Annotated in this window: 121 protein-coding genes and 2 pseudogenes (1 of these 123 cut by a window edge); 57 read left to right on the forward strand and 66 right to left on the reverse strand. The window is 59.7% G+C overall.

Features of this window, described 5'->3' with window-relative positions; translation table 11 throughout:
- Both V1290_RS26600 and V1290_RS26605 read right to left on the reverse strand, forming a co-directional pair.
- Window positions 1-418 carry the 5' portion of a hypothetical protein gene (locus tag V1290_RS26600; RefSeq protein ID WP_334367109.1) on the reverse strand. It extends 77 nt beyond the left edge of the window, so 418 of the gene's 495 nt are visible here — the first part of the coding sequence; its start codon is at window positions 416-418; the stop codon falls past the left edge of the window.
- Window positions 419-1242: 824 nt separating this feature from the next.
- Complete coding sequence (locus V1290_RS26605; RefSeq protein ID WP_334367110.1) at window positions 1243-1869, reverse strand: tyrosine-type recombinase/integrase; 627 nt, start codon at window positions 1867-1869, stop codon at window positions 1243-1245.
- Window positions 1870-2479: 610 nt separating this feature from the next.
- Here V1290_RS26605 and V1290_RS26610 point away from each other — a divergent pair.
- The gene (locus tag V1290_RS26610; RefSeq protein WP_334367111.1) at window positions 2480-3847 is read left to right on the forward strand and encodes a phenylacetate--CoA ligase family protein; all 1368 of its coding nucleotides are present in this window, start codon (window positions 2480-2482) and stop codon (window positions 3845-3847) included.
- Between the two features lie 62 nt (window positions 3848-3909).
- Window positions 3910-4293 (forward strand): hypothetical protein, encoded by a 384-nt coding sequence (locus V1290_RS26615; protein ID WP_334367112.1) that lies wholly within the window; start codon window positions 3910-3912, stop codon window positions 4291-4293.
- A 264-nt stretch (window positions 4294-4557) separates the two neighbouring features.
- Here V1290_RS26615 and V1290_RS26620 read toward each other — a convergent pair whose 3' ends face one another.
- From V1290_RS26620 to V1290_RS26630, 3 genes are all read right to left on the reverse strand, one after another.
- The gene (locus V1290_RS26620; protein WP_334367113.1) at window positions 4558-5892 is read right to left on the reverse strand and encodes a serine hydrolase domain-containing protein; all 1335 of its coding nucleotides are present in this window, start codon (window positions 5890-5892) and stop codon (window positions 4558-4560) included.
- A 116-nt stretch (window positions 5893-6008) separates the two neighbouring features.
- Entirely contained in the window at window positions 6009-6230 is a 222-nt protein-coding gene (locus V1290_RS26625; RefSeq protein WP_334367114.1) for a tripartite tricarboxylate transporter permease, read from the reverse strand.
- Window positions 6206-6331: a hypothetical protein gene (locus V1290_RS26630; protein ID WP_334367115.1), complete on the reverse strand. Its 126-nt coding sequence runs from the start codon at window positions 6329-6331 to the stop codon at window positions 6206-6208. Before V1290_RS26630 ends, V1290_RS26625 begins: the two co-directional genes overlap by 25 nt.
- 324 nt (window positions 6332-6655) lie before the next feature.
- Here V1290_RS26630 and V1290_RS26635 point away from each other — a divergent pair, with 324 nt between their 5' ends.
- From V1290_RS26635 to V1290_RS26660, 6 genes are all read left to right on the forward strand, one after another.
- Window positions 6656-7828 carry a branched-chain amino acid ABC transporter substrate-binding protein gene (locus V1290_RS26635; protein ID WP_334367116.1) on the forward strand — a complete coding sequence of 391 codons (1173 nt, stop codon included), beginning with the start codon at window positions 6656-6658 and terminating at the stop codon, window positions 7826-7828.
- Between the two features lie 67 nt (window positions 7829-7895).
- The gene (locus tag V1290_RS26640) at window positions 7896-8816 is read left to right on the forward strand and encodes a branched-chain amino acid ABC transporter permease (protein WP_334367118.1); all 921 of its coding nucleotides are present in this window, start codon (window positions 7896-7898) and stop codon (window positions 8814-8816) included.
- A 55-nt stretch (window positions 8817-8871) separates the two neighbouring features.
- Window positions 8872-9981, forward strand: coding sequence for a branched-chain amino acid ABC transporter permease (locus V1290_RS26645; RefSeq protein WP_334367119.1), 1110 nt, complete (start codon window positions 8872-8874; stop codon window positions 9979-9981).
- Window positions 9969-10781 carry an ABC transporter ATP-binding protein gene (locus V1290_RS26650; RefSeq protein ID WP_334367120.1) on the forward strand — a complete coding sequence of 271 codons (813 nt, stop codon included), beginning with the start codon at window positions 9969-9971 and terminating at the stop codon, window positions 10779-10781. The genes V1290_RS26645 and V1290_RS26650 overlap by 13 nt, the downstream gene beginning before the upstream one ends.
- Window positions 10778-11500, forward strand: a complete 723-nt coding sequence (locus V1290_RS26655; RefSeq protein WP_334367121.1) for an ABC transporter ATP-binding protein — start codon at window positions 10778-10780, stop codon at window positions 11498-11500. Before V1290_RS26650 ends, V1290_RS26655 begins: the two co-directional genes overlap by 4 nt.
- Before the next feature lie 543 nt (window positions 11501-12043).
- A complete protein-coding gene (locus V1290_RS26660) occupies window positions 12044-12259 on the forward strand; it encodes a hypothetical protein (protein ID WP_334367122.1) in 216 nt (71 codons plus the stop codon).
- On the opposite strand, the gene V1290_RS26665 is transcribed toward V1290_RS26660, so the two are convergent.
- From V1290_RS26665 to V1290_RS26680, 4 genes are all read right to left on the reverse strand, one after another.
- Window positions 12256-12564 (reverse strand): hypothetical protein, encoded by a 309-nt coding sequence (locus V1290_RS26665; RefSeq protein ID WP_334367123.1) that lies wholly within the window; start codon window positions 12562-12564, stop codon window positions 12256-12258. The two genes, V1290_RS26660 and V1290_RS26665, sit on opposite strands and share 4 nt — an antisense overlap.
- A gap of 637 nt (window positions 12565-13201) precedes the next feature.
- On the reverse strand, window positions 13202-13369 hold the full coding sequence (locus tag V1290_RS26670) for a hypothetical protein (protein WP_334367124.1): 168 nt from the start codon (window positions 13367-13369) through the stop codon (window positions 13202-13204).
- A gap of 6 nt (window positions 13370-13375) precedes the next feature.
- Window positions 13376-13672 (reverse strand): hypothetical protein, encoded by a 297-nt coding sequence (locus V1290_RS26675; protein WP_334367125.1) that lies wholly within the window; start codon window positions 13670-13672, stop codon window positions 13376-13378.
- Between the two features lie 183 nt (window positions 13673-13855).
- Entirely contained in the window at window positions 13856-14329 is a 474-nt protein-coding gene (locus V1290_RS26680) for a hypothetical protein (RefSeq protein ID WP_334367126.1), read from the reverse strand.
- Window positions 14330-15056: 727 nt separating this feature from the next.
- On the opposite strand from V1290_RS26680, the gene V1290_RS26685 reads away from it, so the two are divergent.
- The 3 genes from V1290_RS26685 to V1290_RS26695 all read left to right on the forward strand — a co-directional run bounded on the left by V1290_RS26685 (window position 15057) and on the right by V1290_RS26695 (window position 18286).
- Window positions 15057-15308 (forward strand): hypothetical protein, encoded by a 252-nt coding sequence (locus V1290_RS26685; protein ID WP_334367127.1) that lies wholly within the window; start codon window positions 15057-15059, stop codon window positions 15306-15308.
- A gap of 467 nt (window positions 15309-15775) precedes the next feature.
- Entirely contained in the window at window positions 15776-16354 is a 579-nt protein-coding gene (locus tag V1290_RS26690) for a hypothetical protein (protein ID WP_334367128.1), read from the forward strand.
- A gap of 315 nt (window positions 16355-16669) precedes the next feature.
- Window positions 16670-18286 (forward strand): B12-binding domain-containing radical SAM protein, encoded by a 1617-nt coding sequence (locus V1290_RS26695; protein WP_334367129.1) that lies wholly within the window; start codon window positions 16670-16672, stop codon window positions 18284-18286.
- Here V1290_RS26695 and V1290_RS26700 read toward each other — a convergent pair.
- Entirely contained in the window at window positions 18266-19198 is a 933-nt protein-coding gene (locus V1290_RS26700) for a lipid A biosynthesis lauroyl acyltransferase (RefSeq protein WP_334367130.1), read from the reverse strand. The two genes, V1290_RS26695 and V1290_RS26700, sit on opposite strands and share 21 nt — an antisense overlap.
- A gap of 6 nt (window positions 19199-19204) precedes the next feature.
- The gene (locus V1290_RS26705; RefSeq protein WP_334367131.1) at window positions 19205-19939 is read right to left on the reverse strand and encodes a phosphoribosylanthranilate isomerase; all 735 of its coding nucleotides are present in this window, start codon (window positions 19937-19939) and stop codon (window positions 19205-19207) included.
- Between the two features lie 484 nt (window positions 19940-20423).
- Between V1290_RS26705 and V1290_RS26710 the strand changes: the two genes are divergently transcribed.
- Window positions 20424-20705, forward strand: a complete 282-nt coding sequence (locus tag V1290_RS26710; protein ID WP_334367132.1) for an AbrB/MazE/SpoVT family DNA-binding domain-containing protein — start codon at window positions 20424-20426, stop codon at window positions 20703-20705.
- A 321-nt stretch (window positions 20706-21026) separates the two neighbouring features.
- Here the strand turns inward: V1290_RS26710 and V1290_RS26715 are convergent, their stop codons facing one another.
- Window positions 21027-21212: a hypothetical protein gene (locus tag V1290_RS26715; protein WP_334367133.1), complete on the reverse strand. Its 186-nt coding sequence runs from the start codon at window positions 21210-21212 to the stop codon at window positions 21027-21029.
- A 223-nt stretch (window positions 21213-21435) separates the two neighbouring features.
- Between V1290_RS26715 and V1290_RS26720 the strand changes: the two genes are divergently transcribed.
- Entirely contained in the window at window positions 21436-22329 is an 894-nt protein-coding gene (locus V1290_RS26720) for a dienelactone hydrolase family protein (protein WP_334367134.1), read from the forward strand.
- A 329-nt stretch (window positions 22330-22658) separates the two neighbouring features.
- On the opposite strand, the gene V1290_RS26725 is transcribed toward V1290_RS26720, so the two are convergent.
- A complete protein-coding gene (locus tag V1290_RS26725) occupies window positions 22659-22868 on the reverse strand; it encodes a hypothetical protein (RefSeq protein WP_334367135.1) in 210 nt (69 codons plus the stop codon).
- A 241-nt stretch (window positions 22869-23109) separates the two neighbouring features.
- Window positions 23110-23247, reverse strand: coding sequence for a hypothetical protein (locus tag V1290_RS26730; protein ID WP_334367136.1), 138 nt, complete (start codon window positions 23245-23247; stop codon window positions 23110-23112).
- Between the two features lie 553 nt (window positions 23248-23800).
- Between V1290_RS26730 and V1290_RS26735 the strand changes: the two genes are divergently transcribed.
- Both V1290_RS26735 and V1290_RS26740 read left to right on the forward strand, forming a co-directional pair.
- A complete protein-coding gene (locus tag V1290_RS26735) occupies window positions 23801-24028 on the forward strand; it encodes a hypothetical protein (RefSeq protein ID WP_275186651.1) in 228 nt (75 codons plus the stop codon).
- A gap of 87 nt (window positions 24029-24115) precedes the next feature.
- Window positions 24116-24607, forward strand: coding sequence for an NUDIX domain-containing protein (locus V1290_RS26740; protein ID WP_334367137.1), 492 nt, complete (start codon window positions 24116-24118; stop codon window positions 24605-24607).
- 319 nt (window positions 24608-24926) lie between these two features.
- Here V1290_RS26740 and V1290_RS26745 read toward each other — a convergent pair whose 3' ends face one another.
- The 6 genes from V1290_RS26745 to V1290_RS26770 all read right to left on the reverse strand — a co-directional run bounded on the left by V1290_RS26745 (window position 24927) and on the right by V1290_RS26770 (window position 30684).
- On the reverse strand, window positions 24927-25376 hold the full coding sequence (locus tag V1290_RS26745) for a hypothetical protein (protein ID WP_334367138.1): 450 nt from the start codon (window positions 25374-25376) through the stop codon (window positions 24927-24929).
- Window positions 25377-25983: 607 nt separating this feature from the next.
- Window positions 25984-26163: a hypothetical protein gene (locus V1290_RS26750; RefSeq protein ID WP_334367139.1), complete on the reverse strand. Its 180-nt coding sequence runs from the start codon at window positions 26161-26163 to the stop codon at window positions 25984-25986.
- A 301-nt stretch (window positions 26164-26464) separates the two neighbouring features.
- Window positions 26465-27898: an ATP-binding protein gene (locus V1290_RS26755; protein WP_334367140.1), complete on the reverse strand. Its 1434-nt coding sequence runs from the start codon at window positions 27896-27898 to the stop codon at window positions 26465-26467.
- A 505-nt stretch (window positions 27899-28403) separates the two neighbouring features.
- Entirely contained in the window at window positions 28404-28967 is a 564-nt protein-coding gene (locus V1290_RS36600) for a hypothetical protein (RefSeq protein ID WP_442895016.1), read from the reverse strand.
- A gap of 446 nt (window positions 28968-29413) precedes the next feature.
- A complete protein-coding gene (locus tag V1290_RS26765; RefSeq protein ID WP_334367141.1) occupies window positions 29414-29584 on the reverse strand; it encodes a hypothetical protein in 171 nt (56 codons plus the stop codon).
- 437 nt (window positions 29585-30021) lie between these two features.
- Window positions 30022-30684 carry an SOS response-associated peptidase gene (locus V1290_RS26770; RefSeq protein ID WP_334367142.1) on the reverse strand — a complete coding sequence of 221 codons (663 nt, stop codon included), beginning with the start codon at window positions 30682-30684 and terminating at the stop codon, window positions 30022-30024.
- Window positions 30685-31125: 441 nt separating this feature from the next.
- Between V1290_RS26770 and V1290_RS26775 the strand changes: the two genes are divergently transcribed.
- Window positions 31126-31551: a hypothetical protein gene (locus tag V1290_RS26775; protein WP_334367143.1), complete on the forward strand. Its 426-nt coding sequence runs from the start codon at window positions 31126-31128 to the stop codon at window positions 31549-31551.
- A 1273-nt stretch (window positions 31552-32824) separates the two neighbouring features.
- On the opposite strand, the gene V1290_RS26780 is transcribed toward V1290_RS26775, so the two are convergent.
- A complete protein-coding gene (locus V1290_RS26780) occupies window positions 32825-33028 on the reverse strand; it encodes a cold-shock protein (RefSeq protein ID WP_334367144.1) in 204 nt (67 codons plus the stop codon).
- A 787-nt stretch (window positions 33029-33815) separates the two neighbouring features.
- Here V1290_RS26780 and V1290_RS26785 point away from each other — a divergent pair.
- The 4 genes from V1290_RS26785 (at window position 33816) to V1290_RS26800 (ending at window position 37274) form a co-directional block, all read left to right on the forward strand.
- Window positions 33816-34151, forward strand: a complete 336-nt coding sequence (locus V1290_RS26785; protein WP_334367145.1) for a hypothetical protein — start codon at window positions 33816-33818, stop codon at window positions 34149-34151.
- A 407-nt stretch (window positions 34152-34558) separates the two neighbouring features.
- Window positions 34559-35347, forward strand: coding sequence for a GGDEF domain-containing protein (locus V1290_RS26790; protein WP_334367146.1), 789 nt, complete (start codon window positions 34559-34561; stop codon window positions 35345-35347).
- Between the two features lie 295 nt (window positions 35348-35642).
- Window positions 35643-36053: a cyclophilin-like fold protein gene (locus tag V1290_RS26795; RefSeq protein WP_334367147.1), complete on the forward strand. Its 411-nt coding sequence runs from the start codon at window positions 35643-35645 to the stop codon at window positions 36051-36053.
- Window positions 36054-36515: 462 nt separating this feature from the next.
- Window positions 36516-37274, forward strand: coding sequence for a dihydrofolate reductase family protein (locus tag V1290_RS26800; protein WP_334367148.1), 759 nt, complete (start codon window positions 36516-36518; stop codon window positions 37272-37274).
- 139 nt (window positions 37275-37413) lie between these two features.
- On the opposite strand, the gene V1290_RS26805 is transcribed toward V1290_RS26800, so the two are convergent.
- From V1290_RS26805 to V1290_RS26860, 12 genes are all read right to left on the reverse strand, one after another.
- Window positions 37414-37812 (reverse strand): hypothetical protein, encoded by a 399-nt coding sequence (locus V1290_RS26805; RefSeq protein WP_334367149.1) that lies wholly within the window; start codon window positions 37810-37812, stop codon window positions 37414-37416.
- On the reverse strand, window positions 37799-38446 hold the full coding sequence (locus V1290_RS26810; protein WP_334367150.1) for a DUF7693 family protein: 648 nt from the start codon (window positions 38444-38446) through the stop codon (window positions 37799-37801). Before V1290_RS26810 ends, V1290_RS26805 begins: the two co-directional genes overlap by 14 nt.
- A 14-nt stretch (window positions 38447-38460) precedes the next feature.
- Window positions 38461-39177, reverse strand: a complete 717-nt coding sequence (locus V1290_RS26815; RefSeq protein ID WP_334367151.1) for a hypothetical protein — start codon at window positions 39175-39177, stop codon at window positions 38461-38463.
- A gap of 150 nt (window positions 39178-39327) precedes the next feature.
- A complete protein-coding gene (locus V1290_RS26820) occupies window positions 39328-39660 on the reverse strand; it encodes a hypothetical protein (protein ID WP_334367152.1) in 333 nt (110 codons plus the stop codon).
- Window positions 39660-40097: a DUF433 domain-containing protein gene (locus V1290_RS26825; protein WP_334367153.1), complete on the reverse strand. Its 438-nt coding sequence runs from the start codon at window positions 40095-40097 to the stop codon at window positions 39660-39662. Before V1290_RS26825 ends, V1290_RS26820 begins: the two co-directional genes overlap by 1 nt.
- Window positions 40098-40114: 17 nt before the next feature.
- Complete coding sequence (locus V1290_RS26830; RefSeq protein WP_334367154.1) at window positions 40115-41845, reverse strand: AAA family ATPase; 1731 nt, start codon at window positions 41843-41845, stop codon at window positions 40115-40117.
- A 209-nt stretch (window positions 41846-42054) separates the two neighbouring features.
- Window positions 42055-42642, reverse strand: a complete 588-nt coding sequence (locus tag V1290_RS26835) for a hypothetical protein (protein ID WP_334367155.1) — start codon at window positions 42640-42642, stop codon at window positions 42055-42057.
- Between the two features lie 90 nt (window positions 42643-42732).
- On the reverse strand, window positions 42733-43503 hold the full coding sequence (locus V1290_RS26840; protein WP_334367156.1) for a metallophosphoesterase: 771 nt from the start codon (window positions 43501-43503) through the stop codon (window positions 42733-42735).
- A gap of 10 nt (window positions 43504-43513) precedes the next feature.
- Entirely contained in the window at window positions 43514-43696 is a 183-nt protein-coding gene (locus V1290_RS26845; RefSeq protein WP_334367157.1) for a hypothetical protein, read from the reverse strand.
- A 5-nt stretch (window positions 43697-43701) separates the two neighbouring features.
- Window positions 43702-44241, reverse strand: coding sequence for a hypothetical protein (locus V1290_RS26850; protein WP_334367158.1), 540 nt, complete (start codon window positions 44239-44241; stop codon window positions 43702-43704).
- A 190-nt stretch (window positions 44242-44431) separates the two neighbouring features.
- Complete coding sequence (locus V1290_RS26855; RefSeq protein WP_334367159.1) at window positions 44432-44968, reverse strand: hypothetical protein; 537 nt, start codon at window positions 44966-44968, stop codon at window positions 44432-44434.
- A 1-nt stretch (window position 44969) separates the two neighbouring features.
- Complete coding sequence (locus tag V1290_RS26860; protein WP_334367160.1) at window positions 44970-45155, reverse strand: hypothetical protein; 186 nt, start codon at window positions 45153-45155, stop codon at window positions 44970-44972.
- A gap of 636 nt (window positions 45156-45791) precedes the next feature.
- Between V1290_RS26860 and V1290_RS26865 the strand changes: the two genes are divergently transcribed.
- Window positions 45792-45989, forward strand: coding sequence for a ribbon-helix-helix domain-containing protein (locus V1290_RS26865; protein ID WP_334367161.1), 198 nt, complete (start codon window positions 45792-45794; stop codon window positions 45987-45989).
- Window positions 45990-46401: 412 nt separating this feature from the next.
- Here V1290_RS26865 and V1290_RS26870 read toward each other — a convergent pair.
- A pseudogene (locus tag V1290_RS26870) lies at window positions 46402-46716 on the reverse strand (L,D-transpeptidase family protein); the annotation flags it as partial.
- Between the two features lie 121 nt (window positions 46717-46837).
- A complete protein-coding gene (locus V1290_RS26875) occupies window positions 46838-47482 on the reverse strand; it encodes a class I SAM-dependent methyltransferase (protein ID WP_334367162.1) in 645 nt (214 codons plus the stop codon).
- Window positions 47483-47607: 125 nt separating this feature from the next.
- Between V1290_RS26875 and V1290_RS26880 the strand changes: the two genes are divergently transcribed.
- Window positions 47608-47814, forward strand: a complete 207-nt coding sequence (locus V1290_RS26880; protein ID WP_334367163.1) for a hypothetical protein — start codon at window positions 47608-47610, stop codon at window positions 47812-47814.
- On the opposite strand, the gene V1290_RS26885 is transcribed toward V1290_RS26880, so the two are convergent.
- The 14 genes from V1290_RS26885 to V1290_RS26950 all read right to left on the reverse strand — a co-directional run bounded on the left by V1290_RS26885 (window position 47802) and on the right by V1290_RS26950 (window position 57748).
- Entirely contained in the window at window positions 47802-48320 is a 519-nt protein-coding gene (locus V1290_RS26885) for a hypothetical protein (RefSeq protein WP_334367164.1), read from the reverse strand. The genes V1290_RS26880 and V1290_RS26885 overlap by 13 nt on opposite strands.
- A gap of 202 nt (window positions 48321-48522) precedes the next feature.
- Window positions 48523-49392, reverse strand: coding sequence for a sulfurtransferase (locus V1290_RS26890; protein ID WP_334367165.1), 870 nt, complete (start codon window positions 49390-49392; stop codon window positions 48523-48525).
- Between the two features lie 136 nt (window positions 49393-49528).
- Window positions 49529-50266 carry a cytochrome c biogenesis CcdA family protein gene (locus V1290_RS26895; RefSeq protein ID WP_334369179.1) on the reverse strand — a complete coding sequence of 246 codons (738 nt, stop codon included), beginning with the start codon at window positions 50264-50266 and terminating at the stop codon, window positions 49529-49531.
- A 33-nt stretch (window positions 50267-50299) separates the two neighbouring features.
- Window positions 50300-51082 carry a DsbA family protein gene (locus tag V1290_RS26900; protein WP_334367167.1) on the reverse strand — a complete coding sequence of 261 codons (783 nt, stop codon included), beginning with the start codon at window positions 51080-51082 and terminating at the stop codon, window positions 50300-50302.
- Window positions 51083-51085: 3 nt separating this feature from the next.
- Window positions 51086-51595, reverse strand: a complete 510-nt coding sequence (locus tag V1290_RS26905; RefSeq protein ID WP_334367168.1) for a copper chaperone PCu(A)C — start codon at window positions 51593-51595, stop codon at window positions 51086-51088.
- Complete coding sequence (locus tag V1290_RS26910) at window positions 51592-52248, reverse strand: SCO family protein (RefSeq protein WP_334367169.1); 657 nt, start codon at window positions 52246-52248, stop codon at window positions 51592-51594. Before V1290_RS26910 ends, V1290_RS26905 begins: the two co-directional genes overlap by 4 nt.
- 32 nt (window positions 52249-52280) lie before the next feature.
- Complete coding sequence (locus V1290_RS26915; RefSeq protein WP_334367170.1) at window positions 52281-52736, reverse strand: c-type cytochrome; 456 nt, start codon at window positions 52734-52736, stop codon at window positions 52281-52283.
- Entirely contained in the window at window positions 52729-53661 is a 933-nt protein-coding gene (locus V1290_RS26920) for a WD40/YVTN/BNR-like repeat-containing protein (protein ID WP_334367171.1), read from the reverse strand. Before V1290_RS26920 ends, V1290_RS26915 begins: the two co-directional genes overlap by 8 nt.
- Window positions 53658-53930: a hypothetical protein gene (locus V1290_RS26925; RefSeq protein WP_334367172.1), complete on the reverse strand. Its 273-nt coding sequence runs from the start codon at window positions 53928-53930 to the stop codon at window positions 53658-53660. Before V1290_RS26925 ends, V1290_RS26920 begins: the two co-directional genes overlap by 4 nt.
- Window positions 53923-54345 (reverse strand): hypothetical protein, encoded by a 423-nt coding sequence (locus V1290_RS26930; RefSeq protein ID WP_334367173.1) that lies wholly within the window; start codon window positions 54343-54345, stop codon window positions 53923-53925. Before V1290_RS26930 ends, V1290_RS26925 begins: the two co-directional genes overlap by 8 nt.
- A 56-nt stretch (window positions 54346-54401) precedes the next feature.
- Window positions 54402-55010, reverse strand: a complete 609-nt coding sequence (locus tag V1290_RS26935; RefSeq protein WP_334367174.1) for a TlpA family protein disulfide reductase — start codon at window positions 55008-55010, stop codon at window positions 54402-54404.
- Complete coding sequence (locus V1290_RS26940; RefSeq protein WP_442895017.1) at window positions 55010-55603, reverse strand: DsbE family thiol:disulfide interchange protein; 594 nt, start codon at window positions 55601-55603, stop codon at window positions 55010-55012. Before V1290_RS26940 ends, V1290_RS26935 begins: the two co-directional genes overlap by 1 nt.
- A gap of 173 nt (window positions 55604-55776) precedes the next feature.
- A complete protein-coding gene (locus V1290_RS26945; RefSeq protein WP_334367176.1) occupies window positions 55777-56295 on the reverse strand; it encodes a DUF411 domain-containing protein in 519 nt (172 codons plus the stop codon).
- A gap of 37 nt (window positions 56296-56332) precedes the next feature.
- Window positions 56333-57748 carry a multicopper oxidase family protein gene (locus V1290_RS26950; protein WP_442895018.1) on the reverse strand — a complete coding sequence of 472 codons (1416 nt, stop codon included), beginning with the start codon at window positions 57746-57748 and terminating at the stop codon, window positions 56333-56335.
- Window positions 57749-59235: 1487 nt separating this feature from the next.
- Between V1290_RS26950 and V1290_RS26955 the strand changes: the two genes are divergently transcribed.
- Window positions 59236-60084, forward strand: a complete 849-nt coding sequence (locus tag V1290_RS26955; RefSeq protein WP_334367178.1) for a trypsin-like serine peptidase — start codon at window positions 59236-59238, stop codon at window positions 60082-60084.
- A 40-nt stretch (window positions 60085-60124) separates the two neighbouring features.
- Entirely contained in the window at window positions 60125-60766 is a 642-nt protein-coding gene (locus V1290_RS26960; protein ID WP_334367179.1) for a DUF1109 domain-containing protein, read from the forward strand.
- Between the two features lie 16 nt (window positions 60767-60782).
- Here V1290_RS26960 and V1290_RS26965 read toward each other — a convergent pair whose 3' ends face one another.
- Window positions 60783-61334 (reverse strand): hypothetical protein, encoded by a 552-nt coding sequence (locus V1290_RS26965; RefSeq protein WP_334367180.1) that lies wholly within the window; start codon window positions 61332-61334, stop codon window positions 60783-60785.
- Between the two features lie 58 nt (window positions 61335-61392).
- Window positions 61393-61515, reverse strand: a complete 123-nt coding sequence (locus V1290_RS26970) for a hypothetical protein (RefSeq protein ID WP_334367181.1) — start codon at window positions 61513-61515, stop codon at window positions 61393-61395.
- Between the two features lie 223 nt (window positions 61516-61738).
- Between V1290_RS26970 and V1290_RS26975 the strand changes: the two genes are divergently transcribed.
- From V1290_RS26975 to V1290_RS26985, 3 genes are all read left to right on the forward strand, one after another.
- The gene (locus V1290_RS26975) at window positions 61739-62818 is read left to right on the forward strand and encodes an alpha/beta fold hydrolase (protein WP_334369180.1); all 1080 of its coding nucleotides are present in this window, start codon (window positions 61739-61741) and stop codon (window positions 62816-62818) included.
- A gap of 213 nt (window positions 62819-63031) precedes the next feature.
- A complete protein-coding gene (locus V1290_RS26980; protein WP_334367182.1) occupies window positions 63032-63418 on the forward strand; it encodes a copper-binding protein in 387 nt (128 codons plus the stop codon).
- 74 nt (window positions 63419-63492) lie between these two features.
- Window positions 63493-63972, forward strand: a complete 480-nt coding sequence (locus V1290_RS26985; RefSeq protein ID WP_442895019.1) for a DUF411 domain-containing protein — start codon at window positions 63493-63495, stop codon at window positions 63970-63972.
- Between the two features lie 233 nt (window positions 63973-64205).
- Here V1290_RS26985 and V1290_RS26990 read toward each other — a convergent pair whose 3' ends face one another.
- Window positions 64206-64508, reverse strand: a complete 303-nt coding sequence (locus V1290_RS26990) for a hypothetical protein (protein ID WP_334367183.1) — start codon at window positions 64506-64508, stop codon at window positions 64206-64208.
- Window positions 64509-64681: 173 nt separating this feature from the next.
- Here V1290_RS26990 and V1290_RS26995 point away from each other — a divergent pair, with 173 nt between their 5' ends.
- The 6 genes from V1290_RS26995 (at window position 64682) to V1290_RS27020 (ending at window position 71472) form a co-directional block, all read left to right on the forward strand.
- A complete protein-coding gene (locus V1290_RS26995) occupies window positions 64682-65092 on the forward strand; it encodes a FixH family protein (RefSeq protein WP_334367184.1) in 411 nt (136 codons plus the stop codon).
- Window positions 65089-66546, forward strand: a complete 1458-nt coding sequence (locus tag V1290_RS27000; protein WP_334367185.1) for an efflux RND transporter periplasmic adaptor subunit — start codon at window positions 65089-65091, stop codon at window positions 66544-66546. The genes V1290_RS26995 and V1290_RS27000 overlap by 4 nt, the downstream gene beginning before the upstream one ends.
- Entirely contained in the window at window positions 66543-69734 is a 3192-nt protein-coding gene (locus V1290_RS27005) for an efflux RND transporter permease subunit (RefSeq protein ID WP_334367186.1), read from the forward strand. Before V1290_RS27000 ends, V1290_RS27005 begins: the two co-directional genes overlap by 4 nt.
- Before the next feature lie 168 nt (window positions 69735-69902).
- Complete coding sequence (locus V1290_RS27010; RefSeq protein ID WP_334369183.1) at window positions 69903-70460, forward strand: sigma-70 family RNA polymerase sigma factor; 558 nt, start codon at window positions 69903-69905, stop codon at window positions 70458-70460.
- Window positions 70457-71098 carry a DUF1109 domain-containing protein gene (locus V1290_RS27015; RefSeq protein ID WP_334367187.1) on the forward strand — a complete coding sequence of 214 codons (642 nt, stop codon included), beginning with the start codon at window positions 70457-70459 and terminating at the stop codon, window positions 71096-71098. The genes V1290_RS27010 and V1290_RS27015 overlap by 4 nt, the downstream gene beginning before the upstream one ends.
- Window positions 71099-71217: 119 nt before the next feature.
- Complete coding sequence (locus tag V1290_RS27020) at window positions 71218-71472, forward strand: hypothetical protein (RefSeq protein ID WP_334367188.1); 255 nt, start codon at window positions 71218-71220, stop codon at window positions 71470-71472.
- A 215-nt stretch (window positions 71473-71687) separates the two neighbouring features.
- On the opposite strand, the gene V1290_RS27025 is transcribed toward V1290_RS27020, so the two are convergent.
- Entirely contained in the window at window positions 71688-72317 is a 630-nt protein-coding gene (locus tag V1290_RS27025; protein WP_334367189.1) for a cation transporter, read from the reverse strand.
- 208 nt (window positions 72318-72525) lie between these two features.
- Here V1290_RS27025 and V1290_RS27030 point away from each other — a divergent pair, with 208 nt between their 5' ends.
- The 4 genes from V1290_RS27030 (at window position 72526) to V1290_RS27045 (ending at window position 74933) form a co-directional block, all read left to right on the forward strand.
- Window positions 72526-72663, forward strand: coding sequence for a hypothetical protein (locus V1290_RS27030; protein WP_334369185.1), 138 nt, complete (start codon window positions 72526-72528; stop codon window positions 72661-72663).
- A gap of 241 nt (window positions 72664-72904) precedes the next feature.
- Window positions 72905-73762: an adenylate/guanylate cyclase domain-containing protein gene (locus tag V1290_RS27035; protein ID WP_334369186.1), complete on the forward strand. Its 858-nt coding sequence runs from the start codon at window positions 72905-72907 to the stop codon at window positions 73760-73762.
- A gap of 45 nt (window positions 73763-73807) precedes the next feature.
- Window positions 73808-73957, forward strand: coding sequence for a hypothetical protein (locus V1290_RS27040; protein ID WP_334367190.1), 150 nt, complete (start codon window positions 73808-73810; stop codon window positions 73955-73957).
- 301 nt (window positions 73958-74258) lie between these two features.
- Window positions 74259-74933 (forward strand): ATP dependent DNA ligase, encoded by a 675-nt coding sequence (locus V1290_RS27045; protein ID WP_334369188.1) that lies wholly within the window; start codon window positions 74259-74261, stop codon window positions 74931-74933.
- A gap of 207 nt (window positions 74934-75140) precedes the next feature.
- Here V1290_RS27045 and V1290_RS27050 read toward each other — a convergent pair whose 3' ends face one another.
- The 3 genes from V1290_RS27050 to V1290_RS27060 all read right to left on the reverse strand — a co-directional run bounded on the left by V1290_RS27050 (window position 75141) and on the right by V1290_RS27060 (window position 77892).
- The gene (locus V1290_RS27050) at window positions 75141-75959 is read right to left on the reverse strand and encodes a Crp/Fnr family transcriptional regulator (RefSeq protein WP_334367191.1); all 819 of its coding nucleotides are present in this window, start codon (window positions 75957-75959) and stop codon (window positions 75141-75143) included.
- Window positions 75960-76280: 321 nt separating this feature from the next.
- Window positions 76281-76916 (reverse strand): tyrosine-type recombinase/integrase, encoded by a 636-nt coding sequence (locus V1290_RS27055; protein ID WP_334367192.1) that lies wholly within the window; start codon window positions 76914-76916, stop codon window positions 76281-76283.
- A 217-nt stretch (window positions 76917-77133) separates the two neighbouring features.
- Window positions 77134-77892, reverse strand: a complete 759-nt coding sequence (locus V1290_RS27060; protein ID WP_334367193.1) for a winged helix-turn-helix transcriptional regulator — start codon at window positions 77890-77892, stop codon at window positions 77134-77136.
- Between the two features lie 146 nt (window positions 77893-78038).
- On the opposite strand from V1290_RS27060, the gene V1290_RS27065 reads away from it, so the two are divergent.
- From V1290_RS27065 to V1290_RS27085, 5 genes are all read left to right on the forward strand, one after another.
- Window positions 78039-78482, forward strand: a complete 444-nt coding sequence (locus V1290_RS27065) for a cupin domain-containing protein (RefSeq protein ID WP_334367194.1) — start codon at window positions 78039-78041, stop codon at window positions 78480-78482.
- A gap of 449 nt (window positions 78483-78931) precedes the next feature.
- A complete protein-coding gene (locus V1290_RS27070) occupies window positions 78932-79354 on the forward strand; it encodes a hypothetical protein (protein WP_334367195.1) in 423 nt (140 codons plus the stop codon).
- 680 nt (window positions 79355-80034) lie between these two features.
- A complete protein-coding gene (locus V1290_RS27075) occupies window positions 80035-80472 on the forward strand; it encodes a hypothetical protein (protein WP_334367196.1) in 438 nt (145 codons plus the stop codon).
- A 471-nt stretch (window positions 80473-80943) separates the two neighbouring features.
- A complete protein-coding gene (locus V1290_RS27080) occupies window positions 80944-81327 on the forward strand; it encodes a CBS domain-containing protein (RefSeq protein WP_334367197.1) in 384 nt (127 codons plus the stop codon).
- A 718-nt stretch (window positions 81328-82045) separates the two neighbouring features.
- The gene (locus tag V1290_RS27085; RefSeq protein WP_249130269.1) at window positions 82046-82258 is read left to right on the forward strand and encodes a PRC-barrel domain-containing protein; all 213 of its coding nucleotides are present in this window, start codon (window positions 82046-82048) and stop codon (window positions 82256-82258) included.
- A 269-nt stretch (window positions 82259-82527) separates the two neighbouring features.
- On the opposite strand, the gene rocD is transcribed toward V1290_RS27085, so the two are convergent.
- Entirely contained in the window at window positions 82528-83742 is a 1215-nt protein-coding gene (gene rocD / locus V1290_RS27090) for an ornithine--oxo-acid transaminase (protein WP_334367198.1), read from the reverse strand.
- A 340-nt stretch (window positions 83743-84082) separates the two neighbouring features.
- Window positions 84083-84793: an integrase core domain-containing protein gene (locus V1290_RS27095; protein WP_334367199.1), complete on the reverse strand. Its 711-nt coding sequence runs from the start codon at window positions 84791-84793 to the stop codon at window positions 84083-84085.
- A gap of 386 nt (window positions 84794-85179) precedes the next feature.
- Between V1290_RS27095 and V1290_RS27100 the strand changes: the two genes are divergently transcribed.
- Window positions 85180-85563, forward strand: a complete 384-nt coding sequence (locus tag V1290_RS27100; RefSeq protein ID WP_334367200.1) for a hypothetical protein — start codon at window positions 85180-85182, stop codon at window positions 85561-85563.
- 352 nt (window positions 85564-85915) lie between these two features.
- Here V1290_RS27100 and V1290_RS27105 read toward each other — a convergent pair whose 3' ends face one another.
- Window positions 85916-86539, reverse strand: a complete 624-nt coding sequence (locus V1290_RS27105) for a hypothetical protein (RefSeq protein ID WP_334367201.1) — start codon at window positions 86537-86539, stop codon at window positions 85916-85918.
- Window positions 86540-87027: 488 nt separating this feature from the next.
- On the opposite strand from V1290_RS27105, the gene V1290_RS27110 reads away from it, so the two are divergent.
- On the forward strand, window positions 87028-87324 hold the full coding sequence (locus V1290_RS27110; protein WP_334367202.1) for an HU family DNA-binding protein: 297 nt from the start codon (window positions 87028-87030) through the stop codon (window positions 87322-87324).
- Window positions 87325-87833: 509 nt separating this feature from the next.
- Here V1290_RS27110 and V1290_RS36605 read toward each other — a convergent pair.
- From V1290_RS36605 to V1290_RS27125, 3 genes are all read right to left on the reverse strand, one after another.
- Entirely contained in the window at window positions 87834-88475 is a 642-nt protein-coding gene (locus tag V1290_RS36605; RefSeq protein WP_442895020.1) for a DNA-directed RNA polymerase subunit alpha C-terminal domain-containing protein, read from the reverse strand.
- 45 nt (window positions 88476-88520) lie between these two features.
- The gene (locus tag V1290_RS27120; RefSeq protein ID WP_334367204.1) at window positions 88521-88763 is read right to left on the reverse strand and encodes a hypothetical protein; all 243 of its coding nucleotides are present in this window, start codon (window positions 88761-88763) and stop codon (window positions 88521-88523) included.
- 888 nt (window positions 88764-89651) lie between these two features.
- Window positions 89652-89831 (reverse strand): hypothetical protein, encoded by a 180-nt coding sequence (locus V1290_RS27125; RefSeq protein ID WP_334367205.1) that lies wholly within the window; start codon window positions 89829-89831, stop codon window positions 89652-89654.
- A gap of 1501 nt (window positions 89832-91332) precedes the next feature.
- Between V1290_RS27125 and V1290_RS27135 the strand changes: the two genes are divergently transcribed.
- Complete coding sequence (locus tag V1290_RS27135) at window positions 91333-92787, forward strand: acetamidase/formamidase family protein (RefSeq protein WP_334367206.1); 1455 nt, start codon at window positions 91333-91335, stop codon at window positions 92785-92787.
- Window positions 92788-93010: 223 nt separating this feature from the next.
- On the opposite strand, the gene V1290_RS27140 is transcribed toward V1290_RS27135, so the two are convergent.
- Window positions 93011-94072 (reverse strand): medium chain dehydrogenase/reductase family protein, encoded by a 1062-nt coding sequence (locus V1290_RS27140; protein WP_334367207.1) that lies wholly within the window; start codon window positions 94070-94072, stop codon window positions 93011-93013.
- A 363-nt stretch (window positions 94073-94435) separates the two neighbouring features.
- Between V1290_RS27140 and V1290_RS27145 the strand changes: the two genes are divergently transcribed.
- The 4 genes from V1290_RS27145 (at window position 94436) to V1290_RS27160 (ending at window position 98375) form a co-directional block, all read left to right on the forward strand.
- On the forward strand, window positions 94436-94819 hold the full coding sequence (locus V1290_RS27145; protein WP_334367208.1) for a hypothetical protein: 384 nt from the start codon (window positions 94436-94438) through the stop codon (window positions 94817-94819).
- 226 nt (window positions 94820-95045) lie between these two features.
- Window positions 95046-96200, forward strand: a complete 1155-nt coding sequence (locus tag V1290_RS27150) for an acetamidase/formamidase family protein (RefSeq protein ID WP_334367209.1) — start codon at window positions 95046-95048, stop codon at window positions 96198-96200.
- Window positions 96136-96855: a twin-arginine translocation signal domain-containing protein gene (locus V1290_RS27155; RefSeq protein WP_334367210.1), complete on the forward strand. Its 720-nt coding sequence runs from the start codon at window positions 96136-96138 to the stop codon at window positions 96853-96855. The genes V1290_RS27150 and V1290_RS27155 overlap by 65 nt, the downstream gene beginning before the upstream one ends.
- Before the next feature lie 269 nt (window positions 96856-97124).
- Complete coding sequence (locus V1290_RS27160; protein WP_334367211.1) at window positions 97125-98375, forward strand: serine hydrolase domain-containing protein; 1251 nt, start codon at window positions 97125-97127, stop codon at window positions 98373-98375.
- A gap of 212 nt (window positions 98376-98587) precedes the next feature.
- Here the strand turns inward: V1290_RS27160 and V1290_RS27165 are convergent, their stop codons facing one another.
- Window positions 98588-99292, reverse strand: coding sequence for a glutathione S-transferase family protein (locus V1290_RS27165; protein WP_334367212.1), 705 nt, complete (start codon window positions 99290-99292; stop codon window positions 98588-98590).
- Between the two features lie 200 nt (window positions 99293-99492).
- Here V1290_RS27165 and V1290_RS27170 point away from each other — a divergent pair, with 200 nt between their 5' ends.
- Both V1290_RS27170 and V1290_RS27175 read left to right on the forward strand, forming a co-directional pair.
- The gene (locus V1290_RS27170) at window positions 99493-99921 is read left to right on the forward strand and encodes a hypothetical protein (RefSeq protein ID WP_334367213.1); all 429 of its coding nucleotides are present in this window, start codon (window positions 99493-99495) and stop codon (window positions 99919-99921) included.
- Between the two features lie 173 nt (window positions 99922-100094).
- A complete protein-coding gene (locus tag V1290_RS27175; RefSeq protein ID WP_334367214.1) occupies window positions 100095-100622 on the forward strand; it encodes a GNAT family N-acetyltransferase in 528 nt (175 codons plus the stop codon).
- 253 nt (window positions 100623-100875) lie between these two features.
- On the opposite strand, the gene V1290_RS36610 is transcribed toward V1290_RS27175, so the two are convergent.
- Complete coding sequence (locus V1290_RS36610) at window positions 100876-101355, reverse strand: tail fiber domain-containing protein (RefSeq protein WP_442894071.1); 480 nt, start codon at window positions 101353-101355, stop codon at window positions 100876-100878.
- A 594-nt stretch (window positions 101356-101949) separates the two neighbouring features.
- Here V1290_RS36610 and V1290_RS27185 point away from each other — a divergent pair.
- Window positions 101950-103368 carry a DUF1254 domain-containing protein gene (locus V1290_RS27185; RefSeq protein WP_334369190.1) on the forward strand — a complete coding sequence of 473 codons (1419 nt, stop codon included), beginning with the start codon at window positions 101950-101952 and terminating at the stop codon, window positions 103366-103368.
- 296 nt (window positions 103369-103664) lie between these two features.
- Here the strand turns inward: V1290_RS27185 and V1290_RS27190 are convergent, their stop codons facing one another.
- Window positions 103665-105107 (reverse strand): IS1182 family transposase, encoded by a 1443-nt coding sequence (locus tag V1290_RS27190; protein ID WP_334367215.1) that lies wholly within the window; start codon window positions 105105-105107, stop codon window positions 103665-103667.
- A gap of 155 nt (window positions 105108-105262) precedes the next feature.
- Here V1290_RS27190 and V1290_RS27195 point away from each other — a divergent pair.
- The 5 genes and pseudogenes from V1290_RS27195 to V1290_RS27215 form a co-directional block, all read left to right on the forward strand.
- Window positions 105263-106048: pseudogene (locus V1290_RS27195) on the forward strand (transposase); the annotation flags it as partial.
- A 407-nt stretch (window positions 106049-106455) separates the two neighbouring features.
- Window positions 106456-106716: an SAM domain-containing protein gene (locus tag V1290_RS27200; RefSeq protein WP_334367216.1), complete on the forward strand. Its 261-nt coding sequence runs from the start codon at window positions 106456-106458 to the stop codon at window positions 106714-106716.
- 30 nt (window positions 106717-106746) lie between these two features.
- Window positions 106747-107730, forward strand: coding sequence for a GlxA family transcriptional regulator (locus V1290_RS27205; RefSeq protein ID WP_334367217.1), 984 nt, complete (start codon window positions 106747-106749; stop codon window positions 107728-107730).
- A 23-nt stretch (window positions 107731-107753) separates the two neighbouring features.
- Window positions 107754-109109, forward strand: coding sequence for an FAD-binding oxidoreductase (locus tag V1290_RS27210; protein WP_334367218.1), 1356 nt, complete (start codon window positions 107754-107756; stop codon window positions 109107-109109).
- Between the two features lie 84 nt (window positions 109110-109193).
- On the forward strand, window positions 109194-110321 hold the full coding sequence (locus V1290_RS27215) for an FAD-dependent monooxygenase (RefSeq protein ID WP_334367219.1): 1128 nt from the start codon (window positions 109194-109196) through the stop codon (window positions 110319-110321).
- Window positions 110322-111156 lie beyond the last annotated feature (835 nt).

Here is a 111156-nt window from a genome sequence, read left to right on the forward strand (position 1 = left end):
TGAGCCGGCCGGTGGAGTTGCTAAATCGATCGGTTCCCTTGACGATCCTATCCAGTTGGCTGAAGGCCAGCGACTCGGTGTCGTAAATACCAGCAGTGGTGGTTGTGAATGTCCCGCCTTTTGCCGTGACGACCACCGTTCCCGCGTAAGATTGCTGTGTTTTGGGCAACGAAGGCAGTCCTGCCGTTTCGGCCATTCCGTGCGCCGTGAAAAACCACGTTGCGCCGCCTAGAGCGGGCTCATTACTCATCACTGTTCCGACGGTGCAAAGGTCGATCTGGCTTGAGCAACCTACTTTGGTCATCTGAAGCGCAATTGTCGCCTCAAAGTTTCGGCACTGCGCGGGCTGTTGTGCGAAGCCGGCGCTCGTCGAAAGTGATAGTGCAAGGATCAGGGTTGAAAGAAAGGCGGTTTTCATCATGCCCTCCTTTTCTGCTGGATGTGCACTCTACATCTGATTGGAGGGGTAAACTAGAGCGCGCCAGCGCACCCTTCCAATTAGGCCGCTGCCAGTCGTAAGTCAGCAATGGGTCTTGGGTCACGAGCATCGCCCGTCCACACGGCGATGCGCAACTGTACGAGAGATGAAGGAGGGCCCTTCGGGATCGGCAATCAGGTGTCGATCTCAAGCCGCCGCAAGCCGCTCGTCAAAAGCAATGGTGGTGAACGTTGCGGAAACGCCGGGACACGATCCTGGCAGGCACGGTTGAGAGAGGCGAGCGTAAGCGAGCCGCTGCAGAAGTGTCGAAAGCGGATTAGGCGATGTCAGAACCGGGGGGTGCCCCTTCATCCGGCATCAGCTCGGGAGATGCCTGAAATTGCCCGATCGGCATCCGGCATGTAAGCGGCGCGAAGCTCAACCAGGCTCTTGTACAGAACGTGAGAACCTACACGGCGATGCCAACGGAAAAGGCACAAGCGGCGCCAACCGCGAGGCCAAAAGTACCGATGCGCCGGTTAGGGGCGGACTGCTCCGTAGTAGTGACGAAGCGGGGTAATGCCCGTGGAGCGAAGGGAGCAGCTCACCGCCGTGAGCTCGGGTCAACCGGATCATACCGGGAGGAGCCCGAATGTTTAGCGGAAGGCGGCAGCCTTCATGCGATGGCACGAGCCGGATGACGCGAGAGTGTCACGTACGGATCTGCGTGAAATTCCCCGGGCCGACTCGGCAAAAGCGCCGCTGACCGAATGTCTGGTTCTGGCGCGGAAGCGACCACGGCTCGTGTTGCCGCTGGTCGACGATCAGAGCTCGATTTGCTCCGCAATATTTAGAGCGTCATCCACCTCAACTCCTAGATATCGGACGGTGCTCTCCAGCTTCGTATGGCCGAGGAGGAGTTGAACGGCGCGAAGGTTACCTGTCTTGCGGTAGATCTGAGTGGCCTTCGTACGCCGCATCGAATGGGTACCATAGGAGATTGATTCCAAACCTATGCTATCAACCCAGCGATGCACCAGTCGAGAGTATTGTCGGGTGGATAGGTGAGGACGTGCATGCAGTCTGCTGGGGAAGAGATGTCGAGAGCCGGTCGTCCGGATCGATCGTAACCAAATCTCCAAGGAAGTCCTCGTCTGCTCCGTAATCTCGAATTGCACGGGTCGGCCTGTCTTCTTTTGAACGACCGTCGCTCGAACTCGGACCCTAGCGCCCGAACATACTTCGTCGACACGCAGTCTGACCAAATCACACGCGCGAAGCTTGCTATCTATCGCCAGATTGAACAGGGAGAGGTCTCGCCACATCTGGGCGACCTCCAATCGAACGCGAATGGACCAAACGTGCTTGGGCTGAAGAGGCTTTTTCTGGCCGACAAGCAACCCCTTATTCCATGGTATTGGACGGCTTTTGCAAACAGGACAAACATGCATGGCGGGTTCTCCGCCAACCCGCCCGGCCGCGTCGCTCAATAGCGAGCACGGTATTATAGCGACGAATACCTCTTGATCTCACCCAGCTGCGATTTCAGGACGACAGGTTTTGGCGCAAGCCGGACATTCGGCCGGACCCGCTCCGCACGCACATCAAAGAATGCACGTTGGCGTCATTCGAGCAGCCGCGTGGCGTCTCGTCCATCCGGATGCGATAGGGCGCGCCGCCCGTGGTCCGGTCGGGCGGATCAGGCCCAACCGGATCTCGGCTTTCACCTAGTCGTGAGTTGGGTCCGCTGCCTGCGCGGGTCTACATCAAGGGCGGGTTGATCGAGACGGTCTCTCGCGCCACGAGCGCCAGAAGGACCTGAGTCGACAGTGCCAGTGCCCGACGGGGCCAGCGCCGACAGTGCCAGCGTCCTAGCGGCCAGAGAAAGCGAGCATCAACCTCCGCGCCCCACGCGGCGCAAGCGCTTGCGCCGCGAGTTGGGCGCGGTTGGTTAGTTATAGGCCGTTTTCGTCTGATGATCCTGTAAGCCTTCGCGAGCATCTTGCGCGGTGGTGCGACGTGAATGTCATCGCCACGCGCTCGCCTGCTGTGGGTTCTGTCATGAGCGAAAGCATCTCATCGGTATTGCTCGATGCGCATTGCGCAAGAAGGCAAGGTCTCAATGCCATCGCCCAGCGACAACGCGCTCGGCTTGGCGAGGTCGTCGCCCTCGCTCGCGCCAACTCGCCCTATTATCGCGAACTCTATCAGGGCGTACCGGAGCGGATTGAGAGTTCGTCCGTGCTGCCGGTGGCTAATAAGCAAGAGCTAATGCGTCATTTTGACGACTGGGTCACCGATCGCGAAGTTAGTTTCGCGGCAGTGCGAGGGTTCGTCGATAACCCTGAGCTGATCGGGCAGCGTCTCCTTGGCAAGTATTCCGTGGCAACCACTTCGGGCAGCACCGGGACACCCGGAATATTTCTGTTGGACACACTCAATTGGACGGTCACTCTCGCTTTTTCGCTGCGCATGATAATGGGCTGGCTTCACGCCAGCGACATGTTTCGTCTCCTCGTCCGCGGCGGCCGCGCGGCGTCGGTGCTCGCGATGGGCGGCCATTACATCGGCGCAACCAGCTTTGCTGCAATCCGCCCAAAACGGTCGGCGCGCCGATTACGGGCGCTTCCGGCGCAGGTGCCGTTGCGCAATCTGGTCGCCGAACTCAATCGGTACCGCCCGGCTCTGCTCATCGGATACGCCAGCGTCCTGGCACTATTGGCCGCCGAGCAGGATGCCGGCCGCCTGCATATTCAGCCGGTGCTGGTTCTTCCGACTTCGGAAGAGCTTTCGCAGGACGGATACGACCGGATCGCAAGGGCATTCCACGCCAAGGTCCGGACCGTTTACGTCGCGACGGAATGCCTGTTCATGGCCATCGGCTGCGAACACGGTTGGTACCATGTCAACAGCGATTGGGTGATTCTCGAGCCCGTCGATGCGAGCTATCGGCCGGCTCCGTCCGGCGAGGAGTCGCATACGGTTCTCGTGAGCAACCTCGCCAATCGCGTGCAGCCGATCCTCCGCTACGATCTAGGCGACCGCATCCTGCAACGACCTGATCCTTGCCCTTGCGGCAACCCGCTTTCGGCGATCCGCGTGCGGGGTCGCACTGCCGACATCCTCACCTTCCCAACCGAACGCGGAGAGAAAGTCGCAGTGCCACCGCTCGCGCTTGAGATCGATCATGTACCCGGTGTGGAGTTGTTTCAGATAGTGCAGACTGCGCCAACACAATTGCGCGTTCGCCTACATCCCGCAGCCGACGCTGACCCAAATCGGGTTTGGCGGGCGGTGCATTCCGAATTGACCAAGCTGTTGAATGAGCATGGGCTTGGTCACGTGTCTGTTGAGTTGGCCGCCGAACCGCCAGTTCCATCTTCCGCCGGAAAGTGCCGCACCGTCATCCCACTGGTTTCGAGCGCTTGAAGACGCATGAGAGCTTAGGCGGATCGCGCTGCTGCTAAGTGGCCCTAACGAGAGCCAAGGTTATGAAACTAACCTATACGGATTCACGGGATGGAAGGGTGGTTATTGGGTTCACCGATGAGCGCGGTAAACACGAAATCGCTCTAAGCACAGTAGAGACGGCAGACCTTATCGGTGCGTTGAGGACCTCGTTAGAGGAGGCGATTGGAAGTCCGGCCGCAGACAGCATGGCCATTCCCGGCATTGAACGAGTGCGGATCGTTGAGACTGCGGAAGAAGTGGTTTTCCGCGTTTATATGAATGATCGCATTTCCCATGATTATCTGGTTCCGAGAGGAACCGTTCTTGCGGATGAGCTTCGGATGCTGGCAGACCGGATGGAGGCGCGCAATTCGGCAAAGGCCACACATCCATCGCCCGATGCCCAAAAGGGCAAACTGAATTAGTGGATGGCGCGTGCTCACAATCGCGACCCTTCTGCAATTTCTAAGTGGTGTCTGCTTAGCTCCCACGAGCGTCGGAAAAGCGGACATCGCGGCCAGGGCCAACAGCAAACATTCGCCGACGTCATTCAATCACCTCGTAGGCGCGGACGGGTAACGAGGGCGGCACGGTAAGCCCATTTGCCAGCGAAAGGGGCCAATTGAATGCGAGGCAGCGAGAAATCGTTGCCTCGCATTCGGAACGCGATGGAGGGCAGGCTGACGGCTTCAGTCCGCGAGCGCCTGATAGACGAGGGCCTTGAACATCTTGCGGTAATAGGCGCGTATTGGGCTCGGGGCCTGTGTCATGTAGACACCGACAATCTCTTCCTGGGGATCGACCCAGAAAAAAGTGCCAGCGTAACCCGCCCACATGAACTCGCCCGCCGAGCCGGGCACACCAGCTACGCCGTCGCCCTGACGCACTGCAAAGCCAAGGCCGAACGTGTAGCCGGGAGTTCCCAGCAGAAGCTCACCCGGCTGGAGCGGCGCCGCGACGCGCGTGCCGAGATGGTCCGACGTCATCAGCTTGATGGTGGAGCGGCCCAATACGCGTACGCCGTCGAGCTCGCCGCCATTCAGGAGCATCTGGCCGAACCGCAAATAGTCTGTGGCGGTCGAAACTGCGCCAGCGCCGCCGGAATCATTCTTCGGCTCTGCCGACACATCGAGCACGCTCGTCTTCAGGCCTGAAGCCGGGTCGACCGGCAGCGGCTGCGCGAGACGCGAGATCGTCGACGACGGCACCCAGAAACCCGAGTCCACCATTTTGAGCGGCTTGAACAGTCGTTCGTCCAAGAAGATGGCAAGCCGCTTGCCCGACGCAGCCTCGACGACACGGCCGAGAATATCGACGGCCATGCTGTACTCCCACATCGTGCCAGGCTGGTGAATTAAGGGCGCCTTGGCGATGCGCTCGACTTGCTCGGCTGGTGTCATGCCGCGGGAGTCGTACTCGATGATGCCCGGCTGGTAGAACTTGGCCTCGACGTAGGCCGCCTTTACCGGCTCGTTCTTGGTGATCTCCGCATAGGCGAGACCCGCGCTATGTCGCAGAAGGTCCTGCACGATGATCGGCCTGGAAGCCGGTACGTTCGTATAGGTGGCCTTACCATCGGGACTAGGGGTTGCCACGCTCACTTGCATGTCTTTGAAGGCTGGCAGGAATTTGGAGATGGGATCGGTGAGCTGGATGACGCCATCTTCGACCAGCATCATCGCCGCCACCGAGACAAGCGGCTTGGTCATCGAGTAAATGCGGAAAATCGAGTCGAGCTTCATGGGCGTATTCGCGCCCTTGTCTTGGAAGCCAATGGCGTCCGAATAGACGATCTTCCCCTTGCGGGCGACCATGACTACCGCCCCTGGCAACTTACCATCGGCAATCTCTTTCTTTAGCACCGAGGTGATGCGCCCAAGGCGCTCGAGTGACATGCCTACCTGTTCAGGCGTTGCCGTGGCGAGGGGCTGGAGTTCGCGCGCGCAAACTGGTAGCGACACTGTCGGGGCGATCATCATCGCAGCCAACGCCGTCGTCGCTGCTAATATTTTCCACCTAGACATGACGTTCCTCCGTGACCGTTCTTGCGAGGACCGAGATCGCTCGATCCGGCAACGATCTTATCGGATATCGTCGCCTTGGGACATGCTTCCGGATAGCCGAACACGCCAGACGGCGGTCACGGCGTCGCCCGGATGACGAATGCCATGATGGTCACGAGCGAGCCGCCGACGTAGGCGTTGTTGGAGGACTCCGACGCGATGATGCCTTCGGGCACGCCGGTGCCGAAACGCTCGGGGTGGCGCGAGAACTTCTTCGCCTGGTCGTAGGCCAGCATATTGGCGGCGCTGCCACCGATCGCCGGCAGCACGCCGATCAGATGCCGACGATTGTCGACCACAGCAGCAGGAACGGACGGCCGACGATTTCGTCGATCACCTTGAGGTGGGAAACCCTGAGACTCGGCCGCACGGCCAGCGCGGCCTCGGGCTCCTTGGGCACTCCTACCTTGTCGCAAGGCGCCAGGACTTCGCAAACAATGATGCGACAAGGATGATCCGGCGGCGTGTGCGGCGCTCCGCCAAATCCAAATTCGTGGGGCGGAGTCCACGGGTGTCTTTGAGGCGCTCCGCAGAAGTGCTATAAACAGTCGTCTGCCCCACGTGATGCGCAATTCTGAGTTGCGGTCACCAGCGTCTTAAAGAGGTCGGCCAAGGCTTGACTAGCCATGGGAAAACGCGAGCGCTAGGCTGCAGCATCCTCCGTCGCAACCGTCCATCCGCGATGTTCGCCGGCTGGGGCAAGACGGACTTGAGGGAGGTCCGCATGAACAGGTTTCTGCCGCTTGCAGCCGCTTTCATTTGCGCCGGGGCCTTGGGCGTTGCTGTCGTGTCGTCGTCCCATGCCAAGGAAAAGATCAAGGTCGGCTTTATCGGTCCGTTGACCGGCGGCACATCCGCCAATGGTCTCGGCGGGCGCAATTCCGCAGATCTCGCTGTGCGACTCCGCAATGCGGATGCAACGGCCAAGTACGAATACGAGATGGTCGCGCTCGACGACGAATGCAAGCCGAATGTCGGCGTTCAACAGGCGACCAAGCTTGCGACCGACAAGGAGATCATCGCGGCTGCGACGCATTACTGCTCGGCGGTGGCCATCGCCACGGTCGACGTTTATCACAAGTTCGGCCTGCCGGTGATCGTGTGGGGCGCGGTCCTGCCCGACATCACCTATCGGAACAAGTATTCCGAGGTGCACCGCGTCAACGGCACGATGATCAATCAGAACGAGCGCAACGCGGAGCTGCTATCGAGCCTCGGCTACAAGACCTTTGCGGTGATTCACGACACAACCGACTACGGCAAGGGACACAACAAGTATTTTAGCGAAGCGCTCGCCAAGCACGGCGGCAAGATCGTCGGCACCTTCGGTGTCACCTCCGACCAGCAGGATTTCAGCGCCGAACTCACCCAGATCAAGTCGCTCAATCCGCAAGCAATCTATTTCGGCGGCTTGACGCCGATCGGCGTGCGCATCCGCGGTCAGATGGACAAGCTCGGGCTGAACACTGTGCTGTTCGATGGAACATCGGGGATCAAGTCCGATTCCTATATCGACGGTCTCGGCAAGCTGGCGGAAGGCTCGCTCTCCTTCATCGAAGGCGCCCCAACGGAGCGGCTGCCGGGTGGAAAGTTCTTCCTGGAGAAATACAACGACCAGAATTACCCGAACCCGCCCGAGGCCTATGGCGGCTTCGCCTTCGCAGCCATGAACCTGATCCTCGACACGATCGAGCAGGTGGGGTCCGACCGCAAGAAGGTGCAAGCAACCCTCAACAAGGTGAAGGATCGCGACTCGATCGTCGGCAAGATCACCTTTGACGACCACGGACAGAACACGGTCGCCCTCATTACCGCTTTCGTGGTCCAGGATGGAAAATGGGTGGTCTGGGAGGACAGCGAATATGTGTCGGGAAAACGCAAGCTTCCGGGCCAGTAGTAGCCTAGGCGGGGGAGCAAAGGTTTAGCACCTTCCCGTCTTGCTCCCGACAGGCTGGAGTCGCGGCATGGATCTGGGGCTGGTTGCCCAGTACACTATGAATGGGCTGATGCTCGGCATGATGTACGCGCTGGTTGCCGTGGGCTTTACACTGTTTTTCGGCGTGCTGGACGTTATCAAGTTCTCGCATGGCGACGTGCTCACGGTCGGCGCCTTCACGGCGCTGGCCTCATTCATTGGACTGCAGAGCATCGGCCTCACCTCCGATGCGGTGGAGCTCCTGGCCATGCTGGTGGCGGCCATCGGCGCCATGGCGTTGTTGGGGGCCTTTATCGCGCGGGCATTCATCCTGCCTTTGCGCTCCGCCCCGGCCCTCAACACACTTCTGATCACGTTGATGCTAGGCACGGTTCTGCGTGAAGCCGTGCGGCTTTTCTATCCCGACGGCGCAAATCCGAAGCCGTTTCCGCGGCTGCTGCCGGCTGACTCCATCAACATCGGCAATTTCAACCTCAGGCTGGACAACGCGATCCTCCTGGCGGCCGGCGCACTTGTGATCGTCGGTCTGCAGCTTCTGCTCAACCGGACAAAGCTCGGGCTCGCGATCCGCGCCGTCGCGCAGGATGAGGAGACAGCCAAGACCATGGGCGTGAACTTCAATGCCATCGTGCTGATTACGTTTGCTATCGGCTCCGCCCTGGCTGCCTTCGCGGGATTGATGAACGGTCTCTACTACAACGAAATCAATTTCGGTATCGGGCTCTATCTCGGCGTGGTGGGATTCAGCGCCGCCATCATCGGGGGGCTCGGCAATATCTACGGTGCGATACTCGGCGGATTCCTGTTCGCCGGGCTGCAGACCATCGGCGCCGTCGCGTTGCCCTTCGCGAGCGCTTACAAGGATGTGTTTGCATTCGCCGTGGTGATCGCGCTCATGGCATGGCGACCGACCGGTCTCATTCCAGAGAAGTTGAGCGAGCGGGTGTGACATGGCGCTTTCGGGGAACGATGGAGGGCGGTCGCTCCTGCCGGGAGCCGCTGCCGTGGTCTTGGTCACGGTATTCCTGATCATCCTCCTGCGGGTCGAAAATCAGAAAGCGATCATCGCGCTGCTGGCCCTTGGTATCGGCGCCGTTGTCGCGGCCAACCGTCTCGGATTGCTGAAGCCCGTTGCGCACAGTTTCAGCGAGCGGGAAGACGCGCTGGGGCTGCTCGCGATTGTCGCGGCGCTCGCGGTTGGGGCGGTCTTCCACGAAGACCATTTCGTCCTGCTGCTTGTCTGCACCGTGGTGCTTTACACCGTCGCGACACTTGGGCTGAGCATCCAATTCGGCTATGCGGGGGTGCTGAACTTTGCAGGCGCCTCGTTTTTTGGCATAGGCGCCTACACCGCTGCCGTGCTCAATCAGCACACTGCCATTCCGCATTTGCTCGTGCTGCTGATTGGCGGGCTCATGGCGGCGCTGATCGGATCGCTCCTCCTGCTGCCCGTCTTGCGCACGCGCGGTCACTACGCGGCGGTGGTCACCATCGCGTTTGCCCTCCTGTTCAAGACTTTTCTGGAGGTAAACGACGTCCTTGGAGGTCCCCAGGGGCTTCAGGTGCGAGGCATGACGATCCTCGGATGGTCGTTCAATGACAATATCGAGATCGGTGGGGTCGAGCTGTCGTTCTATCTCAATTATTTCGTCATAAGCATGATGATCGTGGTCTTGGCTTTCGTGGTCGTACGACGGCTCGAGCGGTCCTGGATCGGCCTCAATCTCGATGCGCTGCGGTTGGACGAGACCGCTGCCGGTTGCTTCGGACTCAATATCGTACGTTGGAAGATAACGGCCTTCCTGCTCGGCAATTTCCTAATCGGCGTTGCCGGCACGTTGCATGGGATGGTCGTCGGCTTCGTCCAACCCAACAACTATACGTTCGCCGACTCGCTCGTTTTTGTATCGATCCTGCTGCTCGGGGGCATCGGCAATCCCTGGGGCGTGGCCGTGGCAACCGTGATCGTCGTCATCGTTCCGGAGAAGCTGCAGGTCATCCAGGAATATCGCTTTCTGCTCTATGCCGCGTTGGTCATGATGGTCCTGCTGTTCCGGCCCGAGGGCCTGTTGCCGCGGCCGGTGCGCAGATATTTCCCCGGATGGCGGCCATGACGCAAAATCCCGCGCCGCGTGAAGAAATGCCGCTGGTGCTCGAGGCACGGGGTTTGACCAGGCGTTTCGGCGGCGTACTGGCTCTCGATCATCTCGACTTCGATGTTGCACGGGGCGAGATTGTTGGCCTGATTGGCCCGAACGGCTCCGGCAAGACCACATTCTTCAACGTCATCACCGGGATCTACAGGGCAGACGCAGGTCACGTGTCATTGGACGGCGCCGAGATTACACGGGCCACCCCGCAAGCCATCTATCATGCAGGAGTGTCGCGCACCTTTCAGCGTTCGCGGCTGTCCCTGCCGCTGTCGATCTTCGACAACATCATGATCGGCAACCACAAGCGCCTGAACCAGGGCCTGTGGTTCAACCTCGTCAGGCGCCAAGCATTCAAGGCCGAATTCGAGGAGAGCTTTGCCAAAGCGCAAGCGCTGGTCGAGGTGTTCGATCCGCCGCTCGCTCGGCGCATGCTGGAGCCGGTCGCGGGCCTGCCCATGATCGACCGCCGCCGCATCGAGATCTGCCGCGCGCTGATCAGCCGCCCCCAGCTGCTGCTGCTGGACGAGCCCTCCGCCGGCATGACGCACGAGGAAACGAGCCAGCTCATGGACGATATATTGGAAGTGCGGAAGCGACTCGACGGGCTTTCGATCGTGATCGTCGAGCATGAGATGGGTGTCATCGAACGCATCACCAATCGCTGCGTGGTGCTCAATTTCGGCCGCAAGATCGCCGCTGGTACATTCGCGGAGATCGCCGCCGACCGAATGGTGCAAGAAGCGTATCTGGGTCTGCAATGACAAACGACGAGGCCAACGCGCTCGTGATCGAAGGCGTCTCCACCGCCTATGATCAGGCCAACGTGCTGGAGAACGTCTCGCTGACGGCAGCGTCGGGCAAGATCACCTGTCTCCTCGGTTCCAACGGCTCCGGCAAGACCACTTTGATCCGCTCGATCCTCGGACTGACGCCACCGAACAGGGGCAGCATCCGATTCGGCGGTGCGGACCTTGCGGGACTCCCGACCCACCGGGTGATCGCGGCCGGCATTGCCTGTATTCCCGAAGGTCGGCGGGTATTCGCGAAGCTCACGGTCGAAGAAAATTTGCGCATCGGCGCTTATCAGGAGACATCGGACGCGGCTGTTGCGCAGCGCTTGGCGCATGTCTATGCCACCTTTCCGCGGCTCGGCGAGCGCCGCGATCAGCTTGCCGGCACCATGTCGGGGGGCGAGCAGGCGATGGTCTCGATTGGCCGGGGACTCATGCGCGCGCCGAAGCTTCTCCTCATCGACGAGCCTTCGCTCGGCCTCGCGCCCATCCTGGTGCGGGAGAACTTCAATATCATCCGCCGCATCAACCAGCAGGGCATCACCGTATTCCTGGTCGAACAGAACGTCCATCAGACGCTCGCGATCTCCGACTACGGCTACGTCCTCTCCAAGGGCCGCGTCGTCGCCGCTGGCGAGCCAGGCGAGCTCAGTCAAACGAAGCAAGTGCACGAGGCGTACTTTGGATAATGGTTCTCACTTGTTGAGCTGATGCGGCGATCTGGTCGGCTGTACGACAGTCAATTGGCCCAACCACGAGGGTGCTGGCGCGCAACACCGAGGGGTTGTTTCGTGCCGCGACCGTCAAAGCAGTACAGCGATGGGATGACATACGCCTCGGATCGCAAAGCAGGTTGCTCCCCAATCGTCGTCCGCTTCGTGTCAAAACCGGAAAAACTCAACGTGAGTATATTTTTTCCGCTTTGCCCCTGAGAGCGGACATTGCGCAATGCAGTCGGCGTGTCCGTTTCAATCGGAGGACATGAGGGTCGATAGCCGATCTCGACCGTCAAATTTATCCAAAGCTGATTGCGTCCAGGCGTGCCGCGCACCGCATGCGGATGCCTGCCCCAATTGCACCCGAGGTTTTGGCATGATTCGGCCATCGTCGGTTCGCTTCGTCCTGAAACTCACACAGCAGGTCGAGTCAGGGACAAAGGCCCGGTGCTCCAGCCCGGGCCTTTGTGCTGGCGTCGCCGCGACGCTGGCGGGCGCCGGAGCAAATGGGCGGGGATGGCAAAACGACTGCGCGGGCCCCTCTGGGGCCGCATGTCGCCGCAGGCGGCGGCCGAGCACCTCTGGGCGCGGAAGGGCTCCGGCGCCTTCGGCTTCGCCCGCGAGCGCGAGGCGTCGGCCTTAACCGGCGACATCGCGCGCTTCTGGTCGAAGGTGAGGGAGGCGCTCGACCGACTGGACGCCAATACGACGACAGACGGCTGGTCGATCTAGTCGGGTCGGCGCGGTGCTTCACCCATCGGGCCTAATGAATCTTTGCCGCACTCGCTGCGCACCTCCGGATCCATCGCATTTAGATCTTCGAGCAGGTGGCGCTCGAATGGATCGCCCACATGCTGAGGCACGCCTGCGGCTTCGCCCTGGGGAATCTCCCCAGATCCACCTACTTGGGAGCGCTCAAATTCCGCGATTGCCGTGCTCTCCTCGTTGGGCTTCTCCGAGAATCCGCGCAGGAAGATGAGTCCGCTGCAAACGATGGCGAGGCCAATGACAATCAGCGCGATACCTAGAGCATCCATTTTTCGACCGCCAAAACGGCTACCAATGAAATGCGAACAGGTTCAAACGAATGGGTCCGGCCAGTCGGTTCGAAATCCGACAGAGAGACGCTTTTGCGCTCGCACTGTGGGAATTAGGACACCATCGGCGGCGCCGCGGCGTGCCCCCGATGCAACGCGAGCGACCAGGAAACGGCGCCGACGTCAGGCCGGATCGGCAGAGCGTAGAGTCGCAATTCCCGGCCCTGGTGACTATGTGAGGGTATGGAGAAGCCGAGAATTAGAGCGCTCCGGCAAGCTCGGCTGTACGGATACCTTATCGACCGAACTGACAGGCTCTACTACCCCGGCGGCAGTCATCCTGTTTGTAGCGTGCAGACTGCGCAGGAGATGGTCAGAGCTGGGTGGCTGGTACGCCGCCCAGATGGCAGATACGAGATTACACCCGCTGGACTGCGCGTGCTGGAATTAGAGCACCCAGCGGCCTGATAAGCCCAGATAGCTGCGAGACGGAGCCTGCTTAGCCCTGACGCCCTTCAAGATCGCCGCCGCCGCGCGTCGGCGCACGCCGCATCTACGGGCGTCGCGGCGAAGGTTCGCGACGACCTGCACGGCAACCTGATGATGCACGTGTTCCGCTCGTGGTGCTTCTGCTCTGTCATATCGCGATGAGCATCTTCACGAGCGAGATGGCACCGAGCACCGCGAGGCCGATGAGGCCGATTGCGATAGCCGGGAAGAGCGCCGCGACGATGAGAGGATGCGGGTTCGCGAATTGTGCGGCGGCCGAGAGCGCGCGGGTCAACGATCTGATAGCGATGATCATCAGGCCCTATGGCTCTCGATCCTGGTCGACGTCGACTGTCACTGTTTGGGTAAAATCGAGGGGGCCGCCGGAGATGGTATGCGACACCTTCCTGACCACGCCGGTAATCAGTCTAGATTCTGGAAATCCCTCGACACCGCCGATCCGGATGCGCTCGCCGTTGCGGATGGTGGCGAACGGCGTGTCTGACACGATCGCGACGCTGTCGGTGTGGCTGTCGCTGCCACTCCAGTGGCGAACGTTAATGACAAGTCTATGCGTGATCTTCTTGATCTTCAGTTCTTCGATTCGCTCTTGGTTCATTGCTTAACCCCCTCGGTTATTGGGCCGCCCCCATTATCAGCGGGCGCCCGCCCGCCGGCAGCGCGGCTTCGGCTCAATCGCCCAGCGCGTCGGCCTTCACTGGCGGCGCGCGCAAGGGGGTGGCGGAGCGGGCGAGGGGCGGCCGAAAAAATTTGAAGGCCGGTGGGTGCGTGTTGTTGCCAGTTAGGGAGTTAGCCCTGATTGGATTCCGGCAGCTGCGATCTCGAGCTCCTTAGCTTCGGCATTCATCCAAGCTCGCAACCGGCCAACGTCCTGGTTTGCGTCGTAGTGTCGGAATCTAACGGCCCACCACAATCCCTTTCCGTGACCGATCGCGAATAGTTCATTGTAGAGCTTCGGATTTTTAGCTGCCCATGCAGGATCTATCTCGCGTAGGTCCTCCGCAAAATTCGCAATTTCGCGATCGATGCGTCTGAGCTCTTGATCGACTAACATTTGATCGTGGGGCGAAAATTCACTCATCGTTGCGGGCTTGCTCTGCAAGTACTCCGCAAAAATGCGCTCCATTGCAGCGATACGAATCATCCGCGCGCCTATTTGAGCAGCACTGACTTTGCGCTTTTCCCTCGTCTCTAGATCGCCCCTTTTGATCATGAAAATTGCGAGATCTTTTATCGCTGTGGCTATTTCACCCAAGCTCAATTCTGCGGCCCGCAGAACGGTTGGTATCGGAGATAGGAGAGATAGGACCAAGAAAATCGATGTCCGCCGACTAAGAGTTGTAATCATAGCGTGCTCCGATTTTAGCGAGAGTATTTGCGTTGCCGCGCTTGTTTGCAAGTAACCCCGTAGCATCATCCTAAAAACAGTCGGCGTGCGGGTAACTGTCCTCGGTCTTGGCGATGATCTTGGTGAGCGGCTGGTGCGTCCCATCGAGGTCGTGGGGCCGAGCGTTTGAGCGCGCGCCTCTTGCCCAACATTCTCGGATACACGCATCGTGAAATAAGGGTTTGCTTCCTTCCACTTCTTCGGTCTGACCACGGGCACTGCACGGCCCCGCCGGCCCGAGGCGCTGTCCCTGGTCCATCAATCCACGCCGTCCCCGCGCAAAGCGCGTCTATCCGCGAGTCTGACTGGCATGTTGCCGGAGACGGGTGTGCCCGCGCGCTTGTGGTGCGACCCGGTACCGGAGAAGCGCCGCCTGAGCGAGCGCGTTTACTCGGCCATGTCGTCGCGGATCGTTTCGATTTGGGGATTCTGCTGCCCCGGGCTCGTGGCATAGCTTCGCCGTCACCGGCAAAGCCATGTCCTGGCAACACGGACGGAGTCGTTGCTTCGGGGCATAGACGGATTGACGAAACCTCGGTGTGTCAATCACTCCAAAGAGTGGTTTCAGTCTCGCGGACCGTTGGCTAGGGCAGTCGTGGCCGAGATGAAGGAAGCGGGCGTGCTCATCTTCGCCGCGGGAGTAGATGAAGATCTGAGCAAGGCTTTCAGTGCTAATAACATCAGCGGCGAACTGCAGTTTAGCGAAGGTCGGTATTCCAACGCCCCGGAGTATCTCGGTGGCTTCACGGTCGTTGATGTCTCCGAGCAAGAGTCGGCGAAGTTTTGGGCCGGCAAGCTCGCAATTGCTTGTGGTTGGCCGCAAGAGGTCCGGCCACTCCATGTGTGACGGCTGCAGGATGTGAGTCCGAACCTACGCTGAGGTCGATGGCTGAACGTCTCGCGTCGTTCATGATGACTGGCTTGGGTCACAAGCGGCGGTGGAGGCCAGCATAGACCGACGTCCGGTCTGCCTCTGTCGGCCGACATGACAACGGCTTAAGCGCTGTTCTGCTTGAGGCCCAGGCCGTGTGAGAACCCGAGGAGACTATTCGGAGGCCGGCGGAACTCAATGGCAACGCCAGCAACGGGAGCAGCCGTGCCCAACCATAAATGGGCGTCTGGTCGTTATTGGACCGCTGCCCTTGACCGAGACTGCTTTGGCTCTACGCTCTCGTCTGCGCGATCTCGCAATGCTGAAACTTGCGAGCAGACCTGGGATGCGATTGCCCAGCGGATTGGCAAGTCCCGCTTCGCTCCCGATCGATGAATCAACAGGTCAAGCGCGTTCGCGCTGAATAGGAGGTCGGCTTTGGATTGACAGGAGGGAACTATGACGTATCGCATCGTCGTCGTCGACTAAGCCCCGATCGCCTTCACCACCTCAAGGCTCGCCTTGAGGAAAAGTTTCCAGACAAGACGGAGGTCGTCGCTCTACAAACCTCCCGCAACGGGAGCAATGTCGAGACTAAGAAGCTAAAAGAGTTGAAGGAAGCCGCAGGAAAGCGGTTTTGGGGGTGGGGGCGCCCGCACCGGATTGATCTCCTAATCGGGCATATCGGCGGAAACCCCTCAGGCTACGACTGCCTGAAAAGCTTCAAGGAATCCAATCCTGCGGGCAAAGCGATCCTCTACACGAAAATGGAGACGCTACCATTAGATCAGTTTAGGGGACTAAGACTTGCTAATGAGGTTGTTAGACGAGCGGAAGATGAAAGGCGAGTCTTCAAGAACGATGCAGAGATGCTGGATGTTGTGGATCGAGTCCGTGGCGAACAGCCGATTGTGCTCCCGACCAACCCGTTTAAGGCCCCACCTGTGATTGCCGCGATGATTGGCTTTGGCAGTTCGGTGGTTGGCCTGGTCGCCGCGGTCGCAAAATTACTCCTCGGATGATCGTTTCTAGGATTGAATGTCGGAAACGGGTCATGAGCGCCGTTTGGGCGGCCAGGCCGTCACTTCCGGTCTACCCCGAACAGCAGACGTTGTGACCGGCTGTTGGCAGGTCTCTGAAGTGGCCACACGCGGACGTATACAGCTTCCCGCGGAAACGGTGCCTACCTATGCCTCCTGTTGGAACTCCGCCCTCCAGCATCGCCGCATCTGACAATCGCCCCCAGACTCTCAATGGCTGTATCGACGAGCGAATCGAGCTCTTGAGCCCCGACAAACTGCGTGGCATTGTGCCCTCAACGCCCGGGCCGGAGCAGCATGACGACCCCCTGCCGCGTCTTGATGATCTATCCGAAGTTCGTTCCGAGCTCGTTTTGGAACTATACGGAAGCCTGCGAACTCGTCGGCGCGAAGTATCCGGCGGCGCCACTCGGACTGATCACCGTCGCCGCCATGTTGCCGAAGCATTGGGACATCCGTCTCATCAACCGTAACACCGAGGCTTTGACGGACGCGGACCTCGACTGGGCCGATCTCGTAATGATCGGCGGCATGCTCAACCAGCAGCCCGATGCCATTTACCTGATCGATCTCGCCCACCTGCACGGCAAGCCAGTATGTGTCGGTGGGCCTGACATCTCCTCCAGCCCGCATCTTTACGCGGACGCGGACTTCCAGGTGCTCGGCGAGGCCGAGCAAATCATCGAGCACTTCATCGCCGCCTGGGAAAGCGGCGAGCGCAAGGGCGTGTTTGTCGCCGAGAAATTCGAGACGGACGTCACGCTAAGCCCGATGCCCCGCTACGATCTGATCAAGTTCGATCATTATCTGTTCATTGGCGTGCAATATTCGCGTGGCTGCCCGTTCACCTGTGAGTTCTGTGATATTATCGAGCTGTATGGTCGCGTGCCGCGCACCAAGACTAACGATCAGATTCTCGCTGAGCTGCAAGCGCTCTACGATCACGGATATCGTGGGCATGTCGATTTCGTCGACGACAATTTCATCGGCAACAAGAAAAACCTCCGCACCCTACTGCCGCGGCTCAAAGCCTGGCTGGAAGAGCACGACTATCCGTTTGAGTTCTCGACCGAAGCCTCGATCAACATCGCGGACGACAGCGAGCTGTTGCAGTCAATGAAGGAAGCGAACTTCTTCGGAATTTTCGTCGGCATCGAGAGCCCGGATCCAGAGACGCTCGTGCAGATGAAGAAAAAGCAGAACACCAGGCGCAACATTGCCGAGTGCATCCATAAGATTTATGGATACGGCATGTTCATCACCGCGGGCTTCATCGTCGGGTTCGATACCGAGAAAGCCTCGATGGGACAGGCAATGATCGACTTCATCGAGGAGGCGAACATTCCGGTCTGCATGGTTGGACTGCTTTATGCGCTGCCTGGCACACAGCTGACGCGCCGGTTAGCCAAGGAAGGCCGCCTGCACAAAGGCCACGATCTTATGAACGTCGAGCAGGCGGGCGACCAATGCACGCTCGGCTGCAACTTCGACACCAAGCGTCCGCTTCGTGATGTCCTTAGCGATTATAAGGCCGTGCTCGGGCACGTGTTCAGTCCGACAGCATATGCAGGACGGCTGTCACGGCTCGCCGTCATGCTCGACCGATCCGACCGGCGCCGCGACCTGCCGGATGGCGACGTGCGCAAAAGACTTGGCGGCATCGACAGCGTACACGAGATCATGCGGGCCGTGCCGGAGGTTCGCGAGCCCTTCTGGAAGACCTTCGTCGAGGTCGCAAAGACCAACCCAGGCGCTCTCCGTTACATCGTGATGCTGATGGCGCTGTACATGCACCTCGGGCCGTTCTCGAAGCGCGTGATCGGTGAGATTGACCGCCGCATTGCCGAGCTGGACGGTATGCCTCCGGTGAGGGCCACGGGGGTTAGGCAGGCGCTACCGCCAGCGACGGTGTAGCCACAGCCACTGATCGGGATATTCCCGGATCCAGCCCTCGATCACCGACGTGACCGCCTGCATCGTTCCCTGAATGTCGATTTGCCCGGCGGCGTCGCGGACCGGCTTCACATCTTCGGACAATTCGGCACGAAAGCGGTGTCCGGGCAGGCGGATGATGCGTACGCCATGAACCGGGCACTCGATCTGCCGCAGCAGCCGGGCCAGCGTCGGATTGGCCCTGGTCTTGCGGCCAAAGAAAGTAACCTCGACGCCGTTGGCAAGATACTGGTCGACCAGCATCCCGACATGCTGACCATTCTTCAGGGCCTCCGCAAGTTTTAGGGGTGCGTCACGACCAGCCGGAATCAGTGTGCCCATCTTTACGGCGCGCATATCCTGGATGATGCGATCGGCCGACGCGATGTTGGGCCGGCGATACAGGATCGCGGCGTCCAGCCCGTGCGCAACGGCAGCCAGCGCGGGAAGTTCCCAGTTGGCGAGGTGGCCTGCAAAGATCAGCGCCGGTTTGCCGTCGAGCCGCAGCTGCGTAAACAATTCGTATGAGCGCTTCTCGATTTCGATCCGGCTATCCTCGGGCCGTGCGGGATCGTACTCCCAGATGTGATCAAGATGCGCGAATTCGGCGCCGACTCGACCGAGATTATCCCAGACGCCTGCGAGAATGGCCTCGATCTCTGCAGGCGGCTTCTCCGGAAATGCGGCGGTCAGATTGGCGCGACCGATCTTTTGCTCCCGCATCATGGGCCCGACTGAGCGGGCGATCTGGCCGAACAGGTTGGCAGTCTTGATCGGATCGAAATAGCGGGCGGTACGCAAGATTCCGATCGTCAACGCACCCACCGCGCCTTGTCCCAGGGGCTTAGTCACGTCACGAAGTCGAGCCCGGGTGCGAAGCGGCAGACGTTGCATCAGAAACTAACGATAATCTTGCAGAACACTTGTCGGGTTTCCACGTGATGCAGCGCGCATGGTCATACCACCGATGCGCGATACGATCAAAGACACCAAACGAGCTGCGCGGGGATCGAGTTCGTTCGGAGCAAATGTCCGTTCCGGGTCATCTGCGTCATCTTGGCGATGTCCGACGCCGGCCGGCCGGACAATGCTGATCGCCTGTGCGACATTGTTGGGACCAAGCCCTCCGGCGAGGATCACGGGGGTGCCGACCGCTTCGACGATGCGTCGGCTGATGCTCCAGTCGTGCGGAAGGCCGAGCGCGCCGATCTGCTTGTCCGAGGGGCGGTGGCTGTCAAGCAGAAGATAGTCCGCAACGCCCTCATAGCTCCGAGCGATGCGGACGCTTTCCTCCCCGTAGACTGGCACGCTCCGCATGATTAATCTGCCCGGCAGCACAGCTTTGATTGTAGCCAACTGATCCGCAGCGAGCAGCTCAGGCGCTGTGCCAAGGTGAACGATCGCCGGCTGAAGCGCGCGCGCCCATTCGATGATCAAGTCCACTCGCGCCGTGAGAAACAGCGCTGAAAACCTCGCCGGCGCCGCTATCGCAGCCGCAATTTCCGCCGCCTGGGAGAGCGGCTGCTCGCGCGGAAACTCGCCGTCGCCGACCAGAATCCCGACGTGGTCGATACCGATCTCCGAAACGCCCCGCGCTTCGTCCGGGCTGGAAATCTCATAGATCTGGGTCAGCATGGAGAAAATCCCCAATTGTGCCGAACGCAACGCTGAATTTTGGGCGGGTTTGCGGGCCGCCGCGGCCTATTCAAGGTTGTCAACGGTCGAACCGCGCCCAGCGCCGGGGCGGGCCTGCCGCTTTCTCGTCCAAGCCTGGCCGGCGCGGCCTTGCGCGCGGGTGGACGTCTTGACCGGTTCGATCGCCGCCTGGATCTGAGGCGTTCAACTGAACCGAAGGAGATCTAGAGCCACGTCGGCGAAGAACAATCGGCTCGCAGTCGCCGACAGCCACGCTGCCTGCCTCGTCAGACCGAATTCGCCAGCTCAATTTCCGCCTTCACCGGAGTATGTGGATACGTATTGCCGACTTTGGCTTCGTAGCAATCGGTCAAATCAAGCATCATCAGGCACGCCACGGGCCGCGGGTTCCCGAATAGGTGGGCCTTTGCCATCCGGCTCAAGCACGAATATCTTAGCTCTTGTCTTACCGGGTGAAGCCGCCATGTCCACCAGACAGAAACTGACCACCACCGTCTCGACCAAGGGCCAGGTGATATTGCCCAAGGCGATCCGGGAACAGCGGCACTGGCCAGCGGGAACGGAACTGATGGTGGAGGATACGCCCGAGGGCGTGTTGTTGAAGGCGAAGCCTGTCTTTGCGCCCACCCGACCAAAAGACGTGTTCGGCTCCCTACCCTATAAGGGGCCAGCAACGTCGATTGCGGATATGGAGCCAGGGATCGCCGCCGAGGCGAAACGGCGGCATTCTCGCAATCGATACTAATCTCATCGTCTGCTGTCTGGTGGGGGACGATACCGCGCCGGTCTTTCGCGCCAAATGCACGCGAGCCACAAGCCGGCGCTTTGGCCTTTTCGCAGGATGAGCGCTAGTCTCGTCTGGCTTGCGCACGACCGGTGGTTCGTCGGCGCGGTCCTCTTCGTCTTCCTTAGGATCTCGGGGCGGCATCGAGTTGCCCACGAGCACGAAGGGACTCCAGTCGATCAAGCTGGTGGAAATCTCCTCGGGGATGTGTGGGGTCATGCTGTTGCTCCTCGGGTATTTCACCCTTCTGATCCGTTTTGGCTAACACACGCTTTCGGAGGTTCACCCGTGCACCGTCTCTCCTAGAAGGCCCTGACCGGCCGGTCGCTGGATATCGCCGACGTCTCGGGCGATGGCCCGCGACGTCGGCGATACCGAGAGCGCCCCGGTGTCGTTCACGAGCGCGGTGGCCGATGCAACAAGCACCAGCAGCGCCGCAGCGGTCAGGGCGAGGAATGCGTTTTTCATCCACTGTCAACAGGCTGCAGGGTAGCGAGCGCTTCGCGCCGATCTAATCCAGGAGTAGGGCCGCAACCAAACGCAAGGTCGCGTGGCCTGCCGTTCCTGGCGAGGTGGCAGGCTGGCGCGCCGTGCCGATTAACCGCGACGCCGAATCCTCTCGGCCCGGAGTATCCTCAACCCTCGATCAGCCTTACACTCACGCCTTTATTTTCCGCGGGACACGTAAGAAATGAAACGGATTTTCCCGATGCTGATACTGACGTTAATCACCACGGCAGCGTCAGCCGAAATGGTCGAGGTACCTTGGAAGGGTGACTACGCGCACAACTATGATGCAGTCTACACTCCAGACAACAAGCACCGCTCAGGCTTGTCAAAGAACTTTCTCAATGGTGCACCGGACGAAGGGAGCAAGGTGCAGAAGGACGGTGTGCTCAGTGCCGAAATCATCAAGCCTAAAGGCAGCACCGGTCCGGTGCCGTTCATCATCTTGATGCACGGCTGCACCGGCTTGTCCAAGGCGGTCGCCATTTGGGCCAAGGAAAAGGCCAAGGTTTTTCTCGACAATGGCATTGGCGTGGTGATCCTCGACAGCTTCAAGCCACGCAACGTTAAACGGACTTGCGGCGAAGCCAATTACCACTGGGGCTGGCGGCGAGCCGAAGACGCCTACTCGGTGCTCGACTATCTGATCGAGAACAAGCTTGCTGTCCCCAGCGAAGTCTACGTGATGGGTCGGAGCAATGGCGGTACCGCAGTGATGATGGTCAGCCATTCGCACTACTCATCCAATCACCGCAACACTTTCGCCGTTGTCTTTGCCGTCTCGCCGGGTTGTGCTGGTCTGACCAAGGTAAAGTTCTCGACGCAGCTCATCATTTTTACGGGCGACAAGGACAACGCTAACGATCCGAAAGTTTGCCAAGAAATTGTTAGCGACAAGGTTCAACTCGTGCTGTTCAAAGGCGTTCACCACGGGTTCGAAGACAAGGGACAGGCCTATGTCATGAGCAATGGATGGCGAATGGAGTACAACGCCAACGCCGACAAAGAGACCATTAATCGATCACTCGCCGTGATCAAATCGAAGGAAGCCTTTAGGCCCGGCGTGGAGGTACGTTGATGGACGCTAGGGTCGGTCTGAATGCTCGGCTTGCAGCCAGGTAGTCGCTAGGACCCGGGCAGACCCCTGCTCAGATTGGTTTCCGCTGAAGGGGTCAGGCCATGTGCGAAGCCTGCAAAGAACTCGACGCCAAGATTGAGCACTACGAGGCCCCAACCGGCGTAGAGCGGCACGTTTCGGCCGCTTACTCGGACTTGAGGATCCGCCCCTTGCCTCCGCACTTTTTGCAGCGGGGCCTGGGTAGATCCTGCGGCCGGGCTCCCGCTCATAGGCCGGCGCAGAGCCAGTGCCGTTGCAGGCATCGCACCGGATTTCGGGGCCTGCCGGTTTCATGCCTCGCCGGCCCCGAGGAAGGCTGAGTCGGGCAGCGTGGTGCGCGGCAGCGGCCGTTCGATCATCTTTGACGCCGTGGAAGGACTGACGGCCCTTGCATCATACCGACCGGCCAGGTCCAGCAGGCGCTGCTTGGTGAAACGATCTGCCTTCTCGGCCAGATCGCGGACGCGCTGCGCCTGCTGCCGGTAGAACTCCCGATCCATGATTCACCCCACAACGACATCGCCTGCCGCACAATTCACGACGCCGACGCCGGCCAAGTCAAGAGCCCGACCACATCGTTCGGCGTCAGCGTGCCCCAAGCAACTTTCGCGACCCGCTTGTGTCCGCCCCAGTCACGGCACTAAGCTGCGGCAGCAGGGGAATTCCAAATGACGGCGCTCCACCCGATCCGGAAGGCGTGCCCGGCGTGCGGCAGGCCGATGGCCGCCGTGCCCGACGTGGTCAGATAAACAGATTGGCAAAAGCCAAAGCAACAAGCCCGGCGAGGCCGACGTACACAAAGCGGAAAACCCGACGATCCTCCGCTGCGTGACGTTCCGAGAGTTGCCCAGTCATGAAGTCGGTGAAAGGGTCTGACACGGCTGTCCTCCGTGCGGGAAAGCTGCATCGAATCTGAGTTGCGATTCTCGGTCAAGCAAGCACTGGTGTGATATTCATGTCGTCGTAACGGGAGGTAGAGCTGACATAATCGAGGAGGTGTCCAATGAGGACGCGGGCAAACATCTCGATGGGCTGAAGCATGGCGCGACGTTCGCCTTCAACACCGAGTACTTCGCACATGAGCAGGACGCGGAGGGCCTTACCGCCACTCTGTGAGATTGGTTAAGCGCGATCCAGCGGGCGTCGCGTTCGAATATGAGGTATTGAAGTAAGCGCATCGGCCGCCATGCTGGTCGATGGGTTCTGCTTGATAGGCATTATGGGCCGTCCCTCACAAGATTACGTTGCGACGATGCTGACGAGCTCTTCTCTCTGTCGTGGACCCGACAGAACGATCAATTTTCGTACGGCCTTTTTTGAATTCGAGGGCATTCATCGAGGGTTCAGGGCGACCTGAAATATTAGCAATTGGTGAATGTCTCAAAGGCCCCCTTACCTTTGTAAGCAGGCCATGCAGGCAAGGAGATGGCGCATGTTGCTCGATAGTAAGAAAGCGGACGAAATGCAGGCTGCAGTTGATGCGGTTTTCGCCCGGCTTCCCAAGATTTTCAAAACTAAAGAAACGAGGAATGAGATCGCCAAGAACGTGGTACGCAGCGAGGGCGAGTACCACGAGGCGGCCCGAAGATGTGTACTGGGAATGTTCGCGAGCGTCGACCGGGCAATTGAGAACAGAGAGAAACTGGCTAACTTAAAATAGTCGGCGGAGGAGTCCTATTCCGATTTTCCCCACCGCACTTGGCGGTAGCTGAACATTGAGCGCGACAATGTGCTAGACCTCAGGGTCATGCCTGATCGCGTCTCGTCGAAAATACAAAGCGCAGGTCTCTTACTATTCCGAAGGGTCGGGGGCGTCCAAGTCCTATTGGGACACCCGGGTGGCCCGTTTTGGAGTCGTAAGGATCAGGGTGCATGGACTATTCCGAAAGGCCTGATTGGGTCTAGCGAATCCCCGCTTTCGGCCGCACAGCGTGAGTTCGCCGAAGAGACCGGCTATCGTCCGGGCGGCGAAGCCATTCCGCTTGGCAGTGTCAAGCAACCGGGCGGCAAGGTCGTCCACGTGTGGGCAATTGAAGAGGACTGGGACCCAGCCGATCTTCAGAGCAACACGTTCGAGATGGAATGGCCTCCGCGGTCTGGGCGACGGCTATCATTTCCTGAGATCGATCGCGCGTCCTGGTTTGGCATTGCCGAGGCGCGACTTAAGATGCTGAAAGGCCAAGCAGCGTTCCTGGACCGTCTGTTGGAAACACTGGGTCGGGCTGAAGTCAGCAAATAGGCCTCGGGGCCACTGGCCGACTTCTTCCATAACAACTGGTGAAGGATCGCGATCGGTAGGTCAGCCGAACGTGAACGCAAACGCTTCGGCGCCCGGGCCGATGAACTCGATTTCGAACGTTGGTCGGCGCCGGGCTTCGTCTGTCTTATCAGCTGGTAGAGGCGCTGTTCGGTCACTGCGCCGTAGCCTTGCTCACCAACGTCCAGTCCGTAGTGGCGGCGACGTAGCCGTGAATGGAAGCCGGCGCAGTTCGGGCCGCGGCTTGGACTTTTGGCAAAGCGCATAATCCGCTTACCACTGCTTGCTTAGCCGCCAAACTTCACTTCTTTGGAGAAATTTTGGAAAGTTGAACTCCCCGGAGGCGAAGATGAGAACAACTGGATCGCAGAATGCTGCCAGGCATCTGAAGTCTGGGGCTCCGACCTTGCTCGTCGCCGTTCTTCTGTTCGGTTTTGCGTTCATCGCACTGGAAGTGACCGAAGGAGAGCCTATCGCGTTCGACCGTTGGTTGATGGTCGCCTTTCGCCATGCGTCCGACTTGTCGCGGCCAATAGGGCCGCCATGGTTGCTTGACGGTGTGTGAGACATCACCGCACTGGGCAGTACCGCGGTACTTGCACTGCTGGTCACGGTTGTGACCACATTCCTTTTTGCCATAGGCAAACGTCGCGCCGGTTTGTTCGTCCTGACGACGGTTCTGAGCGGCGCCATTCTCAATACTCTTCTCAAGCTTGCCTTTGCGCGAGCGCGTCCCGATCTCGTCGCTCAACTCACCCAGGTTTCTACGCTGAGCTTTCCGAGCGCTCGACTCAATTTGTTGCCAAGCCCCCTCGATAAGGTCGTCTTGCGCGTCTGCAGGACCGACGGAAGATACTGACGCAATCGCAAAAAGGCAGAGGAGACTAACCCGACTTAGCATGTTCCGATCCTGGTCTACCGCAGATACAGTGCGTGGTTCCGGTAAATCAGATCAACGTAATCTGCCAATCTTATCGGAGCGTGAACCGGGCGGAAAATGTCTGCTCCGGGCCGCAAAGCGGCCGTTCGCGTAATGGGCGGTGATGCAATGCTATAGGCTCTGTCTGCGACCACCCGCAACGGGCAGGTGATCGTCTGTCGGCGCAGTACGGCGGCGGAAGTGGCACCTGTATGGCGTATGATACTAACTCGGGCGGGCGCGCAACGAGAATTCACGCGCGCTCGCTGCGAGGCTATACCGTAGTCAATCCGCGCGCAGCGTTACCAACAGTAAATCGCTCGACAAATTCGGCCACGCGGTCGCGTCAGGAATGGTGCAGCGCGTGGCTCGATCTATTTGCGTACGAAAGGATTGTGAAAATTGCGACAGACCGTAGCCCGGCCCGTCGCACTGTGGGTTAAGCGCGCGTTGATAGAGACACACCAAGCTTTGCAGCCATGACGCTGGTGGCACCGGGAGTTCGCTTCAACGCTTTTGCGATCTTGGCGACGCCTGACTTGGATTTTGCCATCGTCTTCATTGTTCGAACATCGTCTTTTGTCCACGCGCGGCGAACTACTTTCTTAGATTTTGCCATTCTTACTCCGAATCGTATTGGGTAGTGCCGGGTTTCTATCATGACTGTCTGCGTTGACGGCCAAGAACACCTTCCATTGCGAGAATGTGAATGCGACCTCCGTTACGTGAAAAACGAGATATGTAATATAAATTTCTGTTATTGGTCGGAGAAAGCGGGCACGTACCTCTCTTTTCGGCTATCCGGATTATCGTGTGGAATGACGCCATGGGCGTGCGAACGTTTGGAGGCCGTCAGTCAGCAAAACGCCGCTCGACATTTTATATAGCCGGCAAGATCCGGGCCCGGTTATTATGACGGCTCAAGGGCCCGAAGGACCATTCCATCCATATGCGGGCGCTTTGACAAGCTCATCTGTGCCGATCAACTGAACGCTCGCATCCGTGGCCGCCAATTTGCGGAGGCCATCGGTGAAGCCCTTGCGGGAGAAATATACGGTGTTTTGCGTCCTTCCTTCCGTGGCGAACTTCGATTTGGATACATTTTCGAGCAGATCCCGATGTATCGATTCGCCTAAAAGGGCGTTCTCCCACTTGCATTCGCCGAAGAGTCTCGACTGATCCAGGAGGCTACCGGCGATATCGATGTCGAAGTCGGGTCCCCAGATCTTGCCTATCTCCGACGCCGGCGCGCCGAAACGCTCCTGCGCGTGCAAACGGATGTGGTTGCGACAAACCTGCTCGAATGCCCAGCCCATGTAGTCCGCGAGATGAGGTTGGATCTGTTGTTCGTAGACTTGTCCTCCGAATCCGAGAGAGATCGGGGACGCGTTCGGCAGAATGAACCTGTAATAGAACCGGAACAGCGGATCGCTTACATAGTACCTATTGTCCCGTGAATTTTCATCGGCGTCGAGCGAGCGTATCCGCTCGACGATCCTCATCCGGATCAGAGGTTCGAGATAGGGTGTTACCTGCGCCGTGTCCTTGATGCCGGGCACGCGAGTGACGATTTGGCCAAGCTTCGTTCCGCCGCGGGCGATAGCGGCTACGATCGACGCATACCGGCGAGGTTCCTTGAGTTCCGATTGCAGCAGGAATTCGGGCTCTTCGAACAAGGCGCCAGTCTTCGCCAACAGCAGCCGCTCGATGTTCTCCTGAAGAGGAGCGTGGGGGTCGCACATCTGCAGGTAGTGTGGGATGCCGCCGAACGTCGCGTACGCCGCGATCTGCTCGGCCGCAGAGTAGTCGGGGAGGAATTCGGCGGCTTCCCGCAGGCTCATCGGCTCCAATGAGAGCGAAAACGTCCGCCTTCCGTGGAGAGGATTGCGCTCCGAAAGCAGGCTCTCCATGTGCGCGATCAATGAACCGCACAGCACGACCTTCAGGTTGCCCCGTTCCGCTGCCTTGCTGTCCCAAAACTTCTGGATGACCGAGGTAAGCGAATCCCTGCCATCCAACAGATATGGAAATTCGTCGATGATGACGACAAGCCCGCGGTGAGTCTCGGCAGCGCGTGCGAGATAGTGCAACACGCCTGCCCAGTCGCCGATGCCGTCGAGCAGGGGGGCGGCCCCGATGATTCTTGCGATTTCCGACTTGAAGGCTGAGAGATTTAGGGATTCATCGACCTTCGTCGCTTGGAAATAGACGAACTTGCCGTGGTGTTCTGCGGCGTGCTGTAGGAGCGTCGATTTGCCGACTCGGCGGCGGCCATAGACGATGCCCAGCGAGGCCCGTGAGGTACGAAATTCCCGGTCCAAATCCACCAATTCTTGTTCGCGACCGACAAACATAGACCGCTCCATCAATATAATATGGATTATTATAATCCTGATTATATAGTCAAGCGACGAGTCTAAACCTAAGAATTCCACACAAAAATCCGGATGGCCGGATAATAGACTAAGCGAAATCCGCAGGAAAATCAGCTCCTTACGTTCTGAGATGCTGAGCGCGGAGGCGACGATCCGCCAGTCAGGTCAACCGAGAGGAGGACTGCTCTGAGGCCTCAACGCAGTTGATGGCCATGCACCGTCATGCTTGGTCTTATCAGCGAGCGGAACAGGCTCGGAGGAGGCTCCTCAACGTCGATGAGCGACTGAAGATGGAGTATCGCGCTTTCAGTAGGAAGCCCTCGAAAGGGGCGCTCGGCCGCCGTGAGCGATGACCGCGTCCAGACCCTGCGTAGGCAGATCGTCGAACTCGGCTCGGTTGCCAGCCACCTAAGTCAATCCGGCCTGGACAGCGTGAGGGTGCAGCTGCTGCTCTCGCGTAAGCGGGCGGAGTTGGACGACTTCATTAACGGAAGCCAGCGATGTCAGGACCACTCAAGTGGTGCGACCACAACACGGATAACCCGCCTTGGATAAGAGCCCTGGCGAAGTTCGGATAAGCCGGGAAGAATGGTGCCACGCTCACGTCCAGGCCATCATTGTCGTGATCGATCAGTATGCGGAAGCGGCGCTGGGCCGGGATTACTTTCTCAACAAGCCCTATAGCATTAGTGGTAGAAGGATCGCGTCCCTTGATTGTTGGGAATTCGCAGTAATTAACTAAAATGCCCGTCGTCGCCCTCCGGCCGCGGCGGGCATTCTGTGAGTTGCGTAGTTGGTGAAGCGAACCCAGACGAGCTTCCTGGCACGGACGGTCGAAGGCGCGAAGCCTTCGGAAATGCCGCGATTCATTCGACTGCAGCTTGCATGTCTCCGGACGAAGGTGCCCGTTGGCGACCGCTGGCTTCACGAAATCAAGTACGATGGCTACCGCCTGCAGATCCATCTGAACAAGGGCAGGGTGACGATCTACACCCGCAACGGTCTCGATTGCGCGACCTCTCGCTGATAATTTCAGTCCGAGTCCCATGGTCGGCTCGACGAGAGGGAGCGCGGCCCCCGGCGTTGATCCCACGGTTCGCGCCTGGCCGCCTTGTTCATGAGGTCACCTTGGAATGGCAGCAATGGTGCAGAAGCTAGTGATCGTATTGGTCGTGGTGGCTTTGATTATCATGGGCGTGCTTGCCTACGCCCAAAAAAATGAGGGGTGCTTGCACGGGCGCTCGCTCCAAACCTTCAAGCCCTGCGGATCAGTTAGCGTTGACATGTAGCGCTGGCCCGCGACGCTTGCGGCCAAGCTCGTGCGATTTGAATGCATGCTGTGGTGCACGTGAATTTTGGTCGAGAGAGAAAGCGAGAGCAGTCCCACGGGCAGCTTCGGGACGGCTCAAGTCAGAGAACTATAGTCCGTATCCCGGGGGAAGACTGAACCAAAGCTACAGGTTTCTTTTCTTGAAGGTGTTGCTACAGCTCTGACTAATTCACATCGTCGTTTTTGGCGCTGGGCAACCGCAGCTCTGCAGCGCGCTCCTTACGTAGCTTCTTGCGAAACTCATTTTCCTTGCGCTCAAAGGCGGCAAGCTCCTTCTGTGCCGCTTCAAGAAAGCGCTCGCGTGGTGTTGGCTCCAAACGGTCGGCATTGGTCATTACGCACCCCTGAGGTTTGACCGCCCAGCAGCTCTTTATGCAGCTAATGGAATTGGCGGAAGGTCCCTTACCCTAGAGGGACGTAGTGCGACGATTTTGTGAAGGTGATGGAAAAGGCCGCGATTGGGCGGCTATTTCTTCACCGGCAGGATCACGGGAACGTGCGGCGTGGTACTCACCGCAAGCATGAGCATCACCTCATCAGCGCATCTCTCCATTAGTCGGAGAGCATTGAAATTCGGTTCATAGGACTTGTTTAGCCGCGCGTCTGTCCTGAACCAGACTTTGGAAGAGAGATGCGCGCTCGAACGGACGGAATCGAACCGCCCACCTCGGGAGGCCCGGCGGCGGCGCGGCCATTTCAAGTTCTGACACCCAGCGGAGTTCACAAGGGTGCTCGCCCCTGTCCACCAATCAGCGGCGAGCGGTAGCGTATTTCATGCAGCAACCTTGTCTTCCTTGTCCGCTCCTCGCAGCACGATCTTCAACGCGTCATCTGGCAGCGGCCGCTGCAGCGCCTTGGCCTCATCCCACGGCGCACGCATCCAAACGTCGCGTTCCTCGTCCGTCTGCAAGATGACCGGCATGGCCTTCGGATGGATCGGGTCGACGACGGCATTGGGCGACGTGGTAAGAAAGCCGTAGACATTGTGCGGTCCAGGAACGGGCTTCGACTTGGTCCCGCGATCACCCTTGAACTCCGTCCAGATGCCCGCGAAGCAGGTCAGCGGCCGATCATCATTGATGGCGAACCAGACGACGTCCTTTTTCTTGGTCTCCGGGTTCGGCTCAGGCGCATACTCCGCGAAGCTGTTGAATGGCACTAGGCAACGATTTTCCGGCTCCAGCCAACCGCGCCAATGCGGCGAGGACGTATTGCGGATGTTGGTCACCGGCGGCCCGCCAGTGCGCGGCGGTGGCGGCATGCCCCAGCGCATCAGGACCAACTCGCGTTCGGTGCCCGCATTGCGAATGACGGGCGCGGGATAATCGGGAAACACGCCTGGCATGGGGGGCAGGTTGCCGACGTAACGGTTCATCACGCGGAAGAGCGCGCGCATCGCTTCTTGGTTCGTCGTGATGCTGTAGAGATTGCACATTTCTGGAGAGCTGCTGCGATAGATGTTTCCCACTAGTCTCGATCAGTATGCAGGTCTCTCAGCTTGCGCATGTAGTAGCCCTGCGTCTGAAGCGCTGACCTAATCTCCTCGCTAACTTTGACAACCCGATTCTTGCTCTTGCGCCATTTTCCCGGCGGCGCAATAGGCGGTATCGGAAATCCCTTCTTCACAACGAGCAGATCACGTCTGGTGTTCAAATACACATCCATATGATGTCTCCCAAAACGACTGAGCTTATCGCTTGAAGGCAGAGAACGGGTTACCGAAACGCAACACCGCGCCATTGTTGTGTACCTTCCTAATTTACCGCTGGCGGGGAGCGCAGCGAAGCGCTTGACCAAGTTAAAGCGGCACGGGCCCGATAAACAGCTAGGTCTCGTGGATTGCTCAGGGGCTTCGGTGACGCTGTAATTGAAAGCCATGAGCACGAAGAACCGTGAAGTTATCTGGGGCGGCCGGATCATGGGCGCGGATATGCGCGCCCGGACAGCCCGCCAAAACGCTAAGAAGGCCGCCCGTGCCGCTGATCGTGCCGAGGCAGAAGCATGGTCGGTGCGCATGGAAGGCTATGGCGGCCCGGCCCAGCCGTCTCCAACAATTGGCCAATGCCTGAACGGCGGTTACGGCTGGCTGGAGATCGAATGCTGCCGATGCAAGACAAGGGCGAGCCTGCCGCTTGATGCAATCCGCAGGGCGCGTGATACGCCGATCTGGAAGCTAGAGCCGTCCTTCCGATGTCGGTCTTGCGGCACGCGCCGCTACAAGCCGCCTGTGCGCATGATCAAGTTGACCGAGCAACGCGAGATCACTCCGTACAAGTGGGTTCATCCTGATGAGGAGCGATGAGACGAGTGCAGGGAGGAGCGGACCTTGGGCATCAGTGCTTTGCATATCCGCTAATGACTCGCCTGACGGACCTCGAACGAGAGTTTATTGCCAAGCGCCTTGCGGAAGAACAGTCAGCCATCGAAACGCTCTCTGCGACGATGCCGGCAACCCCATCCAAGAACCCACACGCAGCCTAACAGTAAGCCTTAAAAGCGGCCCGGCGCACGACAGGTTTCCGGACGACATGCGCCGAGCCAACCACTACGGTCACCCACCGGAATGGCTTGTTCAGCGTGTGTGTGATTCTTGGCAAAATTGGGCGCCATGCAGAAACCCGGCGGGTTGAGATCGGCGGGTTTCCGTACTCTCGCGGTGGGCTTGGGGCTTTCCGCGATTAAGCCATGCGTGGTAAGCCGTGATTAACAATTTATTGGAATTGCAGTTTCACAGGCCGTGCAGCTGGTCGCCGGTGTCATAGCCCTGTGGCACGGGACCTGCAGTGTATGAAGCGCTGGGGATAGTGTCCCAGCTTAGGAATAAGCGCCGCCGGGCATGCCATTTTGATCTCGGCGGCGTGTCTTTTTGGGAACTTGCACTCTCAGGAAAACTTAGTAATTGCCGCCGAATGGCCGTCTGCTTACTCCGACATAACAGCGGGATTGCCGGCCTAGCCGGAATTCTCTGGCGCCGTTTTGGCTCGCTTGGGGGTTGAGTGGCCATGCACTTCAGCCGCGTTGCTCCCGGGACAAAGGAGCTCGAGACATGGAGCGCGAGCGAGCGCGGCTTCTCATTTGTAATCAGTAACGAGAGTAGCAGTGGTCCTGGACTCCACGGGAAGCCTGGCTTTGTAGCCTCTTGGCGCCCCATCAATATCAACCAGCCTGCTATCAAGGTGGGCGGATCACCCTTTAAAACGTTCGCCGAAGCTGAGAAGGCCTGCGAGGCCATGTTGGAGCACCTGACCAGATAGCTTCGGCTTTGGCGCACCCCGGTGCTGCTTGGATAAGCGAGTCAAAAGAGGGCACCGGCCTATACATCAGTATCATTGAAGGGCCGGGCATGATCGGTTTTATGGTGCCGCAAGGGTCCTTGACGGGCCACCGGGCCTTAAGGGCTCGCGCGCTTGTCATCCACCTCGTTTGCTTACCCCTGCCGACTTCACCGGCAGGGGTTTGCGTTTGTGGTCCCTGCATCCAAATCCACGTAGAAGCCCGCTGGTGACCCATGTTTAGCCGACGTCGTGGGTCCGTGGGGATAATCGCCATGCCGGCGTGAGCCAGCTGACTTGAATTCACCCGACTCTTAGATTTTCCGCGGACGTTTTGCCCCGGTTGCTCATTTCTTCATAGCTCACCTTGGCACCTTCATTGAGGCTGCTCAGGCCGGCTCTCTCAACAGCTGAAATATGCACGAAAACATCCTTGCCGCCGCTGTCGGGCTGGATAAATCCATATCCCTTCGTTGCGTTGAACCACTTTACCGTACCTGTCGCCACTGTCCTCTCCCTTTTGAACCAGTGGGCGACAGCTTAGGTCTCCTGGGCAGTACACCGCAAGAGAAACCCGCCAGCGTGAATCGGCGGGCTTTGTTGTCTACGCGCTCAGATCCCTGCCGCGGCCGGACCAGCGTCAACAGGAGGAGTGGAGCTAGGGGCATGGAGTATCGAGGCTTCGAGATTAAGTAGTCCAGGGCATCGACAGAAAGTGGAAATGGTCTGTCCGGCTTCAGGAGAGGCGCCGGCATGAGGAGGCGCGCGTCCGGGATCACGCCATCACCGCGGCGAAGACGGCAATTGATCGCGCCCTTGAACCCAAGAAGGTGCGACTGCAGCCGCGGTAACGCTTGCAGGTTCCGGTCCTATCGGGAGACGAGGCTTTTCGCGAGTAGCCCAAGACAGTATACTACTTCCATTGCACTTTGTTTGTTGTGGTGGGGCCTATCATGTTGGACGACGAATTTAAGAAACAGCGCGCCCAAACTGTACGTGATCTTGCAGAGAAGGCCGACCCATTCATCAAGAGGCGACTCTTGATCTCGCAGCGAGATATGAAGACAACGGCCGGCTCTCTCATATCACCAAGACGCCAAACGACCTGCAGTTCGTTAGCCAGAGCAGCGACGGTTCGAAACGTTAAGCCGGAATGTCGGGCGGGCCGCGGCGCCCCTGCCCGCTTGTAGGGCTGGGTTGAAGGCGACTGGAACATGAGCGCAGCCGACAAACTTCACCAGTTTGCAGAAATGTTGGCGGTGCGTCTAGAGGCCGCTCGCAAGCTGATTCCACCGTGGTCGAACCTTCACAGACCAATCCAATTGCCACAAAGAACACTCCCGTCGACGGTTCCGCGGTAAAGCTTGAACCTGCCGTGGCTACACCTAGCCCTGAGGTTGAGCGCGAACACGAAGCGGCGACAACAAGTCAACCACTGTCCCCACTAGCCGGTATGGATTTAGACACGGCGATCCGCTTCCGCTGGGCGCTGCGCGATATCAAAGCCAAGCGAACCAAATTAACGCCACCTAATCCAGATGATCTAAAAACATTGATTGAAATGGGCCTCGTCGAAATGCGCGACGACGTGCCCGTGCTTACCAACGAAGGTCATCGAGCGCTCGATTAGGACCCGGCCTTTGAGGCGGGGCCTGAAAGCGAAAACGGGGGCATAGACTGTGCACAGGGGTCCGGAAAGTTCATTGAGGTTGGTAGCGGCCGTGCGATGACGGAAGCAGCGCGCTGTCGGAAGTAAGTAACGGCGCTAAGTGAATCAAGGACCCTTCATTCACCGTGGCCGACGCTCTTCTCGCCGATCCTGAATTTGCTTCAGTGCTGAAAACGGTTTTGAAGGACGGCCATTCAGTGGTCTCGGCAACGAATGCAGCACGAATGACTCGCAAAAGGTGCGGCGATATCAGCAATTTGAGCTTCGTCCTTAGGGCCCCATTAACGGCGTCTCCTGGACCAATGCTTGTCTTAACCTGCCGTGAAGGTGAGGAGGCTCATGCTGGTCGTTTTACGACGGCGGAGCCAATGGCTACCGATATCATTACGCACAGGGATGCGCTGCGCCACACCGCGACTCGCTCCGCCGTGAGCGTAGGCCTGACCGTCGTCTTGACGTTGTCCTTTTGCCTCTTGCAGTTCGGCTCCGATCCGGATGCGTTCGTGCGCGCCGGCTTCGTGACCACATCGTCGATCATGATCAGCATGACCATTTCGGGACTGCTGACCGCAGCCCTGAGCTACCGGTCCGCGCTGATGATGCGGGAGCTAACGCTGACGCGCGCCGAGCTGCAGCGAATTTCCGGCACCGATCAGTTGACCGGGCTGCTCAACCGACGGGGCTTTGACCAGGCCGCCGAAGCGGCCTTGGCCACGGCGCGCCATGCGAACCTGCCCACCACCGTGCTGATGTGCGACATCGACCGCTTCAAGGCGATCAACGACCAGTTCGGGCATGAGTTCGGAGACAAGGTGCTCATCGCGATCGCGGAGGTGTTGCGCTCCTTCGCCGAGCGAAAGCAGATGCTGGTGGCAAGACATGGCGGCGAGGAATTTGCCATTCTGATGACCGGCGTATCCAAGGAGCGCGCTGCCCAATACGCCGAAGAGCTGCGGCAGTCCTGCGCCGCCGAGTCGGTCGTCGGCGACGACGCGTCGGTCAGCGTGACGATCAGCATCGGCCTGGCCGCATGCTTGGGTGAAGCAGACCTAGCCAAGGTCATGCGCATGGCCGATCAGGCGCTCTATGCGGCCAAACGTCGAGGTCGCAATCGCGTGGTCCGGGCGGACGTCCTGGCGGACTCGATCGCGGCGTAGCCCGAGGGGCGTGCCGTCTCGGGTCGCGGTGTGGCTGCCGCATCTGACGGCGCATGACGTCGCCGAGATCGATGCTGAGATTAGGGCAGCGAAGCGTGACCAGCTTTTCGCGCTGCGATCCAATCGCATTCCAAACGATTTCCGGGGCAAGCTCCACCTTGAGTTAACGGTGGAGCGGAGCGTCCCTCACCCGCTAGTTGGGCTTTCCATCGGACCTGCGGTGCGACAGTGGCGCTTGCCGACGTAAATCAAGCAAACTGGCCCGAGGAAAGCAGAAAATCAGGGAGCCTGCCGAATGCTGAATCGACTCTCGATCGCTTTCGCTATCACAATCGGATTCATCGGAGCTGCAATGGCACAGGAGCGCATTCTGATTTCCTCCGACTGGGGCAAGGTCACTGCCGAGCTGGTCGACAACGACGCGACCCGATCGCTGGTCCGGATGTTGCCGCTCACGATTGAAATGCGCGATCACCTCCGTCAGGAAAAGACCGGAAATCTGCCTTCGCCCTTGCCCGCGGTGGAGCGGCAACTTGATTTCTCGACGGGTACACTGGGACTCTGGAGCTCCAACCACTTTGTGATCTACTACCGCAACGGCCGTGTCCCAGAGCCCGGGATCATCATACTTGGCCAGATGACCGGTGACGTTTCGATTTTTGACCGCCCCGGACCGGTCACCGTCCGAGTTGAACGTATCAAATGAAACCGTCCGCCTTACGCGGCATCACGAAAGGCAAGGGGACAGGATTGTGCGCGGAGCTGTTCTTTATGGCCCACGTGATGTACGTTATGAGGACCGTGAAACTCCGAAGATCATAGAACCGACGGATGCAATCATCCGGATCGCCGTCACCTGCGTACAGGCTTGACGAGATCGCCGGCGATGAATCCCGGCCTGATCGATACGCAGATCGCATGATTCACATAGTCCGAACCCTGTTCTTGACTCTTTCAATGGCGGTGGCTCGCGGCGCAAAGTGCGTGCGCTCGAGACAATGCAACCGGAAGCACACTGCAAGGACGGCAATCCAAAGTATCAGCTCGGGTGTCTGACGACAGCGATGAGACACATCGCGATCCAGAGTCTCTGAACGAAAATGCGGTGACCTGGATGGAGAAAGTGAGCGATGAGCAATGCCGCAAATGACGGCACGGGAGCGAGCGAATGAAGCCGCATGTGATCTGCCTCATGGCCACAAGCGTCGACGGTCGGACGCTTCCAAGCCGCTGGCGCCCCAAGGCAGCAGTCGCCAATATATTCGAGCGGGTGCACGAAGAACTCGCTGGAGATGCCTGGCTCATCGGTCGCGTTACCGGCCAGGAGTTCGCAAAGGGCAAACCGTATCCCGCCTCGACAACCGAGACCTTGGTGCGGGAGCATTGGTTCGCGCGACGCGATGCAAAGGCCTACGGCGTCGTTCTTGACACCCATGGCAAGATCGCCTGGGGCCGCTCTGATATCGGCGGGGATCCGATTGTGGCCGTCCTTTCAGAAGCGGTGTCGGATGCGCATCTGGCGGGCCTGCGCAGCGAAGGCGTCTCCTACATTTTCGCTGGGAATTCGCAACTCGATCTGACCCTTGCATTGGACATTCTCAATCGCGAGCTCGGCGTGAAGCGGCTGCTGGTCGAGGGCGGAGGCGGCACCAACGGCGCCTTCTTGCGAGCTGGGCTCGTCGACGAAGTCAATCTGATCCTGTGTCCTGCCGTGGATGGTGCGAAAGGCGCGCCAAGCGTGTTTGACTCTTCGGAGACCGAGGCCGATCAGCGCGCGCCGCTGACGGCGATGGCGCTGGAGCGTAGTGAGGTGCTAGAAGGCGGTGCAGTGCTGCTGCGCTATCGGATGCAGAATGCGACGCCTCAGACGGCAACAGTTCAATCGTCACAACCAACATGCACAACTCCATCATCGAACAAAGCTTAGCGCACCTCGCGCTGGCCGCGCCCTCTATCTCGACCCCAGCATCAGAGCGCCGTGTCACGCCGGTGTCTCCAAACCTCGTTACCGTCGAACGTCACCTGTATCGCGGCCGCACCGTCGTCCTCGATCAGCGCGAGTGTTGTCACTGTTGCCTCCACCTCAGCCGCATGGCCATTGCAATGGCTTGGATAACGAACGGCAGCGGCTGCTCTATGATGGCGCCCTCCGGCGGGGGATCCATCGTGAATTTCGTGAACTGACCGTCCGCCCACACATAGGCCTTTCCATCGCGCGCGATCGAGATGGTAGCCATGTGAATCGAACCGACGGTGTTCCGTTCGTGAGCCGTCAATTGGATCGAGTATGGGTACTTCTTATCGGTCAAAATCGTAGCCCCACTCTGTGAGGTGTCGGCGGCGTCCGGAGCGGCATCGGCCCCTCGCTTTCGGAGGCCAAGTTCGCTGATCGCGCCGCTGATGAGGCAACCAGTACCAGTGTGGCGAGCGCGATGATGATTGCCGGCATCGTCATACGTCGACACTTTCGATCAGAGCGTCCAAGCGGTCCTGCTCGTCGTCGGAGAGCAGATGCACAGGGTTGCCTGCACGCGCGTCCCAGGAACTGTACGTATCGACGCGTCCGTCGGGCGATACCGCCGCGTCGAGATATTGGATGCCGTAACCGCGCTTGAAAGCGGTCAGCTTCCATCCGTCGATCTCGAATTCACCATAGCAGTGGAAGACCGATGCCCACGGCTGCTCAAGCTCGATCCGACTCTGTCCCGAGATCGCGCGGCGCAGCAACGCTATCGCGTCATGCACGCCCACCTCGTCGGGTCGAAGTGGCACGATCTCGGGCGGCGGAGGGGGATGCCGCAGGGCTTCCGCGTGTATGGCGAGCATGCGCGCGACCGCCTCCTCGCGCTCGATCTCTTCGTTATTGCTTGCGTGAAGGACCTCGATCGCTCGGTCGAAGACGGCGCCAAATGCGTCAGGGTCGATCAGCCGCCGGTACGTGTCGCGGTAGATCTTGTCGATAACGTCAGTAGGCCAGAATGGTCGCCTCTCGGGAGGTATCTGCACGGGCAGCCCTGCCGCACCAGCGATGCGCGCCCAGACCGACGTGAGTGCCGTCGCCAAGGTTCCGAGCATGATGCCCCGCCTGGAAAATTCCATAGTGAGCCTCCTTCTCATCGACGTTTCGGCCACTGCCAGAGCTGGTAGGTTGCCGGCGGTTGCCAACCCGTGCGATCCCCGTGCAGCACGCGCTTTCGCGCGGCCGCGCGATGCAGGCAGCGTTCACAGATGTTGATCTCGAGCCAGCCCGGCTCGGCGTCGAACACCGCGCTCGGCCAATGTCCCGAGCACTGAAAGGCCAAACCACCGACCGGCTGGTTGTCTCCGCCGGACCAGTTCTCGAGCGCCCTCCCGCAGATGATGCAGCCGACCCGACACTCCCTCATGGCCCGCCGCCTCGGCAGCCGGATGTGGCCGCTCTCGTCGCAACCGAGCATCCGGCAGCGCTCCTGATACTCCTCGTCCGTCTCGTCCGGATCGCGGTCCAGATGGTAGAGATCGTCGTCAGCCGCCACCCTGCCGGGGGGCCCAACTTCGGTCCCATCATCCGGACCCGGTGAGATGTCGGGAGAGGTGGTGGACAACGCTGCATCGGCATCTGGCGCTGCCTGGCGATACTCCTCCGCCTCCAGCGCGTCGAGCAGGTCGTCGCGCTCGGCGACGACGCGGGCTGCATGCTCGACCCGGTGCCAGAGACCGTCGTAGGGGCATTCTTCCATGACGTGGCGGTGAATGACGGCCAGAGCGCCGGCGCGATCGATGAGGTTGCTGCGATCGAATTCGATCTCGTCGAGCAGCTCGCCGTTCTGGGTGATGCTGACCTTGATCATGGCTCCTCCGATGGTGTCCACCAGAAGCCGTCGTCGCACACCGCCCACTCGCGATGAGCGTCGATCCACAGGATCTGGCCGGTCGGCTCGACACGACCGTGTTCTCCAATCCCGAGCAACACGGTGGGTGGACTGTGGAAATCTTCATCGTCAGGATAGCGCATGGCATCGATGGCGAAGTGCGCCCTGTGCAGGGTGCGCTGCGGGATCTCCGGATCGATCTCGCCCGGGATGGGCCGCCACCCAGTCTTCACTCCGCTCGACCAGACGATCGATCCGGATCAGGTGAGCCTCTGCCTGCACGAGGCCCGTCAAGACGCGGTGCAGCAATCGCCAAGTCGTATCGCCCTCGATGTCCATCGGCACGCGGAAGCGGATCGCGCTCTCGCGATCACGGTCGAACACCATGACGTCGCCATCGTGCCGCACATGCAGCATCGTGGCTCGGTCGCCCTCGATCAGTGCAAACGATCTCATCATCATCAGTCGACCCATGGTGCTTCGCGCTCCAGCAAGCGGCACGCCTGCTGTAAGGCGGTCTTGATGGCTTCTCGCGACAGCGAGGGGTAGTCGATGCGCACGATCTCGTCCGCCGATTTGTTGGCCAGCATCGAGAAGACGGGGCCGGGCGGCACGCGCGTGCCCCGGAAGACCGGATCACCGCTCATCACGCCGCGGTGCCGCACGATGACGGGCGTGTCCGCCGAGGAGCCACTCGCGATGGTGTCGATGATGGCGATCCGCGCCAGAAACTCGATGTTCGCTTCATTCGATTTCCTCTGGCCGCTCCTTATTCTGCTCATCATTCCCGGGGTGACGAGATGAACCACGCATCCGAGAATTGCGGCAATCGCCGCCTTGGCGCCGAACAGTGCGGCGGGGCTTCCGTGGAGGGCGAGAAGCAGCTCGCCATCGAGCACACTTGCGTCCAGCAATCTCATGGCGTTACCTCAAATCCGTTATTGGCCGCGTACCCGGAGGCTTGGAATTGCCGCGCGTCACTGCGGTGGTCGCCAGGCGGCCTCGTCGGTGCTGCCGCAGATTTCGATGCCGCAGCCGCGGTGCTGCGACAGGTCGGTGATGATGGGGATGACTGACCAGCCATGATCAATTCCTTGCTGCGCGCACGTCGCGCTCGCGCAGGATCGCCTCCACGATGCGGCGGAGCCGACGCACGGAGCCGCCGTGCCAGTGGTGAGCGACCGCGACGCGCTCGATGCCGTCCAGCGGCGGGATCCAGCTCTGGTCGAGACCACGCTCTCGCGAGGTCGGCAATCACGGCCGGCAGCAGCGCGTCGAGATCATCCGCGGTCGGCTTCGGAAACATCACCACGCGGAAGCGGTCCCGGATCGGGTTGGGCAGCGGATCCAGGCTGTTGGCGGTGGCGACGTACGAGACCTGCGACAAATCGAGGGTCGTCTGCAGCGCAGGATCAGGGTAGCGGGCATTGGTCTCGGGCTCGAGAAAGCCGAGCAAGCAATCCCAAAAGCGTCCATAGTCTGACCGTGTGCCGGCCTTCTCGATCTCGTCGATCATGACCAGGGGATTTGCGATCCTGCCTTGCGCAATCGCAAGAAACGCATGACAAGGTTCGGCCGAGTACCAGCGCCGATCTGTCCCCCCGAACACCGCGCCATCGGCGCGTGAAGCGTCCTCGCGCCAGACGCTGATGCCCAAGGTCTCGCCAAGGCGCCGAACAAAACGGCTCTTGCCGCCGCCGGGATCACCGACCAGCAACAGTGGTCGCAAGCGGATCGTCACACGGCCAACGAGATCGGCAAGCGCGAAGTCGATGGCGGCAACAGCATAGGGAAATTCGAACAGAAGAGCGTTGCGGACTTCGTGTAAGGGAGGCAACTCGACCAGCGGCAAGGGTGTGTTGATGGCGCTCTTTAGCGGACCCAAGATATCCTTGAGCTTCGGGTTCTTCATCTCGTCACTGGAGAGGCGCGCGACCACGAGATGATGGTCCGGAATGCTTTCCGCTTCACCGGAGGCCAGCTGCTGCACCGCGGCCGTCTTTTCCTCGGCCTCTTGCTTCCTGCGCTCTTCCTCCTCGATGGCCTTCCGCCGGGCGGCTGCTTTGACCGCGAAGATGCGATGTTCCGCCATGTTCGCGCCTAGGATGGCTGCGTTCATCGCAGCAGAGAAATCCTTCGGTAGAACGTCGGTGCAGGCCGGCAGCGCCGCCCAGCCGAAGGTGAACCGTTCGAGATAGCAGCAGAGCTGCTCTCCGGCGTAGCGGGAGGTCACGTGAAAGGCCTTTACCAGCGCCTTGCCCACCCTGCGGTATTCCTCGAAGTGAGTGGCGTCGCGCGGTGTCGGCAGGCACAACAGCCGCACGCAGTCGGCAAAACTCCTGAGGTCTGGCTCGTTGCCCGTGACAGCGCGTCGGTCGAGCTCTGCTGCCAGCTTGAGGCCAGTGGCGGTGTTGAGCGCCGCCGCCCAGGCTGCGTTGTGGGAAAGTTGCGGACAGAGCTCGTCGATCTCAGCGATCAGCCGCTGCTCGATATGGGAGGCTTTCTCGATGAGCAGCATGGCATAGCGCAGGAGCCGCGGCAGACCTTTGAGGCGTTCGTCCCAGTCAGCCGAATCGACTGCCGCTCCGGTCGAGATGGCATCTGCGGCGGCCAGGTAGGGGTCTTCGGCATCGTCGGTCGGGGTCATGCCTCATCCTCCAAGCTGTCATCATGTGCGATGTTGCGTGTACAGCCTTCGTCTTCGAAACGAACAGCCTTGGCCCTTCGAAAGACGGACTACATCTGTGCGCAGCTTGGCTGCGGACTCGGCGAACGTCACAGCTCTACAGTGGTTCGCACGGCACGTGCTGTGGGCCTGCGATCGGTGCACACGGCGACGTCGATGGAATCTGCCGCTCATGCGCGGTACCTCGCAACGGTGAGGGGTCCCAAGGGGTGGGACGCAAGGTCAAGTGAAACAAGATCTGCGCAGGCGAGCGCCATCACGGCAGGCGCGGGATCGTGGTCGCTACGGATGCTCTTCAGGAGTTCCCCGAGCGGCATCGGTCCATCATCGAGCAGCATTTGCAGGATGCGCATGCGCAATCCGACTGGTATTGGGATCTCGCGATACGACCAGACAAAGCGCGCATTCGTATAGCGAGGCTCGCGGCGGATTTCTTCGGCGGTCAGAATGATCCGCTTCAGTGCGAGCTCGGTGAGCGCAATCTGGGCGAGCCCTTTCTCCTCGAAACCGCGGATGCGCCGAGCAGGAACAACGTCGAGCAGGAAGCGGCCTTCGTCGCGCTGTACGACGACGGCATCGAGCTCTACCTGCTCGGACGCAACAGACGTCGACGCGACGTACGCAATCGAACGTACTTCCAGGTCGAGCGACGCCTGGATGAGCGCGTCTCGTAGAGCCGGGTGTCGCGCCGGAATTGCGGTCGACGTTTTGGCAGAAATGAACAGATCGGAGCGGAGAGAGGAATGGGGCGAGAGCATTTGACCGTACTCCAAATCAAGGCGGAGGGTTCGCGGCGTCGATCTGCGTCGGACGTGTGTCGGCGCTGTCCGTCATGCTTGTCTCCGCTGCTAGATTTCGACGATCAGAGTCGGGTCGAAGTCTGAGTTTTCCCAGGTCTCGCCGATCTTCCACGGGCCGTAGCCCTTCGCATTGCTGACGACGCGGGTAGCGCCCACGCGGAAGTCGCGGGTCTCATGCGTGTGCCCGTACACCCAAATATCCGCACCCTGGATCGGAGCGCGGCTGGTGTAAGCGGCCGAAATCAGATCGTGCTCGAAACCGCGGCGGATAGCCTCCGCATGAAAACCCATGTGCGTGACCACTACGCGCGGCAGCGTTTTCGGCCGGCTCAATTCCCGCTGCAGGAACGCGCGGGTCTCCATGTGGCGCGCCAGCGTGTGCGCCGGACGCAACCGCAGCTCATAATTCCTCAAGCGGATTTTCTTGTAGTCGTTCATCACCTCGTCGGCGGCCTGCATCGCGCGGTCCTGATCGCCGAACAGGTTAAAGTCGGTCCAACCGGTTGCACCGAGAAAAATCGTGCCGCTGATGGTGACGCTGTCGTTCTGCAGGATGTGGAGATTCGTTCCCGCTGCGGCGATGCGGGCCTTCTCGATCGTGCGATCGAGATCCGTGCCGTAGCCCTCATGATTTCCGGCGACGTAGACGACATCGCGATCCGTCACGCGTTCCAACAGCCACTTCACGCCGCGCGGCATACGGGTGACCAAGTCGCCAGCGACGACAAGAACATCGAAATCCGGACGAGCGGCACCCGCCGGCAGGTCCCAGCCGCGGGTCGATTCCAGATGCAGGTCGGACAAGATCCACAAGCGCATGATTCGGCTTTCAGTCGTCGACTTGGGGCGGGTCGTTCTCGGCAAGCTCGGCAATCAACGGGTGGTCATCAGCCAATTCCTCGATCGAGAGCGCGAACTGGACGTTGTCGGAGCCGCATTTTGGGCAGGCATGATGGCCGATGTAATCGAACGTGCTTTCTTCGCCGCAGGCGCGGCAGCGGAAGCGGGCCATTTTCGCTACTCCTCGCGGGCTTCCGGCGGGACGGCTACGAACGCGTCGGTGGCGCGGTCGTAGCCGCGACAGAAGAAGACGCGCATATCGTGCAGCTCCACCACGCGGATGACGTGGAAGCTCTCAAGGCCGGCCTCGATGCGGACGGGTTCGCCCTTTGCATGGGCAGGGCAGCGCGTCACCCACATCCCGCCATGTCGGTACAGGCGGCCTGCTTCGCCGCATTCCGCGCAGGTGCAGGCAGATCTAGCCTCGGCGAGCGCGATCGCTTCCTCGATCTTCGTCCTAGACTCGTCTGAAACCTCACCGCGCCACGAGAAGCGAAGTGTACCGTATTTCTCCTGGATCTCGAGGATGCGGAGCCAGCCGCCGCCCTCGGCCATTGCGGCCTCGATCCTGGTGGAGAGACGCTCCAGCAGATCGCGCCAGCCATGACCGCACGTGGGATAGCCCTGTATCGCCTCCGGCGCGCCGACTGGCGGGTGAAAGAGGTTCGGATGCGCCTCGATCAATTCGATCCGCCAATCACGGACAATGCTTGCCATGCCGCTACTCCTCGATTCCCAATGAGCCGGGCGGGACGCCTATGAAGGGGTCGGTCGCGCGGCAATTCGGTCGTCGATGCCGAGGGCGACACGACATCGGACGAGCCGCAGCGCGGGCACTCGTGGCGCTCGGCGTCGTAGACGAATTCGCCGTCCCTGCCGCAGGCGATGCACCGAAACCTGGCCATCGCTATTTCTCCCCGTGCGGCGGTCGCGGCGAGACTTCGGTCAACGTGTCGGTCGCGCGGTCGTAGCGCGCGTAGTACATGTTTGCCGTGCCGGGCGTGCGGCGCAGGAAGCGAACGTTCTCGTAGCCGGGCCTGACCGGCACCGGATCGCCCGCCGCGTGCTCCGCGCAGCGCGTCGCAAGCCAGCCGCGGTTGCTGTACAGCCGACCCTCGGCTCCGCAGATTTCGCAAGAGCAGGCCGAGCGTGCGACTGCCAAGTTGATGGCCTCTAAAATTCTGAGCCTGGTCTGATCCGAAACCTCGCCGTCCCAATCGAAACGCGCGACACCGAACTTCTGCTTGATGCGCACGAACTGGAACGTCTCGCCGTCCTGCAGCGCGTCCTCGATCCTGACGCAGAGCCGCTCCATGACGTCGCGCCAGCCTGCCTCGCAAAGCGGGTAGCCGAATGAATGCTTCGGCTCTTCGGCCACGATTTCGAAGAGGCGGGGGTGCGCCCGCATCAAGTCGATCCGCCAGTCGTTGACGATGCGCGCCATCTCACTCCTCCTCGATGCCCAAGGAGCCAGGATCGATAGCGATGAAGCTGTCGGTCGTGCGGTCGTAACGGCGGCAGATAATTTCGCGCCGCCGACCCACGATCCGCTCCTTGACGCGGACGTTCTCGAAGGACGGCTCGACCCCACCGCGCGCCCCTCGGCGTGCAGCGCGGAGCGGCGTCATCATCCAGCAGCCCGATAGGTACAGCCATCCATGCTCGCCGCAGAGCCTCGCAGGTGCAGGCGGAGCGCGCCTCCGCCAGGTCGATGATCTCCTCGACCTTGGCGTTGGCCTCGGGCGACAAGGTGCCCTCCCAGTAGAAGCGCAACGTCGCGTACTTTTCCTTGATCTGCGTGGCCTTGAACGAACCGCCGTCGGCCTGGATCGCCGCCCGGATCCGGGCGCAGGCGCGCTCCAGCAGGTCACGCCATTCCTCGCCACATTCCGGAGAAGCCTGGGCCACCCCAGGTGGTCCGCCAGCGGGTGAAAGAGGTCCGGGTAGGCCTCGACCAATGCTGCCCGCCAATCCCGAACGACGCCCGTCATGACACGCCTTCGCAAACAATATAACGCCACGAATGAGAACAAAGCAGGAACACAAATTTGAGTCAATAGATATCTATCAATCTATTTCGTATAGGCACCTATGTTAGGGCCTCGTTTGGCGAAATTGCCGTGCTTTCAACGGGATGATAGGGAGACGAAAATCGATGAAGGGCGGCCGATTGTCGGGGAAAATCGCTGGACGGCAGGCCCGATCCCTTGCCGCAGCCCGCAACCCGTGGGACGGTTTTCGGGATGGCACAACGCACGGACAGGGTGATGGCAGACGCGAAACCGTCCCCAAAAAAGGGGCGGAAACCCCCTCAAGGCGACAAAAGGCAATTCCTGACGTCCCTCGATCCGGAAGTCATCAAGCAGATCAAGCAGGCCGCGATAGGCCTAGAAAAGACCGCGTCCGAAGTCATGGAAGAGGCCGCCAAGGAATGGCTGCAGCGGCATCACTCAGGGAAGAAGTAGCGGGCTCGATATCTGAGGCGGCCGATATATTGCCGTAGCGCCGTTCCGCGCAAGTGCGTATCGTAGCTTTGTAGCTTTCGGCTGCACGGCGGCTATCTGCTTAGCTCGTTCTATTTCCGCTTGCTCAACTGTTTGTGCCGCCATCCTTCCAAACGGGGTCCGCCACCATCGTGCCGTGGTTCGCCGCGTGGTCATGACGACCGTGGTGATCGGAGTGGCCGTGACTTCCGCCACAGCAACTCGACTTATTGGGTTCAGCCGGAGCGCTCGTCGCCTTCTCTGCGCTGCATCCGCAACTTCCTGAGCCAGCGTCGTCCTTTACATTCTGGGCTGCGGTCATCTAAACCTCCAGCGTACCTTGCTACCTGTACCCCGTAGTAGGCCCATGCGCAAAGACATCAAGATTTCCTGGACTGGAGTTCGGATTCATGGCCGCGGCGGTGACATCATAAAAGCCTTCCGGCGCCTGCCGATCGCCTTCGCGCATTTTCGGGCCGAGCTGTCCTGACCAGCGGCACATCGGGTAGGTCTTCAGCAGCGCGTATCTACCGTCCGATCCGAGCTTCCGGATTTCAATTTCGGATTCCTTTTTGAAAGACCGCATGAGAATGGGCGAAGTGGGCTCCATGCCCTTTTCGGACATGAGCGCAAGCGTTGCTCTCGGAATGGGCGCCGCAGCCCGGGCGGATCGGTAAGCATCTTGCGCGCAGGAACTCAGCACGGCCATAACACCGGCGCCGAGTACCAGTCGCTTTAACCAAATTCTGTATGCCGCCATATGTGTCACTGTGACTTGAATAGCCGTTCTTAAGAAGATAGATTTTACGTGAATTGTATGGCTCCGGCGATCACCTTCTGGCGGATATGATGCTCACGCGCGATAGCGTGTCCCGAACGTTGTGCAAGCGTTTGATGTGGGTAAAACCGGCCTTTCCAATGTCGTCGATCCAAGTGCCGTCGAGATGCGGGGCCGCGGTTTGGTAGCCGAAATGATAGGATGTTCCGCGTAAAATCCGGCCTTCGCGAGGCTGCTCCGGCGCATCGAATTCGGCCACAAATAACTTGCCGCCGTTGCGCATCACTCGCCTCATCTCGCTCAATAAGATGACTTTAAGCGCAGGTGAAACGGGATGCAGCGCCATGCTGCATATGACTTTGTCAAATTGTCCACCGCCGCAGGTGAGGTGGTTGTTGTCGAATGAAATGTTTCCTGATTTAGACGCGCCGGGTTGCCGATCGATATCGACTGCCGTGAATTGCGCGTTCGGGTATCGGCTCGCGAGGTCGGCAGTGACGCCGGATTCGCGCGAGTAGATCTCAAGTATCCGCTCCTTATCGCGGATATCCAGATGCGAAAGAAATGCCTCTCGCCAGGCGCCGTCTTTCAAGAATCCGCGATAGTACCAGTCGAAGCCGGTGCTGAAAATCCAGAACCGGCAGGCTTCGACGAAACGCTTGAAGCTCCCGGCTCCTACGAGCGCGGTTGAGTTCATGATCAATCCCGCTTTGGCCGTGATATTGCTTGTGACCTTCGGTCAGTTTCCGCTGATAGAGCTCGGGGTGGCCTTACGAAATACGCGCTTCCTCGGCGGCTCTTCTCACGACGAACTTCATCGCCATGCCGGTGGTCACGGCGGTGCTCGTGCAGTTCCTGACGATACTGCGGTCGGCGGTTCTGTTCGTGCTTCTCACACCCTGCATCGACTACGTCGTGAGCCGCGGCGATGCCCGGCTGCTGTTGGCGGCAACGCCGGCGTTCCTGCCGCTACAGGATGCTGCTTCCGCATATCTTTCTATCATCCGGAGCGTGGTTCAGTTCTCGTAGTCAATCGCTCCGGTATGCGGGTCGACCTTGAGCCGCTGGACAAGCGAATTGTCGACCGTCGCGACGTCGGCGGTGATTGCTCCATCCTCTTTCTTGATATCTCCTAGCTTCAGTCGCTTGTTGTTGAGACGGTCGAGCTGCGAGGCGAGATACCCGCGAACGTCGTCGACCGACAGATTCATAACCGGTGTAACCCGTGATCCGAACAGAGCGCCCATACCAGATCTCGTCCCGCCCTGCATCATGCCGGAGCCCATCATTCCTGAGCCCATCATGCCGCGGCGGCCCATCTGCTGCCCTATCTCCGAGCCCATGCCGCCATGCATCATGCACTGACCCATGCCCATTTCACCCTGCATCATCCCGTGGTCCCGGCCCTGCCGGGCGGAATCATGCATCATGCCAGGTCCCATCCGGTCCTGCATTCCCTGTGCAGCGGCGGCATCGATCGAGAGAACGACGCCGCTGGTAACGATCAGTGCCCAAAGAACCGATTTAGTCCTCATGTGTTTTCTCCTGTGATCGATCCGCTCGGGACCGTTCGGTTGCATGCTAGTTACTCCTCCTGTCATTCGGCCAGTCAGCGACGTCGCTGAGGCGAGCTTCATCGCTGCATGACGTCCGGCCACGGAGCCAGAATTCACGCTCCTGCAGGCGAAGATCTCGGAGCTTCTCGATAGCTCCGCCTGCAGGAGCAGATTGTTCGCTTCATGCGGCCCGTCCTGTTGTTGCCTCGGGACCGCGTTCAACCGGAGCACGGACCATGTTGCCCCACTCCGTCCATGAACCGTCGTAGTTCTTCACCTCGGGGTATCCGAGCAAGTATTTGAGGACGAACCACGTGTGGCTGGAGCGCTCGCCGATCCGGCAATAGGCGATCGTGGGCCTGTCCGTGACGATGCCCTTGCCGCGATAAAGGGCCGCGAGCTCGTCTGCCGATTTGAAGGTGCCGTCCTCGTTGCAAGCCATTCCCCAGGGGATGCTCCGTGCACCAGGAATGTGACCGCCACGCTGGCACGTTTCGGGCAAGCCCGGCGGCGAAAGCACCTTCCCGGTGAACTCGTCCGTGCTGCGCACGTCCACGAGGCCGTGGCTCTGCGTCTCAAGGGCGTGCTGGACTTCCGGCAGAAAAGCCCTCAGCGACAGATCCGGGTCCTCGGCGCGATAGGTTTCCCTGCTGACGGCCGGCGCCTCGGTTGTGAGTTCGCGGTTCTCGGCAACCCACTTCTTTCGGCCGCCGTTCATCAGACGCACATCCTTGTGTCCGTAGATTTTCATCTGCCACGCCGCCCACGCTGCGAACCAGTTGTTGTTGTCGCCATAAAGGATCACCGTCGTGTCGTTGCCGATACCGGAATCGGCCATCAGCTTCTCGAAGGCGTCCTTCGGGATGATGTCGCGTTCCACGGTATCGCAAAGCTGCGTGGTCCAGTTCCAGGCTATGGCGCCCGGGATGTGACCCTGATCGTAAGCTGCGGTATCGACGTCCACCTCAACGAGGCGAATGCCGGCATCCTCGCCGTGCTCGGCGACCCAGGAGTTCTCGACCAGCATTTCCGTATGTGCGTATTGAGCCATGGAGCTTACTCCTACTGGTTGCGTTTCACACAGGCCGCATCTCGCAACTGCTGCTTGCCGCCGTCGCTCGATAGCCCCCACCCCCGCTTGAACCCCTCCGGCTGCGATCGCGCCGCTTCTGATCTCCTGATTCTACTCATCCGATCGTCGACAGCACCGGAAACACCTCCAACAGCCAGAACGAAAAGGTCGAGAGATAGCCTGTGATCATGGCAACGCCGATGAGAACCATAACTCCGCCGGCAAACAGCTGCAGGACCTGGCCGACCCGGCCGATTGACTTAAACCTTACCAGGAAACCGTCGGTAAGCGCCGCCGCGAGCAGGAACGGCACGCCAAGTCCCAGCGAATAAATGGCTAGAAACGCGATCCCCTTGGTCACGGTGGCTGACGCTGCACTGACGGTGAGGATTGTTCCCAACATCGGGCCGATACACGGTGTCCAGCCAAATGCGAATGCCATGCCTAACGCATAGGCGGCGATTGGGTGTCCACCTGGAATTGTCAAGGGAAGCCGGATGTCGCGCTGGAGCCACCAAGGCCGCACCAGCCCGATCGTGAAAAGGCCGAAACCAATGACAATCGCCCCGCCTACAATACCCAACTCATGTTTGTAGGATATGAGCGCCTCGCCAAGAGCCGTCGCGCTGGCGCCCAGGATGACGAAAATCGTTGTAAAGCCCAGAACGAAGCAGGCGCTCAGCGCGATGGCCTGAAGCCGGACGACCATCGCCCTTGGTGCCCCTGGATGGGCAATCGACTGCCCTGCAACGTACGAAACGTAAGCCGGCACCAGCGGCAACACGCAGGGCGACAGGAACGAAATAGCTCCAGCAGCAAAGGCGGCCATGATCGCGCTCGTCGAGATTTCCATCATGTCCGATGCTCGTCCCAAATGGCCCAGGATTTATTGCCGACGCTCGCGCGCCGTACGAATCCATGTCTGCAAGGTATTCAAGTCGGTCGCGCCGCGAAGGATCTGGTCACCGATTACAAAACCCGGCGTGCCGTTGATGCGAAGGGCCTGGGCAAGCGCGAGATTTTTTTGGATGGACGCCTGGATCTTGGAGTCTTCCATATCCGTCTTGAGGCGTTCGATATCCAAGCCAACCGCGGCAGCCGCCTCCATTGCCTTGCTGTCATCGACGGCACCCCGCAGCTGATAAAGTGCCCGGTGGAATTCGACGTATTTGCCCTGCTTGTGGGCGGCGAGGGCGGCCTTCGCAGCGACCGTGGAATTTGGCCCAAGGATGGGGAATTCCTTGTAGACGACACGCAGCTGAGAATCGGCTTGCTGCGCCTTCGTCACCACTGGTGCCACTTGGCGGCAGTATGGGCAGTTGTAATCGAAGAACTCGACAAGAGTGACATCGCCATTGGGATTGCCACTGGTTGGACTGTCAGGGTCACGAAAGACCTCGTCTGCACGAGCCTGGAGGACCATCTGGATGTCTGTTTCTGCTTTCTCGCGTGCACTAGCCTCAAGCCGATTGACAGACTCCATGATAACCTCGGGATGAGCCATCAAATAGTCATGCACACGCTGGTCGAATTCATCCTGCGGTGTCTCGGACAGCGAATATGCGACAAGCCCAAGCATGATGCCGATGACAGCGACAGACGGCAGAACGACGCGCAGGTTTCGACGGCTCGTGAGATTTCTCGACGGGATGTCCTGCTCTTCAGTCATCGCTCACTTCTTCATTGGTTCGCCAACCCCATGGATCATGGAATCCATGGCGGGGCCGTGCATGGCGCCCACCTTTGCGACAGGAATCATCACGTCGATCTTGCCCGCCTTTTCGAAGGTCATGGTCATTGGAAAGCTCTGCCCCTCCTTGAGAGGCTCCTTCAATCCGACGATCATGATGTGCATGCCTCCTGGACTGAACGTGACCTTTGCTCTAGGTCGAAAGTCAACGGTAGGCATTTCGCGCATGCGAGATACGCCATTTTCTTCGGCAACGCTGTGGAATTGAACCTGATCTCCAACAGGCGTTGCGGCGCCCACAAGGCTGTCGCTCAAATTCCCGTTGTTGATCACCGTTCCATAGACAGCTCCGTTTTTCGCTCCGGCCGGCGTTGCGCGTGACCAGGCGCGCTCGATGGCGATCGAATTTTGACCTGCTGTTTGTGAGTGCGCGAAGCCGCCGGAAAGCAATAGCAGCAGCAGAATCGATGTCAGATAGCCTCTCAGTTTCATGAGCTGTCCCTCCACCGCGTTGAGCTGATCATTTGCTTCCGCAGCCAGGCTGCAATGGCGTCGCCATCCTCCTTGCCCTCGATAACGTTTACGAACGTCCCCTTGGGGTCCATCAGATAGAGGTACCCGCTGTGCGACACGGGATAGTCGTCGCCACTCTCCTCTGATTTATCCAGAGCAACGTACACGCGGTATTCTTTGGTCACCTGGTCGATCTGCGCCTGCGTTCCTGTCAGGCCAACGATCCGCGCATCAAAAGACTTCAGGTAATTTGCCATGACTTCACGCGTGTCGCGTTGCGGATCGACCGTAATGAACAGCGGTTGAAGCCGACTCGGACTGAACTTCTCTAGAGCTGCACTGACGTTGGCAAGCGCTGTCGGACAGACGTCGGGACAAGAGGTGTAGCCAAAGAAAATCAGCAGCCACTTCCCGTGGAAGGTTTGATCGGTGACGCGTTCACCATTGGTGGATACTAGCGTGAACGGCCCGCCAATTGCAGGAGTACCCGTTCGGATCGCCTTGCCGACGATGGCTGGCTGTGACGTGGGTGTTCTAGGGATACTCGTCCCGAACCAGACGCCAGCGACCGCAATGCCGGCCGCAGCAACCAGCGAGGGGACCAGGATTATTGGTCTGGATGTCAGTTTCATTGTCGAGCTCCTGACTGCGGGATCACGCGACGTCATTTTCCGGCTGATGGAAACGGGTGCCCGCGACTTTCCTCCGACTGAAATTGAATTTCCTCCGGCGTCCACAGCGTCTTCAGATAAGCGATCACAGCACGAATCTGGTCCGGCGACAGCACGTCGCCAAAGGCAGGCATCGTCAGCCGTTCGGTTTTATTGAACGGGTCTCGCCAACCCTTGCTCACCATCATGTAGAGTTCGGCGTCCGAGTGCCGCCACGTGTGGCCTTGCGCATTGTGTGGAGGCGCCGGCAGATCCCCGTGCTCATCGCGCTCCTGCCAATTGGGTGCACCCTGAGCATTGGCGCCATGGCACGACGCGCAATGCTGCCGGTATAGTTCATGACCGGTCTTCACGAGATCTGGATCAAGCGATGGCGGCCCGTTGGCCGCACGGGCGACTGCTGTTGAACTAGCCACGCCGATCATGATCGCCACCAGAGGCTCACGCATTCGCCTTTATCCATGTAACGCCCCCATCCGTGCTGTTGTACAGATCGCTGTCCGCATCGATGGCGAACAGGACGCCGGAACGCGTAAAAGCAAGCCCGATTATCTCTGAGGTCGGAGACTTGATCGGGACCCAGTTCTCTCCGCCGTCCGGACTGCTGAACAGCCCCCTTTCAGTTGCTGCATAAAGGTGTTTTGGCTCTCCTGGGTCGTAAGTGACGGCGTAGGCCTGTCCGTCAAGCTTGCCAGCCGTCTGCCAAAGGCAGAAGCAGTCCATCGCGCGATGAACTCCCTTGGAGGCTGCAGCGAACAGCCAGCCGGTCTGCATGCTGCCGGGCATATTCGAGTGGATCAGTTGGCGGAGACCCTGTTGAGAGGTCCGGTCCATGAGGCGCCACGAGTGTCCGCCGTCCTGGCTGCGGTAGACGCCCCTATCCTTAAGCACCGTATACGCGGTCTCAGGCTGCGTCGTATGCGCGGCCACCGCGATCACATCTCGGCTTGCCAGCCCCTCGTTGCGCTCGACCCACGTGTTGCCGCCATCATCACTCCGCAGCACGCCAACTCCTGCGCCCGTGACATACAGGATGCCTTTGCCGGCCGGAGATACGGCGAAGCTGGAAATGCGCCGGTCTTTCAGTGGTGCAATTGCAATCGTCTGCCAACTCGTGCCCTGATCGGTGCTTCGATAAAGCACGTGGCCGTAAGCCTTCAGGAGCGCATCTGTACCGGGATCATAGGTGAGGCCGACCACCCTGCCATCCTGCTCATTGCCCCAAATGCTGGTGACCGTTCCGGCGCCGAAAAGCAACGCGATCACCAGTGCGACCGAGCCAACCCTCGCGAAGTTTCTTACTCTTTTCCTCACGAATGTGATGCATTGCCTGAACCGATAGCCGGCAGACCCGGCGTTTCCATGCCCTGTCATTCCTTCTTCTCCGGTTCGGCGGGAGCATTCTTGCGCCATTGATCGTTCGGACGGCTGTCACTCATCATGCTGTTGCAGTGATCCATCATCCGATCCAATTGCTTCATCCCCTTCATCATGCCCATCATTCCTTCGCCATTCCTTGTGCCACTGTTGCCCATCATCGAGCCGGACGAGTCATGCCCGGCTTCCGCATAAAGGGCTGATGCGACCATGACGCTCGCGAGAAGGATTGATGCGAACGCGGCCAATAAGGTGAGTTTACGCATGGGAATTGCTCCTTTCCTCTGATCGATCCGGGTTCGAGTGCGCAGGTTGAGCGTCAACGACTCCGTCGTGACAGCAGCTTGCTGCACTCACTGACGAACTGTTTGTCCTGGGTTCGTCGAGAGCGGTTGAGGTTGGCGTGTCCACCGGGTCACGAGAGGCCGCTGGCTGTTTTTGGCCGCGGCACATCATGCACACGCCGAGTCCGCACATGATGAGGCAAGGCAGCGTGCTCAGGAGGATCGGCGCGACGCCGGCGGCCACCAGCCATGCCCAGCCACCGAAGTACAGGCCAAGGACGACCGCGAGGTTCGCCAGCGCCACCAGCGTCCATCGATTTCGAAGGTAGTAGCGCGCTGCGTAAGCCAGATCGCGTCCAAGTGGCCGCTCGGTCGTACCGGATTGTTGTAGAGTCATCGGGTTTTCTCCGTCGTCAACTGTCGCGAATCGTTCCACCTGCTGTAAGGTCAACCTCATGTCCGGCAGGTCGGTGTCACAGCCTGCCTTGCTTCCGCCGAGAACGGTGCCGCACCGCGCCCGGCAATCACGCACCTGATGAACTCAATCATCTCGGGTGAATCCCACTCGGTCGGCCCGATCAGCCGGCCGATCTCGCGACCCTCGCGATCGATCAACAGTGTCGTCGGAATGCCGACGGCACCGAGCTCGCGTGTAGCGCCGCCAGAATGGTCTCGATACATGCCAAGCTTCAGGATTCCGACCTCGGCATAAAACTTACGCACCGCATCCATGCCGCCGCGGTCGATGGACAAGGGAACAACCTCGAAGTCATCGCCTCCGAGCGTCGTCTGCAGACGATCCAGCGCCGGCATCTCCTTGCGGCACGGGACGCACCACGTCGCCCAGATGTTGAGGAGCACGATCTTGCCGCGGAAGTCAGCCAGGCTCCGCGACTGTCCTTTGCCATCCTCGAACTGGATCCCTGCGACAGGCTTGGGAGCCGAATGCATGATGAACTTTTTCGAGGTTTCCTGCGCAGCACCTGCCGTCGAGGCAGCAGCAACAAGCCCCGCCACGAGGCAGAAGCGAACGCATTGCGCCACGATGTTGGTTGCACGCATCATTGCTCCCGTAGCCTCCGTATGAGCGGAAGGAGCGTTTCGTCGACAACCTTCGGTGTCACGGCTCCGATGTGCTTGTAGGCAATACGGCCGTCCTTCGTGATCACGAAGGTTTCGGGCACGCCGTACACTCCCCAATCGATCGCCACTCGGCCGTTGATATCTGCGCCGGTGCGGGTATAGGGATCGCCCATCGAGTTGAGCCATCGCGCTGCATTGTCGGGTTGATCCTTGTAGTTGAGGCCATGAATTGGCACGATGCCGTCAGACTTCATCTGCATGAGCACCGGGTGCTCCTCTCTGCAGGCCACGCACCATGAAGCGAATACGTTCACGAGCGAAACGTCGCCGGAGAGGTCGTTGCTCGACAGACCCAGCGTGCGCCCCTTGACCGGCGGCAAGCTGAATTGCGGCACGGCCTTGCCGATAAGGGCGGATGGGATCGCGCCGGGATCTCGCGACATTCCCCATGCGAGAATGATGGCAAGTGCCATAAAGGCCGCGAGTGGAACGAGATAAGCGAAACGTCTGCTCCGCAGCGGCGGATGTTCCGCGGGGGGCCCGCTTGTTGTGATGGTCTGTTCAACACTCATAGCTTTTCGATCGCCAATGGCGGCTACGCTCGAAGAGATGTCGGCCGAGTAAAAAGAGTCCGCTTGCGACAGCGAAGACGGCGAGAATACCGGCCAGTGTCACGCCACACAGCGCGAGCTTGGGGACCAATTCGAACTCAGTCGCTGATAACAGCATGGCCATCGCGCCTCCCTTATTCTACCGCGAAGACTTTAGGCGACGCGGCGTCGCTGGCGATTTCGTAGATTGTGAACGGCCCGTTCTTTGGACCGGTCATACCCGGCGTGCCGGTCGGCATGCCCGGAAGCGAAACGCCAATAATGTCGGGGTGCTCAGCTAGTAGCTTGTTGAGCACGTTAACCGGAACATGGCCTTCTACCGCGTAACGGCCCATGACCATCACGTGGCAACCCGCCAAATTTTCGGGGACGCGCAACTGCTTTCTGAGCGCTGCAAGATCTTGCTTCGAGTCGATCGTGACGTTGAATCCGTTGCTGCGAAGGTACTTGGCATACTCCAGGCAGCAGTCGCAGTTCGAATTCCGGTAGAGAGTTGCCTTGGTCTTGTCCTGTGCCGAAGCCGGTGTGCCGAACAAAGCCTCGGGGGCAGGGAGCCCGGCTCGGTCAGCACCAAAGATCTTGGCCACGACCCCGCCGCCCGCGCCCGACGCAGTGATTGCGAACATAGCTGCAAGTACGTTTCGACGGTTCATTTCGTCAGCTCCCATCGGACCATTTTCAATCCTCCACTCAGGCCACGCGGATCACTGCCATCATCCCTCCGTCCTGATGGTCGAGGATGTGGCAGTGGAACATCCAGTCGCCCGGATTGTCGGCGACGAACGCAATGTCGGCTTGTTCGCGCGGCGGCACGAGCACGGTGTCCAGCCACTCGCGATAGCGAGTAGGCTTGCCGTTGCGGGCAATCACGCGGAACGAATGACCATGGAGATGGACGGGATGGTGCCAAGCGGTTTCGTTACGAACGGAGAGAATATACGAGCGCCCGCGGGCAAGGCTCAGCATCGGTCTCATGTTGTGGCCAATCGCGGAAACACCGTTGATCGACCATCCCATCCCGCCCATGCCCATCATTCCACCCATCCCCATAATGCCGCGACCACTCATGCCGCCCTCCAGCGTGGCGATGTGCCTCTCGGCATTGTCCAGATCCGGCTCTGGCATCGTGTTCGCGCGCATGCGAGACGGCGCATCGAGCGGATGATCCCGTAGGCGCGGTTCGTCGGTGTAAGCGAAATCGACCAGCCTGTAGGCGCGATCGCGGTAGAAAGAATCGATCACCGCCGTGGTCGCACCGGGCTCCCTCGTCATGTCGAGAACGAGATCCGCGCGCATTGCAGGTCCCAAGACAACACGTCCGCCTGGCGGCTCGTGTGGCTCGATTGGCTGACCGTCGAGTGCAACGATCAGCGGTCGATGGCCTGCGAACTCGAGTCCGAAAATGCGCGCTGGCGCGGCATTGATCAGGCGCAGCCGCAATCGTTCACCCGAACGCACGCGTATGGTGTTGGGAACGCGACCATTGATCGTGACGGTGTTGCCGATCCGCCCCGCCATGGTCGCTTCCATGCGATTGCCGAAATCGCCGACGATCGATGCGTCGCGAGCCAAGCGCCAGTCGCCGAGCACCCAGACCAGATCGCGGTCGACCTGGAGAGGTTCGGTCTCCTCGACGATCAGCGCGCCCGACAGACCGCGGCCGACCTGCTCGGCACTGTGGTGGTGCGGGTGGTACCAGTACGTGCCGGCATCAGGCACATCGAATTCATAGACGAAATTGTCGCCGGCCCGGATCGGCTCCTGCGTCAGGTGCGGTACGCCATCCATGGCATTCGGCACCCGAACGCCGTGCCAATGAATGGTCGTTCCCTGCGACAGCCGATTGTTGACCGCAATCCGTAGGCGCTCGCCTTGGCGGACCCGGATCTCCGGCCCTGGAACGCTGCCGTCGTACGACCACACGTCGGTCTCGGGATACGGAGGACCGACCAGCGGTACGCGACCCGGCGCGGCCGACAACGTGAATTCCTTCGGCGGTGCAATGGCGCCGGCGCTTTCACGCGGCAACGATAGCGCCGCAGCCAAGCTCGTGCTGCCGACAAGGAATGATCGACGATCTAATGTTAGCCCGGAAATAGTGGGCATTCGCAGCCATCCTGTGTGTTGGGGCGAACCACACGCGGTCGGAAGCCGCATGCAATTACACCTTGGGCCCGCGCGCGACGCCTCAATGCGCCAGGCGCATGTCCAGTACACGTCGCTCGCCGGCGACGTGCCTCAGCTCAGGATGGTGGATCTAGGAGGGTAGGGGTCGGGCGCTTGGGCGCGCCCCGTCAGGTGATTGGGTTTGGAGAATACGGCGTGAGCGGCCGACGGCTGCTCAGGTACGAATTGGTCCACCGGGGTAATGGCAGGGCTGCTGCAAAATGCCCCCAAAGCACATAGTCCAGCCGGAAGCCCTCCCTTGGCACCGCAATGGTCGCAGTTACCCGGTGAGTGGCTATTGTCCGATACCGTCACGACTGCCGCTTTGGCTCCGGCCAAGGACGCGTACAAGCCGCCGCCCGCCGGACCAAACACGAGGGCCAGCGCCAGGATCAGTGCGAAGAAACGGCGAACGGTATCGGTCACCATGGCACCAAAATAATGATCTGCCGGGCAAAATGCTAGGGCGGGATCATATCACGCGCCAGCTGTCGAGGATCAATTGCGGTTGAGACAATATCGTTCCGGAGCGGGCCAGCTTCCGGGCACTTGCCGACTGGACATCGCGCAGCCTCTCAGCCTGTCGAGTCCCCCCCCACGGATCCACTCAAGACCGGCATCCGATGGTGACCAGATAAAACGCGACATGCCGATCGTGCATACCCTGCTGCCGTAGCAGACCCACGGGCCGATTCCGCAGCTATCGAGGATTGGATAGGGCAGGCTGTTGTCGCTGTGTTCCCTCGCCGAACGCAGTGCACTGCAGCGTGCTCAGGCCTGATCACGAACCGATGGTACTTTCTCAGCTCTTCCTGATATTGTGGCGTAGGTAGGCTGATATTGTGGTGCCATGCAGGTCATCGCACGACTGATTCCGGTGCTGTTGTTGACATTGGCATTTTCGTTGCCGGGATCCGCGCGGCCGAGTGAACGCATAGTCGATCCGCTTGGAGCAGTAACTGCCTCGGTACGGTCAGCAGTCTTGAAGGATACACAGCGCGTGATGGCAAAGTGCCGCCGCTGTTCCTGGAAAGTCTGTGGCACCGTCGGCGTCGCGTGCGGTGCATATTGTGCTGGGAGCAGCATTCTTGGACCTCTCGCATCCGTTACAGCTCCTCTTCCTTCCCAATCATTAGACGCATCGGTTTTCTACGCCCTCCGAGATCACGGCATTCCGCCGGATCTGCATCCTCCCAAGCGCATCTCGCTCAGCTGAACGGCCGCTGTTGCGGCCGTCGCCGATCCGTGCGTGTCAGGCCGGATTTTCCGGCCGGCACGTGCTCGTCGTGGACGACGTAGCAGGTCGCCACGCATTCACGGCCGCTGACCCGCCGGTATCCCCGAAGCGCGCACCGCAGATCGGCAACTGAAGCCGAGCCTCCAATACCATTCGTTGGCACGGCGCGATCGCAGCGCGGGAGGAAGAAATGGTTATCGCAAAAAGTTTGCTCGGATGTTTCATCATCTCGCTTGCAGTCATGTGGCTAGAGCTGTCCTCGGGCGTCAGCCTGCAACTCGCGGCTCCGGCCGACAAAACGTCCGCTTCGCTATTCGACGGCAGTCACCGTCAGATTGTCGATGCGCGGCTCTCGCCGTACTCGGCGGTTGGGAAATTCAAGGGCACGATGACATGTACGGCTGCGATTTTCCTTGATCCGCGGATCATTGTGACCGCTGCTCACTGCATCATGGAGAAAGATGGTACGATCGGACGATCCAGTTTCTCGTTTCAGCCTGGCTACCGGTCGGGAAACGATAATGCCAAGTTTGGTGCGACCGTCTGGGCGGTCGGGTCGAGGCAAAGCGTAGGCCACGAAACTGTCCGCGACGCAGCGAGAGATTGGGCGATACTGGTTCTGGATCGGGCGCCATTGGGCGTTCAACCCTTTGTTCTCAGCCGTCACTCCATCGGGACGCTGGAAATATCTGAACCGCAAGTCCAGCTTCCCGCCTACACCGACGATGTCGCCGACGCGGAGGCTCTCAGTCTCGATTCGGCCTGCACGATTCGCGATCTGCTTTGGGACACGCTGATCCACAACTGCACGGCAGGGCGGGGTTCCTCCGGAGCGCCATTGCTGGCGCGAGAGGAACACGGCTACGCCATCATCGGGATCCAAGCCGCTTCGATTTTCGAAGGTGACCAAAGCGGGCACATAGCAAGGTTCGTCGGGAACCAGGCGATCGGTTCATGGATGTTCATGAAAGCGGTGTTCGCTCTCTCTCGACAGCTCAATACCGGGCCCGTCCAAACGGATTATGCCGGGGATTACTAACGCCAGTCCGCCAGGTGTCACAGTCTTGAGGATGACAACCATGCGCACCGATCAATTGATCGAATCGTTAGTCGCAGACCTGAAGCCGGTCGATCAAAGCAGCGTCAGCCGAGCTCTACTGATTGCATTGGCGATTGGCGCGGCCGCGGCGCTCTCGATTATGTTCGCGGTGTTCGGGTCCGTTCCCAATTTGCTCGGTCGTCCGCACCCGGACGTTTTCGTGACCAAACTGTTATTTGGAGCTGGTGTCGCCGCGACGGCGGCAACCTTTCTGCCAAAGGTGGCTCGCCCGCGCGTAGATATGCGGAATTCCCCAGCACTCATCTACCTTCCCTTCGTTGCGGTCGTCGCAGCCGCTGCCTCCGCGCTGGCTTCCGTCCGTGTGACTGAGTGGTCTGACATGATCTACGAGGAACACTCGGTCACGTGTCTCCTTTCGATCCCGCTGCTTGCAATTCCGGCGTTTGTGGCTCTCGTTTGCGCGCTCCGGTTCGGGGCACCGACCGACCAGTCGTTCGCCGGCGAGATAGCAGGACTCGTCGCGGGCGGCTTGGGCGCAACGGCCTGTGCGCTGCCTTGTGTGGACCATTGGATTCCGGTGATAGCGATTTGGTACGGCGTCCCGATCGGTATCTGCGCAGGTCTGGGAGCAATGCTTGGCCCCAGGTTGCTGCGCTGGTGACCCCCAACAACACAGCTCACTTAGGTTGAGCGGCGCTACTTGGAGTGTAGCGGCGCTCTCGTGTTATCGCAAACCACAGGAAAGCGAGTCCGAGCAAGACGAACAAGGGCTCAAGCACAAGGTCCATTTGCGTGTTGGTGAGGTGATGTAGGCCAAAGATCCAATGGACCCAGACGATATCAAAGCTCAAGACGAAGCCGGTACCCGCGAGCACGCCCAAAAAGAATGAGGCCGACATCGCTCGCCTGGTCCAAAGCAGAAAACCAATGAGCGCAGCGACCGCGGCGGTCAGCACTGCGATTTGTCCCGCCGACGTGGTGACCGGGTACAACGTGAACGCAAGGACCAGATCCCTTTGCGCGTTGTTGATCTGCTGCAACCCGGCAGAGGAGGACAAGCAGAGGCTGAACGGCGAGATCCACCATTGGTGGACTAGTACGGTCAAACCTCCACCGGCCAGCAACCCAACCAAGAACGTGCCGGACAAAATTGGCTTGCTCCGCAGCGTCTGACCTGCGGTTGCCTTGATAGCGGCAATGCGTCGTGCAGTGGCGTCAACCGCAAACATGCCCTTCACCTCTGGCGCGCATCGATTCCCGCAATCTTGAATCTTAAGCCTGACAAGTTTAGGAGCGCAGATATTTGATCGACGCCGCAATCCCAAGCAGAGCAAAGGCGAAAATGGCGAGGTGATAAATGCCCATCGCCAGCATCATGCCGGAGCCCATCGTTGTCATGTCCATGGTCATAGATTGCCTCCAACATCAATGGAGATGACGATCGCCTAGAAAGGATAGCCCGGATGAGGCGGCCGCGCCAACTCTCCGGAATCTGTCGGCGGGCTGAGGGCACAGCTTGAAAATGAGGTGAAATTGCTGTGAGAATTGAATGAGAGCCTTGGGAGGATCGATACCGGCTGTGCAGGTCATTCGATTCATTCGGGACGCAAATGGCGCCCGCGTCGCCTATGCCATGGTCGGTGAAGGGCCGCTCATTCTCTGCCCCGCATGGTGGGTCAGTCATGTCGAGCGCGATTGGGAACACCCGGCGTTTCGCCGCTTTTTCACCCGCCTCGCGGAGGGCTTTCGCGTCGTCCGCTACGACCGGCCAGGAACCGGCTTAAGCGACCGCGATGTTCCACCGCGAACGCTGGCGGACGAGGTGCAGTTGCTCGCAACGATCGCTGATGCGATCGGCGATAGCCAGTTCTCGTTGTTCGCGGTGTCATGCGCGGGACCAGTTGCGCTCTCCTATGCGGCAGCTCATCAGGAGCGAATCCGTCGATTGTGTTTTTATGGCTCGTATGCGGACGGGTCCGATATCGCAACGCCGGATCTGCGGGATGCGCTTACCAATCTTGTGACGGCGCACTGGGGTCTTGGATCGGTCGCGCTTACCGCGATCTTCCTGCCTGGCGCCTCGCCTCAGGATTCAGAAGAGTTTTCGCGAAACCAGCGTTACTGGGCAAATGCAGAACAGGCGGCGCAATTGCTGCGCCTGAGCTGTGACATGAATGCGGTAGATGTCCTATCGAGCGCCGGCGCCGAGGCGCTGGTCTTACATCGGCGTAAGGACCGTGCGATTCCGATTGAGGCCGGCCAACGGCTCGCTGCGGAGTTGCCTCGCGCGCGCCTGATAACGCTGGATGGGGACATACATTTGCCGTGGGTCGATGGCGACGCGATTGCGGATACGATCCACTCATTCCTGGCCGGCGAGGAGAAACCCGCGACGAAATCATCGGCGACGTCTTCCGGCTGCCGGCTCGATGAGGCAAATCGCGAGATCGTCTTGGATGGTCAGCACCGACCGACAACGCCGCTGGAGTACGCTGTGATGTCAGCCCTGATCCAGGCGAGCGGACGCGTGGTGACCCGCGACGAGATGCTCGCAGAAATCTGGAATACGCCCGTTGCGGGTTCGAACAAGGTCGATGCCGTGGTCGGATCACTACGTAAGAAGCTTGGCCCCTTCGCAGCTTCCATCGAAACCGTAACAGGCCACGGTTACCGCTTCCGCGGTTGGAAGAAGGCTATCAACGACGTGCCCTGATCGCCCGTTACCGCAATGAGGACTTCAGGTCGGGCGCTGCGGTCGTGCACTCGCCCGTACTCGGCGTTCACGATCTCGTGAGCTTGTAACCGAGTTGCCGTTATTCCCGAACTAGACAGCGAAGTGGCGCATTCGCAGAAGAACTGCGACTGCTGCATCGCATCGGCCAAACCTCGTTGGTCAATTATCTCGAACGGAAGCAAAGGAGCACTAATGTTCGTTTCTCGTCACATCTTCCAAGCACGGCACGAGGTGCTTGGTGCATTGATATTGTTGCTGGGGTTGGGTACCGCGCTGCTGGCTACGGACGAATCGCTTGCGCAGGGAATGAAGGACATGCGCGGCATGGAAAGTTCCAAGCAGATGGCGCCGACCACCGCCAAGGGGACGGGAACGGTCATGGCACTCAACGCGGCCGATCACAAAGTGACACTCGACCATGGGCCAATTCCTGCCATCAAATGGCCGTCCATGAAGATGGAATTCGCTGTCGCGCCGTCGGTTGATCTCTCCAAAGTGAAGACCGGCGACAAAATCAATTTCACCCTTAGCGGCTCGGGCGGTTCGTACACGGTCGAGTCGATCACTCCCGCAAAGTGAAGAGATGAACGTGACTCCTTCGCGCGCACAGCAATCGTGCTCAACTACAGGAATATGAGTTATGGAGGGCACAGATGTCTGAGATGGTGAGAGGCGTAACGCGGCGAAGTGCCTTGCGTCTGGCGGCGGCGTTCCTGGTGTCGCCCGTCTACCCAACCTGGGCCGACACGCCACGAATTCTGGTTCATAAGGATCCGAATTGCACTTGCTGCGCGGGCTGGGTGCGTCATCTCGAAGGCGCGGGGTTTGTTGTCACCGCGGTTGAAACCGCGGACCTCCAGCCGGTTAAGGCGCGATTGGGTGTGCCGGCGGATCTGGCTGCTTGCCACACCGCGGAAGCTGATGGGTACGTGTTAGAAGGGCACGTTCCGGCGGTAGCGGTGCGGCGTCTCCTAAAGAAGAGGCCGACCGCCACTGGTCTGGCGGTCCCGGGTATGCCTGTCGGATCGCCCGGCATGGAGGGCGGCGCTCCTAAACCATACGATGTTGTTCTTTTCGGCCCGAGTGGCCAGCAAACCTTCATGCGGTTTCTCGGCGTGGACGTGATTGGTTAACGAGCTGGGTCTTGAAGCCTCTTGGCATCAAGCGTTGGCTCGCCATGAAATTGCCCGGCTTTTTCGTCCGATACGGCCGGAAAACTGTCCTTGGCTCACTTTGGCGTGAGCTTGTAACCGCGGAGATAGAGAGGTCGAATTTGGGTTTATGGAAGTGATTCTCAACGTTAACCTGAAACGATCGCTCAAATGTAAGCCCGGTACGGACCGGCCCGCTTTCCTCCCGTAAGGAATTATGAGTATCTGCCATCGATGAATCGCCGACTGATCATACGCAGCTTGCTGGCGTTTTTTATCGCGGTAGGAGTTGTCCTTTCACCGTTGGCGATGCCGGTTTCGTCAATGTCGATGGCTGCGCCGGGCCAAGCGATGGCCAAGACGGAATCGGCGGAAATGGCGGGCGATATGCCATGCTGCCCGAAAGCGCCGTCGGCGTTCGATTGCCAAAAATGTTTACTTGCGACCTGCATGATGAAGTATTCGCAGCCGACGTTTACGGTTGCGGAAACAGAAGCAGGGACTTTGGCTTCAGTCATCCCGCTGGGCAGTGACGCATTGCCGGCGGGGCACGACGGGTCGCCGCCGGACCATCCTCCTCGAATCCTGATCTAACCGGCGCTGCGCGCCGGTTCGCTGCCGCGCGATCTCACGGTCGCGCGGATCGGCTGCACGTGTCGCGTGCGGACAACAGGATTCAAGGATCAGGAACATGTCATCGTTGAACTTTGGGCGCGCCGTACAGGCGGCGCTAACTCTCGCTGCCATCACCGGCACCATCGGCTCGACCCCCGCGCGTGCCGACATCAAGAATTACGAATTCCAGCTCGTGCAGCCGACCGTTCAGGCCGGTGCCGACCGCATTGTCACGGTGCGGCTGGTCGACAAGACCACCGGCAAGGCGGTGCCTGACGCGGTGATCTTCGCAACCCGGCTCGACATGGCACCCGATGGCATGCAGGAGATGGCGACGAAGGTGACGCCGATGCCGGGTACGGAGCCAGGAACCTACCGGTTCAAGGCGAACTTCAGCATGGAAGGTCGCTGGCTCTCACTGGGCGCCAAGGTGCAGGGCGAGACCGGCACCGTTGAAAACAAACTCGTCGTAACGGCCGACAAATGAACCGCCTCGGTCTCGCTGGCACCGCCGTTGTGATTGTCGCAGCCGTGGGCGCCGCTTTCATCACCGGCCGCGAGCTGCGACCGCCGCTGACTGGCAATTCCGTCGTATTGGATGCGCACGCCGCGGAAGCGGGCGCGCCGATCTATTTCCAGGATCCAGACGGCAAGCCGTTCTATTCGCTGACGCCAAAGAAGACGGTTGACGGCCGCGACTATCGCGCTGTGCCTGCCGGCGCCGATGTCAGCTTCGATGAGCCCGAGCAGCCTGCGGGAATGAAGGCGGCCGACGCCAAGGGTGATCGCAAGATCAAATATTACCGCAACCCGATGGGCCTGCCGGACACCTCGCAGGTGCCGAAGAAGGACTCGATGGGGATGGACTACATTCCCGTCTATGAAGGCGACGACAGCGATGACGGGTCGGTGAAGCTTTCACCCGGCAAGATCCAGCGTACCGGCGTCAAGTCCGAACCCGCCGAGCCGCGCCAGATCAGGACGCTGGTCCGCGCCCCCGGCACGATCCAGCTCGACGAACGCCGCATCACTGTGATCGCGATGCGCGCCGATAGCTACGTGCAAAAGGTCGCCGACGTCACGACCGGCAGTCGCGTCGCCAAGGGACAGCCATTGATGGAGATCTATAGCCCCGCTATCTCGTCCGCGGCGGCCGAATATCTCGCAACCATCACCTCGAAGACCACCTCAAGCATCGAAACATACGGGCGCGGCTCCAGGCAGAGATTGATGAACCTCGATGTTCCGGAGTCGGCGATCGCAGAGATTGAGAAAAGCCGAGCTGTGCCGATCACCGTCCATTGGTCGGCTCCGCGGGAGGGCATCGTGCTCCAGCGCAAAGCGATCGAGGGCATGCGCGCCCAGCCGGGCGACGTACTGTTTCGCATCGCCGATGTCTCGCTGGCGTGGGGGATTGTGGACGTCGCCGAACGCGACCTCGGCAGCATCGTCGTCGGCCAACCCGTGACCGTGCGGGTACGCAGCTATCCTGGCCGTCAGTTCGATGGCCGTATCAGTATCATCTATCCGCAGGTGAACAAGGAAACGCGAACGGCACGGGTGCGGATCGAATTGCCGAACGCCGATTTCGCGCTGCTCCCCGACATGTATGTCGATGCCGAGATCGACACCGGCAATCAGGCGCCGGTGCTTGCGGTGGCAGAAAGCTCGGTGCTCGACACTGGTAGTCGGCAGGCCGTTTTGGTCGACAAAGGGCAAGGACGGTTTGAGCCGCGCGAGGTGAAGCTTGGGCGGCGGGGCGACGGCTACGTCGAAATCCGCAATGGCCTTGCCAAAGGCGATTCGATCGTCACATCAGCCAACTTTCTAATCGACGCCGAGAGCAATCTGAAAGCGGCGCTGAAGGGCTTTGCCGAAGCCGGCAGCTCGCAAAGCGCCGATCTTTCCGGTGGCGAACAGATGGTGGGAGCAAAACCATGATCGCCCGCATCATCGCATGGTCGGCGCGCAACCTGTTGCTGGTGTTGTTCGGCACCGGCTTTGCCGCCGCAGCCGGTATCTATGCGTTAATCCATCTGCCGCTCGACGCTATTCCCGACCTCTCCGATACACAGGTGATCGTCTACACCGAACATCCCGGTCAGGCGCCGCAGGTGATAGAGGATCAGGTCACCTATCCCCTGACCACGGCAATGCTGACGGTGCCGAAATCGAAGGTGGTCCGCGGCTTCTCCTTCTTCGGCGTCTCCTTCGTCTACGTCATCTTCGAGGATGGTACCGACATCTACTGGGCGCGATCGCGCGTGCTGGAATTCCTCAATGGCGCGGCGTCGCGATTACCCGCCGGCGTGACGCCGACCATCGGGCCCGACGCGACGGGCGTCGGCTGGGTCTACCAGTACGCGGTGATGTCGAAGGAGTTGAATCTCGCCGATACTCGCACCATCCAGGACTGGAATCTCAGATTTGCGCTCGCCAAGGCCGAAGGCGTGGCCGAGGTCGCGAGCGTCGGCGGCTTCGTCAAGCAGTACAACGTCATCCTCGATCCGCAGCGGATGCGCGACCGCGGCATCACGATGCAGAAGATGCGCGAGGCGATCCGCGCCAGCAATGCGGATGTCGGCGGGCGCACGGTCGAGCTGTCGGAGTTCGAATATGTCATCCGCGGCAAGGGCTATCTCAAGGGTATCAACGATCTCGGCAACATCGTGCTGAAGACCGACAATGGGACGCCGGTGCTGGTGCGCGACGTCGCTCGCCTCGAGCTCGGGCCGGACGAACGGCGCGGCATCACGGAACTCGATGGCGAGGGCGAGGTGGCGAGCGGCATCGTGCTGCAGCGCTTCGGTATGAATGCACTCAATGTCATCGAGAACGTCAAGAAGCGCTTCAAGGAGATCGCCACCAGCCTGCCGAAATCGGTCGAGATCGTCCCGGTCTACGACCGCTCGAACCTGATCGACTCGGCGATCGATACGCTGAAGCACACTCTCTTCGAGGAGAGCATTGTGGTGGCGCTGGTGTGCATCGTGTTCCTGCTGCATGTCCGCAGCGCGCTGGTCGCCATCCTGATGCTGCCGGTTGGTGTGCTGATGGCGTTCGGCGCGATGAAGCTGCTCGGGATCGGCTCTAATATCATGAGCCTCGGCGGCATCGCAATCGCGGTCGGCGCCATGATCGACGCCGCGATCGTCATGATCGAGAACGCGCACAAGCATCTCGAGCGCGCCGAACCCGGCCGGTCGCGCGTCACGATCCTGATAGACGCGGCGTCCGAGGTCGGTCCGGCCCTGTTCTTCAGCCTTCTGATCATCACCGTGTCGTTCATGCCGATCTTTACGCTGGAATCGCAGGAAGGCCGGCTGTTCAGCCCGCTCGCTTTCACCAAGACCTTTGCCATGGCGGCGGCAGCCCTGCTGTCCGTGACGCTGGTGCCCGCGCTGATGATGATTTTCGTGCGCGGCAAGATCGTTCCTGAGCACAAGAACCCGATCAACCGCTTCCTGATCTGGATTTATCGCCCGGTGATCAAGGGCGTGCTACGCGCCAAGACGCTCGTGATCGTGCTGGCGCTCGGCGTGCTCGCGGCGTCGATCTGGCCCGCGCGTCAGCTCGGCACGGAGTTTATGCCGAACCTGAATGAGGGTACGCTGCTCTACATGCCGACGACGCTACCGGGTATTTCGGTAACCAAAGCGGCCGAGCTGATGCAGACCCAGGATCGGATCATCCGCTCGTTCCCGGAAGTCGCCTCGGTTTACGGCAAGGCCGGGCGCGCGGCGACCGCCACCGACCCGGCGCCATCGGAAATGTTCGAGACTGTGGTCAATCTCAAGCCGAAAGAGCAGTGGCGCGCAGGGGTGACGGTCGACAGCCTTATCGCCGAGATGGACAAGGCCCTGCAATTCCCCGGCGTCTCTAACGCCTGGACTATGCCAATCAAGGCGCGCATCGACATGCTTTCGACCGGCATCCGCACCCCGATCGGGGTCAAGGTCCTCGGCACCGATCTCGCCGGGATCGACAAGCTCGCCAAGCAGACCGAGCAGGTGCTGAAAGCCGTCCCTGGCACGTCGTCGGCCTACGCCGAGCGCGGCCTCGGCGGCTACTACCTCGAGATCACACCGAACCGCGAGACATTGTCGCGCTACGGCATCATGGTGCAGGACGTTCAGGACACGATTGCGACGGCCCTCGGCGGCCAGACCGTGACCACGACGGTGGAAGGCCGGCAGCGCTTCACGGTCAACATGCGCTACCCGCGCGATCTCCGCGACAATCCGAAGGCGATCGCAAGCGATATTCTCGTGCCGATGCCCGCAGGCGGGGCCGTGCCGCTCGGCGAGGTCGCCAACGTCGCGTCGACGCGCGGGCCGACCTCGATCCGGACCGAGAACGGGCAATTGGCGACCTACATCTATGTCGACATCCGCGACCGCGACCTTGGCGGTTACGTCGCCGATGCGCAGCGCGCGGTGCAGGCGAGCATCGAGTTTCCGCCGGGCTACTATGTGGTCTGGAGCGGGCAATATGAGTATCTGGAACGGGCGACCGCGCGGCTCAAGATCGTCGTGCCAGTGACCCTTCTGATCATCTTCCTTCTACTCTATCTCAATTTCCGCTCGGTGACCGAGACCATGATCGTCATGCTCTCGCTGCCGTTCGCTCTCGTCGGCGGTCTCTGGCTGATGTGGTGGCTCGGCTTCAACCTGTCGGTGGCGGTTGCCGTCGGCTTCATTGCGCTTGCCGGCGTCGCTGCCGAGACCGGCGTGGTTATGCTTATCTATCTCAATCAGGCTCTGCAGGAGAGAAAGACCCTCCGGGATATTGAGGGGAGGCGTTTGACTCGCAAGGACCTCTACGACGCGATCATGGAGGGTGCGGTCGAGCGTGTGCGCCCGAAGATGATGACGGTGGTCGCCATCATGGCCGGTTTATTGCCGATCATGTGGAGCACCGGTACAGGCTCGGAGATCATGCAGCGCATCGCGGTGCCGATGATCGGCGGCATGATGTCGTCAACGCTGCTGACGCTTATCGTCATCCCCGCGATCTTTGGGCTCGTCAAGGGCCTTAGATTGCCTTCGGACGATGACAGCGGACGTAAGCCGCCGGTCCGCGTTGAGCACCGGTTGAAGCCTGCGCGCGTCCCGGAACCGGCGGAGTGATGACGCCCCCAAGGACGAGGCCCGATTTGTGTTCGACATCAGGACTTTCTGCTGGCCGGATACCGTCCGCGGGGGCAAACTCGCCGCCCACAAACCGGGCTCTTTTTGCTCAGCTTCATGTCTGGCTGTAACCAAATGGATGCCACAGGCGAACTAAAGATGGCGGGCATGATGGCCTCCGAGGTTGAACTCCGGGCCTTGATGCTTGCCAGCCAGGATGGCGACGCGGCGTCCCACCGGACGCTGCTTGAGCGGCTCAGCCGCCATCTGCGGGCCTATTACAAACGCAAGCTCGCAGGCTTCGGCAAGGGCGCGACGGAGGCGGAGGATTTGGTGCAGGAAGCGCTGTTGGCCGTTCATATTCAGCGACACACCTACGACCCGGCGGAACCGTTGACGCCGTGGGTGCATGCGATCGCGCGTTACAAGTTGATCGATTTCCTGCGCCGGTCCCGAACGTCACGCGCCGACGTACCCATCGACGAAGCCGACGACATCATGGCACATGACGATCATGTCGCCACCGAGAACAGCTTCGACATCCGGCGCTTGATCGGGAAGCTGCCAAAGAACATGCAATGCGCCATCGAGGCCGTCAAATTGGAAGGGCTGAGCATAGCTGAAGCGGCACAGAGATATCGGCTCTCGGAACCGACGGTAAAGGTCAGCATTCATCGCGGGCTCAAGGCACTGGCGAACCTGATTGCCAACGAGGTCAAAGCATGAAGACCAATGAACTGATCGCAGCGCTCAGTAGGCATGTCGAGCCGGCTGATCGGGGTGTGATCCGCCGATCGGTCGGCGTCGCTCTCGTCGTCGCCACGGTGCTGGCACTCGGGTTGACAGTTCTGTTGCTCGGCGTACGTGCCGACGTCATGACGGGCAGTGCCGTCGGCTTTCTCGTCGCAAAGGTCGCCTTTGCGGTTGCGATCATCGCGACCGCGTCAACCTATCTGCTCCGACTGGCGTGTCCCGGAGGGGAGCGCAACACGGCTTCACTTTGGGCGATAGTGCCCTTTGCGGCTGCCATTTTGCTCGCGGCCGTCAGCCTTGGCTCCGCGCCCAGTTCGCTTTGGGACAGGATGATTCTTGGCAATGAATGGTGGGAATGCCTCTTGTCGATACCGATCATAGCGATCGTGCCCTTTGCAGTCCTTATATGGGCAGTGCGAAAGGCCGCCCCGACCAATCTCGCTCGCACGGGCGCCTTCACCGGCCTCATTGCCGGCGGCGTGAGCGCGCTGGCCTATGCCCTGCACTGCACAGATGATTCGCTGCCGTTCATTGCCGTCTGGTACGGCGGCACGATTGTGCTCTGCACGGTGGCAGGCGCAGTCTTGGGACCTCGGCTGCTGCGCTGGTGATCACGGCTTTTTCCGGTTGCCTCACGTCAGCGTGAGTCTATAACCAATCGATGCTTGCTCCCGAACTCATCTTTAGAGGCGCGCATGATGCGCTTTCTCTAAACGATGGAGCCGGGACCATGCTTAAGAAGAGCCTTCTCACGATTTCGTTGTTGCTGCCGCTGGCAGCTCTGTCCGCAACCGCCCAGGCGGGCTCGACGATCACGGACAAAAGCTACTGGCCGAACGAGGCGAGGCGCAGCGCACAATACTCGGGTTTCGCGCAAGAACGTGTGAGCTCCGCATTTGCCTACGACCGCGGAGCACCCATTGTGGCGCCTGCGCCGGGTGTCAACCGAGCCTGGCGCTATCAGGGCGGCCCGAAATCCCGTTAGCGGCGGGGTTGACGACGTCCGTGCAAGGGACTGCGGATAACGGTTAGCTTCCGCAGTTCTTCTTCGGATTCGCCTGAAGGAGCATTGCCTGTCAGTTCTTCTATGATTGCAGGGCTCTGGCAGACGGCTGAAGCCGACAGAGGGTGCATGTCTTGCTCGTTCGGGTCGGTACGATGTCCGTCGGTGCAGTCCGGGCTTGCTGCGCCGAGCGCGAACTACGCAGGATGAGCCTTCAGTTCCGTGGCGGACCGTTGCACCACCACGAATGCGCCCTGGAGGGCCAGACCCGCCATGATGGCAGCCACGATGACATCCGGCCAGCCGGTACCCGTCCCAAACACGCCGAGTGCGGCAATGAGGACCGCGAGATTGCCGAGCACATCATTGCGGGTGCATATCCAGGCTGAGCGCATATTGGCGTCGCCTTTGCGATACGCCCACAACAGGGCGAACGAGGCGACATTCGCTGCAAGGGCCGCAACTCCCACCGCGCCCATGGTGAAGGCGCTCGGCAGCGTGCCATGCGCGGCATGCCAGATCACGGTGGCGATGACCCACAGGCCGAAGGCGCCCATCGTCAGCCCCTTGACGAGCGCCGCCGTGGCGCGATAGCGCAGCGCCATGCCGACGACGAAAAGGCTGATGGCGTAATTGGCGGCATCGCCGAGGAAATCGAGCGCGTCAGCCTGCAGCGATGCCGATCCGGCCGCAAGACCAGCCCCGATCTCGGCAAGAAACATGACGCCATTGACGGCGAGCACCGTCCACAGCACCCGGCGATACGATTGATCGCCCCGATGGCGGTCAAGGTTGAGGGGTGGGGGCGTGCAACAGGAGTCGGCCATGTCTGCAAATTAGGCCTATCCGCGACGTTCCACAATCGCATCGCAAACAATTCGCGGGTCCTCAACGCGGCAACCGCCGGGATGTCGAAGCGCAACATGTCCAAATCCGATGACAACGGAGTGGCACCGTCACCAGCGTCAATGCGGCGACGCGGAGGGTGACAATCGACATGTACCCGTGCCTGCACTCAACTGGCCTCCCATGAAGATGGAGTTTGCCACCGCTCAGTCCGTCGACCTGTCAAAGGTGAAGCCCGGCGACAAAGGCACTCTCAAGGGCTCCGGCGACAACTACAGTCGTTGGCGCCGGCCCCGTAACAACGCCGCCAGGTTAGGCAAGCCTTAAGACGTGCTTGAGGCGACGGTTCGCTGCTGCGCCGGAATCCGGTATAAAAATCCTTCGCGAAGCTCGCTTGCGAGGGGGTTCCATGAATCCGCGGTTACAGCGGCACGTTCGGATTGTCGCGAGCATTGTTGGCATCAGCGGCCTCGTTGGCGTGGGCGTTGCGCTCGCGCAGAAGGACGTCACGGCTGAATTGATCTTCATATCGGCGCTGCACGGCGTGGTGATAAGCTTCACGCTGGTGATGCTGGAGATCTATCTGACCCAGGGACCGGCGCGCCAATGGGTCGGCAGGCTGTCCTTCAGCCTTTCGTTGCTGTTACGAAGTCTGATCTATGCGTTGGTGATCGCGATACTACACGGCGCGATCCACTATTGCCGCCTGGAATATGGGATCGCATTGCCGACGAACCACTCCTTCATGGATTCGTTTGGATTGATAGCGCTCGCCGCTGTTGCGATCAATTTCGTGATGCAGATTGCTAATCTGGTGGGACCGCGCACGCTGCTCAATTTCTTCACCGGCCGTTACCATCGGCCGCGGGAGGAGAATCGTTTCGTGCTGTTCGTGGACATCGCCGGGTCGACCGGGTTGGCGGAGCGGCTGGGGGGCATCGGCATCCATCGTTTTCTCGACCGCACCTTCCGCGTGCTGACGGGCCCGGTGGTCGACTATCGTGGCGAGGTTCTGGGATATGTCGGCGACGAATTGATCGTCACCTGGCCGGAGAAGGTCGGGGCCGTGGATGCACGACCGTTGCGCTGTTTCCTGGCCATGCGCAAAGCGCTGCTCGACGCGGCGCCCAGATTTTCCCACGAATTCGGCGTCGTGCCAAAGATTCGTGGCAGTCTCAATCTTGGTCCAGTAATTGTAGGCGAGATCGGCGACATCAAGCGAGCCATTGTTTTCAACGGTGACACGATGAACGCGGCTGCGCGACTGGAGGAGCTTAGCAGGACGGTGGATGGCGGGTTCCTTGCCTCATGTGCCGCGATCGCACGGTTCGACATAGCCGCACCCGTCGGGCTGCGCGATCTCGGCCCGATGCAGATCCGCGGCCGCACCGATGCAATAGCGGTGATGGCATTGGAGGCGGCTTGAGCGCGCCGGCAAGCCTCTTCTCAGTAGCTACAAAGGGGCGTTCGCATGAAGCCCAAACGCGGAGCCTGCGGCGTCTCTAGGTTCGTCACCACCCGCGCCACCGCCTCGACCGTGGAGGGACGTCAGCGCTTCGACGTCAACATGCGCCTGCGCTCCGATCCGCAGGCGCAGTCGCGCGATGGCAGGGGACGGTAGGGTCGCTCTAATTGATCAAAGATACCGGAAAAGTTGGACATGAACATAAGGGCTGAGACCAACAATGAGGCCATGCCGATCTGATCGAGCACGAACCCCGAATAAGTACGCTGACGTCGCGTCCATTGCGAAGGCTATCCACACAAACCACAACGGGGCGGCGGCTCCCATCATGATATCAAATCTAACTGCGATACTCACAATCGCCTTTCCCCGGAAAGAAAGGCCGGAAGGCAGATCAGACAGGTCTTTCGCGAGCGGGAGATAGAGTCGTTAAAGGAATATTCCGGGTCAAACCATCATCGATGGAGAAGTAGTCGTAGTTCATGAAGGCCGGACCAACTTTTCCGAACTTCAAGCCGAACTTGCCGCGGGCAGACAAGATCGATTGGTCTTGTACGCATTCGACCTCCTCTGGCGCGACGGAGACCTTCGCAGGCGACCGCAGATCGAACGCAAGCAACTCCTTCTACACCTGCTCGGTGAAAACGACATCGAACTTCCGGTGTTGTTTTCTGAACATCTTGTCGGCGATGGGCAGAAGATGTTCGAGCACGCCGTTAAGTTAAACTGGGAAGGCATCATTTCTAAGCGGGCGAACGCCCCGTATCGGTCGGAGCGAACTGAGAACTGGCTGAAGATCAAAGCCATACAGAAGGGCAAGTTTCCCGTCGTCGGCTTTGTCAAAGACCCAAGCGGCGTCGCGGCGCTTTACCTCGGCAAGCAGGAAGGCAAAGAGCTGCGCTATATGGGGAAGGTGGGAACGGGTTGGTCCCACACAGTCTCTAGCCAGATCAGGAAGCAGCTCGACACGGTGGTCAGCCCAAAGTCGAAGCTAACCCGGCCCGTCAGGAAGCCGAAGGCGACATGGGTTGAACCGAAGTTCTTCGCCGACGTTGAGTATCGCGACATCACATCGGAAGGTCTACTACGTGCCAGCTCGTTCAAAGGACTTTTTCGGGATGATAAATCCTAATTGTCCCACCTGCTTCGGAGTTGGATGGGTATGCGAAAATCATCCCAAGCGGGCTTGGAGCGAAGAGCTGGGTTGTCAGTGTGGAGCGGGCATGCCGTGCGAGTGCGTCAGTGCTGACGGGCTTGAGGAGCCTGACATCAGCCAAGTCCTTCAAGTTCCGTCAACTCGCCATTGTTACCAAAAGTGCGGGACATCAAGAGCCAAAGGTTAAGCTATGTCATCCGTGGCCAGAGTCTGCCGCGCGGCTTTCCCTTGTGCGATAATTCCTTCGAGCCGCGAGATGTTTTCCAGCAGGCGCTGGCTGGTCAGGACGAGAAAGTAATAGCCGAATTGCGGATTTTGAAAGTAGATTTCGAGCAGCCTTTCATAAGTTATGGTCAGGACTTGTCCGTCTTCCATGCATTCGACGGTCGCGGTTCGCCGTTTATTGGGAGTAAGGAAGCCAAGTTCGCCCATGAGACGTCCCGGCGGAATTTCGACGCTGATCTCCGTGACCAGGAACTTTCCAGTGACCGTCAGGAACATCTCGGTGGCCGCATCATCTTTCTTGAACAATTTATCGCCGCTGCGATATTTGCGCTCGGTCATGAACGGTTTGAGCCATTCCAATGAGGTATCGCCCTCCGTCGCGATGCGTGCCCTCTTGATCAGATTGAGCATCTGGCGGAGGCGAATTGCATTGATCGGTAGCAACAGCAGATACAGGATAAAAGTTCCGACGTTTCCGGAGAGCGCGCCAAAGGCGACAAAGAATGTGCAGCCGGCCATGTTCGCGACGCGCAGCGGCACCATTGTATGCATCAGCAAGGTAGCGACAAGAAAGATGGCGCCAACCAGGGCGAACATATTGGCAAGCGTGATGTTGGCCAGCACAATTTCCAGCAGCCGGTTGAATAGTGCGTCGTAGGTGATGTTGTTCGGATCGAGACCCATCTGAACCAGAATCTTTACGATCCTGAGATTGTCCGCCGCCGCATCAAGAATGCGGTCTAGTATCGTCGAAGAATCTGCACTGCTGGACTCCATCGGATCATCCTCCGCGCAAAAGCCGTCGGTATTCGTCGGATATCCCGGATACTGATAATTGAAGTCGGATAACGACCGTTTGAGTAAGATTACCAGCGGTCTCGGTGCAATCGATCGATTTTACCTCGGGCGGTGAATTCGGCAATTGCCCGCTCTCTAGTTCGCTTTGCCGTTGCATCTGCCCTGAGCAAGAGAGGTAACGCCGGCTCCCAGGCGGCTTTCGCAAGTGCAGGGTAATAGTGTCGCAAAAATCGGGAACTTCCGAGTCTGGCACGCCGCCGAAAAGGGACGGGCAGAGCATGTCCGCTCTGCCCCGCTAGTTCAGACGTCAACGTGTTCTGCTATTGCGAGCGCGTCGTCTACCTCAATTCCGAGATATCGAACGGTGCTCTCGATTTTGGTGTGACCCAGTAAGAGTTGCACTGCTCGCAAGTTACCGGTGCGCCGGTAGATAAGGGTCGCCTTGGTTCGACGCAGTGAATGCGTCCCGAACAGATGCGGGTCCAGCCCTATACCGGCAAGCCAATCGGACAACAGGCACGCGGACTGCCGAGTGGTTAGGCTGCAATTTGGTCCTCGCCGGCCGGTGAACAGATATTCGCCCGGCTTCTTGCCGGTCGCCCTCAGATGGTCATCGATAGCTTGGCGCGTCATCTCAGTCAGTTCGAATTTGACCGGCCGTCTCGTCTTCCTCTGCCGGACGCTTGCACGGTCGGCTGCATAGCCGTTCGGCGCGACGTCGTCGACCTTGAGCGCCACGACGTCGCAACCCCGAAGTTTGCTGTCGATGGCTACGTTGAAAAGAGCCAGATCACGGATCCGGCCCTCGACATGGAGCTTCGTCCGGATGGACCACACGTGCTTCGGGCGGAGCGGCGGCTTTGCGCCGACGATCTTTCCCTTATTCCAAGGGACGTGCCTTGAGACGCTCTCGATTGTGTTTAAGACGTCAGTCATGGTGACCTCCTCGGTTAACGAGGGGCCATTCTCAATCTGGTAACTTTTGAAAGAACGTCGGCTTTCAGACGATTGAGGACGTACTCGGGTCCAATTCGACAGACCAGAAGTCGCATTTTGACCCATAGCGGTCATAGAGGGTGGTCACCTCCGTAGGCCGGCGATGGCGATGCGCGAGCCTGAAGTGGGATTGGTTGACGTACAAGACCGAGGCGGCTCACGAGGCTATCCGGCGCGCAAGGGGCTTCGTCTCCGGCCTTGGTGGTCGGGATTGCCCGATACGCGCTGTGCGACGGTCCGCCTGTGCCGCGCACACGGTCTCCGCCATGGGACTCCAGGTGAACCAAGTTGGGAATGCGCGCACATCAGCCGGCGCACCGTCAAGATGGATGAGGTTCTTGCGCGTGGCGTCCAGCAAGGTCAAGCGGCCGAGCCAGACCTGATAAAAGGTCATGATGTTGGCGGTTACGATCATATCCACGTCGAACCTCGGATGCTTCAGGCAGACCGAGATATCGTTGGGATCGACAACCAGCCAATAGGTGCGCTGCGGTGCACCGCGAAATTCGAACTGGATGACGCGACGGCGTGAAAAGCGATCCACGGCGACCCGCCGGCGCATCCACCACAGGAGAATGATCGGATCAAGCTCGCTCGGTCGTGGAGGACCGAACGCCCAGCGCGCTCCCCACTCGCCTAGTAGATCGATGAGCCGCTGGAGCTCGCGTCCAGCCGGTGTCAGACGATATTCGCACGGCTTACCGCGCGATGCGCTCCGCCGTTCCAATACGCCCGTTTGCTCCAGCCGCCGCAGCCGCTCGGTAAGCAGCGTGCGCGACATGTGAGGAAGACCGCGCTCGAGTTCGTTGAAGTGTTTTACGTCCGCGAGAAGCTCACGGATGATGAGGACGGTCCAGCGATCGGCAAGAATCTCCGCTGCGCGTGCCACCGGGCAATATTGGCCATACAGGTGCATGTCGCAAAGTAGCACAAGGGGTGCACGCCAACTAGTGCAGTTTTTGGACTAGCTACCGGAGCGGTGCGGGTGATCAATTCAGTCGCCACTGTAGATCCCAACAGGAGGCCTTCATGTCCAGCGACGAACACAAGAGGCGAGACGTTTTGCAGGCGCTCACCGTGTTGCCATTGATAGCCTTGGCGATGCAGCCGGGGCAAGCGGTCGCGCAGACGGGCGGCAGCCCGGTAAAGGTCGATACCAAGGGCCTCGTTGCCAAAATCAAATTCGAGGCGCCGCTCGGCGGCTTCCTCACCGAGATCAACGGAAAGTACAAGCTCCGGGTTACCGAGCTCACGCTTGCTCCCGGGGGGCAAGTGGGCGAGCATAATCATGTCGGGCCAGGCATCCGGCAGGTGACGTCCGGCTACATGACTTATGTCCTGCCGAATGAGACGATCGTCTACGGACCGGGCGACTTCTTCTTCGAGACGGGCGATGTCAATCACACCGTCTTCAACAAAACCGATGCGCCAATGGTGCATGTGCTGTTCGAGATATTGCCCGTCGACCACAGCGGACCGTCGTTGATTCCAGTCAAGCATCATTGACGTCGGACTTGGGCGGAAACGGCTCGCTTGCTTGGAACTCCATGACACCGTATCGGTCCTCCGTTCGGTCTGAAGGAGGTCGCAGGCCGCTTTCCTGGGAGCCACCCGTGCTACCAGGTCGGCTTGTGGCCCAAATGCGAAGTGCCGACTTCATCGGGCAATGTCCGAGTTCGAGGGCAAAGCAGAAAACATTTGCTCGCACTCAGTTCTTCTCAGTTTGACCCAAAGCGGACGTTGCGGTGAACAGGTTTACCGGACTGGGCGTATCGGACCGCCTCGCGAAACTTCATCAGATCGGAGCTCGATCATCGCCTGTCGAGCGACGGTCGCGCGGTCTTGCAGCCGGACTTCCGATCACACGATCGTGCAGCGTTATGCACGGAAGCGAATCTCATGTTGGTTTTGCAGGATCGCCGCCCTAGAATTGCGGGGATCCCGGGACAAGTGAAATGCAGTTTGTTTGCGACGCGCCGAACGGTAAGGCCTGGTTCCGTATCGAGACAGAAGGTGAGGCGGCGCATGAGTCTCGCCTGATGGGCCACACGGTCGAGAAATATTTTTGCCGCGAGCGGGAGAAGGCCGTCCAGTCATGGCGTCCCGAACGACCCGATGCGATCGAGCGCGACATCGGTCTCAAGGCCCATATACAGCGAGAGATGCCGCTTTTCCTCACGTTGCGCGACGGGGATGGCAATGCACTGAGTACAGCGATGCTGCCGCCGGGTGGCAAGGATCGCGGCGATTTCCGCATCATCATCGTTGCCGCATCCAATGCCGATCCTTACCCTCAGCAAGGCGCAGCCATCGCGGCGCTGGGAGCGCATTTCGGTCTCACACTCGATCGCGACCGCTGCTTTCCCTACCGCCGCTGACGATGAGCTGGAAAATTGCCGCCGCCGCTGCGTGATCCTGTCCGCTTCTGGCCCTTAGCCGAAGATCACATTGGCCGTCGGCACGTCGGCTCGTAGGGGGAGACCGGACGTAGCTAAGCGCGACCTTCAACGCCGGCTTTTGACCCGATGCAGACCTTCTAGACAGAGCCGCTTCTATGTTCGCTGTGTCGGCTCAAGTGTACCAAGTGCTTCTGGATCTTACTCAACCGGCATTCTCAATTGGCCGATTCTGCATTGGTAAGCCCAGCTGACCGATGATTCATTCCAATCCGAAGCGCGGCTAGAGCGGGGTCTTCCTTGCATCATTCGATCTGCTTGCGAACCTTTGGTTGTAGGTCTAGCGTTACGGGCCGTGAGGCGGATCTTTACGCTGGGCGATGTGCCCTCTCATGCGATCGCGTGTCGCAGAAAGAAGGTGATCATGCAGCAAGCGGAGGAGCCGGTTTCGACGGCTGGCGTTCGAGCGCCGATGAGGCCCATGCGCGATTTAGCGCGCCACTTCTGATCGCAACAACTTCGGTGCGCCTGATTTTGTAGCGCATGTTGCGTATCCGTTCACGGTCCCTGATTAGCTAACGGTCCAGAACGAACGCGCCGAATTGCGTTTTTCCTTGCGATCGGAAAAGGACAAATCGGGTGCGACAGAATGCGAGACTAGCGTGACTTCTCAGTGGCAGTATCAGGTTAGGTTCGATGTAAACGATTCCGCTACGGCGGAATCGGTACGCCGAAAACTTCGTGTTCCGGCACTGGCGCCGCTGTTCGATATCATCGCCGAGCATCGCGCTGCGCTGAAATGCCAGTTCGACGCCTTTGCGGAGTATGTCGCCGCAGCAGAAGAGCACGGCGTCGAAAATTATCCGCTCTACCAGTGGACGAAGGCGACGATCGAGAATCCGGCGAAGAAGGAAAAGTATTTGAGATCATTTACAGTCTACGTGGACGACCGGGAAGTCTATGCCGAGGAGATTGCTCACGCGCTGGAGGCGGACTTGCAACCGCTCGCCACTAGCGGGCTCATCACGCGAATATCCAAGTACGATACCAATCCCGCCAACAATCCTCAGCCGCCGCAGCGCCCCCGCGAGCGGAGCTAGTCCATCCGCGAGAGCGAGCTGAATGCCCGCTCCTGGCACGTTTGAGACATGCCGACCGTATTGAGCAATGTCCACTTTCAGGGGTAACCCGGAAGACATTTGCTCACATTGAGTTCTTCTCAGTTTGACCCCGACTCGGACATTGGGGTCACTGGTTTTGGCCGAATTGTTTGTGCCGCGCCCCGGCCAATATGAGGTCTTTTGGATGGGCGTTGGATCGTGTAGTCTTCTTTAGAGCTGCTCTTCGAGACGGGACGTGCCGACGTCTCCGTTCGAGGCGAAGGGGCAGCGGGGAATGCCGTCGGCGGGCATCGCACTCTCAATAAAAACCGACAGTCCTTTTGTGCCGGTCTCTCACCGAGCACTCGTCGTGCGCACGGGCACGCGAAATGCTTACTTTGACCGCAACGAGGGGGCGCCATGAAACCAAAATAGAATCTTGCCGGGGCTTGTGTCCGAGGGAGGATCCAAATGACTACGGTGCGACAGCTGCTTGATCAGAAGGGCAGAAACATTTGGTCTATTCACCCAGATGCTACCGTCTTCGATGCCATCGCGAAAATGGCTGAAAAAGACATTGGATCGTTGGTAGTGATGGAAGGCGACGAGTTCGTTGGCATCATCACCGAAAGGCACTATGCGCGGAATGTTATTCTCAAAGGTAAAACGTCTCCCGCAACGCACGTGCGGGACATCATGGAAAGACACGTCGTCATTGCACGGCCGGAACAATCCGTTGACCAATGTATGGCCCTCATGAGTGAGAAGCGCGTGCGCCATCTGCCGGTGTTTGAGGGAAAAAACGCCAATTGGCATTGTTTCAATCGGCGATCTTGTCAAAAGCACAATCGGTGATCAGAAGTTCATGATTGATCAGCTCGAACACTACATCCGCGGTGAACGGGCCATTGTGGACGGCTGAATACAGTCCCGAACGACCTCAGCGCTCGGAAGCATTACAGCCGAACATCACCGCGCCGCCGGTGCCGTTTGTGCTGGCCGACGAGGTGAACGAATGAGGCGGGCACTTCCGTTGTTGGCACTTTTGAGACATGCCCACCCGCACTGAAAGTGTCTGCTTTCAAGGGTAGACCGGAAGTGACTGCCGTATGGTCAGAATGACGAGGTTGACCCGCAACGACATCCGGCGGAACCCAACCCACTGCTTGCGGCAGCTCTCACCCTTTACGCTTAGGGGAAGCCGCTCTCAGGAGCAGGGCTTCTAAATGTGCTACCTCCGCGCGCTTGATAATCTCCCATTCCAAGCTGGGTAATACGGGAGCCGAGCGGGCAACATCAGGCCGCCTCGGCTGTTCTGGGGCGCTTGGCCGAAGGTGACGCCTTTCCAATCGGTCGAGGCGCGTCGTCCGGGATGGCAAAGACACATGTGGCATATCCGACATCGATGCCAATTGTGATCTCCTCTGGAGTGGTCGGCCGATCGATTGCAGCAGCACATACAAGAAAAGCCATTCGAACTCTTGATGACCCGGTCCCGTGTCGGAGCGAGAGTGAGGGCGCCGCGTCACGACGAGATCCGCAGCCCTCGCATGGCCTGATTTCGGAGGCAACCATGCCTACGGCGAAACTCCATGCATTAACAATCCTTGGCGCGCTCGATGAGGCCCGGTCTGAGCTTGTCGGCAAGGCCGTAGTTCTCACTGATGGAAAGGCCGGGACAGTAGAGAACGTTTGGCTTGACGAGTTGCACGGCCTACGAATTTCGATCAGGGGCCACGATGGAAAGTGGCCCGTCTCAACGATCAAATTCGCGCAGACCGGCTGAAACGGCTAAGGCCGAAAGACTGTCTCGAACAGGCTTCGATCGGACCGACGGTTTCGTCATCAGCGATCCCGCGCGAGAGAGATGGCGGAGCTGTATCCCTCCATCAGCAAGCACTCGACACCAGGGGCTCGGGGAAGGGAAATAGCTCAGCGAGCGCGTGCATCCGCACGCGAGTTTTAAAATGGGTTTTCGGTATACCCGGAAGATGAGGCATGCGGGCGTGTATTGAGACCAACAGAACGACGGCAGTCGGCGGCGCTGGCCAGAGGTCACGAGAAATCCTGCCTCAAAGTGGCTGCGATCTGTTCCAGCGCCCAATCGACCTGATCGCTGGAGATAACTAGCGGCGGGGCGATGCGAATCGTGTGCCCATGTGTGTCCTTGGCGAGGATGCCCCGGGCCTGCAGGGCCTGACAGTAGCGACGTGCACCGCCTGCTTCCGGGTGAAGCTCGACGGCCAGCATCAGCCCGCGTCCGCGCACTTCCCGGATCGTGTTGCTGCGGATGCTGCTCAGGCCATCGAGAAAGCGGGTGCCCTGGGCGGCTGCGTTCTCGATCATCCCCTCCTCGACCAGCACGCGCAGCGCGGCCCGAGCCACCGCACAGGCCAGCGGATTGCCGCCGAAGGTCGAACCGTGCTGGCCAGGTTTCAGGGTGCCGAGCACCGCGTTGTTCGAAAGCACGGCCGACACTGGGTAAAAGCCGCCGGACAACGCCTTGCCGAGCAGCGTGACATCCGCCTCGATGCCCTCGTGCTGTTCCGCGAGCAGCTTGCCGGTGCGGCCGAGCCCGGTCTGGATCTCGTCCAGAATCAGCATCACGTCGTGCGCAGTGCAGAGTTCGCGCACTACTGAAAAGTAACCTGACGATGGGATGACGACGCCCGCTTCTCCCTGGATCGGTTCGACCAAAAAGGCGACCGTGTTGGGCGTGATTGCCTCTTTCAGCGCCGTGGCATCGCCGAAGGCGATGATCTTGAAGCCCGCCGCGAACGGTCCGAAATGGTCACGTGCCGCCGGGTCGGTGCTGAAGCCGATGATGCCAAGGGTGCGGCCGTGAAAATTATCGGCGCAGACGATGATCTCGGCCTGCCCGTCCGGAACCCCCTTCACCTCATAGCCCCATTTGCGCACCGACTTGATCGCACTCTCCACCGCTTCGGCGCCGCTGTTCATCGGCAGCACCTTGTGGGAGCCGGTCAGCGCCGCGATCTCTTCGTAGAAGAGCGCCAGCTGGTCGTTGTGAAAGGCGCGCGACGTCAGCGTCAGCCGGCCGGCCTGCTCCACCATCGCGGCCAAGATCTTCGGATGGCAGTGGCCCTGATTCACTGCGGAATAGGCGGAGAGGCAATCGAGGTAGCGATGGCCCTGCGTATCCCAAACAAAGACACCCTCGCCGCGCGACAGAACGACGCCGAGCGGTTCGTAGTTCCGGGCGCCAAAGCGCGCTTCCCTCGCAATAAAATCAGTGACCGATGGATCCATGTTTCGTCACTCCAGTTGGAGCGAACTGCAGGCATGGGCTATCGCCATTTTCCAGCCTGCGAATGCCCGATGATCATCAAGTTACCACAGACATTTTGCTTGCGGACGCATTGGGTGACGGCCATTTGGGGCCTGCCCAAGGGCGGTCGGCGCCCCAGTTCTCCTCGCGCTGCATGATCCCTCCGGCGAGACAGCCTGTCTAGGTGTATACCGACGACTTCCGCTCAACCCCCATAAACAGACATCGTTGCCGTCTGCCGGCATGTCTCAAAGGTGCCAAAAGCCGAAATACAGTACCGAGGCGGCAATCAATCTTGAAACGTTTGTGTGTACCGAAAACTTAAACACGGGCGTAGTGGTGATGAAGTCCGCCCAGCATGGCACGTGAACTGATCACACCGGTTCGCTGAACCGGGCGAGAAACCGGCGCATCCTTGTTCAAGGATCGATGCGTCCTGACGCTATTGTAATAGTCGGTGTAGGATTTCAGGACCCGACACAAATGCATCTCGCCCAAGACAATGACGTGGTCCACACATTCACGCCGGATCGATCCGATCAGCCGCTCGGCAACGCCGTTCTGCCAAGGCGAGGCTGGTGCGGTGGGCTTGTCCCGGATGCCCATGGCGCGCAATCGGCGCGTGACGACGCTGCCATAGATCCGGTCGCGATCGCGGATGAGGTAGTGCGGGGCCTCATCCCAAGGAAATGCCTCCGTGATCTGACGTACAACCCATTCGGCCGTCGGATTTGCTGTGACGTTGATCCAGACGAGGTCTCTGCGGTCGAGCCGGACGATGACGAAGCCATAGAGCAGGTCGAAACCAACAGTCGGAACAACGAACAGGTCCATCGCGGCAATGTCTGCCGCGTGGTTATGCAAGAAGGTCCGCCATCCCTGGCTGGGCGGCCCCCGCCGTTTGACCATGTACTTGGCGACGCTCGACTGCGCGACCTCAAACCCGAGCTTGAGCAGTTCGCCGTGAATGCGTGGCGCGCCCCAAAGCGGATTTTCGAGGCTCATCCGCCGGATCAACGCGCGCAGTTCCATCTCGACCTGCGGTCGCCCTCCCACTGGGCGCGACTTCCAACGCCAGTAGCAACGAAAGCCGGCCCTGTGCCAACGCGCGAGCCTCAGGCTGGATGATCGTGAGAACCTGCAGGATCGATGGAAACCAGCGATACAGCTGGATAAAGAACCAGCGATCATGGTTCGTGAGCCGGACGCGACCATGCAGCCTACGCCTCAAGACAATCAACTGATGTCGAAGCACCGCGTTCTCGGCTTCAAGCCGCAACTTCGACTTGAATGGCGAGGCCAGGACGGCAAGAACGAAACAGAACAGCCCGATCATTCCGCCAGCTTAGGCGATTCCATCACGTCATCAACTCGGATAAGGTTTTCGGTACACACAGGCCCTAACGAGAGCCAAGGTTATGAAACTAACCTATACGGATTCACGGGATGGAAGGGTGATTATTGGGTTCACCGATAAGTGCGGTAAACACGAAATCGCTCTAAGCACAGCAGAGACGGCAGACCTTATCGGTGCGTTGAGGACCTCGTTAGAGGAGGCGATTGGAAGTCCGGCCGCAGACAGCATGGCCCTTCCCGGCATTGAACGAGTGCGGATCGTTGAGACTGCGGAAGAAGTGGTTTTCCGCGTTTATATGAATGATCGCATTTCCCATGATTATCCGGTTCCGAGAGGGACCGTTCTTGCGGATGAGCTTCGGATGCTGGCAGACCGGATGGAGGCGCGCAATTCGGCAAAGGCCACACATCCATCGTCCGATGCCCAAAAGGGCAAACTGAATTAGCGGATGGCGCGTACTCACAAATCGCGACCGTTCTGCAATCTCTAAGTGATGTCTGCTTAGCTCCCACGAGCGGCGGAAAAGCGGAAATCGCGGCAGGTCCGGCCAGGGTCAAAAAGCTGATGTCAGGCGAACGACCGCTTATGGCGAAAGCGGCCGTCCGCGAAATGGGCGGATTGTAAAAGCCTGCTTGGAAAGACGAGCCTGAAATGGTTGCAGCGGGAGTAAATTGCCGTCCGTCTTGCTCCGTTCAATCGCCGCGGAATTGCGGGCGGCGCTTGGCGACGAAGGCCGGTGTACGCATCATGCACAGCTTTACGTCTCGGGTCTGCCAGTCGGTCATTTTTCATTTCCTTCATTGCAAGACTGGGCGCAGTCTTCGCGCCAGCTTACGTTCGCTTCCAATAATCAAAGCCACCTGTTCGGGCGGATGATTTTGACTGAAGCCGTCCCATACCAGTGTGTCGAGAAAGTCGTTCACGGGCACGCAGGACAACTGGCAGACTTCACTTTCCGGCGTGCCGTCATCGAATCGTTCTTCCAACTCATAGCCACAATCCATGGCGTAACGATCCAGCAGAAAATACTGGGCGACTAGCTGCGCGGCCGTCTCAATGGGCAACAGGTCTTCCGGCAGGTTGATGTCGGCATCGCTGTTCTTGCCCTGCATCAGGTAGTCGAGGATCATGTCCACCGGCAGATAGCTGCTGCCGCTGCCTGCATTTTCTTCGAAGAATTCCGGCCCAAGGAAATCGAACACGTCGATGGCGCGCTGGGCGAGCAGCATGACGTAGGCGTTAATGTCGAATCCCTTGCCTTCGCGGTATTGGGACAACAGGAATTCAGTCCATTCGTTGTTGTCGGCGCTGTGATAGCCATCCAGCAACGAATACATGACATCAAGCGCCGTTTGGGTCTTCAATTCAGAAAACTTGGGGCAATCGCGCTCCGGCGATTTGCGCAAATCTGCGTAACTCATCTTAATTTCCTTCCAGAACAAAACGGGACTGGTGTTCACTACACCATTTTGGGTTAACCGCACCATGCAGCGCATCTGAAATTCCCCCGGACAGAAGGGCACTAGTCCATCGGAAATTGTCGCATCCGTCCGCCTTGGCGCGGTCATTGTTCGTTGTCCTTTCGCTTCGCCACGATCTGCGCGGCCAGTTCAGGTGCACTTGGTCGGAGGGAGATTGTGCACTTCGCAAACGGTAGCGTTCCGATTAGGAGATTTGGACGATGGTTCAATCAAAGGAAAGCGTAGGTGAGTAGAAGGCGGCTATGGAACACACACCGAGCTGCTTCTTGCGTTTTGGGCCTCGATAGGTTTTAAGCCCAGTGACTTCATGACCATAGGCATGAACGAGAAGCGAGCTGCGTGGCTCTGCTGCGTTTTAAACAGAGTGACGCACTCCGCGTAGCTCATGCGCTTTTGAATTGTTCTGAGCCTCCACAACGGAATCCATCATGGCCAAGATGACCAAGAATCAGTTGATTGATGCAATTGCGGACGGAACGCAGGTTTCCAAGGGAGACGTAAAGGCCGTCATCGAGCAGATGGCGACGGTAGGCTATAAGGAGCTGAATGAATCCGGCGAGTTCGTCATTCCCGGCTTCGTCAAAATGTCGGTCGTGAACAAGCCTGCTACGGAAGCCCGCAGCGGTGTAAATCCTTTCACGAAAGAGCCTATGGAGTTCGCGGCCAAGCCAGCCAGCAAGTCGGTCAAGGCGTCACCCCTGAAGGTTGCTAAAGACGCTGTTTGAGGCGGGCGGGTTGGTTGAGGCGTATTCGTTCGTCTGAACTGTGGGTAATTCCATCACACCCTAGACAGACACCTCCGCCCGCACACTATGCGCCCCGAGACGGATTCTCTGGAGGGCCTAGGAGGACAGTCTCGCAAAGGCCATGCGGTGTAATGCCCGCGTGGCCTTCTGTTTTTTATTTATTTTCGATTGTCTGACCGTAAAAATACGGGCTCTGTTCGTTCTCCGTGAACAGACAGTGATTTTAGGCCGCCTTCGTCGGAGCGGCTAGGCTTGGAGATTGTTGCTATCCACCCGAATTCTGGGGGAGCCGGTCGCCATGTCCCGTGAAGATTTTTCGGGGATCAGCCGGCATATGCCTTGTCGAGGTTGGCGATGGCGATTTTTTTCATCTTCATCATGGTCTGCGCGATCGGCCTTTTGCGATCGGGATCGCTCAGGTAACGGCCGAGGGCCGTGGGCACAACCTGCCAGCGCAAGCCGCCGAGCGGCTTAGCAATTCTCGCAAATCAGGTTGGCTTCTTGATCTTTGGACGCACGCCATCGATTGACGGGAGACCAAGGGCCTCACGAAGATAAGATAGCGAACCGCTGCCGAAATCTGGCAGGCTAAGCAGCGCAGCGTCGGAAACTTCACGCACGTCCCCAATCGTCTTCAAGCCCGCGGCATGGAGTGTTTTCCGTATCCTGGTGGTAAATCGGACGTTCTCGACGGGGGTGTCGTCTGGAAGCTCTGGGGCCGGATAAAGCATCGGTCCCGCCGCTGCTTCCCGCCTGAGACGTTCTTCCCGCAGCCGCTCCCGGTTTTCATGAAATGCCGTCTGAGCGCTTTCATGCTCTGCGATGGCTTCTTCCGCCTCGCGGCTTCTAAGAGTTTTCCGCTCAGCAGCCGAGAGGCCGGCATCGCTGCTTTTCTCGCCGCTCATTTTCGCTTCGCCTTCAGCATTTCGCTCCAGCCGGCGCGTAATCGATAGGTAATGCAGCAGCCAACCTCTGACGGTTTGGTAAGGGTCAGTGCTGCCGCTAGAGAATTTGTATTTGTCTTTTATCTGCATCGCGAACGCTGCGGCTTGTTCGTCCGTTTCTCTCAGATCCTTCGGAAGCGAGCGCCATTCCCGAATAATCTCGTGCCTGGCATTCACCTGGTTCATTTTTGTGCCCTCAACTTCAACCCCAGTTTGACAAAGCCGGCGTCTTTATTCCGTTACACGAGCGATCTTTTGCTTTAAATGGTGTGTCTCGTGATCGCGGCGGAGCTGGCTTAGCGAAGTCTCATTGAGTTGAAGCATTACCTCGCTGAGTTGCGTGGTTTCCGGATACCCGGCGGCAAAACCCTGTCCGTAAATTTTTCGCAGCGTGCGGACAAGGGTGTTTCCGTATTTCCCGCTAATTTCGCCATCCTTGTTGCGGTGCCGATTGTCGAGACCTGCCTTGCTCATGCTGCTCTCCATTGTGCTCACAGCCGAGAGCATCCTCCCGCCGGGACCGAATCGCAACTAAACTACGCTCGCGGAATCATGTCTTATGCGCGCCATCGGGAGGATGAGGGTGGGGCAACCGGTTCACACGCGAGCGGTTCTCTAAATTAAATTGAGGGCCGCCTAGCTCGACAATATTCAGCGATCCCGCAATCTACAGCAAAGATCATGTCGAACAGGAGAATCTTGCTGCCGCGTATGAGACTAAGCTGTGGCTAACAGCTACCAGTGGGACATCGTATTCGAGGACGGCAACTTCTATAAGAAGGGCATCGGTGGCCTAGGCCTCTACATATCACCCTCCTGTGATATGGTTCTAGCCTGGTTTTGCACTGGAAAGAATAGCGAGGTGACCATGGCGCGCTCTGGTGCGTTCGCGAAGTAGCAAGCCCGGCGGCGAGATCCTGAACCTCCACATAAGCGACCCACTCGCGTCGATCCGGCCGTAGGAACTGTGGCGCCGTGGCGCGCCGAAAAAGGTGCTGCTTGCTGCGGTGCAGGAGTCCGTTGCTGGCGCAAAGCGGACATTCGCCAAAACCGTGAAGTCAGCTAGTTGCCATGACGGACGTTGGCTCACTGTTGCGCGCTCAGACGATGAAACTACGATAGAAACCAAATGGAGACCGCAATGGCTATCTCGGGTGCCATCTTAGTGGTCGCAGGAAGCGCGATTGTACTCGTGTGCGCTATCTTTTGGGCTTGGTCTGCTTACCGGCAGAAGGGATTGAGCCCAGACGAGGGGGATCATCCACCCGAGGTCCCAACACCGTAATACATCCTGCGCCAACGTGAAGCGCTATCGGGGCAGGATGTTGGGTCAGAAAATAGTTTTTGAAAGCGGGCAAGTTCTTAGTCGCGCATCGATAGGGATATCCCAAGCTTTGCTGCCATGACAGTCGTCGCACTGGGAGTCCGCTTCAACGCTTTTGCGATCTTGGCGACGCCTGACTTTGCCTTTGCCATGGTCTTCATTGTTCGAACATCGTCCTTTGTCCACGCGCGGCGAACTACTTTCTTAGCTTTTGCCATTCTTTCTCCGAATCGTACGGGGGGCGGAGCCGGGCTTCTATCATGACCGTCTACGTTGGCGATAATGAACAAGACTACATTGCGAGAATGTGAATGCGACTTCGCCACGTGAAATTCAAATGTGTGAATTAGATTACTGTTTCGGCCGGAAAAAACGGGCATGTAACCTCGCGTTTCGAGGGGACATTCCAGCATGGATGACCGATTTTATAGGGATAGAGCGCGCGTCCTGCGGGATATTGCGGATGAGGCGGACCCGTTGATTAAGCAACGGCTTTTGCGTCTTGCGAACAATTACGACGATATGGTCACAACAAAGACGATACGTAATAACGCGGAAGAACGGCCTGAGCTAGGTCGTGACGTAAATTAGCCGATACCCGGGGGGCGTTCGATTGGTTTAGGGGCTTCGACCGGTGGGTGGTAAAAACGACGCATCTGCAAAATGGGTGAAATCAAGTATCCGACACCGACCGCGCTTCCAGACACAGTAGTGACCCAAGCATTGCATTTCGCGGTCGAGAATTGATCGGCCCGTTCGGGCTTTCAGAGCCGCCAAAAGGGAAGAAGTCGTACACGCGGTGCTTTCGATGCGTGGCATGTAGCGGCGGGTTCTGCAAACATCGATGGCGAAGCCGTGTGCCCGCTAAAGATAGGACGACAGATTTTTCAAATCTGCAAAACGAGCTGAAAGGGCGACCTACCAAGATCGTGCTGGTTGTCTTTGATTTGCTCCATCGCAAATAGCTCATCGCGGCATTTGCGGTTGAGCCGCAGTTGCTTGCCGAAATTGAACTTCGGGCTCAGTGGGCGGAGGGCGTTGCGGCATCCGTTCTTCAAAGGGACCGGAGAGGAGGCGTAACCGCAATGCCACATCGACGCGGATTCCGTTCCTTTGTGGTCAGTATCGTACAGACGCAACCGGAATGAAGGGTAGGCTTCGCGTGTGTGGGGGCAATGCAGCGGCGGCGGTTGCGGACTCGTCGAGGAACCTCCAAGCCTCGAACGAGTCCGCTGGCGCCGCTTTTCGACTGATTCCGCGTATCGACTGAGCCACCAAGCGCTCGGTCAATCCAGCATGGTGGCGCGCGCGCCGCCGCTATTGGCGCAAACCGGACATTCGGCCGGACCCGAACGTCTCAGAAGGGCCAATGACAGACATCGCCCATCATTCGACCACGTTATCAGCGCGCAATAGTATTGATGTCAGAACTTCAATACCTGTCATTTTCGCGGTCTTCAGAGTCACCATTGCTGAGAATTTGTTGCATGGCAGTGGTGGACACCCTTAGCGCTCAAGCAATGTCCGTGTTTCTCAAAGTTTGAGCACACAATGCTTAAGCAATAGGCGAGCGTCTAATATGCTTGGCTTCGTTATGCGGCGACGCGGCCTTCGCCGCCCAACAGTCGAAGTGACATGACGCACAAGTTTGACTGTTCCGATGAACTGCGATGGGATGAAGGTGCGCGTAAAATGCACGTTCAAACCAGGAGAGATCCGATGTGCGCGGGTGACGACAAGAACTGCCCGGAATTCGAATTGCACCACCGCAAGTTCAAGGAAACGCTCGATCGGGAACGCCGGTCGTTCTTGAAGTCCAGCTTCGCCGCGGCCGGGGGCGCGGCGGCGATGACTGCGGGCGGCATTTCTCTGGTGACGCCGCAGATGGCGGCTGCCGCCGAGAGGAACCAACCAGCGAAGCGGTCCTATCACCATTTGCCGGCGAATGCCGACACAGTGCATTGGGGCTATTTCAGCAAGAAGTTGAAACCGCAGGTCGAGATCGATTCCGGCGACTTCATCACCATTGAGGCATTAACCCACCATGCCAACGACGACGCCGAGCGCATGGTGAAGGGCGATCCCGGCGCCGAAAGCGTGTTCCTGTGGACCAAGGAGAAGAAGGGCGTAAACCGACGCGGCGCCGGACCGATGGATGCCTCGCTGTTCGGGCGTGGTGCCGGCGAGGGCCTTGGCGTGCACATCTGCACCGGCCCGGTCTACGTGCGCGGCGCCCAGGAGGGCGACGTGATCGAGTTGCGCATTATCGACGTCACACCGCGGCCCTGCGCCAACCCGCAATATCCCGGAAAGGCTTTCGGCAGCAACGCGGCCGCATGGTGGGGCTTTCACTATAAGGACCTGCTCACCGAGCCTAAACCGCGCGAAGTAGTCACGATCTATGAGGTCGATGCCACTGGTGAACGCAACTGGGCGAAAGCCGTGTATAATTTCAGGTGGACCCCGCAAACCGACCCGTCCGGCGTCGTGCACAAAACCATCGACTATCCCGGCGTTCCAGTCGATCACTCCACGGTCAAGGAGAACCACGGCATCCTGAAGAATGTGCGCATTCCGATACGCCCGCATTTCGGCGTAATCGGCTTAGCGCCCAAGGAAGCCGATATCGTCGACTCGATTCCGCCGAGCTATACAGGCGGCAACATCGATAACTGGCGGATCGGCAAGGGCGCCACGATGTATTATCCGGTTGCGGTCGAAGGCGGCCTGTTATCGGTTGGCGACTCGCACGCTTCGCAGGGAGATTCCGAACTGTGCGGTACGGCAATCGAATGCTCGCTGAACGGCACCTTCCAGATCATTCTGCACAAGAAAGCCGATCTCGCTGGTACGGCACTCGAAGCTCTCGATTATCCGATGCTGGAAACCAGGGACGAATGGCTGGTGCACGGCTTCAGCTTCGCCAATTACCTCTCCGAATTAGGGGACAAGGCGCAGTCGGACATTTACTCAAAATCGTCGGTTGACCTTGCTTTGCGCGATGCGTTCCGCAAGATGCGCAAATTTCTGATGACGACCAAGAAGCTGACCGAGGATGAGGCGATCTCTTTGATTACGATTGGCGTCGACTTCGGCATCACCCAGGTGGTGGATGGAAATTGGGGCGTCCACGCAGTCATCAGGAAGGATATCTTCGCCGGCGGCGAGACCTGATCCGTAACACCGACGCGGTCGGCTTCGGCGGGAGCTGGTCGCGTCGCGCTGCATTCGGGGCAACCGCGCTGAGGTCCGTCGCGGGTCAATCGCGTCGTTCTGGCTGTGCGCCGATGACTTCCGGTCTACCCCGATGAACAGACATTCTCAGTGTCCGCCGGCATGTCTCAAAGGTGCCAATTCCAGACCTTGGCACTTGCAGACGAGAAAGTCTCAAAGGCGATTATCCTGAAATCACGCCTTGGGGCCAGGGTAGAAGCACGATCTTACCGCCGAGGCCGCCGAGATCGATGCGGGTGTGGACCTCGCGCGCGGCCGCGAGAGGAAGACGGTCGATGACGACGGGATGGATGGCGCGGTCGCGCAGCAAGTCGAACAATGTGGCCATGTCGGCCTTAAAATCTTCCGGGTACGCCGATCGGCGTGTGGTGATGTTGTAGAACACGGCGTGACGGCCGCCAAACAGACCGCTCAATGCGTTCCACAGTTTGAGCCGCGCCAAACCGAGTGCCGCTGACGCCAAGCCTGCGCCGCCAACTGCCATTGTCTGGGCACCGTAGCCGACGAGTAGGCCGCCGGGTACGAGGCAAGCGAAGGACCGCGCGAAATGCGCGCCGCCAATCGCATCGAAGGCTGCATCGACGCCGACCCCGCCCGCACGCCCTGCGGTGAGCCCGCGCACAGCCGCGACGAAGTCGCCGGCGCGATAGTCGATCGCCGTTGCGCCGAAGCGCTCTACCACAGCCATGTTGGTCGCCGAGCAAGTGCCAATCGCCTTCAGGCCGAGATGGCGCGCCAGATCGAGTAGCGCCGTGCCGACCGTGCCAGAGGCACCAATTACGAGGATAGTTGCTCCGCGCGGTAGGCGACCGTATCGGGTGAGCATTTGGTAGGCGGTGAGATAGGCCAGCGGGATGCACACGGCTTCGGCGGGATCGACGCCATCGGGGACCGGCACGAGAAAGCGCGCGGGGCGGATCGCATACTGTGCGTACCCACCGACGACACAGAGATCAGCAACCAACTGTCCGGTGAGCTGGGCAGGCACGCCGGGTCCGGCCTCTTCGACGACGCCGACAAGGTCGTAACCCGGGGTGAACGGCAGTGGCCCCTTGAAGTCTGGGTAACGGCCGCGCCGGATAAAGGTATCGGTGAAGCCGGTGCCGGCAGCGAGCACCTTGATGCGGACCTCGCCATGGCCGGGCTGGGGAATTGTCGGCTGTTCCGCCAGTTCTAGGACCTCGGGGCCGCCGAACCGAGCGATACGAATGTATTGCCACGCCATGCGTCGAATATAGCGACGGGTTCACCGCTTGTCGAACGTACATGTCCTTCATGGGTCACAAGCGGCGGTGGAGGCGAGCATGGACCGGCGTCCGGTCTGCCACTGACAGCCGACATGATAACGGTTTAAACGTTGTTCTGCTTGGGGCTAGAGGACGTCGCTATGAGTTGGCGCCGGTGGCTTCATGCGTTCACACTCGACCAGAGGCGCCAGGCGCCGCCCTAACTGCTGAGCCGCGGTCTTCTGGCGGCCATCGGCGCATGGCTGCTCTTTCGCGCAATCCGCGGTGAGCCGCACCGTCACGATGCTTGTCCGTGGGACTTGTGGCGGGTCTCGTACCGTGCCCGCCTCACGTTGTTCGCGATGGTCTACGCCCTGGCAAACGGTGTCCCAGCGGCCGGCGTTGCCTTCGCCGCCGCGATGCTGCTGGGCGTCGCCCTGACGCTCTGCGTCGTTGCGTTGCTGACGATCTTCGCACGCGAACGGCGCGTGCGCAGCTGGACCCGGCATGGCGGGACCCTAGCCCATCTGCCCCGTCTCCTGGAAAGTGCCACCCTGTTGCTGATCGGTCTCGCGCCGTTCGTTTGGTTGTCTGACCGCGAAGGATATGCCTTCGTGTCAGCGCCGACACTGAAAACGCTGCACTTTGAGGACAAGGACCGACAAGAACGCCATGGCGGTGAAGAGGCCGTTGTTTTTCCGCCCTTTCGACCCATGGTGGTTGGCACTTACCCCAAAGGGGAGTAGTTTCGCCGGACGGTCGTCAGGACGAGATCTTGATCTCCTCATCGTGCCGCCGGGCGCCCAAGGCGTTGCCGATCGTCGTCCCGACCAGAATAGGGTCACGATTCTGCTGAGGGAGGAGCGAATGATGCAATCCGGGCAATTCTGGATCATCACTGCGGCCGCGACATTGCTGCTCAGCGCAACCGCAGCGCATGCGGATACGACGTCCGTTAAGGCGTGGCAGGTTGTGCGCGTCGCGAAGACCGGTGCGCACTGCGTCGACGACAAGAACTGCATGAACCGCATGCACCCGGCCATCAAGCCGGTGAGTCGCGCCAACCCCAGTCAGCATATCGTCTTTGAAACGCGCGACGCCTTCGACTCCGACTTCAACCTCGGCTCCAAGCCCGAGGATGTGTCGGCGGCCGATCTCAATCTCGTCCATCCGCTGACCGGCCCGGTCTTCATCGAGGGTGCCCAGCGCGGCGACGTACTGGCGGTGACACTCCTCGACGTACAGCCGGACGACTACGGTTACACCGTGATCGTCCCGGGCTTTGGTTTCCTGCGCGATCGCTTCACCAAGCCGTTCATCGCCAATTGGAAACTCAACCGCAAGGAGGCGGTCTCCGACCAGATCCCGGGCGTCGTCATCCCCTTTAACGGATTTATGGGCACGGTCGGGGTGCTGCCGGGCCAGCCCGAGGTGGCCACGATCCTCACGCGCGAGGCGGCGCTGCAGAGCGCGGGCGGCGTCGTGCTGACTCCGCAGCCGCTCGGTGCGCTGCCGAGCGATGTCTGCGGTCAGAACGGAAGCAGCAAGAATGAGTGCCTGCGCACCATTCCGCCGCGCGAGAACGGTGGCAACATGGACATCAAGCAGATGGTGGTGGGCACGACGCTGCTGCTGCCCTGCTTCGTGGACGGGTGCGGGTTGTTCGTCGGCGACGTCCATTTCGCGCAAGGCGATGGCGAGGTCTCCGGCACGGCGATCGAGATGGGGGCGACGGTCACGCTGGTCACCGAGATCCGCAAAGCGCAAGCCGCGAAGGTCAAAGTCCCGCACTTCGAAGGCGGCGATCAGCTCATCCGGTTGGCGCCGACCGAGTTCTACGCCACCACCGGCTTCCCGCTGAAAGCCAAGGGCCAGATCCCGCCTTACCATACCTACCTCGACAGCCAGAGAATCGGCCCGCTCGAGAACCTCTCGGAGGATCTGATGCTGGCGGCGCGCAACGCCCTGATCGAGCTGATCGACTGGATGGTTGGCGAGAAGGGCCTCACGCCGGAGCAGGCATATGTCGTGGCGAGCGTGGCCGCCGACCTGCGTATCGGCAATGTCGTCGACGTGCCGAACTACGCAGTCTCCGCCATCCTGCCGACCACCATATTCCGCAAGTAGTAGCGTGTGGCATAAGACCGAAGGTCCTGAGGTTGGCGGGAGGCCGAGCCGCCGGGAATTCCTCCGAACGGCGGGGGCCGGCGCCGCAGCCATGTTCCTTTGTGGCCACGCACCCTATGGCCAGTGGGGCGTCTACCGCCGGCGCCACCTGCTGATCCTGACTTCGCGCGCCGATCCTCCTTCGTTCGAGCTCGGCAAGCGGGTAGCTGAGGTCCTCGCGGATCGCTTGCCGAGCAGCAAGGCTCAGGTGAGCAGGGCGCCGCACAAGGAGCGCATCGCCAGTCTGATCAGCTCGCAGCAGTTGGACGTCGCGCTGATGCGGCGCAACGATGCGGCAGCCCTTCGACAAGGGAAGCTCCCCTTCGCCGAGCACGGACCAGTCAAGCTGTTCACCGTCGTCGGCATCGGAGAGTATTTGTTCGTCTGCCGCGACGACTTTGCAGCACGCCATGCCTGGTTGATCGCCGAAGCGTTGGACAAGAGCCGCAGCGCCCTTCCCGAATTGCTGCTGCCGAGCGGTTCGTCCTCCGAGCCACCCGACTCGCGCATCCCGCTGCATCCTGGCGCTCTAGGTTATTTCACGGGCGCGCCCATGCCGGGCCTCGAGCCACATGCCCATGAAGATCACACCCACGAGGTTGATGTCCCGCAATGAGCCGCGGCCCTAAGCTGGAGGCCGCCCAGACCTCTGCTTCTTCATCATTGCGAGCCTCGTCGCGCCCTCGCAGCATTTCAGAAAAGGGTCAGAACCGGGCGTCCTCACCTGCCTGGCTTCACGTCCGTTTTAGCCCCGAGACCGGCCGTCAGCGGCTCCAGCAGCCAAGTCGGCTACGGCCTGGACCGGACGTGAGCCCTTAATTTGGTGGTATGATCGAAGTGTCGACATGCTCCTGATCAGCCCGTCGAGTTGCAAGCTGAGGCACCATGATCCGTCTTTTGCTGTTCGTGTTCCTTTCGATTGTTTTCGAAGGCGTGGCCCTTGCGGAATCGGGTCCCGTGTTCTCGGACAGCGGTCCTGACGCGGAGGCATATGGGGCTCTGAAGGGATATCCGGTACCACCCTTCGAATACCCGCCGGGGTCCCGGCAGGACTTTTTGGTTGGTACGCATAGTCATTTCGACAAGCTGCACTCGATGCGCGCCGTTCAAAAACCGGCGATGCCGTCGGTTTTGAAGCGAGCTGCCGAGGAGATCGTTCCAGTCTACCATTACGACGGTCGGCAAAAGACGATCGGCGATTATCTCGATACGCACCCGGTGACGGGCCTGCTGATCGCGCGCGGTGATACGATCCTGTTCGAATACTATCGCTATGCCCGTAGCGATCGGGATCGTTTGCTCTCGAACTCCATGGCTAAGACGATCACGGGACTGCTAGTCGGCATCGCGATCTCTGAAGGAGCAATTCGCTCGATCGACGATACGGCGGCCACCTATGTCCCGGAATTGGAGGGCACAGCGTACGGCGCTACCCCGTTGCGCGCTCTGCTTCGAATGTCGTCGGGTGTAGCTTTTCTAGAGAGAACGTATCAGCCAGACGAGGACATTTTCCGATTGCACATGGCGTTGCTGGGGAATGATGCGGTGGGTGTGATCCCCGCCCTTCGCCAATTCAGTACGCGCGACGCGCCACCGAATACACGCTTCGCCTACGCCAGTTCGGAGACGGAAGTGCTTGGCCTCGTTGTCAGCCGCGCGGTGCACATGCCGCTTGCCGATTATCTGGCGACGCGGATCTGGCAGAAGCTTGGTGCCGAGTCCGATGCCGCTTGGGCTATCGATTCCACGGGGCAGGAAGTGGCTTACTGCTGCTTCATCGCCACACTACGCGACTGGGCACGCCTGGGATTGATGTTGGCAAATGACGGTGGCTGGAACGGTCAGCAGATTGTTCCGAGGCAGTGGCTTCTCGATGCAACGGTGGCGCCACGGGACAGTTATCTACGCAACACGATTGCCCAGTCCTGGGGCTACGGCTATCAGGTCTGGTTGTTACCGGGTGAGCGGCGGATGTTTCTTCTCCTGGGCATCCATGGACAGGGTCTCTTCGTCGATCCCGAGTCGAAGCTGATCATGGTGCAGACGGCGGTTCGCAAGGTGCCGATCGGGGACCCCAAATCGCCCGAAGCGATGGCCTTGTGGTATGCGGTTGTGGCGCAGTTCGGACATCGTTAGTCCCAGTGGCAACTTTGTCCGCTTCGGAGCAGAAGCGGACTTTCGGAGATGGCCGTAGGCACGCACCCTTAGGGTCAATCGCGTCGTTCCGACGGGGCGTCAATCACTTCCGCTCTACCACGATAAGCAGTCGTTTTCTGAAGCTGTCGGCATGTCTCAAAGGTGCCAACCGCGGACATCTGAAGCCCCGGGCAATTCCCGCCATTCTACGCTCACGATAATGAGTGGGGCAGACGAGGCATCGTAACTAGGTAAGTTGCTCTCTTGGACATTGTCGACCACCACGCGCTGAGTCGCTCATGCTGGTTGAAAAGTGCACTTCCCTCGGGAACCTGGGTGAAGTAACCGATCGTCGGCGCCAGATGGATATCAGCAAGCGACAAGCCGTCTCCGCTCAGGAACTGGCCGCCACTTGCGAGTTGCTCCAACGAACCAAGGACCTTTGGAGCGGCATCCAAGCCGTGTCGGATTTCCAACTCCTCCGAGGGCAGCCCCATGCGTGGCCTGAAAGCGCCATGAGAGAATACCTGCCGGACCAACGGCCAGTACGCGTAATTGTCAACGATCGATAAGATTTGGTTGCACCGGGCTCTCTCTCTTGCCTGCGCTGGCTGGAGGTGCGGACCGTCAATTGCCTCGTCGGCATATCGTGTGATCGCGTTCGTTTCATAGATGACGAGTTCGCCGTGAACTAGGGTCGGAACGCGTTTGAATGGGTTCATTTCGAGATAGTACGCAGGTACAACCTCGCTGAATGGGTTGACTTCGACCCACTTGTACTCGACGCCTTTCTCGTGAAGAGCCAACCGCGCAATCCAAGAATAGACGCTGTACTGAAATCCGTGCAGTTCAACCGCCATCTCACCGCCCCTCGCCTCGAAGAGGCCGACGTTGCTGATTTTTCCGTCGCGGCGCAAGGCCGTCTCGACTTGGCCAACAGGTCACGTGCTGTCTTTGCGGCGACGTTCGCGGCGCGACCGGTATACATCAGACAGCTGCCGACTTGTCGCGGCGCTCATTTCGACAGGGTCGGGCCAAAAGGCGAACATCTCTTGTTTGGTCAGTATAGTGAGAGTCGGAGCCTGAGCTTCGTAGACCGGGTGTAAGGGGTTAATTGATGAAGAGCATCTCGGCGGACATGATACCCGAGCACTTCTGGCAAATTAGGTTCGATCAAAACCACGATCCGAACACGCCGACGCTGCCAAGCATTTCCGAAAGCCCGAACTGCCAGAATTTCGCGTACGCTCTGCTCAAGCACTTCGGATTTGAAATATTTCCATTTCGGTCAAGTAACCTATGGGAGGACAGCAGCGAGACCTATGTGGTGTCAGACGAGTTGAGGCCACTCGACCTTTTGCTTTTCAATCGGACCCAAAATCCTTGGGGAGCGCATGTCGCACTTCCCGGTGAGGACAATGCTATTCATCTGAGCAAAAAGAAGTCAGAACCGGTGATCTGGCCGTTGGCCCGATTCCTCGAGCTTGCTGAGTATCAAACCTTCATCGGGGCAAAGCGGCTCCGAAAAATTGGCGTTTGCCCATAGTCGAAGAGCGCTAATTCGCCTTGTCCGCTTCGGGTCATTAGCGCCGGTTTGGCCGTGTGCCGATCACTTCCGATCTACCCCGACAAGCGGACAATTTTCAGAACCGGTCGGCAGGTCGCAAAGGGCCATGAACGACTTTGTGTACGCCCCATGGATCATGTTATCAATTTTGAATGGATAAGAGTTTTAGAATAAGACGAGCTTCTCAAGATGATGCCGGTGAAGTCGCCCGGATTCATATCGAAGCCACTCGCGCAGCCTACCGGGATATCTATACAGTCGAGTACCTCAACGGCCTTTCTGTTGAAGACCGTGCTTACCGCTGGGTTGAAAAGGATAAGGGTCATCTGGCCATTGGCCGCCCGTTCGGTGTGTTCGTGGCATTCGACGACGACGTGATGATTGGTTTTGCGGACGTCGGACCAACTGATGAGAATGGTGTTGCGGAGCTTTACGCGATTTACCTAGATCCCGATTATATTGGGAAAGGCGCAGGAAAGGCTCTCTTGGAGGCGTGCGCTGACTACGCTGCCAGCAATGGTTTTAAAGCCATGACCGCAACCGTATTAAGCAGAAATTCTTTGGCACGCGCATTTTATGAGCGCACAGGTGCGCGAGCGGTAACAGAGACCGAAAGATTGATAGAAACAGGCGGGACCAAGGAAACGGTCATTTCTTATCTTTGGGCAAATTTGCGCTAATGGAAAAAGGCTGTGGTCCTCTCTGGCATTTTGCAATTGAACGCCTCCAGCTCGAGCGCAACGGCACCGCCGGCTCCGATCGCGCCTTTAATCGAAGCCGGTGCTTTCAGATTGAGAGCCCGTCCGACCTGCTTAGTTGTCGAGGCTCCGATCGTGAAGCTGACGCTCATGCCCGATTGCGCTTGATCGGAGCCGCACATCGAGATGCCGTGCCATCACGGCAATTCATGCGTCACTTGCTTTGGTCCAAGCGTTACTGCTCAACTGGTGTGCCGGCCGGGACATGAGCGCCCGACGCGGTCCACCGGTCGTAGGTCTGGAACTTCACGCCGAGCATGTCGTAAGAGACTCGCAGGTAACCGTCGCTGCCGCGCAGCACCGCGGCCGGCATAATCGTCTGCACTTCCTGCGCCATCACGCCTACATAGGACTTGTTGCCGCCGTTGTAGGTGAAGCGATAAAAGCCGAGGCCATTTTCGAGGTGGCCAATAAGGAAGATGTCGTGCTTGAGCATCATGTCGGATCGCCGGACGACACGCCTGGTGGTCCGCCGTGCAACACCTCGCACACCGGCTACCGGTGCGACAACGGCCGCTCCAACAGGTCGGGCGACGCAGCCGGCGCGGTACACACCGGCGGCACAATAGACAACAGCATTTGCCTCAGGTGTCTCGACAGCCATGGTTGCGGAGAAGGCGGCAATGCCGAGCGCGGCGGTTAGGAGCGAGCGCATCATTTTCTCCTTCTTTCAATTGTTGGGAGGGAGATTTCCCTCAAAGAATAAGATCAGTTTTTCGTCCGGCGAGCAATCGTTCTTCGGGCAACACCTGCGGCGCCTTAATTCACACAACCACCACCGCATCGCAGCCTAGCCAAGGGAGGGTGGGCTCCGCCGCCTCCATTAGTTGGGGCCAACGCCTGGTCGATCAAAGTTTTGTCGGCTGCTAGGCGTGCGGATCGGTGGATGTCCGTTTCGGGTCAATCGCGTCGGTTTGGCGGTTGGCCGACACTTCCGATACTCCCCGATTAGCGGACATTCCCAGGGCCGGTCGGCATGTCTCAGGGGCCACTAGCGGACATCCCGACCAACTCAATCAACCTCTGCCCGGCACGGTAACTTTGCAGTGATCCGGAAAGGCTTGCCGTCCGAATTTGAATAGTCGCAAGCCCTCAGTTCGAGCATAGTGGCTTCCCGGGTCCCGCGACCTTGGACGGGAGGGCAAGGCTACGCGACTTTCAAGCCCTTCGGCGTTGGCTCCATAACAAGGAGACGATTATGCGCAAATTTTCACTACAAAAAGCAGTGCACGGCGCGACGGCGGCAGTGATGGTCACAATCGCTGGATTTGGTGCGGCCCAAGCTCAAACTTTGACCCCGGAGGAAGCGCAGTCGATCGCCACCGACGCATACATCTACTTCTATCCGCTCATTTCAATGGATATCACGCGCAAGCAATCCACGAATATCGAACCGGGAAAAGAGTTTGCCAAAGGCCCGATGAATACGTTTGTGAACGTCCCGGCGTTTCCGCCTGGCGACTTGAAGATAGTAGTTCGGGTAAATTTCGATACGCTTTATTCCGTTGCGTGGCTCGATCTCACCAAGGAGCCGCTGGTCGTTTCCGCGCCCGACACGGATGGCCGGTTTTATCTCCTGCCGATGCTCGACATGTGGACGGATGTCTTCGCGTCGCCGGGCTGGCGGACTACGGGGACCAAAGCAGGAAATTTCGTCATCGTTCCATCGGGCTGGCGGCCTGACCTGCGCGAAAAGATTGTCGAGGAATTCAAGCTTCCGAAGGACACGCAGCGCATTGACGCACCCACGCCCTATGTGTGGGTTATCGGCCGCACCAAGACCGACGGCCCGCCGGATTATCCTGCCGTTCACAAGATCCAGGCGGGCTACAAGGTCACGCCGCTGTCCGAATGGGGCAAGGCGCCAAAGCCAGTCGAAGTGAAGATTGATCCGTCGATCGACATGAAGACGCCGCCGAAAACCCAAGCAGACACCATGACGGGCGAAAAATATTTCGCCTATGCCGCTGAACTTACGAAGCTGCATCCGCCGCACCTCACCGATCAGCCAATTCTCGCGCAGATGAAACGCATCGGCATCGAACCCGGCAAAGGCTTCGACTTTGCAAAGGCCGATCCGGTGGTGAAAAAGGCGGTCGAGGATGCACCGGCACACGCGCAGAGGCTGATGGAATGGAAATTGCCGACGCTGGCCCGCGTCGCCAATCATTGGTCGATGAATACCGATACCATGGGCGTTTACGGAAGCTATTATCTGAAGCGCGCCATCGTTACTCAACAAGGCCTCGGCGCAAATCTACCGGAGGACGCGATCTATCCGCTCAATCTCGGCGATGAAGCGGGGCGGCCGCTGGATGGCGCAAACAAGTACATCATCAATTTCGAGAAAGGTGCAGCGCCGCCGGTCAATGCTTTTTGGTCGATCACGCTCTACGACGCCGATGGCTTCCAGGTACCCAACACCATGAACCGCTTCGCGGTGTCGAGCTGGATGCCGTTCAAATACAATCCGGACGGATCGCTGTCGCTGTATTTTCAGAACGATAACCCAGGTAAAGACAAGGAGGCCAATTGGCTCCCGGCACCCAAGGGAGCATTCAATCTGACGATGCGGCTTTACGGCCCGAAATCCGAAGCGCTGACGGGCCGATGGAATCCGCCACCCGTAACTAAGACCCAGGGACTTCCGAGTCTGACTGCCCAGTGAGCGGACAAGACCTTGTGCCGGCCCCACACGTAAATGGTCCATGTCGCGTCGCCTCCATTTCAGACGGCGCGACATGCGAGCGGCGCCAGCGTCCGAGGCGGACTAAGGCGAAGTCCGCTTAGGGTCTTGGCCGTGTAAAAACGTCCTAGCTGAAGCATAGACGCGGCGCGAGCTTGGCGACGTGGCGGGACGCAGTCATTTTGCCGAGTTTGGCGGGTTTTTCGATATGACCGCGCTCCTGATACGGATATGAGCGGTCTTGGGCGGCGGTTCTTCGCGGGCAGACGAACGCATGTCTATGCCCTCATCGCCGTCATGAGCGGTCTGATACCGATGATGTTCATGACGCGCGTGAGATTGTAAGCCAGCACATGAAGTGCCATCTCGGCGGCAACCCGTGGCAGCGTCTTCATCAGGAAGTGGGTTGCTCCCATCCGAGCCTTGATGGTGCCGAAGGGATGCTCGACCGTCTCGCGCCGCTGGCGCATCTTCTCCGGATGCTCGTCGAGTCGCCGCTGAACGGCTTCGAGAAGGTGTTCATGCTCCCATCGGGTGATTCTCCGCTCCTTGCCGGTGGTGCAGCTCTGCTTGATGGCGCAGCGCTGGCAGGCGTTGGTCGAGTAGCGGCGCAGGATCAATCCGTTTTCTTCGGTCGTGAAGGAGTAGGCGAGCCGCTCTCCCGCCGGACAAATGTAAACATCCTCCTCGACGACGTAGCGGAAGTCCTGCTTGCCGAAGCGCCCTTCCGTCTTTGAGTTCGAGGTCATCGGCTTTGGCAGCGTGACCGTGATGCCAGCTTCCTCGCATGCCAAGATTTGTGCGCTGCTGAAGTAGCCGCGATCGGCGACGACATCGAGGCTCGTGGCTTCCAGCGTCGTTTTCGTCTCCTTGGCCACGTTGGCGAGCTGCGACCGGTCGGTGCCGACGTTGGTCACCTCGTGCGTGACGATCAGATGATGCTTGGTGTCGACCGCGACCTGGACGTTGTAACCTACGACGCCAGAGCCTCGGCCGCTCGTCGCCATCGAACGGGAATCAGGATCGGTCAACGATATCTGCTGGTCAGGTGTGGCGATCATTCGCGCCTCCAGTGCATGAAGGCGCTGCATCTCCTCTTTCAGCCTCGCGATCTTCTCCCTCAACCGGGTCGCCTTGGTTGTGCGCGCCAGCGACGGCTCCTGCCGATCCGCGCTGTCCAGTTGGTGCAGATAGCGAGCGACGCTCTCCTCGATCTGCGCCAGGCGCCGCTCCATCTTGGCGCGCGTGAAGTTCTTGTCTCGGTTGTTCACCGCCTTGAACTTGCTGCCATCGATCGCAACGCTGGCTTCCTCCGCGAACAGGCCCATAGCGCGGCAGAGCGCAACGAACCGAGCGCAGACCCGCCGGATGGCACGGCCGTTATCCTTGCGGAAATCCGCAATTGTCTTGTGATCGGGAACTAGGCGGCCGGTGAGCCACATTACCTCAACGTTGCGTCCGGCCTCACGCTCGAGCCGGCGGCTCGACTGAACCCGGTTGAGGTAGCCGTAGATGTAGAGCTTCAGCAGTACCGATGGATGATACGAAGGCCGGCCGGTTGCCTCGGGATCGACCCCGCCAAATCCAAGCTCTGCCAGATCGAATTCGTCGACAAAGACGTCGATAACGCGAACTGGATTGTCCTCGCCGATCCAGTCTTCCACGCATTCAGGAAACAGCGTGCTCTGCCCACGATCCGCACCCTCAATGAAGCGCTTCATCCGACCCCCCGCAAATCGTGCGGGATTCATATCGCGCGAATCACATCAAGCGCAGCGTTTTCACACAGCCAGGGTCAATTCCGGAACCTCAGCGCCGCTCTGAACGATGTCCGGTTCACCCCCGATAAACCGACATCGTTAGCACCGCTCGTTAGGTCCGAAAGGTGTTCGTCTCGCCATCCGATCCTGCGGCGCAGTGGACCGGAGCGCACAAGGGGCCGGCATTCTTCGCTTACTCCGACAACTATCTCGTCGACGTGAAGTTCGGCGTCATCGTCGACGTTGAGGCGTCCCGCGCCATTCGCCAGGCCGAGGTTGGCGCCGCAAGGACCATGATCGAACGGACAGAAGAGCGCTTCGGCCTCAAGCCGGAACGGCTTGTTGGGGATACCGCTTACGGGGCAGCTCCGATGCTGAACTGGCTGGTCGAGGAGAAAGGCATCGCGCCACATATTCCTGTATTCGACAAATCGAAGCGGGATGACGGCACCTTCTCGCGTGGCGACTTTCGATATGACCCGGCCAGCGACGTCTACCATTGTCCGGGCGGAAAGCAGCTGGGAACGAGCGGCACGGTACACGAGGGCAAGACGCTTCTGTATCGCGCCAGCAAGCTCGACTGCGATATATGTCCACTCAAACCCCAGTGCTGCCCCAAGGAACCATCACGCAAGATCCCGCGCGATATCCATGAACATGCCCGAGACGTTGCCCGTTCGCTCGCTGGCACAGAGGGCTTTGAGCAGTCGCGACGTGAGCGCAAGAAGATCGAGATGCGGTTCGCACACCTGAAGCGCATCCTAAAGCTCGGCCGGCTTCGACTGCGTGGTCCACGAGGTGCCCAGGATGATTTTGTTCTGGCCGCTATTGCTCAGAACCTGCGGCGACTCGCAATCCTGGTCGCGCGGCCGCCACCCACTCAGGCCCTGTGCATCGCGTAGCGTTGGAGTTGCGTACAGGGCGTCAGGGCTGGCGGATCAAAGCCGGCCGCTCATAGCGAAGGGGCTGACCGTCCATCGGCAGCCGCCGACTTTTGCAACAAAATCTGCCAAAAACGGAAGCAGCCTTCTCACTCGATCACCTCGTCGGCGAGCGCGAGAAGCGTCGGCGGGATCGTGAGGCTGAGCGCCGTTCGCTGGGAGTCCTTACGGGCTTGCTCCGCGGATTCCAGCGCTTCACGAGCCAAAAAACGTGTTTCGCCCCACGGGGTGGGGTAAACTGGCCATCTCATTCTGGTGCGACGGCTTGGTCCGCGAGCGGCTCGACCGACGGCGCACGGCTAACGTAGCGGCCGACGTGGCGGCGACTATGGCCAGTGGATGAGTGCGCCCAAGTGCGTGTGAATGGCATGGATATCTCTGCCTGGCTGCGCAGCCTCGGCCTGGAACGCTACGAGCAGGCATTCTGGGAAAACGCGATCGATGAGGCAATCCTGCCCAAGCTGACCGCCGAGGACCTCAGAGACCTCGGCGTGACGGCGGTCGGCCATCGCCATATTCTCCGCGATGCGATTTCAGTTCGGCGTCAACCACCTTGCCCATTGTCCCTCATTGTTCCTGTTGGCAGGATCCGTGGAGTGGTTGTCATTGCTGACATGGGTCCGAGATGAGATGAGATGAGATGAGATAAGGAGGTGGCGATGGCTAAGCCGCGTGTGGTAGTGGTCGCGATGCCCTGCAACGAGGTCGTTGACGTGGGTGGCATCCTCGACATCTTCTATGCCGTCAACGAGCATGCCAGCCATACCGGTGCATCCGAGGCGGGCTACGCCGTCGAGGTGGTGTCGCCGGTCGAGACTGTCTGTGCCTGGCCGGGGCTGCGGATCGTCGTCGATCGGTCGTACCGCGCCGTCCGTGGTCCCGTCGACACTCTGATCGTCACCGGGGTCGACGGGCCCGACGACGCGAGGCGCGACCCGGAGCTCGTGCGCTGGCTGGCGCGCATGGCACCGCGGACCCGGCGAGTGGTCGGGCTCTGTACGGGATCGTTCGTCCTGGCTGAGGCGGGGCTCCTGGAGGGCCGCAGTGCGACGACGCACTGGGCCTTTTGCGGCGACCTGGCGCGGCGCTTTCCTGGCGTCAGGGTCCAGCCGGATCCCATCTACGTTCGGGACGGCAGTGTCTACACATCAGCCGGCGCCACGGCGGGCATAGATCTCGTGCTGGCGCTGGTGGAGGAGGACTTTGGCCGTCGCGTGGCCCTGGCAGTGGCCCAGTGGATGGTCATCTTCCTCAAGCGGCCGGGAGGCCAGGCGCAGTTCAGCGTCCAGCTCTCCACGCAGATTGCTGATCGCCAGCCGCTCCGCGACATGCAGGCTTGGGTCTTCGACCATCCCGGCGCCGACCTCTCCGTGGAAGCGCTCGCGCGCCGGGTGAACATGAGCCCGCGCAACTTCTTCCGCGTGTTCGTGCGCGAGGTGGGCATGACGCCGGGGTGTTTCGTGGAGCGCGTGCGCGTGGAGGCGGCCCGGCGGCTCCTTGAGGAGACATCGCGCGGCGTTCCGGACGTCGCGACCACGTGCGGGTTCGGGAGCCAGGAAACGATGCGCGTGGCCTTTCGGCGAACGCTGGACGTGAGCCCGAAGGGCTACCGGAGCCGCTTCAGCACGACGGCCGCGTCGTAGGAGATTCTCAAAGGAAAACAAAGATGATCAAGCAATGCGCGCTCGACGACTTCCGCTCCACGCTTCGTGGCGACATCCTGCTTCCCCAGGACGCCGACTACGACGCTACCCGTCGGATCTTCAACGCCATGATCGACCGGCGGCCAACCCTGATCGCTCGCTGTGCGAGCGCGGCCGATGTGGTCGCCTGCATCGGGTTTGCGCGGGCGGAGGCGCTCGAGATCTCCGTGCGGGGCGGTGGGCACAACGTGTCCGGCAAAGCGGTGTGCGACGGCGGGCTGATGATCGATCTCTCGCGGATGAAGGGCTGCCGCGTCGATCCCGTGAGACGGAGGGCCCGCGCTGAGGCGGGCTTGACCCTCGAAGACCTCGACCGCGACTGTCAGGCTTTCGGCCTAGCCACGCCCACCGGCATTGTCTCCCCAACCGGGATCGCCGGTCTGACCCTGGGCGGCGGCATCGGGTGGCTCGGAGGCAAGCACGGTCTGTCGTGCGACAATCTCGAATCCGTCGACATCGTGACCGCCGACGGCCGCCTGCTGGTCGCCGCCCCCACCGAACATCCCGACCTCTTCTGGGCGGTGCGCGGCGGGGGTGCCAACCTCGGCGTGGTCACTTCCTTCGAGTACCGCCTTCACGAGGTTGGACCCGTGGTGGGCGGCGGAATAGCATGGCCGCTTGCCCGCGCCAAGCACGTGCTGCCCTTCTACGACGAGTTCGCGCGCGCCTGCCCGGACGAGCTGAGCCTCAACGCCGGGTTCTTCACCGTGGAAGACGGTACCAAGGTGGTCGGCGTCAATGTCGCGTGGATCGGTCCGCTAGACGTCGGTGAGCGGCTGCTCAAGCCGCTGCGGTCACTTGACAGTCCGGTCGCCGACGGCATCGCCCCCATGGGCTTCGTGGATCTGCAGCGGGGCGGTGATGGCGCGTTTCCACGCGGTCGCCGGCATTACTGGAAGGCGAGTTTCCTCCGCCGTCTCGAGCAGGGCGCGATCGACGTGCTGGTCGAGTTTACGGCCACCTGCCCCTCGCCGTACACACAGGTCGGTCTCCAGCAGATGCACGGGCAGGCGGCGCGGGTGTCCCCGACAGAGACGGCGTTCGCGCATCGTCACGACCAGTGGGACTGTCTCTTGCTGACGCAGTGGGACGATTCCGCCGACGACGAGCGTAACATTCGCTGGACGCGCGAGCTGCACGCTGCACTGCGGCCGTGGGTGGAGGACGCGGTGTACGTGAACAACCTCGGTGACGACGAGGTCGACCGCGTTCGCTCCGCCTACGGCGCGAACTTCGACCGGCTCGTGGCCGTCAAGGCGAAGTACGACCCGGACAACTTCTTCAGGGGCAACCAGAACGTCGCGGAACATCGCATCTGATGCACGAGAAGCACGCATTGGCCTACAACATAGCAGTCCAGTCCTTCCTGGCAACGCACCGTCAGGCGACCTGAGGCACGACTCATGGCCAAGGTCGAGCGCGTGCTGATTGTCGGTGGCGGACTGGCAGGCTTGGCGCTGATGATCGCCCTGCGTCAGCGGGGGCTGTCGGCCGCCATCGTCGAGCGGGGGAGCGACCGGACAGCGCCCGGCACCGGTCTGTACCTCATCGGTAGCGCAACGCGCGCCCTGCAGGCTCTGGGAGTCGCCGACGACGCTGCACGCGACGGCTGCGTCATCCGCACGCAACGCTTGTTCAACCATCGAGGCACGCGCCTCGCCTCGATCGACGCCGGAGCATTCTGGGAGCCATGCGGCCCATGTATCGGGATCGCGCGCAGCGATCTGCACAAGCTGCTCACGAAACAGGCGGCAGGCTCGCACATTCGACTCGGCGTGACGGTTCAATCGCTTCGGCAGCATGAGGATCACGTCCGGGTTCAGCTGAGCGACGGCTCCTGCGAAACCTACGACCTCGTCGTGGGCGCGGACGGCATCCGGTCGTCCATTCGGCAATTGGAGTACGGAGAATCAGGCGTCGAGTTTCGCGGCCAGGTGGGATGGCGTTTCATTGTTCGTCGGCCGCCGGGTCTCGAAGGCTGGACGGTGTTTCTTGGCCCGCAGTCCGCATTCTTGATGCTGCCAATCGGCAATGAACTGGCATACTGCTACGCGGACAAGGCCAGTGCCCGGTCCATCCATGATCCTGCGCAAAGGAGCATCGAAAGACTCCGTGAAAATTTCGCCGCCTTCGCCAGTCCGATTCCCGAGGTTCTTGCCCGGCTCGAGCCAGCCGACCCGATCCATTTCTCGGCCATCGAGGAGGTCGCGCATCCATGCTATGGCCAAGGACGCGTCGTGCTGATCGGCGATGCAGCCCATGCGATGTCGCCCAACATGGCGTGCGGCGCGGCGATGGCCTTCGAGGATGCACTGGTCCTGGCTGAGATTGTTTCGCGCGCGGGCGCCGCATCGGAAGTCGTCCCCGAGTTCGTCCGCAGGCGATCAGCGCGTGTGGGGTGGGTGCACCAACAGACCGATCGCCGAGACCATCTGCGCAGTCTTCCTCCGACGATGCGCGACGTGTTCGTGCGCCTGCTGTCGGGCCGGCTTTACAGGGCCAACTATCGGCCGCTGCTGGCTCTTCCATAACCCATGAGATGCCTCCTCCCGCGAAGGAAGCGCAAGATCTCACCCGAGCGCCGTGCAGCCTACCTGATTGGTCCGAAATCTTTGCACCTGGACACTTCGCCCCCTGATGGTTTTTCTTCTGATGCAGGTCACTATCACCTAGCGGCGGCGTATCTACGCCTGCCGAACACACGGAATGGAATCGTGGAGATTGCGGCAACGATCATGCGAAACCCCAAGACATCCTTATCGAGCCTGGCTAAGTCAGCGAGATTCCGTGGTCGGTCGTCCCGCAAATATTCGTGGGTTAGGGCGCTATGCTATTCAGATGGCAAGAATCGACTGGATTAGAGTGCTATAGCGTAGACGTAGTGCCCATCATCCGTCGGGCGTGGGCCGCCCGAAGAGATTTGAACTCCTCACCTCCGGATTCGTAGGCTGGTGCCCGTGTCAGAGGTTCGGACCGTCTTGGTCTGCGACTTCTGCTCCGGGTCATTCGCGTCGTTTGACCGGACCACGGTGACTTCCGGTCTTCCACCGTGAACGGACATTCTCAGAATAGGCGGGCATGTCTCAAAGGTGCCAATAGGCGACATGCGCGCTTGCATTTCTTACGACGAGGCGAGCGCCACTGAGAAGGCTATAAGCAAATGCCCCGGACAATGCCGAGGCTTTGAAGATTCGATTTTCTGTTGTCGATTAGGCGACTGCGACAAACGGGTTGTTCTCCTTCGTTCGAGGATAGTTGCGTACTCATTCTCCTCGAATAGGTCGGCGCTGATGAGGATGACCGGCTCGGACGAGGCAGGCATCGCAATCGAAAAACGACGCGCCTGTCTATTATATTACATGGTTT

Origin of the sequence: Bradyrhizobium sp. AZCC 1578 (assembly GCF_036924675.1) — a bacterium.
Lineage (GTDB): Bacteria > Pseudomonadota > Alphaproteobacteria > Rhizobiales > Xanthobacteraceae > Bradyrhizobium.

Coding starts and splice junctions, on each gene's coding strand:
- V1290_RS26930 (WP_334367173.1), bottom strand. CDS start 54,345: ATGACTCTACAACAATCCGGTACGACCGAGCGGCCACTTGGACGCGAT.
- V1290_RS27135 (WP_334367206.1), top strand. CDS start 91,333: ATGTGCGCGGGTGACGACAAGAACTGCCCGGAATTCGAATTGCACCAC.
- V1290_RS26715 (WP_334367133.1), bottom strand. CDS start 21,212: ATGAAAAACGCATTCCTCGCCCTGACCGCTGCGGCGCTGCTGGTGCTT.
- V1290_RS27030 (WP_334369185.1), top strand. CDS start 72,526: ATGGAGTTTGCCACCGCTCAGTCCGTCGACCTGTCAAAGGTGAAGCCC.
- V1290_RS36610 (WP_442894071.1), bottom strand. CDS start 101,355: ATGCGCTCGCTCCTAACCGCCGCGCTCGGCATTGCCGCCTTCTCCGCA.
- V1290_RS27170 (WP_334367213.1), top strand. CDS start 99,493: ATGAAGAGCATCTCGGCGGACATGATACCCGAGCACTTCTGGCAAATT.
- V1290_RS27100 (WP_334367200.1), top strand. CDS start 85,180: ATGAAACTAACCTATACGGATTCACGGGATGGAAGGGTGATTATTGGG.
- V1290_RS26915 (WP_334367170.1), bottom strand. CDS start 52,736: ATGCGTGAGCCTCTGGTGGCGATCATGATCGGCGTGGCTAGTTCAACA.
- V1290_RS26845 (WP_334367157.1), bottom strand. CDS start 43,696: ATGGCCCGCTTCCGCTGCCGCGCCTGCGGCGAAGAAAGCACGTTCGAT.
- V1290_RS27035 (WP_334369186.1), top strand. CDS start 72,905: ATGCTGGAGATCTATCTGACCCAGGGACCGGCGCGCCAATGGGTCGGC.
- V1290_RS26855 (WP_334367159.1), bottom strand. CDS start 44,968: ATGGCGCGCATCGTCAACGACTGGCGGATCGACTTGATGCGGGCGCAC.
- V1290_RS27055 (WP_334367192.1), bottom strand. CDS start 76,916: ATGACTGACGTCTTAAACACAATCGAGAGCGTCTCAAGGCACGTCCCT.
- V1290_RS26635 (WP_334367116.1), top strand. CDS start 6,656: ATGAACAGGTTTCTGCCGCTTGCAGCCGCTTTCATTTGCGCCGGGGCC.
- V1290_RS27015 (WP_334367187.1), top strand. CDS start 70,457: ATGAAGACCAATGAACTGATCGCAGCGCTCAGTAGGCATGTCGAGCCG.
- V1290_RS26880 (WP_334367163.1), top strand. CDS start 47,608: ATGCCGGTGGTCACGGCGGTGCTCGTGCAGTTCCTGACGATACTGCGG.
- V1290_RS26670 (WP_334367124.1), bottom strand. CDS start 13,369: ATGATCATCGCTATCAGATCGTTGACCCGCGCGCTCTCGGCCGCCGCA.
- V1290_RS26790 (WP_334367146.1), top strand. CDS start 34,559: ATGGCTACCGATATCATTACGCACAGGGATGCGCTGCGCCACACCGCG.
- V1290_RS27210 (WP_334367218.1), top strand. CDS start 107,754: ATGATCAAGCAATGCGCGCTCGACGACTTCCGCTCCACGCTTCGTGGC.
- V1290_RS26960 (WP_334367179.1), top strand. CDS start 60,125: ATGCGCACCGATCAATTGATCGAATCGTTAGTCGCAGACCTGAAGCCG.
- V1290_RS26815 (WP_334367151.1), bottom strand. CDS start 39,177: ATGATCAAGGTCAGCATCACCCAGAACGGCGAGCTGCTCGACGAGATC.
- V1290_RS26940 (WP_442895017.1), bottom strand. CDS start 55,603: ATGAGTGTTGAACAGACCATCACAACAAGCGGGCCCCCCGCGGAACAT.
- V1290_RS26975 (WP_334369180.1), top strand. CDS start 61,739: ATGGTCGGTGAAGGGCCGCTCATTCTCTGCCCCGCATGGTGGGTCAGT.
- V1290_RS26765 (WP_334367141.1), bottom strand. CDS start 29,584: ATGACCAATGCCGACCGTTTGGAGCCAACACCACGCGAGCGCTTTCTT.
- V1290_RS26950 (WP_442895018.1), bottom strand. CDS start 57,748: ATGCCCACTATTTCCGGGCTAACATTAGATCGTCGATCATTCCTTGTC.
- V1290_RS27215 (WP_334367219.1), top strand. CDS start 109,194: ATGGCCAAGGTCGAGCGCGTGCTGATTGTCGGTGGCGGACTGGCAGGC.
- V1290_RS27010 (WP_334369183.1), top strand. CDS start 69,903: ATGATGGCCTCCGAGGTTGAACTCCGGGCCTTGATGCTTGCCAGCCAG.
- V1290_RS27020 (WP_334367188.1), top strand. CDS start 71,218: ATGCTTAAGAAGAGCCTTCTCACGATTTCGTTGTTGCTGCCGCTGGCA.
- V1290_RS26995 (WP_334367184.1), top strand. CDS start 64,682: ATGTCATCGTTGAACTTTGGGCGCGCCGTACAGGCGGCGCTAACTCTC.
- V1290_RS26865 (WP_334367161.1), top strand. CDS start 45,792: ATGGCAGACGCGAAACCGTCCCCAAAAAAGGGGCGGAAACCCCCTCAA.
- V1290_RS26770 (WP_334367142.1), bottom strand. CDS start 30,684: ATGTGCAATCTCTACAGCATCACGACGAACCAAGAAGCGATGCGCGCG.
- V1290_RS26700 (WP_334367130.1), bottom strand. CDS start 19,198: ATGCAACGTCTGCCGCTTCGCACCCGGGCTCGACTTCGTGACGTGACT.
- V1290_RS27175 (WP_334367214.1), top strand. CDS start 100,095: ATGGATAAGAGTTTTAGAATAAGACGAGCTTCTCAAGATGATGCCGGT.
- V1290_RS27155 (WP_334367210.1), top strand. CDS start 96,136: ATGTCGTCGACGTGCCGAACTACGCAGTCTCCGCCATCCTGCCGACCA.
- V1290_RS36600 (WP_442895016.1), bottom strand. CDS start 28,967: ATGGGACTCGGACTGAAATTATCAGCGAGAGGTCGCGCAATCGAGACC.
- V1290_RS26810 (WP_334367150.1), bottom strand. CDS start 38,446: ATGGAATTTTCCAGGCGGGGCATCATGCTCGGAACCTTGGCGACGGCA.
- V1290_RS26990 (WP_334367183.1), bottom strand. CDS start 64,508: ATGACTGAAGCCAAAGTCCCTGCTTCTGTTTCCGCAACCGTAAACGTC.
- V1290_RS26890 (WP_334367165.1), bottom strand. CDS start 49,392: ATGGCTCAATACGCACATACGGAAATGCTGGTCGAGAACTCCTGGGTC.
- V1290_RS26840 (WP_334367156.1), bottom strand. CDS start 43,503: ATGCGCTTGTGGATCTTGTCCGACCTGCATCTGGAATCGACCCGCGGC.
- V1290_RS26725 (WP_334367135.1), bottom strand. CDS start 22,868: ATGGATCGGGAGTTCTACCGGCAGCAGGCGCAGCGCGTCCGCGATCTG.
- V1290_RS26875 (WP_334367162.1), bottom strand. CDS start 47,482: ATGAACTCAACCGCGCTCGTAGGAGCCGGGAGCTTCAAGCGTTTCGTC.
- rocD (WP_334367198.1), bottom strand. CDS start 83,742: ATGGATCCATCGGTCACTGATTTTATTGCGAGGGAAGCGCGCTTTGGC.
- V1290_RS26905 (WP_334367168.1), bottom strand. CDS start 51,595: ATGAAACTGAGAGGCTATCTGACATCGATTCTGCTGCTGCTATTGCTT.
- V1290_RS26935 (WP_334367174.1), bottom strand. CDS start 55,010: ATGCGTGCAACCAACATCGTGGCGCAATGCGTTCGCTTCTGCCTCGTG.
- V1290_RS27050 (WP_334367191.1), bottom strand. CDS start 75,959: ATGGAGTCCAGCAGTGCAGATTCTTCGACGATACTAGACCGCATTCTT.
- V1290_RS27040 (WP_334367190.1), top strand. CDS start 73,808: ATGAAGCCCAAACGCGGAGCCTGCGGCGTCTCTAGGTTCGTCACCACC.
- V1290_RS26800 (WP_334367148.1), top strand. CDS start 36,516: ATGAAGCCGCATGTGATCTGCCTCATGGCCACAAGCGTCGACGGTCGG.
- V1290_RS26705 (WP_334367131.1), bottom strand. CDS start 19,939: ATGCTGACCCAGATCTATGAGATTTCCAGCCCGGACGAAGCGCGGGGC.
- V1290_RS26735 (WP_275186651.1), top strand. CDS start 23,801: ATGTTGCTCGATAGTAAGAAAGCGGACGAAATGCAGGCTGCAGTTGAT.
- V1290_RS26820 (WP_334367152.1), bottom strand. CDS start 39,660: ATGATGATGAGATCGTTTGCACTGATCGAGGGCGACCGAGCCACGATG.
- V1290_RS27095 (WP_334367199.1), bottom strand. CDS start 84,793: ATGGAACTGCGCGCGTTGATCCGGCGGATGAGCCTCGAAAATCCGCTT.
- V1290_RS26720 (WP_334367134.1), top strand. CDS start 21,436: ATGAAACGGATTTTCCCGATGCTGATACTGACGTTAATCACCACGGCA.
- V1290_RS26925 (WP_334367172.1), bottom strand. CDS start 53,930: ATGCGTAAACTCACCTTATTGGCCGCGTTCGCATCAATCCTTCTCGCG.
- V1290_RS27025 (WP_334367189.1), bottom strand. CDS start 72,317: ATGGCCGACTCCTGTTGCACGCCCCCACCCCTCAACCTTGACCGCCAT.
- V1290_RS26755 (WP_334367140.1), bottom strand. CDS start 27,898: ATGTTTGTCGGTCGCGAACAAGAATTGGTGGATTTGGACCGGGAATTT.
- V1290_RS27200 (WP_334367216.1), top strand. CDS start 106,456: ATGGATATCTCTGCCTGGCTGCGCAGCCTCGGCCTGGAACGCTACGAG.
- V1290_RS26900 (WP_334367167.1), bottom strand. CDS start 51,082: ATGACTGAAGAGCAGGACATCCCGTCGAGAAATCTCACGAGCCGTCGA.
- V1290_RS27140 (WP_334367207.1), bottom strand. CDS start 94,072: ATGGCGTGGCAATACATTCGTATCGCTCGGTTCGGCGGCCCCGAGGTC.
- V1290_RS27085 (WP_249130269.1), top strand. CDS start 82,046: ATGCCTACGGCGAAACTCCATGCATTAACAATCCTTGGCGCGCTCGAT.
- V1290_RS26740 (WP_334367137.1), top strand. CDS start 24,116: ATGCCTGATCGCGTCTCGTCGAAAATACAAAGCGCAGGTCTCTTACTA.
- V1290_RS26675 (WP_334367125.1), bottom strand. CDS start 13,672: ATGAACCAAGAGCGAATCGAAGAACTGAAGATCAAGAAGATCACGCAT.
- V1290_RS26605 (WP_334367110.1), bottom strand. CDS start 1,869: ATGCATGTTTGTCCTGTTTGCAAAAGCCGTCCAATACCATGGAATAAG.
- V1290_RS36605 (WP_442895020.1), bottom strand. CDS start 88,475: ATGAACCAGGTGAATGCCAGGCACGAGATTATTCGGGAATGGCGCTCG.
- V1290_RS27080 (WP_334367197.1), top strand. CDS start 80,944: ATGACTACGGTGCGACAGCTGCTTGATCAGAAGGGCAGAAACATTTGG.
- V1290_RS26965 (WP_334367180.1), bottom strand. CDS start 61,334: ATGTTTGCGGTTGACGCCACTGCACGACGCATTGCCGCTATCAAGGCA.
- V1290_RS26980 (WP_334367182.1), top strand. CDS start 63,032: ATGTTCGTTTCTCGTCACATCTTCCAAGCACGGCACGAGGTGCTTGGT.
- V1290_RS27185 (WP_334369190.1), top strand. CDS start 101,950: ATGGTCACAATCGCTGGATTTGGTGCGGCCCAAGCTCAAACTTTGACC.
- V1290_RS26920 (WP_334367171.1), bottom strand. CDS start 53,661: ATGACAGGGCATGGAAACGCCGGGTCTGCCGGCTATCGGTTCAGGCAA.
- V1290_RS26650 (WP_334367120.1), top strand. CDS start 9,969: ATGGCGGCCATGACGCAAAATCCCGCGCCGCGTGAAGAAATGCCGCTG.
- V1290_RS27190 (WP_334367215.1), bottom strand. CDS start 105,107: ATGAAGCGCTTCATTGAGGGTGCGGATCGTGGGCAGAGCACGCTGTTT.
- V1290_RS26985 (WP_442895019.1), top strand. CDS start 63,493: ATGTCTGAGATGGTGAGAGGCGTAACGCGGCGAAGTGCCTTGCGTCTG.
- V1290_RS27110 (WP_334367202.1), top strand. CDS start 87,028: ATGGCCAAGATGACCAAGAATCAGTTGATTGATGCAATTGCGGACGGA.
- V1290_RS26945 (WP_334367176.1), bottom strand. CDS start 56,295: ATGAACCGTCGAAACGTACTTGCAGCTATGTTCGCAATCACTGCGTCG.
- V1290_RS26710 (WP_334367132.1), top strand. CDS start 20,424: ATGTCCACCAGACAGAAACTGACCACCACCGTCTCGACCAAGGGCCAG.
- V1290_RS26750 (WP_334367139.1), bottom strand. CDS start 26,163: ATGGCAAAATCTAAGAAAGTAGTTCGCCGCGCGTGGACAAAAGACGAT.
- V1290_RS26885 (WP_334367164.1), bottom strand. CDS start 48,320: ATGAGGACTAAATCGGTTCTTTGGGCACTGATCGTTACCAGCGGCGTC.
- V1290_RS26615 (WP_334367112.1), top strand. CDS start 3,910: ATGAAACTAACCTATACGGATTCACGGGATGGAAGGGTGGTTATTGGG.
- V1290_RS26830 (WP_334367154.1), bottom strand. CDS start 41,845: ATGACCCCGACCGACGATGCCGAAGACCCCTACCTGGCCGCCGCAGAT.
- V1290_RS27060 (WP_334367193.1), bottom strand. CDS start 77,892: ATGCACCTGTATGGCCAATATTGCCCGGTGGCACGCGCAGCGGAGATT.
- V1290_RS26895 (WP_334369179.1), bottom strand. CDS start 50,266: ATGGAAATCTCGACGAGCGCGATCATGGCCGCCTTTGCTGCTGGAGCT.
- V1290_RS26660 (WP_334367122.1), top strand. CDS start 12,044: ATGGCAAAACGACTGCGCGGGCCCCTCTGGGGCCGCATGTCGCCGCAG.
- V1290_RS26640 (WP_334367118.1), top strand. CDS start 7,896: ATGGATCTGGGGCTGGTTGCCCAGTACACTATGAATGGGCTGATGCTC.
- V1290_RS26835 (WP_334367155.1), bottom strand. CDS start 42,642: ATGCTCTCGCCCCATTCCTCTCTCCGCTCCGATCTGTTCATTTCTGCC.
- V1290_RS26665 (WP_334367123.1), bottom strand. CDS start 12,564: ATGGATGCTCTAGGTATCGCGCTGATTGTCATTGGCCTCGCCATCGTT.
- V1290_RS27105 (WP_334367201.1), bottom strand. CDS start 86,539: ATGAGTTACGCAGATTTGCGCAAATCGCCGGAGCGCGATTGCCCCAAG.
- V1290_RS27205 (WP_334367217.1), top strand. CDS start 106,747: ATGGCTAAGCCGCGTGTGGTAGTGGTCGCGATGCCCTGCAACGAGGTC.
- V1290_RS26910 (WP_334367169.1), bottom strand. CDS start 52,248: ATGAAACTGACATCCAGACCAATAATCCTGGTCCCCTCGCTGGTTGCT.
- V1290_RS26655 (WP_334367121.1), top strand. CDS start 10,778: ATGACAAACGACGAGGCCAACGCGCTCGTGATCGAAGGCGTCTCCACC.
- V1290_RS26955 (WP_334367178.1), top strand. CDS start 59,236: ATGGTTATCGCAAAAAGTTTGCTCGGATGTTTCATCATCTCGCTTGCA.
- V1290_RS27125 (WP_334367205.1), bottom strand. CDS start 89,831: ATGGCAAAAGCTAAGAAAGTAGTTCGCCGCGCGTGGACAAAGGACGAT.
- V1290_RS26695 (WP_334367129.1), top strand. CDS start 16,670: ATGACGACCCCCTGCCGCGTCTTGATGATCTATCCGAAGTTCGTTCCG.
- V1290_RS26795 (WP_334367147.1), top strand. CDS start 35,643: ATGCTGAATCGACTCTCGATCGCTTTCGCTATCACAATCGGATTCATC.
- V1290_RS27070 (WP_334367195.1), top strand. CDS start 78,932: ATGCAGTTTGTTTGCGACGCGCCGAACGGTAAGGCCTGGTTCCGTATC.
- V1290_RS26775 (WP_334367143.1), top strand. CDS start 31,126: ATGAGCACGAAGAACCGTGAAGTTATCTGGGGCGGCCGGATCATGGGC.
- V1290_RS27005 (WP_334367186.1), top strand. CDS start 66,543: ATGATCGCCCGCATCATCGCATGGTCGGCGCGCAACCTGTTGCTGGTG.
- V1290_RS27145 (WP_334367208.1), top strand. CDS start 94,436: ATGGTCTACGCCCTGGCAAACGGTGTCCCAGCGGCCGGCGTTGCCTTC.
- V1290_RS27000 (WP_334367185.1), top strand. CDS start 65,089: ATGAACCGCCTCGGTCTCGCTGGCACCGCCGTTGTGATTGTCGCAGCC.
- V1290_RS26850 (WP_334367158.1), bottom strand. CDS start 44,241: ATGGCAAGCATTGTCCGTGATTGGCGGATCGAATTGATCGAGGCGCAT.
- V1290_RS26610 (WP_334367111.1), top strand. CDS start 2,480: ATGAGCGAAAGCATCTCATCGGTATTGCTCGATGCGCATTGCGCAAGA.
- V1290_RS26860 (WP_334367160.1), bottom strand. CDS start 45,155: ATGATGACGCCGCTCCGCGCTGCACGCCGAGGGGCGCGCGGTGGGGTC.
- V1290_RS26970 (WP_334367181.1), bottom strand. CDS start 61,515: ATGACCATGGACATGACAACGATGGGCTCCGGCATGATGCTGGCGATG.
- V1290_RS27120 (WP_334367204.1), bottom strand. CDS start 88,763: ATGAGCAAGGCAGGTCTCGACAATCGGCACCGCAACAAGGATGGCGAA.
- V1290_RS26620 (WP_334367113.1), bottom strand. CDS start 5,892: ATGTCTAGGTGGAAAATATTAGCAGCGACGACGGCGTTGGCTGCGATG.
- V1290_RS27160 (WP_334367211.1), top strand. CDS start 97,125: ATGATCCGTCTTTTGCTGTTCGTGTTCCTTTCGATTGTTTTCGAAGGC.